Consider the following 111,975-nt stretch of genomic DNA (forward strand, 5'->3'; position numbering starts at 1 on the left):
GGCCTGCCCGTGGAGTCGCACGTACTGAAGATGCCCGGCGCCAACGGCGAAACGCTGGCCACCGACGTGGTGCTGGACGGCCCCGCCGATGCGTCGAAGATGCTGCTGGTCATCAGCGGCGTGCACGGTGTCGAGGGCTTCTGTGGCTCGGCGGTGCAGACCGGCATGCTGCTGGATGCTGCCGAGCGGCCACGCGAACTGCGCGACACCGCCGTGCTGCATGTGCATGCGATCAACCCGTTCGGCTTTTCTCACCTGCGCCGCGTCACGCAGGAGAACGTGGACCTCAACCGCAATTTCGTCGACTTCTCGAAGCCGCTGCCCGTGAATGCAGGCTACGCAGAGATCCACGAGTTGTTGCTGCCCAGGGAGTGGCCCCCACAAGCAGACGTCGAGGCCGCGCTGGCTGCGTACCGCGAGCGCCATGGCGCACGCGGCCTGCAACGCGCCATCGGCCTCGGCCAGCATGCCTTCGCCGACGGCATGTTCTTCGGCGGCCATGAGCCGACCTGGAGCAACGACACCTTCCGCCGGATCCTGCAGCGCCATGCGCCGCAGGTGCGGCAGCTGGCATCGATCGACATCCACACCGGCCTCGGCCCCTACGGCGTCGGCGAGCGAATCTTCGCGAGCTTCGACGACGACCCTGCCGTGCTTGCACGCGCCGGGCATTGGTGGGGCGAACTGACATCGGTCACCGCCGGCACGTCGACCAGCATTCCGTTGACGGGACCGATCCAGACCGCCATCACCGAAGAGTGCCCGCAAGCGCAGCACTTGGGGATCTGCCTGGAGTACGGGACCTGGCCGAGCGAACGTGTCACCGCCGCACTGCGCGCGGAGCATTGCCTGCATCGGCACGGTCACACCGACGCGGCACAGTCCGCAGCGATCAAGCAGGAACTCAAGGATGCGTTCTACCCCGACGCCGCCGACTGGAGGCTCGCGGTGTGGCAACAGGGCTCTCAAGCCTGCCTGCAAGCGCTCCAAGGCCTGCAGGAAGACGCGGCCCAGGCGATGCCGGCATAGCGAACCACGGAGCATTCCATGAACACGACCACCATAAACTCCGCGGCCATGTCACACGCCGCCACGGTTGCCCGCAGCGCCCATGCAGCGCCAGCCAAAGCCATCAGCCGCAAGGCCGTCGCTGCCGCCGTCGCGGGCAACGCCCTCGAGTTCTACGACTTCGTCATCTACGCCTACTTCGCGGTGTACATCGGCCGCACCTTCTTCCCGGTGAGCGGAGAGTTCGGCAGCCTGCTGGTGGCCGTGGCCACCTTCGGCGTCGGATTCTTCACGCGCCCACTCGGCGGCATCTTGATCGGCTCCTTTGCCGACCGGGCCGGGCGCAAGCCGGCCATGATCCTCACGGTGGCGCTGATCACGGTCGGCACGCTGGGTCTTGCCGCGACGCCCAGCTATGCAAGCATCGGCATCGCGGCGCCGATCATCGTCGTGTTCTGCCGCCTGCTGCAGGGCCTTGCGCTCGGCGGCGAAGTGGGCCCGGCAACCGCGCTGCTGCTGGAAGCGGCGCCACCCGGCAAGCGCGGTTTCTATTCGAGCTGGCAGATCGCGAGCCAAGGCCTGGCCGTGGCCGCAGGCGGCATCTTCGGTGTGGTGCTGTCGCTCATGCTCACGCAGGAGCAGCTTTCGAGCTGGGGCTGGCGCGTGCCTTTCCTGTTCAGCCTCGTGCTGATCCCGATCGCAATCTACATTCGCCGCAGCCTTCCCGAGACCCACGAAGGCACCAGCGAACGCAGCAGCGCACAGATCGTCGGCGCCGTGTTCAGGAAGCACCGCCGCATCCTGGTGCTGGGCGTCCTTCTGACCGCCGCCACTGCGGTGGCATCGCAAGTCGGCAACTACATGGTCAGCTACGCGGTGCAGGTGCTGAAGCTGCCGCCGGCGCTGGCACAAGGCAGCGTGCTGATGGGCGGCGTCATGACGTTCGTCTTCGCCTTGGCGGGCGGTGTCTTGTGCGACCGGTTCGGCCGCAAGGTCACGAACCAGTTCCCGCGCATCGTGCTGATGCTGTCGATCGTTCCGCTGTTCATGTGGCTGTCGGGCGCACCGGGTGCAACGACGCTGCTGACGGTCTCCGCCATCCTGGCCGCACTCACGGCGATGTTCGGCGCGGCAGGACTGGTGGCCGTGCCGGAACTCCTGCCCATCGCCGTGCGAAGCACGGGCCTGTCGCTGGTCTACGCGATCGGCACTTCGGTGTTCGGCGGCACCACCCAGTTCGTCGTGACGTGGCTCATTGCCGTGACGCACAACCCGATGGCACCCGCCTGGTACGTGGTCGCCATGTGCGCCGTCAGCGTGGCGGCGATGTGGATGCTGCCCGAGTCGCGCGATGTCGACGTGATGAAGTAGTCCAGGGGGGGCGTTAGAACCCCGGGTTGCCGGCGCGAATCATGTCTGCTGCCTTTTCGCCAATCATGATGCTGGGCGCATTGGTGTTGCCGCCCACCAGCGTCGGCATGATGGATGCGTCGGCAACGCGCAGGCCTTGCAGGCCTCGCACGCGCAAGCGCGCGTCAACCACGGCCATCGGATCGTGGCCCATCTTGCAGGTGCCCACCGGGTGGTATTGCGTGTCGGCGCGCTTGCGGATGTCTTGCTCGACGGCGCGCGCGTCACGCTGGTCGAGCGGATGGAGCATCTTGCCGCGCACGGGTGCGAACGCCGGGGCATCGAGAATGCGCCGCTGCTGGTGCGCACCCTCCATGAGCAGCGCGATGTCAGCCGGATCACTGAAAAATCGCGGGTCGATGCTCGGCGCGGCGGCCGGATCGGGTGTTTCCAGCCGGACGGTGCCCCGGCTCCTGGGCCGCAGCAGCGTCGTGTGGCAACTGAATCCATGGCCGAGCCGCAGCTTGCGCGCGTGGTCGTCGACGATGGCCTGCACGAACACCAGTTGCAAGTCCGGCACTTCGACGTCCGGACGGCTGCGCAGGAAGGCGCCGGCTTCCGCGATGGAGCTGGTCATCACGCCGCGGCGCTCTTTCCTCCACTGCGAAATACCCTTCAGCACGCGCACGCCGCCCCGCATCGAAGCGCCCATGGTTTCGGTGTCGCTGCCCGTGCGGTAGGTGTAGACGTAGTCGATGTGGTCCTGCAGGTTTTCGCCCACGCCTGGCAAGTCGAGCACCGGGGCGATGCCCACGGACTGCAGGTGCGCAGCCGGGCCGATGCCCGACAGCTGCAGGATCTGCGGCGAGCCGAAAGCGCCGGCGCTGAGGATCACTTCGCGCCGCGCGTCGAAGCGCACATCCTGGCCGCCGACACGGGCCTGCACGCCGACCACGCGCCGCTCTTCGATGATCAGGCGCTGCGTCAATGCACCCGTGACCACCTCGAGGTTGCGCCGGCCGAGGTTGGGCGTGAGATAGGCCTTCGCCGCGCTGCAGCGCTCGCCGTTCTTCTGCGTCACCTGGTACATGAAGGCGCCATATTGCTCGGCCCCGTTGTAGTCGGGCGTGACGGGCAGTCCGCACTCGCGGGCTGCTTCCACGAACAGGCGGCTCATCGCGCTGGGCTGCTGGATTTCGGCAACGTTCAGCGGCCCGCCCTGGCCATGGAAGCTGTCGCGATGGGTCTCGTTGTGCTCGGCTTTCCTGAAGTAAGGCAACACCTCGTCATAAGACCAGCCAGGATTGCCGAGCGACGCCCAGTGGTCGTAGTCCCAGCGATGTCCCCGCACGTAGAGCATGGCGTTGATCGAGCTCGAACCGCCCAGTGTCTTGCCGCGCGGCTGGTAGCCCCGCCGGCCGTTCAGGCCGGGCTGCGGCACCGTCTTGAAAGCCCAGTTGTTGATGCGGGTCGGGACCATCGCCACCACGGCCGCCGGCATGTGGATGAGGACGCTCTTGTCGGGTCCGCCGGCCTCGAGCAGCAACACGCGGACATCGGGATCCTCGCTCAGGCGCGATGCGATCACGCTGCCGGCCGAGCCGGCACCGATCACGATGTAGTCGAAAGTCTGGCTCATCGCGGCCTCAGTGCGCCGCCGGGCGCGGCTCGATCAAGGGGAAGGTGTTCGGGAAGGTGTCGAGCATGCCCAGCAGTTCGCCGACCTTCTCGCGCTTGCCCGTCACCGAGATCAGTCCTGCTTGCAGCGCTGCCGGGAACGTCGTCTTCTGCAGCGAGATCTCGTCCAGCGTCGCACGCGTCAGGGTCAGGGTTGCGTCGGCATTCGCGGACTGGGCGCCGGCGACATAAGTCAGCGCGCTGTTCTCGAGGTTGAGCACGTAGTTCTGCTTCGTGTCGGTGAACTGCCAGTTCAGCACCGTCGTCTTCCCCGCGGCCTTCTCGCCGTTCAGCCGCACGCCCAGGTAGTCGAAGAACATGTCCAGGGTCAGCGCACGGATCACGTCCGGTGCCTGCGTATTCACGGCCGGCATCTTGGGCAGACCGTTGCGCAGTTCCCAGGCACCTTGCAGGAGCGCATTGCGCGCCGTCGAGGATTCGGCCTGGTAGCCCAACTGTTCGTAGGCGTCGGCGGCCAGGCCGCGCGCCTCCTGGTTGGTCGGGTCCGCAAACACGAGTTGCGACGTCATCTGGGCGACCCAGCGATATTCGCCCTTGGCAAAGTCCGCCCTGGCGCGCTGCAGCACCGCGGGTGCTCCGCCCATGTACTCGATGGTCTTCTGCGCAGCGGGCACCGGCGGCAACGCATACAGGTTGGCCGGGTTGCCGTCGTAGTAGCCCAGATAACGCTGGTAGACGGCCTTGATGTTGTGCTTCAGGTCGCCATAGAAGCCGTGCGTCGACCAGTCCTGGCTCAGGCTCGCCGGCATCTTCAAGGTGTCGGCGATCTCGCTGCCGACATGGCCGTGGTTCATCAGGCGCACGGTCTGGTCATGCACGTACTTGTAGGTGTCGCGCTGCTTCTTCAAAAAACCCTGCACCCGGTCGGCGCCCCACACCGGCCAGTTGTGCTGCGCGATCATCACGTCGCTCTTGGCACCGTAGCGCTCCAGTGCGCCGCCAAGGTGCTTGGACCAGACCAGCGGGTCGCGCACCAGTGCGCCGCGCATGGGCAGCAGGTTGTGCATGGTCTGGGCGGCGATCTCCGTCATGTTCAGCACCTTGAACTGCGGGTAGTACATGATCATCTCGGACGGCGCCTCGGCTCCCGGCGTGAGTTCAAAGACGATGTCGACGCCGTCGACGGTGTGCGTCTCGACCTTCTTCTCGATCAGCACCGTGGGCGGGATCAGGCTGACCGTGCCGAAGGAAATCGACTTGCCCAGGCCCGCATCGACCTGGCCTTTTTCCCCGCGCGGAAGCAGCGGGCCGAACTGGTAGATGCCGCGGCGCGACATGGCATTGCCCGCGATGACGTTCTCACCCACCGCCTCTTCCATGAAGCCGGCCGGCGCAATGATGCTGACCTTGCCGGAGGCGACGTCTGCCCCGCTGACAACGCCGCGCACGCCGCCGAAGTGATCGGCATGGCTGTGGGAATAGATCACCGACACCACCGGCTTGCGGGGCCGGTGCTTGTAGTAGAGCTCCAGCGCAGCCTTGGCCGATTCGGTGGTGATGAGCGGGTCAACGAGGATCAGCCCGGTCTTGCCTTCGATGACCGTCATGTTCGACAGGTCGAAGCCGCGCAGCTGGTAGATGCCGTCCGTGACCTTGAACAGGCCGGCGCCCATGTTGACGCGGGCGTGTCGCCACAGCGCGGGATTCACCGTGTCGGGCGCCTTCTCCTTCGAAAGGAACTCATAGCCCTTGAGGGACCACGCCGGTCGGCCGTCGGCGCCCATGATCGTCTGGTCGCCCAGGCCGTCGATGAATCCACGCCTGGCATCGTCGAACGACTGCTTGTCGCCCATGGGCAAGGTTGCAAGGTAGGCCTGATTGGCCGCGCGCGTGGTCTCGGTGGCGTCCTTGGGTGCGTTGGCCTGGCTGTGCGCTCCGGCCGCGAAAGCTGCGAGCACGATGCCGCTCGTCACTTGTTGAAAAAGTCTCATGCTTGTCTCTTTGTCGGTTGGGTTGTGTTCGGGGGTCGGTTGGGCCAGGCTTGTGCGTGTGTCGCGGTGCCTCATGCCACTTCGCGCAGTTCGCGGCGCAGGATCTTGCCCACCGTGGACTTGGGCAGGGCCTCGACGAAGCGCACGATCCTGGGCACCTTGTAGGCGGTGAGTTGTTCGCGGCAATGGGCGATCAAGCCGGTCTCGTCGAGCGTGGCGTTCGCCGCCCTGACCGCAAACAGCTTGACCGCTTCGCCCGTCTTCTCGTCGGGCACGCCCACGCACGCGCATTCGACGACACCCGGGCAAGCGGTGGCCACGGCTTCGACCTCGTTGGGATAGACGTTGAAGCCGGAGACGATGACCATGTCCTTCTTGCGATCGACGATCTTCAGGAAACCCTGCGCGTCGAAGATGCCGATGTCGCCGGTGCGGAAGTAGCCGTCGGCGGTGAAAGCGGCCGCGTTGGCCTCGGGCTGCTGCCAGTAGCCGGCCATCACCTGCGGACCCTTGGCGCAGATTTCGCCGGCCTCGCCGATGCCGACTTCGCGACCTTCCTCGTCCAGCAGCTTGATGTCGGTCGAGGGCATCGGCAAGCCGGTGGTGCCGGTGAATTCGTTGACCGCGGCCGGGTTGAAGGTCAGGATCGGCGAGGTCTCCGACAGGCCGTAGCCTTCGCGGATGAAGCTGCCGGTGAGCGCTCGCCACTTGTCGGACACCGCACCGATCACCGCGGCGCCACCGCCTGCGGCCAATCGCAGGTTGGACCAGTCGACCTCCTTGCTTCGCGGGTGCGCCACCAGCCCCGCGTACAGCGTGTTCACGCCGATGAAGATGCTGGGACGCGCCTTCTTGAGCGTGTCCAGGAAGCTGTCGAAGTCGCGCGGGTTGGGCACCAGCCAGTTGTCGGCGCCGACCGAGAAGTAGCTGATGAAATTCACCATCAACGCGAAGATGTGATAGAGCGGAATCGCCGTGACGACGACCTCCTGGCCCTCCCGCAGGACGTCGGGCATGAAGGCCTTGAACTGCTCTGTGTTGGCCACCAGGTTGCGGTGCGACAGCGCCGCACCCTTGGACAAGCCGGTCGTGCCGCCGGTGTACTGCAGGAACAGCAGGTCGTCGCCATCGACATCGACCGGCGTGAAGGGCAGCGTGGCGCCTTCGGCCAGCGCATCGGTGAAGGCGACTGCGCCTGTCAGTCGCGCATCCACCGGCGGGCTTGGCAAGGCAACACCGCTGCCATCGCCCACGCCGACGGTGACGACGTTCTTCAGCCGGGTCCTGGCCAGGACCTCGGCCACCGTGGCGGTGACGCCGCTGAAGACGACCAGCGTGTCGACGCCGGCATCGTTGAGTTGATGCTCGAGCTCGCGCGGCGTGTACAGGGGATTCACGTTGGCTTGCGCGGCGCCGGCACGGATGATGCCCAGGAAGGCGATCGGAAAGGCCAGCAGGTTGGGCGTCATCACGGCGACGCGGTCGCCCTTCTTCACGCCGAGCCTGTTCTGCAGGTAGGCCGCGAAGTCACGCGACAGGCGGTCGAGGTCGGCGTAGGTCAGCGTCTGGCCTGCGCAGCGCATCGCGGGCCGATCGGCGAAGCGCTCCATGGCCTGTTCCATCATCTCCACCACCGAGCGATATGCGTCGGGGTTGATCTCGTTCGGCGTGCGGCCATAGCTCGCCTGCCAGTGTCGTTGGCTCATCGTTGTCTCCTGGATTGAAAAGGGGTATGTGCAGCCGGGCTCTGCGTCTGAGCGCCGGTGCTTTTCGGGAATGACGTGATTGTTCCGGTCGACACGAATTGAGTCCAATGCATAGTTAGTCCAGAATCAATGCAGTGGATGCAATTGCATCGCCAAGGAGTGACGCATGGACCTCAAGCGCTGGGCACACATCGTCGCGGTTGCAGACCGGCGAAGCTTCATACGCGCCGCCGAGCAGGTGCACCTCAGCCAACCGGCCTTGACGCGCAGCATCCAGGCAGCCGAGGCCGAACTCGGGCTGCAACTGTTTGACCGCGGAACGCAGGAGGTGGTCCCGACGCCGGCGGGCGAATTCGTGGTCGCACGTGCGCGGCAGCTTGTGTTCAACAGCCGCTGCCTGGAACGCGACGTCGAGCTTTACCGCAGCCGCGGCCTGGGCGACACCGCATTCGGCGCCGGCCCCTTCCCTGCGGCGACATTCCTCTCGCCGCTGCTGGCGTCGATGCGGCGCGAGTATCCAGGCATCAACCTGCGCGTCGAGGTCAGCAACTGGGCGCTGCTGCTCAAGCGCCTGGTCGAGGAAGACATCGAATTCTTCATCGCCGATGTCAGCGACCTGCCCCCGGACCCCAACCTGTATGTCCGGGCCCTGCGCCGCGAGCCGGGGGCCTTCTATGTGCGTACTGGCCACCCGTTGATCGGGCGCAAGTCATCCGTCACGCTGCAGCATGTGTGGAAGTACGGCGTGCTCTCGGTTCGATTGCCGTCGGACGTGCGCGCAGTGGTCTCCCTCCTGCTTGGCCATGCGTCCGCCGCTGAACTGTCGCTGGCGCTCGAGTGCGACGACCTCGATGTGTTGAAAGCCGTTGCACTCGCCTGCGACTCGGCCCTGGCGGCGCCGCACGCCGCTGTCGAACAGGAGGTTGCGGCGGGCAGGCTGCACCCGCTGAAAATGGCGGACATGCCCAGCATGACTGCGCAGATGGGCATCGTCACGCTTCGGGGCCGGACACCATCACCGATGGCCGAGCTCCTCATCAGCCGGCTGCCGTCCTCGGGCTGAGGTCGCCGCGCAGCGATGCCGCGCTTCACATCGAATGGCAATGCAAGCCCGGGGTACGAGCGCCGTTATCGCCGCAGCGAAGGAGCTTGCCTGCGCCATCGACTCCCGGTTACCCTCGTCGTCGATGTCATCGTTTCGTCACAATGCTTCGACAGGACTCGTCCAGGCGGACGCGAAGGTGCTGTGGTGGTGGCGGATCCTTTGCGCGCTCGCGGTGCTGAATGTTGGCCTGTGGTTGGCCGTGCTGCACCTGGGGCCCTTCAGCGGCGTGCACGGAGGGCTGCAGCTGGCCTTGTCCGGCGTCTACGTGCTGGTGTGCGCCTACCGCTCGATGCTTCCCCGCGTGGACCTCGAGCGGCTGGTCGTCGTGGACACGCGCCTCTCAAGCATCTTCCTGGGCCGCGCCGCAGCCACGGTCGCCGAGATCTGCTTCGCGCTGCAACTGGGGCTGCTGGTCCATCAGCTGGGCGTGCATGCCGGCTTGCCATGGGTGCAAATGGCGGCATGGGCGGTCCCGATGTTCATGGTGGTGGCCCAGGCTTTCTGCTGGCACAGCGTGCTGACGCTGAACCACATCACCCAGGCCGTCGAGTCCCTGCTTTGGGCTGCCGGCTTTTCCTGGATGGCGGCCTTGCTGGGCGTCATCGCGCTGGACAGCAGCGGCTGGGTCAACTCGTTGGCCCTCTTCGGGATCCTGGGCTCGGTGTGCTTCGTTGCCTATGTCCTGGGCGTGGACGTGCCGATGTACTGGCGCCGCTACCAGCACGGCCGCGCTGCCGGGCAGGCCTATATGCGCCTTGACCAAGGTGCGCGCGACGCCTGGCACCGCCGCGTGCAAAGCGGCAGCTGGGCGGCATGGAAGGCCGATGCACTCTGGCTGACGCCCTACTTCAGCTTCGGCGTCTGGATCAGCATCGCCATGGTGTGCGTTCCCGGCGCCTGAGAACCCCGAAGGCGCGAGCCCGCGCCCTCACGATTGGGACGCAGTCGCTCAAGCGCTTTTGACCCTGGCCCTGGCGAGGTCCGCTTGCGCCAGCCTCATCGCCGTCAACCCTTGCGGCGCGTCGCGGCAACAGGAAGTGCGGGCGCAGCGATGTCCCAAATCGACAAATCCATGTCCCGGATAAGCAAGAACCAGGGATGCGGTCCACCGGATACTGGCGTTGTCGGCCCCAAGGCCCACATCACCAATACCGGAGACAAGCAAATGAAAATGCCGCAACTTGCACGCGCCGCCGCCGTCGCACTGACCGGATGCTCGCTGGCCCTCGGCGCCTGGGCTTTGGGCGAGAAGCCCGTGAGGGTCATCGTCCCTGCGCCAGCCGGCGGAACGATGGACATCGTCGCCCGCGTCGTCGGCCAGCAGATGGCGCTGGACATCGGCCGGCCCGTCATCGTCGAGAACCGCCCTGGCGCCGGCGGCTCGATCGGGCTGCAGGCCATGCTGCAGGCCCCGCCCGACGGCAACACCATCGTGATGGCGGCCAGCAACGTGCTGGCGGAGACGCCGCAAGTGGTGAAGATGCCCTTCGATCCGCTCAAGGACGTGCTGCCCATCGCGGCGGTGGCGCGCTCGGGCGTGGTGCTCGTGACGGCGGCCAGCTACCCGGCCAGGGACTTCCAGGGCCTGGTCGCCGAACTGAAAGCGCGCAAGGGCAAGACCAGCTTTGCCAGCTACAGCCCCGGCACCGTGTCGCAGTACGCAGGCCTGATCCTCAGCGACCGCGCCGGATTGGACATGCAGCACGTCGGCTATGCCGGCTCGCCGCCCGCGCTGCAGGACCTGCTCGGTGGACAGGTCGACCTCATGTTCGACGGCATGCTGACCTCGATCCCGCTGATCAAGGCCGGCAAGCTGCGCCCTTATGCCTACAGCGGCAAGACCCGTTCGCGCTACCTGCCCGACGTGCCGACCACCACCGAACTGGGCTACCCGGACCTTCAGTTCCGCGGCTGGGTCGGCTTCATCGGCTCGAGCAAGCTGCCGCCCGAAGTGCTCGCGAAGCTGCACGCCACGATCGAAAAGGCCGTGCAGGCCCCCGCGGTGCAGCAGAAGCTGACGGATGTCGGCCTGGAACCCGAACTCAGCATCGACACGCCCGCGCTACTCAGCGAGACCAAGGCGATGTACGAGCGCAACGCCGCGATCGTCAGCAAGTTCCGCATCCAGGCGAACTGACTGGCGCGCCCCGACATTCCACCGGAGACCCTCTCATGAAGATCAGACCCATCACGCCCTCGTTGGGGGCGGAAGTCTCGGACATCCACGTCGGCGAGGCCTCGCGCGACCCCGGGCGTTTCGCGCAGATCCGCGCCGCGCTGCTCAAGCACAAGGTGCTTTTCTTTCGGGGACAGGACATCACGCGTGCCGAGCACGTCGCCTTTGCGCGCTGCCTGGGCGAGCTCGAAGATCACCCCGTGGTCGGCAGCGACCCCGAGCACCCGGGCCTGGTCCGCATCTACCGCAGCGACAACAAGCACAGCTACGAGAACACCTACCACTGCGACGGGCTGTGGCGCTCCAGCCCCGCGATGGGCGCCGTGCTGCGCTGCATCGAATGCCCCGAAATCGGCGGCGACACCATCTGGGTCAACATGGTGCAGGCGCACGACGAGTTGCCGGACGAGATCAAGCAAAAGATCGCGAATCTGCGCGCCAAGGCCAGCATCGAGCATTCCTTCGGCGCCGTCATGACGCCCGAGGCCCGCCTCAAACTGGGCCAGGACCATCCGCCGGTGGAACACCCGGTCGTACGCACGCACCCGGAGACGGGCGAGAAGGTGCTCTATGTCGGCAGCTTCACCACGCACTTCGCGAACTACAGCACGCCCGAGAACGTACGGCATGGCATCGACAAGACGCCGGGCGCGGCGCTGCTGCTGAACTACCTGGTCAGCCGGGCCACCATTCCCGAGTACCAGGTGCGCTGGTCCTGGCAGCCCGGCGACGTGGTCGTCTGGGACAACCGCAGCACGCAGCACTACGCGCTGAACGACTACTGGCCCGCGCCGCGCAAGATGGAACGCGCCGGCATCGTCGGCGACGTGCCGTACTGAGTGGCGCCACCGACTTCGACACCCGCATTGCAATCTGGAGACGCAACGACATGAACTTCCTCGACGGCCACCTGTTCCCGGAAAACCAGCAGCCGCTGATCATCACCGCCGCCCCTTACGCGCCGGGCTGGCTTCCTTCGGACTTCCCGGAAGAGATTCCGGTCACGATGGAGCAGCAGATCCAGAAGGCGGTGGACTGCTACAACGCGGGCGCGACCGTGCTGCACCTGCATGTGCGCGAACTCGACGGCAAGGGCAGCAAGCGGCTGTCGAAGTTCAACGAACTGATCGCCGGCGTGCGCAAAGCGGTGCCCGAAATGATCATCCAGGTCGGGGGCTCGATCTCGTTCGCGCCCGAGAGCGAAGGCGCGGCTGCCAAGTGGCTGAGCGACGACACGCGCCACATGCTCGCGGAACTCGAGCCGACACCCGACCAGGTCACGGTGACCGTCAACACCTCGCAGATGAACGTGACGGAGCATGCCGAGCTGGCAGATTTCAAGGGCACGTCGCGCGAGATCCCGGCCATCTTCGAGGCCTACAAGGAAATGACCGTTCCGGCACAACCCGGCTGGGTCGAGGAGCACATCCGCCGCCTCAGCAAGGCCGGCATCCAGAGTGCCTTCCAGTGCTACAACATCAACAGCTTCGAGTCGGTCGAGAGGCTGATGCGCCGCGGTGTCTACAAGGGCCCGCTGGTGATGAACTGGGTGGCGATCAGCGGCGGCATGGACGCGCCCAACATCTACAACCTGGCCAACTTCGTGCGCGCCGTGCCCGACGGCGCCGTGCTCACGGTGGAAAGCTCGGTGCGCAACGTGCTGCCCGTGAACATGATGGGCATCGCCATGGGCCTGCATGTGCGCTGCGGCACCGAGGACGTGCTCTGGAACCAGACGCGCTCGGCCAAGATCGGCACCGTGGCGCAGATTGAGCAGCTGGTGCGCATCTCGCACGAGTTCGGCCGCCCGATCGCGACGGCGCAGGAGGCGCGCGAGATCTCGAAGATCGGTGTCTTCTACGACACGGCGGAAGAATCGCTGCAGGCCAACGGCTTCGCGCCCAATCGCAATGGGGCGAACCAGGGGTTCCTGCGAAAGGCGGCCTGATTCCTCACGGAGCGCATGGCACACGTCATGCGTCTTGAAGACTTCACTCAGAACGCGGCGGCGGAGTCCTGAACCACCACGCCGTCGGCCTGGCGGCTCCACTGCGAGGGGCTGCAGCCGAAGTGGTTGCGGAACCAGTGGCTGAAGCTGCTGGGCCCCGAGAAGCCCAGCAGCGCGGCCACTTCGCCAAGCGGCAAGTCGCTGTCGCGCAGGTGGCGCCTGGCCAGCTCGGAACGCACCTGGTCGAGCAGGCCGCTGAAGGTGAGCCCTTCGGCGCCGAGCCTGCGGGCAAGCGTGCGGCGGTCGACGCGCAGGTGCCGTGCCACTTCCTGTGCGGTGCAGCCGCCGCCAGACAGCAGGGCCAGGATCATTTCGCGGCAGGATTCGCGCGCGCCCTCGCCGCGGTTCTTCAAGGCCGCATCGAGGTACTCCCGCGCGAAGCGCGTTGCGCCCTCATCCCCCGGGGGGCGCGGCTTGCGCAGGTCGGCCGCGACGCAGACCAGGCCGTTGAACTCCTGGTTGAACCTGACATTGCGCGTGAAGAAGGCCCGGTGCGCCGAAAGGTCCGCAGGCGGGCGGTGCGTGAAGCAGACCTGCAGCGGTCGCCAGCTCGGGCCGGTCAACTCGCGCAGGATCCGGAACATGATGCCGACGGCAAGCTCGATCGATTGGCGCATCGGCAGCCCCGCGCTCGGCAACAGGTCTTCGCGGATGACGACCATGTCGCCCGCTTCTTCCAGCCGGAAGATCAGCGAAGCATTGACCAGCTTCAGGTAGCGGCCCAGCGTGTCGAGCGCGGCCAGGGGTGTGGGCTCTTCCTTCAGCACGACGCTGATCGGACCCAGCGCGGAGAGCTTGCGATGAGCCGCCAGGCGCAGTGCGAAATCTTCAGTGCGCGTGGCGCGCGCAGTGATCTCGAGCAGTTCGCGCACGGCGTCGCCGGGAATCAGCGTCTCGGGATGTTCCAGCAGCCTGGCCTGCAGTCCCACGGACCGCATGAACGCATGGGGATCCCGGCCGAGCGAGCGCACCAGCTCCTCATAGCCGCTCAGGCTGGCGCTGCGTATGAGTCGACCGAGGTGTTGCATTGAATGGTCGTGGTTCCGTGGCCATGTGCAGTTCGGTGCAGATTGTCTCCGGGTTGCGCGCGATCGCGAGGCACTCTTACGGGAGCCCACCCGGGGAGCGACCTCGATTGCGGCACCCGTGCCGGGCCTGCACTTCCGGACCGATGACTTCAACAACCTTTTTGGCGTGCTCAAGCAAGCCCGGTTGCCAACGACAGTAGCGGGCCTCACAATCCGCCGGCTCTGCAAGGCTTGGCCTCTTCGCCAGGCAACAGTTGATTGCCAAAGGACGAAGCATGCATTCACGCTTTCTGACGGTGGTGGCGCCGCTCTTGATGTCTGCTCTGCTGGGCGCCTGTGCCAGCGCGCCGGGCGGTGCACCGCGAGACTCACTCGCCCGCATCGGCCAGTCCCAAACCCTGAAACTGGGCTATCGCGAGGATGCAAAGCCGTTCTCGTTCAAGGGCGCTGACGGCGCACCGGCAGGCTATTCGGTGGAACTGTGCAAGCGCGTGGCCACTTCCCTGCAATCGCAACTCAAGCTTGCCAAGCTGGATGTGCAATGGATTCCCGTGACGGCGACGACGCGGATGCAGTCCGTCAATGACGGCAGCGTCGACCTGGAATGCGGCAGCACTTCGCGCACGCTGGGTCGCGAGCAGCAGGTCGACTTCAGCAATGCCATCTGGGTCGAGGGAACCTCCTTCGTGTCGCTGGCCTCCTCGTCGATTGGCCGCGCGGCGGACCTGAACACGAAGCGGGTGGGTGTCATTCCTGGCACCACCACGGAGCAGGTGCTCAAGGGGCTGTCTTCGCGTGGCATCGTGCCGGTCTTCGTGCCGGTGCAGACCAGCACCGACGGAATCGCCGCGGTGCGTGACGGACGGGCTGATGCCTATGCCACCGACCGCCTGATCCTCGTGGGTGAAGTGACGGGCGGACCGGCGGGTGCGACCTTGCGGCTCAGCGACGACTACCTGTCGATGGAGAGCTATTCGCTGATGATGCGACGCGACCCGGACATGCGGCTCGCGGTCAACCGCGCCCTGGCCGACATCTATCGCAGTGGCGAGATCGTCAGGGTGTTCCGCCAGAGCTTTCCGCCTGGCACTGCGCCGTCGACACTGGTTGAAGCCGTCTATGTGCTGAATGCGTTGCCGGAGTGAATGACGCATCCGCCAGGAGACCCGATCGAGCCGTGGACATGCCCGGCGTGACGCTGGCGTGGATGGAAGAAGCTCGCAATCCTTGCGAGGTCGCGAGTCCGTGGCCAGCCGGTCACCCCGCCTCGATGTAACACTGCTTTACACCATGATTCGCTCCACCTATGAATGAGCCGAGGAGTCGTCATCCGGATGACTTCACACAGGAGGAGACATACCAATGTGCAAACTGTGCGATCAAGGAAGGCCGCAATTCCATTCCGATTCGTTGGCCGATTCTTCGGGCTATTCACGGCGCAATTTCCTGAAGGCCGGGGCGGCCGGGACTGCTGCTGCGGCTGCCGGGCTGGGCCTGTTCACCCAGCATGTTGCTGCAGCGCAGGATGACGATGATTCCCCCAAGGACAGCGGCCGACACGGAAGGCGCTATGTCATCCGGGGCGGCCACGTCATGTCGATGGACCCGAGCGTGGGCGATTTCGTCCAGGCCGACGTGCTGGTCGAAGGCAAGAAGATCGTCGCCGTCGGACCGAACCTGCCAGGCTTCGGCGCCGTGATCGACGCCCGCGGCAAGATCGTGATGCCCGGGTTCATCGACACGCACCACCACCAGTTCGAGACCGCGCTGCGCAGCTTCCTGGCCGACGGGCTGCTGTTCAACGACGGCAAGCCGCACGGCGCCATCAACTACTTCGAATACATCCTCGGCAAGTTCGCTCCGGTGTATCGGCCGCAGGACGTCTACATCAATGAGCTGTTCGGCGCGCTCAGCCAGCTCGACGCAGGTGTCACGACGGTGCACGACATCTCCCAGATCCACCACTCGCCGCAGCACTCCGACGCCGCGATCAAGGGCCTGGCCGACTCGGGGCGGCGCAGCGTGTTCGGCTACTTCGAGAGCGCGGGCAATGTCCCCGGCAACCAGTATCCGGCGGATGCTGCCCGCATCAAGGCGCAATATTTCAACGCCGACGACCAGCTCCTGTCCATGACCATGGGCGCCGAGATCTACCTGCCGGGCTACGCGTCGGCTTGGGCCCTCGGGCGCCAGCTCGGGCTGCAAGTGGTGGCACACATCGTCGGCAGCTTCGGCATGGGTCCGACCTTCGATGCGCTCGCCGCATCCAACCAGTTCGGCCCCGACAACCTGTTCATCCACATGACCGGGATGTCCGACATGAGCTGGCAAAAGGTGAAGGAAGCCGGTGCGAACGTCTCGCTCGCCGTGCCGATCGAAATGAACATGCGCCATGGCATGCCGCCCATCCTCAAGACGCTGTCCATGGACATCCAGCCTTCGCTGAGCGTGGACGTGGAATGCACCCTGACGGCGGACATGTTCACCCAGATGCGCAGCGCCATGGCGTTGCAGAAGGCCTTCATCAACCAGATGGCGCTGGAGCAGAACAACCCGCCCACCCTGCCGGAACTGCTGACCACGCGCGACGTGCTGCGCTTTGCCACGATGGAGGGCGCGCGCGACCTGCGGCTCGATCGCAAGACCGGCTCGCTCACGCCGGGCAAGGAGGCCGACATCATCATCCTCGATGCCGAGGCGATCAACGTGGCGCCGCTCAACGTCGTGCCGGGTGCGGTGGTATCGCTGATGGAGCGCTCCAACGTCGAGACGGTGATCGTCGCCGGCAAGTTGCGCAAGTGGAAGGGCAAGCTGCTTGACGTCGACCTGCGCCGGTTGCGCCGGGACCTGGAAGCCTCGCGCGACTACCTCTTCAACGCGGCAGGCATCCCGCAGAACCTCTTCCGTCCCAATTGACGCAGCTCACCGGCTTGCCCTGATCATCTTCGCTGGACAGGGCAACCCCGGCGGTTGTGTTTCAGTCGACCTTGATGTTGTTGGCCTTGATGAGGCGGCCCCAACGCTCGCGCTCGTCCTTCACGTACTTCGCCATGTCGTTCGGCGTGCCCGGCAACCCCTCCACGCCAAGTGCGAGGAAGCGTGCTTTCACCGCGGTCGAATTCAGGGCCTCGACCAGGGCCTTGTTGAGCTTTGCCACTGTCTCCGCGGGGGTACCGCTCGCCACCGCGAGACCTTGCCATGCGTAGGCCTCGAAGTCGCCCAGTCCCTGTTCGGCCAGTGTGGGCACGTCCGGCAGCGTGGCAATCCGCTTTGCGCTGGCAACGCCGATGGCTTTGACCTTGCCGGCGAGCACGAACTGGTTGCCGCTGGCGGTGTCGACCATCATGAAAGGCACCTGTCCGCCCAGCACGTCCTGCATGGCGGGCGCCGCTCCCCGGTAGGCGACGTGCGTCATCGTGACCCCCGTTTTCTCTCGCAACAACTCGGTCGCCAGATGGTGGGGACTGCCCGAGCCCGCAGAGGCGTAGTTCACGCCACCAGGTTGCGCCTTGGCCCACGCAATGAATTCCTTGAAGTTCTTCGCCGGCACTTGCGGACCGACCACCAGCACCAGTGGAAAGCGCGCCAGCATGCCGACCGGTGACAGGTCTTTTTCAGCGTTGTAGCTGAGCTTCGAAAACAGGAATGGGTTGGCTGCCAGCGTGGCGAAGTCGGCCGTCAGCATGACGTTGCCGTAGTCCCTGGACCGCGCAGCGTAGTCTGCGGCGATGTTGGTCGCGGCACGGGGCTTGTTGGTGATGACGATCGGGCGCGAGAGGTTCTTCGACATCGTCTCCGCCGTGGCGCGCGCGACAGAGTCGGAACCTCCGCCTGCTGCGTACCCGACCACCCACTCGATGGGCTTGCTGTCTTGCGCAAGCGCGACGTGGCTGGCTGCGGCCAATGCGAGGCCCGCGATCAAAGTGCGAATCATGAAACTGTCTCCTTGGGTAGTGACTGAATGGGTCAGATGCGCTGGGCGGCCGTCAATGCCTGGCGCAGCACCGGCAGCGACCCGATGTGATTGGCCAGGACCAGCAACAGCCGTGCGTTGAATGCGTGGCTTTCATCGGTCGAGAGCCCTTGATGAGCTTCGATGAGTGCTTCGTAGAAATCATCCGGCGCATCGAGGTTGGGCGCGGTCGTCAATGGAGGAACATTCGACATGGAAACTCCTTCAGGCTATCGAGAGGGCGCGATTCAGCGCAGACGAAATCTGGTGGACGTCAGGCTGGCGCCAACGTGCGCAGACGTGCTGGTCCGGACGCAGCAGGTAAACCGTGCCGGCTTGCGCGTCGTAGCGCCGGGCCGCCAGTGCGTGCGCTTCATCCAGCGGGACGCGCACAGTGGCGACGGGCACGCTTGCAACTTCGCTGGCCTCGGCCACTGCGCGTGCCGAGCGGTCGGCCGTGTCCCCGCTTCCAAACACCAGCGCGGTAAAGCACGGGCTGCTGGCTTGCTGCAGCAGCCAGCCCTTCTCGCCTTTGACGCCTGACAACGGCGCGTCTGAGGCGACGGCGCCTGGCACCATGCGCCCGTCGAAGGCATCGAGGTCCGGCGTATTCAACGCCGATTCATGCAGCGTTGCCGGCACGGACAAGCGCCCGCTGTTGACCAGCGTTCGAGCAAAGGCGTGCGACTTCGCAAGCTCCAGCACCGCATCCCGGAAGAGCCTGCTGATCTCGCTCTTGGGTGTGATGAAGTCCGTCGCCCGCGTCGAGTTGAGGATGTTCTCGTCGGCCGCGTATTCGCGCTCGTGTCCATAGCTGTCGAGCAAGGCGTCGGGCGCCTGGTGCTGCAGCACTGCGGCAAGTTTCCATGCCAGGTTCTCGGCGTCCTGCACACCTGAATTGGCACCGCGTGCGCCGAAGGGAGACACGCCGTGTGCCGAATCGCCGGCAAAGAAAACGCGGCCGTGGCGGAACTTGTCCATCCGCAGGCACGAGAAGGTGTAGACGCTCGCCCATTCGAGATCGAACTGCGCGTCTTCGCCGAGCAAGGCCTTCACGCGCGGAATGATCTTCTCCGGCTTTTTCTCTTCTTCGGGGTCGGCATCCCAGCCGAGCTGGAAGTCGATGCGCCACACGTTGTCGGGCTGCATGTGCAGCAGCACGCTCTGGTTGCGATGGAATTCGGGGTCGAACCAGAACCAGCGCTCGGCAGGCCGGTCGAGCTTCATCTTCACGTCGGCGATCAGGAAGCGGTCCTTGAACTGGCGGCCCTTGCTTTCCTGGCCCAGCAACTGGCGCATGCTCGAACGGCCGCCGTCACAGGCCGCGACGTAGTCAGCCTCCAGCAGATAGGGACCCTCGGGCGTTTCGACTGTCAGCGTGACGTGGTCCGCATGCTGCACGACGCCCGCGACCTTGTTTTTCCAGCGCACGTCGATCAGCGGCAATTCTGCGGCGCGCTCGGCCAGGAAGCCTTCGACGTAGTACTGCTGGAGGTTGATGAACGCAGGTCGTGCATGTCCTGCCTCGGGCAAAAGGTCGAAGCTGTAGATCTCCTCCTTCTTGAAGAACACGCGCCCGACGTTCCACGACACGCCCTTGTCGACCATGCGCTCGCCGCACCCGAGCCGATCGAATATCTCCAGCGTGCGCTTGGCAAAACAGATGGCGCGCGAGCCGGTGGAAAGGGTGTTGTCGTTGTCGAGCAGCACGACCGGCACTTCGCGCTGCGCCAGGTCGATGGCCAGCGCCAGGCCCACCGGCCCTGCCCCGACCACGACGACCGGGCGACGCACCGGCGCAGCCGCATCCTGATCGGGATGGCGGACATGGTCGAACACCACTTTCTGGTAGTCGACGGCTTTCCCCTTGCGTGACGCAAGTTCCTTGAGTTGCATGGCTTGTCTCCTGGTGGCGCCGCCCGGAAGTGCCCGCGAGCGCTTGGTTGGCGCTGCCTTCCATCAAAGGCAGCAAACGATTGAGCGGGATGGGGCTGGGTGATCAGCCTTCCAGCGTTTCCCACATCTCGATGTCGCGCTCGGCCGTCCAGATGCGCGGGTCCGGGAAGCGCGTGGCTTCGTCGTAGCAGCGCGTGACGTCGAAGGGCATGCAGTGGTCGAAGATGACCCAGTGGCCGTACTTCGGCTTGAGCTTGGCGAAGGTGTCCTTGTAGACCGCGTTCAGGTCCTTGCCGGCCGCGACGCCGGCTTCGACGCTGGCGCGAACGTCGGCAATGAAGCCACCTGTGGCCTTGAGGCCGGCTGCGACCTGGTCTTCGCCCAACAGGGCTGGGCCACGGCCAGGGACCAGTGCGGTGGGCTTGAGGGCAGCAACGTTCTCAAGCGTCTGCGGCCAGTCCTTGAAATAGGCGTCGCCTGCATAGGGCGTGGCATCGAACTCGACCAGGTCGCCGCTGAGCAGCACGCGATCCTGCGGCAGCCACACGACCGTGTCGCCCTTGGTGTGCCCGCGACCCAGTTGCAGCAGCTGGACTTCGAGCTTGCCGAGCCACAGCGTCATCTTCCGGTTGAAGGTCATGGTCGGCCAGGTCATGCCGGGCGGCACGCTTTCGACATCGCGGAACAGGCGCGGAAAGCGGCCGATCTCACTGGCCTTGTCCTGCTCGCCGCGCTCGACGATCAGGTCATAGGTATCCTGGCTGGCGATGATTTCCTGCGGGTTGAAGCCGCTTGCGCCCAGCACGCGCACCGCGTGGTAGTGGGTCAGAACGACGTACTTGATGGGCTTGTCAGTGACCTCACGAATGCGGCGCACGACGTCTTGCGCCATGGCGGGCGTGGCCTGTGTGTCGGCCACGAGCACGGCGTCGTCGCCAATGATGATCCCGGTGTTCGGGTCGCCCTCGGCGGTGTACGCATACGCATGCTCGGAAAGCTTGGTGAAGCTGACGGTCTTCTCTTCGAGGTCGGCCTGCGAGGCGAATTTCTTGGGGGCGTTCATGGGGTCTCCTTGGCAAATTGATTTGTCTAAACCAAACGTGTTTGTATTATTGGTCCTGAGTTTGTTTATGGCAAATGCATTTGCAGCTTGTAGGCTAGGGGTTTTCCCTTGGTTTCCTTGGGTATGCAATGTCAAGGCGGCCAGTAAATTTCATTTGCAAGGTGCAAACGCCCTCGCCGTAGGCAAACTCGGCCGAAGACAACTTGAAAGCCGTCATGCGCGAACCCCAACCCGAACCAGCGGTGAAAGAAGACAAGGAGCAACGGGCGGTCCAATCCATCGAGGTGGGCGGACGCTTGCTGCTTGCCCTGGCGAACAGCCCGACGCCCTTGACCCTGAGGGACCTTTCGAGCCAATCCGGCCTGCCGGCGGCTCGTGCCCACCCGTACCTCGTGAGTTTTGGAAAGCTCAGGCTGATCGAGCAGGAGCCGGAAACGGGCCGCTATGCGCTGGGGCCGGCAGCGCTGCAACTGGGACTGACCTGCCTGCACCAGCTGGATCCCGTCAAGGTTGCATTGCCTGTTGCCCAGCAGCTTGCTGCATCGACCGGACATGCGGTCGCACTGGCCGTCTGGGGCAACTTCGGGCCGACGATCATCCGGATGATCGACGCCCGTGAGGCGCTGCATGTCTCGATGCGCGCGGGAACCGTGATGTCCATTCTTGGAACGGCCACCGGCCGCGCATTCGCGGGCGTCATGCCCCTCGATCGCATCGAGAAAGCGACAGGGATGGCCTTGGGAGATCCAGAGGGCCACAAGACGCCGCTATTGAAGGCGAAGGCCAGGGAGTTGCGCGAAGCCGTGGCGGAGCTTCGGGAACATGGAGTCGCACGTGCCGAGGGAAAGCCCATTCCCGGCGTCAATGCGTTCAGTGCGCCGGTTTTCGATCACGAAGGCGAAGCCGTGATCGTGCTCACGGCGTTGGGGCATCAAGACAACTTTCCGGCGCAGTGGGACTCGGACGCCGCACAAGCCGTTAGGGATGCGGCATCGGAGATCTCGGGCCGCTTGGGATGGCGCGGCGCGGCTGCGTCGGGATTCCGGACCAGGCATGTTCAACAGTAGCGTCACTGTGGCTCGATTCCGATGCGCAGGCACCCGGTCTTGGAGTCCATTGCGCCAAGCGTACGAATCCCCTCAGCCGTCGATTTTCTTGATCGTCAGGTCGCCGCCATCCCGACTGCTGAGTGGATGATGATTGAAAAGGCCAAAGAAAAAGCCCGCTATCGAATCGATAGCAGGCTTTTCAGTATCCACGCGGGTTTTGTGGTAGGACGTACTGGATTCGAACCAGTGACCAACGGATTAAAAGTCCGCTGCTCTACCAACTGAGCTAACGTCCCACTCTTTTTCTTTTTGTCTGGATTTGCTGACCTTGTGTTCAGCAAAGCCAAAGATTATAGCGCGCCGGCACGAGCGATTTCGTCGATTGCCCACCCTGCGGCGCATTGACCAAAGGTCGCCGTCACGGCGACCACCGATCCATAGCCATGACAGTTGAGCGTGCCGTCACCGTCGATCGCGCATGACGCATCGGGCGGCGCAACGCTCTCGCGGCTGAACACGCAGGTCACGCCGATCTTGCGTCCCTCGCGTGGCGCGGCGTGCTCCTTGCGCAGGCGCTGACGCAGTTGGGCCAGCAAAGGGTCGTGCGTGACCTGTGCAAGGTCTTCGATGTCGACCATGTGCGCCTTGCGCTTGCCGCCCGCCGCACCCACGGTGATGAATTGCGACTTCGTTTCGCGCGCCCACTGCGCCATCGCAAGCTTGGCGCGCAACTGGTCGCAGCAGTCGATGACAGCCGACACTTCGCCATTGCCCTGCCGTGCGGTGTCCAGCAGTTCCATCCAATTGCCGGGTTCGACGAACTCATCGAGCGGCAGCACCTTGCATTCAGGATTGATCTGCGCAATGCGCTCCTGCATCGCCAGCACCTTCGCTTGGCCCACCGTCGATTCCAGCGCATGAATCTGCCGGTTGATGTTCGACTCGGCCACATGGTCGAGGTCGATGAGCGTGAGTCGCCCCACGCCGCTTCGAGCCAGCGCTTCCGCCGTCCACGAACCCACCCCGCCAATGCCCACGACCAGAACATGCGCCGCGCGCACGCGCGCAGCCCCCTGCACGCTGTACAGGCGCTCCAGTCCGGAGAACCGGCGCGCCAGGTCGGCAGGCGCGACCGCTTCTGGCGCGATGGGCATCGCAGTGAGCATGGCGAATAGTGCTTACTTCAGGCGCGCGAGGCGCTCTTTACCGGCCTGAGCCGCTTCCGACTGCGGATAAGCCTTGGCCAGGTCTTCCAGGGTGCGGCGTGCGCCCTTGGTGTCCTTCAGCTCAATCTGGCAGTTCGCAATCGACAGCACGGCTTCAGGCGCCTTCGCGTGGTCGGGCGCCAGCGAGAGCATCGAGCGGAAGTTCGCTATCGCCTCGTTGTAGTTGCGCGTGGCGTACTGCGCGTTGCCAAGCCAGAACAAGGCCGACGGGTTGTAGCCGCTTTGCGGATAGCGCTTCACGAATTCCGCGAACGCGGTCTGCGCTTGAGGAAACTGGCCCGCACGGAAGATGCCCAGCGCAGCGTCGAAGTCGGCCTTTTCCTTGGGGTCGGCCGTGAACTCGCGGCCGTCCACGTTGACCTTGGCCGGCTCGTTCTTCTTCATGCGCTCGTCGACATCGTTTTGTCGCTGCTTCATGTCGGCGATCGACTTGGTCAGCTCTTCGTTCTTGCCGACCAGGCGCGACATGTCGTTGCGCATGGCTTCGATCTGCGTTTGCAACTCCAGCAGGCTGCGGCGCAACTGGGCGTTTTCTTCCGTCGAGCGCTCGCGCATGGTTTCCACGCGCGTACGCAGATCCAGAATGGCGCGGCGGGCCTCGTCATCTTCGAACAAGGCCGCATGCGCGCCTACGGTGGCACACATGAATGCTGCGGCGAGGGCTGCTCGCCGCAGGCTGAACGCGGGGTTCATCGACGGTAGACGATCTCGGCGCGGCGGTTTTGCGCCCAAACGTCTTCACCGGTGCCCTGAGCCGCCGGCTTTTCCTTGCCGAAGCTCACCGCTTCAATCTGGGTTTCGTTCACGCCCAGCAGCGTGAGCGCACGGCGCACGGCTTCGGAGCGCTTCTGGCCCAGCGCCAGGTTGTATTCGCGGCCACCGCGTTCGTCGGTGTGGCCCTCGATCGCGATGCTGCGTTGCGGGCTTCCCTTCAGGAAGCGTGCGTGGCCGTCGATCAGCGACTGGAACTCGGGCTTGATCGTGTAGCTGTCAAAGTCGAAATACACGATGCGCGCAACACCCACCGGTCCGGCCGCGTTTTGCGCGTTCGGATCAATCGACACGGGTGCCACACTGCTGGCCGCACCACCGGTTCCACCCGCCGCGCCGCGATCCACCACCGGCGTGTCACTGAGTTTGGTGCTGGACGAACATCCTGCGATGAGCGCCACGATGGCCAACGAATAGATCGTACGTTTCAACATTCTTGAACTCCTCTGGTTAATCATTGCTTTTGAAACGGACCCCAGTCCGGTTCCCGTATGTCTCCCGCCTGCCCCGCCAGCCGTGCCTTGATTTTTCCGTCCAGTGTTGTGGTCATCAAAGCTTCGCGCCCCTGAAGCACCGTCGCGTAGACGATCAATTTGCTGTTGGGCGCAAAGCTTGGGCGTTCGTCGGCGGTGGTGTCGGTCAGGGCGGTCACGGTGCCGCTCGCAAGTTCCATGACGTGCAATTTGAATGCACCGCCGACGCGCGAGATGTAGGCCAACCACCGGCCGTCACCGCTGATGGATGGAGAAATGTTGTAAGAGCCTGTGAAGGTGACCCGCTCCGGATTTCCGCCGCTGGCGCCCATGCGATAGACCTGTGGCGAGCCGCCGCGGTCGCTCACGAAGTAGATGGTCCGGCCATCGGCCGAATACACCGGCTCGGTGTCGATGCTGTTGCTTTGCGTCAGCCGCCGCGCTTCGCCGCCGCCCGAAGGAATGGTGTAGAGCTGCGAGCCGCCGTCGCGGCTGAGCGTCACGGCCAGCGTGCCGCCGTCAGGTGCCCACGCCGGGGCGCTGTTGTTGCCCTTGAAGTTGGCCACCAGCCGACGCTGTCCACTGGCAACGTTGTGAACGTAGACCACAGGCTTGCGCGACTCGAAGGACACATAGGCCAGCTGCGACCCATTGGGCGACCAGCGCGGCGAGATGATGGGCTCGGGGCTGTTGAGCGCCGCCTGCGCGTTCTCGCCGTCGGCATCGGCCACCCACAGGCTGTAGCGTGTGCCGGCCTTGGTGATGTAGGCAATGCGCGTTGAAAAGATGCCGCGCTCGCCGGTGAGCTTTTCGTAGACGTAGTCGGCAATGCGGTGCGATGCAAGCCGCAGGTCGGCCTGCGGCACGGTGTAGCTCTGGCCGCCGAGGTCTTGTCCCTTGACGACGTCCCACAGGCGGAACTGTACGCTGTAGCGGCCATCGCCAAGGCGCGTCACGCTGCCCACCACCAATGAATCGGCGGTGCGCTGGCGCCACAGGGTCAGGTCGGGGCGCGAGCTTTCATCCAGCGCCTGGCCGGAGGCGTCCACACCGCGGAACTGACCGCTTCGCTCGAGGTCGGCCTGCACGATGGTGGAGATTTTTTGCGGCGCCGCATCCTGCCCCTTGAAGGGAACCAGCGCAATCGGCAACTGCGTCAACCCGACGCCCGACACTTCAACCCTGAACTGCGCGAGCGCAGGCAGGATGGGAGAGCTTGCGAGAGCCGCAATGAGCGTGCGGCGGGTTGAGAACGATGAAGAAGGAGTTGGAAAGTGCGCGGACAACGGCTTGATCATGCAGTTCGGAGAGATTGCGGGGAGAAAAGTTTCCCCTTGGCATTAGCCCTCCATGATACGCATTGCTTCGATGGTCACGTCACAAACTGTTTATCCGTCGGCGGGGTCCTACAAATGGCAGCCCCGTAGAATCCGCCGCCATGCAGCCCTCCCCCGCAGCCGCAGCCCCCGCCGCGCGCCCACCCCTCACCCGCCGACTTTCCCGTCTGATGACGTGGTTCGGAGACTCGCGTCGACGCTGGTGGGTGGTCGGCCTCATCGCCGCCATGACGGCGGCGCTCACCGAGCCGCTGATGCCGGCCCTGGTCAAGCCGCTGCTCGATCGCGGCTTCTCGAAGGGCCAGCTGGAACTGTGGATGGTGCCTGTTGCCGTGATTTCGCTTTTTGCCGTGCGCGGGCTGGCGCAGTTCGTCTCCCAGTACGCGCTCTCGCGCATCGCCAACGAGGGCATGCATGGCTTGCGCCAGGTGCTGTTCGACAAGCTGATGGGCGCCGAGCTGGCGCTGTTCTCGAAGCAATCGGCGAGTGCGCTGTCGAACACGGTCGTCTATGAAATCCAGACCGGCTCGATGCTGCTGGTGCAGGCCTTGCTCGGGCTGTCACGCGACGGCTTCACGCTGGTGGCGCTGCTCATCTACCTGATCTACCTCAACTGGAAACTCACACTCATCGTGGGCCTGCTGGTGCCGTGCGTGGCGTGGATCATGAAGGTGTTTTCCAAGCGCCTCTATCACTTCACGCAGCTGGGACAGCAGACCACGGACGAGCTGGCCTATGTCGTCGAGGAAAACGTGCTGGCGCATCGCATGGTTCGGCTGCACAACGCCGAACCATCGCAGAAGGCGCGCTTCGAGAAGCTGAGCCACACGCTGAACCGGCTGGCCGTGAAGTCCACGATCGCCTCCGCCGCGATGACGCCGCTGACCCAGCTGATGGCCGCCGTCGCGCTGTCGGTGGTGGTGATGATCGCGCTGTGGCAAAGCGGTGAGCAAGGACTCACCGTGGGCGGCTTCGTCGCGTACATCGCGGCGATGCTGATGTTGATCGCGCCCATTCGCCGGCTGGCGGACATGGCCAATCCGATCACGCGCGGGCTCGCCGGGCTGGAACGCGGGCTCGAGCTGGTGGACAACGTCGCCTCCGAGCCGGAGGGCCGGTACGAAGAAAAGCGTGCCGCAGGCCGTATCGAGTTGCGCAATGTCCGCGTGAACTACCGCGGCGAGGAAGAAGCGCGTGCGCTCGACGGCGTGAGCCTCACCATCGCGCCGGGCGAGGTCGTGGCCTTCGTCGGACCGTCGGGCTCGGGCAAGACCACGCTGGTCAACCTGCTGCCCCGGTTCGTGCTGCCCAGCGGCGGTGACGTCCTGCTGGACGGCCACGCGATCAGCGAATGGAAGCTGCAAAGCCTGCGCGCGCAGTTCGCCATGGTGAGCCAGGACGTGGTGATGCTCAACGACACGCTGGCGGCCAACGTGGCGCTGGGTGCCGACATCGATCGTGCGCGGGTGCAGGCCTGCGTCGGCGCGGCCAATCTTGCAGCGCACGTCGCCGGGCTGCCGCAAGGCATCGATACCGTGCTGGGGCACAACGCGACGCAACTCTCCGGCGGCCAGCGCCAGCGGCTGGCAATTGCACGGGCACTGTACAAGGACGCACCCATCCTCTTGCTGGACGAAGCCACGTCAGCGCTCGACACGGAATCGGAGCGGCTGGTGCAGGAGGCGCTGCAGCGCCTGATGCAGAACCGCACCACGCTCATCGTCGCGCACCGCCTGTCGACCATCCAGCACGCCGACCGCATCGTCGTGATGGACCACGGCCATATCGCGGAACAAGGCAGCCACCAGGAGTTGATGGCGCAGGACGGGCTCTATGCCCGTTTGCAAACGCTGGCGATGCGGACGGCGCCTGCGGGGCAGGAAGCGACGCTCTAGGTTCGCGAATCGGCCCCAGTAAGCATTCGGTGATTCATTGCACAAGCCGTTGAGCCAACTCATGGAGGCGCACACGCGCCTTTGCAAGGCTAGCCGATCGAGTTGCCGCCCGGGCCGGACGCCAGGTCTTTCCAACCATCTGGGCAAGCAACGCGTTGTATTCAAGTCCCTGTGATGCAATGGCTCCTTCACTCGCAATGAGATCTTCACGCACGCTCCTCGGCGCGCGCTCAGCCAACGTCAAAAGCGCTCGCTTTGGATCTGGCAGTTGATCCGGATCAGGAGGTAGTTTGCCGATGCGATTGCCCAGCAAGCTTCGCATTGCGTCGTGATCGGCCAACAACCAAGACTCAACCTCTCGTACCGCCACGCGAAATATGAGTTTCTCGGGCCGCTTGTGAGCGCCAAGCCACTTGCCAACAAGCGTTGGTGCGCACTTCACACGATCGAGGTCAGTAAACAATAGCACTGGCTGATGTACAGCCATCTCGCAAAAGCTTCCCAACTTGCTCTTTAGGTACCCTGACCCTCCTCGTCGAAGTTGTTGCCCAATTTCCAAACCTGCTTCCGCTGCCAAACAAAGACCCACTGCTTCGCTCAACTCATCCTCTGTCGCAAGCACCACCCACGTCATCACCAAAGCCCCAACTGCTCTGCCGCCTTGGGATGGGTTTTTGGTAGCAATACCTCCGCGATTGAAAGGCCACTCTTTAGCGAGAACGCCTCCTTATCATTAACTGGACGCACCGTTGTACCTTCTTGTCCCGGCTCTAGCAGCAGCACACCCCGGCCATCAATTCCCGGGTTGCTCAGTAAAGCTTCGCTATGTGTGCTCACTAACACTTGCCGAGAGCGCCGCTTCTTGTCTCTCTGGATTCGCTGAAGCAGTCTTGGAATCTCTCGAACGATGGCGTCGTTGAGCGAGAGTTCTGGCTCTTCCAATAGGAGCAATGAGTCGCCTTCGAGCAATACCCACAGCAGCCCAAGTAGCCGCAAGGTTCCGTCGGAGAACTGCTCCTCTCGTTGCCAACCAGCATTCGGTCTGTAGTGGGTATACATCGCTTCAAGATGCGGACGGCCGTTAGTTTTGTCCGCCACGTAGCGAAGCTCCTTGAACTGAGGCACGGCCAACGCAAGCGCCTTCTCAATCTTGTTGAGCCGTGCATCACGGGTTTTCTGGGACGTTTGGGCGACTCGCTCCAAGAAGCCTTGTCCAAAGGGATCGTCTTCGAGCCGCTGACCGCCGAGGAGATCGCCGTACTTCAACAGTTGGGGAACTAGATGAAGGTAACTGGTTTCACCAAAGAAAGTGGGGAGTTCGCGAAACTTCGCGTTGACTTGAATTTGCTCCAGGGCAGTCTGCGTCAAACGCATGATGTCATTTCTGTCATCTTTGTCGGGCCGGTCAAGTATCTTGGAGCCCTCACGCCAAACCTGCTCGACGGAGATCAAGGTCCGTTGGGCGCCCTTTCCTTCTGGCTTGAAGCCCAAGACATACCGCCAAAGAGGGATTGGGTCATCTGCACTGTCAGCCAGATGGACCTCGATCCTTACCTCTGGATCTTTTCGAGCATGTAAACAGCGAAGCTTTTGAATGCCACCGCGGTCGTGTATCGCCTTCTGGAGGCCGCCACCTTGAGGTTTACTGACATCGCGAAGAAATCGGAACACATCCAAGAAGTTGGATTTACCCGAGGCATTAGCTCCGAGCAAATAGGTGCGCTCTCGCAACGGTGCGTCAACTTCACGAAAGTTTCGCCAGTTCTTCAATTTGAGATGTGTGACGATCATGAATCAAACCTTAGGGAACACGAACGGAATTGAGCTGCACGTGGAAAGCGCCTAGAAGCAGAATGTAACTGCCTCCGCTAAACGAAGGCACTCACAACAGCACGATGTCGTATTGCCCCTGCCCCATCGCCTGCTCAGCCTGCAATGAGATGGGCTTGCCGATGAAGTCCGACAGGCCCGCCAGGTGCTGACTCTCTTCGTCCAGGAACATCTCGATCACCTGAGGCGAAGAGACGATCCGGAATTCGCGCGGCGTGAACTGGCGCGCTTCACGCAGGATCTCGCGCAGCACGTCATAGGCCACGCTGCGCGCCGTCTTCACGATGCCCTGCCCGCCGCACGCCGCACAGGGCTCGCACAGCATGTGTGCCAATGACTCGCGCGTGCGCTTGCGCGTCATCTCGACGAGACCGAGCTGCGAGAACCCACCCGCCGTCGTCTTGGTGCGGTCGCGCGCCAGCTGCTTGCGAAACTCCGCCAGTACTTGCTCGCGGTGGTCGTCGCGCGACATGTCGATGAAGTCCACGATGATGATGCCGCCCAGGTTGCGCAGCCGCAGCTGCCGCGCGATGGCTTGCGCGGCCTCCAGGTTCGTCTTGAAGACCGTGTCGTCGAAATTGCGGGCACCCACGAAGCCGCCGGTGTTCACATCCACCGTCGTCAGCGCTTCCGTCTGGTCGACCACGAGGTAGCCGCCCGACTTGAGGTCCACGCGCCGGCCCAGCGCACGGGCGATTTCTTCATCGACCGAATACAGGTCGAAGATCGGCCGCTCGCCCTTGTAGAGCTGCAGCTTGCCCGCCGCCGTCGGCATGAACTCGTTGCCGAACTTGAGCAGCACGTCGAATTGCTCGCGCGAATCGATGCGGATGGTTTGCGTGTCTTCGCTGGTCAGGTCGCGCAGCACGCGTTGCAGCAGGCTCAGGTCCTGGTGCAGCAGGGACATGGGCGGCAGGCGTGTGGACAGGTCGCGAATGCGCGACCAGGTCTTGCGCAGGTAGGCGATGTCTTCGGCCAGTTCGGCGTCGGTCGCATCCTCGCCGTTCGTGCGCAGGATGAAGCCACCGGTGCTGTCGGGAAGGACGCCCTTGTTCTCCGCCGCGGCCGCCGCGTCGCTGAGCGTCTGCATGCGCGTGCGCAAGGCATCGCGCAGATCCGAAGGAATCTTTTGCGAGACGCCGATGTGGTTGTCCTGCGGCAGGAACACCAGCAGCCGCCCCGCGATGCTGATCTGCGTCGACAGCCGCGCACCCTTGCTGCCGATCGGGTCCTTGATGACCTGCACGAGCAGCGATTGGCCTTCGAACACCAGCCGTTCGATGGGCACCGCACTCCCGCTTCCATTGCGATGGTCGCGATCCGGCGCCGCCGTCGAGGCCCGCGAACCCGGAGCAAAGGGCGCCACGATGTCCGCCACATGCAGGAAAGCCGTGCGCTCCAGCCCAATGTCGATGAACGCCGACTGCATGCCCGGCAGCACGCGCGAAACCTTGCCCAGGTAGACGTTGCCGACCAGCCCGCGTTCCAGGGTGCGCTCGACGTGAAGTTCCTGCACGGCCCCGTATTCGATGAGCGCGACGCGTGTTTCCTGGGGCGACCAGTTGATCAGGATCTCTTGCATGACTTCAGATGTTCAGCCCGGCTTGCCGCAGCATCTGCGCGGTTTCGTACATGGGAAGGCCCATGATGCCTGAATAGCTGCCGCTGATGTGCTCGATCAACGCCTGCGCACGACCCTGCACCGCGTAGGCCCCCGCCTTGCCGAGAGGCTCGCCGCTGTCGACGTAGGCGGCGATCTGCTTTTGGCTCAAGGTCGCAAAGCGCACGCGCGAGACGCTCAGCGCGGCATGCCGCTTCTTGCCATGTTGCACCGCAACAGCCGTGAGGACGCGGTGCGTGCTGCCCGACAGCAGGCGCAACATGCGGCGCGCATCGGCCGCGTCTTCGGGCTTGCCGAGGATGGTGGCGCCCAGGGCGACGGTGGTGTCGGCGCACAGGATCGGCGCCGGCGGCAATCCCTTGCGCTCGAAGCGTTCGACCGCCGCGTCGAGCTTGAGTCCTGTCACCCGTTGCACATAGGCGGCGGGCGCTTCGCGCGGCCGGACCCGTTCCAGCGCTTCCGCGTCTTCATGGGGGTCCGCCAGCAGGAGTTGATGGCTCACGCCAATCTGCTCAAGCAACTGCGCGCGCCGCGGACTCTGCGACGCGAGGTAGATGAAGGCTTTGTTCATTCCCGGTGATACGGATGACCCGCGTTGATCGACCAGGCCCGATAGAGCTGCTCGACCAGCAGCACACGCGCCATCGCATGCGGAAGGGTCAGATCGGAAAGGCGGATTCGCTCGTGGGCGGCGGCGCGAAACGCCGGATCCAGCCCGTCGGGTCCGCCGATGACGAGCGCGACATCGTCGCCCTCGCCTTGCCACGTCTGCAAGCGCGCGGCCAGTGCCTTTGTGGTGAGCGAGGTGCCGCGCTCATCGAGCACGACCACGCGCATGCCCCGGGCAATCGCGGCTTCGATGCGCTCGCGCTCGGCCGCGTAGAGCGTCTCGAGCGTCTTGGAGCCGCGCGGCTCGGTCTTGACGGCCCGAAGTTCGAGCTTGAGTTCGGGAGGGAAGCGCTTGGCGTAGTCGTCCCAGGCGGTCTGAGCCCAGTCAGGCACACGAAGCCCGACTGCGACCACCAGGAGCTTCATGCCCTGCGCGATGGCGCCTTGCGCGCAGCCGCCTTCTTGGCGGGCGCCTTCCGGGCGACCGGCTTGCCGACAACGAGCTTCACGGGCTTGGCGGCCGACTTGGCAGCCGGCTTTTTCGAAGCGGTCTTGGCCGGTGCCTTGGCGGCAGCGCCCTTCTTGGCCGCAGCCTTCTTGGCGGCCGGCTTCTTCGCAGCCTGCTCGGCCTCGCGCACGGCCGTCTTCGCAGCGCTGGAGCGGCGCAGGGAAGTCGTCTTCTTCGCGGCAGGCTCGGCAGCCTTTTCAGCCGCAGGCGCGGCCGGCTTGGCGGCACCGAACTTCAGGCGTACCGGCTTCTCGCCCCAGATCTCTTCGAGGTGGTAGTACTGGCGGATGGCCGGTTGCATGATGTGCGCCACCGCCGCGCCGCAGTCCACGATGATCCACTCGCCGTTTTCTTCACCTTCCGTGCGCGGCTTGGCAAAGCCGGCTTCGCGCACCGCATCGCGAACGCTCGCGGCCAAGGCCTTGGTCTGGCGGTTGGAAGTGCCCGATGCAACGATCACGCGCTCGAAGAGCGGTGAAAGACTCTCTGTGTCGAATACCTGAATGTCCTGCGCCTTGACGTCTTCGAGGCCATCGACGATGGCTCTCTGGAGTTTCTGGGTGTCTTTTTTGGCGGCGGCTTCAGAGGTCATCAGGTAGATCGGTAAAGGTGGTGTAAGTCAATATAGCGCGCAACAGCGGCCGGGACCAGACTGGAAATGTCGTTTCCGCGCGCCGCGAGCGCCCGGATGCCGGTCGCACTGATCTCCATGGTTGGCAGTTCGATTCGCTCAAATCGCGCTTCGGCTGGCAAGTCAGGCAAGGTCAAGGGGTCGAAGCCGGCGGCGGAGCCTGCGGGAATCTTGCGTTGCGCCACCGAAACGATGGCCATCGAAAGAATGTCCCGCCAGCCATGCCAGCCTGGCAAAGCGGCTGCCTGGTCCGCGCCCATGATGAGGACCAATTGGGCCTTCGGGCGCTCGCTTTGCAGTTCGCGCAGGGTGTCGAGTGTAAAGGTTGGGCCGGACCGCCGGATTTCCCGCTCATCGACCACCACCCCGGACATGTCGCCAAATGCAAGCTGCGCCATCGCCAGCCGGTGCTGCGCGGCGCTCAACTGGTTGGACTTGTGCCATGCCTGCCCGGTCGGAAAGATGCGCAGTTCGGCCAGCGCGCACTGCTCGACGGCGGCGCGCGCCAAGGCAACGTGCGCGTTGTGCGGTGGATCGAAGGCACCGCCAAAAACGCCGATGCGGGGCGTGCTCAGATCCATTCGCGACGCACGAGAAAGTCGCTGTAGAGGCGCGCCTCGGGCGTGCCGGCAGTCGGCTGGTTTTGATAGGACCAACTGGCCAGCGGCGGCATCGACAGCAGGATGGATTCGGTGCGCCCGCCCGACTGAAGGCCGAAGTGCGTGCCACGGTCCCACACGAGGTTGAACTCCACGTAGCGGCCCCGCCGGTAAAGCTGGAAGGCGCGTTCGCCCTCCCCGTACGGCGTCGCGCGACGCTTTTCGACGATGGGCATGTACGCCGGCAACAGCGCATCACCCACGGAACGCATCATGGCAAAGCTCTGATCGAAGCCAAGTTCGGAAAAGTCGTCGAAGAACACGCCGCCCACGCCGCGCTGCTCGTTGCGGTGCTTCAGGAAGAAATATTCGTCGCACCACTTCTTGAAGCGCGCGTACTTGTCGTCGCCGAAGGGCGCCAGCGCATCGCGGCAGTTGCGATGAAAGTGCTGTACGTCGTCGTCGAAGCCGTAATACGGCGTGAGGTCCATGCCGCCGCCGAACCAGCAGACCGGCTCGCCCCCTTGGGGCAAGGCGGCCAGCATGCGGACGTTCATGTGGACCGTCGGCACATAGGGGTTGCGCGGGTGAAAGACCAGCGAGACGCCCATCGCCTCGAAAGCCGCGCCCGCCAGCTCAGGCCGATGCTGCGTGGCCGATGGTGGCAACTTCGGGCCACGCACTTGCGAAAAGCCGCAACCCGCGCGCTCGAAGAGTTCGCCGCCTTCCAGGATGCAGGTGAGGCCGCTGCCTTGCAGGGGCTCGCCGGGTGCCTTTTCCCAGGCGTCTCGCACGCAGGTGGCGCCATCCGCGGCCTCCACGGCAGCGACGATGCGCTGCTGCAGCCCGCGAAGCCAGTCGCTGACGGCTGCGGGGTTGGCCTGCATCAGCTCCCCTGGCCGCGCACATGCACGGCGCGATGCCCGATGTCCTTGCGATATTGCGCACCGTCGAAGCGCACATGCGCCGCGATTTCGTACACCTTTTGCTGCGCCTGCTTCACGCCATCGGCCAGCACGGTGACGCACAGCACGCGTCCGCCGCTGGTGCGCAGCTCGCCGCTGTCGAGCGAGGTGCCGGCATGGAACACCACGGCCTCCGGCGTTTCATGCGGAATGCCGGAGATGCGATCGCCCTTGCGCGGCGCGAGCGGATAGCCTGCCGCGGCCATCACCACGCCCAGCGCGGTGCGGCGGTCCCATTGCAGCTCGATCTGGTCGAGCGTGCCATCGGTGGCATGCCAGAACACTTCGAACAGGTCCGACTTCAGCCGCATCATGATGGGCTGCGTTTCCGGGTCGCCCATGCGGCAGTTGAATTCGAGCGTCTTGGGATGGCCCGTCGCGTCGATCATCAGGCCGGCGTAGAGGAAGCCGGTGAACGGAATGCCGTCCTTTTCCATGCCCTTGATGGTCGGCAGGATGATCTCGCGCATGGCCCGCGCGTGCACTTCGGCCGTGACGATGGGCGCGGGCGAATAGGCGCCCATGCCACCCGTGTTGGGGCCTTGGTCGCCGTCGAGCAGGCGCTTGTGGTCCTGGCTGGTGGCCAGGGCCGTCACGTTCTTGCCGTCGCACAGCACGATGAAGCTGGCTTCCTCGCCCTGCAGGAACTCCTCGATGACGACGCGTGCGCCGCCTTCGTTGTGCGTCACGCCGAACTTGTTGTTGTCCAGCAGCATGAAGTCGATGGCCTCATGCGCTTCGGCCACGGTGGTGGCGACAACGACACCCTTGCCCGCGGCAAGACCATCGGCCTTGACGACGATCGGCGCGCCCCTGGCATTCACGTAGGCGTGGGCGGCGGCCGCGTCCGAGAAGGTCTCGTACTCGGCCGTCGGGATCTTGTGGCGCTTCATGAAGTCCTTCGAGAAGGCCTTCGAGCTTTCCAGTTGCGCAGCCGCCTTCGTCGGGCCGAAGATGCGCAAGCCATGGTCGCGGAACTCATCGACCACGCCCGCTGCCAGCGGACCTTCAGGGCCGACCACCGTCAGCGAGATCTTTTCCTTCATCGCCCAGGCCCGCAGCTCGGCGGGCTCGGTGATGTCGATGCATTCGTAGCGCGAATCGGCTGCGGTTCCGCCGTTGCCCGGTGCCACATAGACGCGGCTCACGCGGTTGCCCTGCGCAAGGCGCCACGCCAATGCGTGCTCGCGGCCGCCTCCGCCAATGACCAATACTTTCATGCGTGCGCTTTCATGCGTCCAGGGATGCGTTGTGATAGACCTCCTGCACGTCGTCCAGGTCTTCCAGGACGTCCAGCAGCTTTTGCATCCGCGCGGCATCTTCGCCGGTGATGTCGACGGTATTTTCGGGCCGCATGGTCACTTCCGCCACTTCGGGCTTCAGGCCGGCGGCTTCGAGCGCGTTCTTGACGGTTTCGAAGTCGCCCACCGCAGTGAGCACTTCGACGGCGCCGTCGTCATCGGTGACGACGTCTTCGGCACCCGCTTCGAGGGCCACTTCCATGACCTTGTCCTCGCTCGTGCCCGGCGCAAAGATCAGTTGGCCGCAGTGCTTGAACTGGAAGGCCACCGAGCCTTCCGTGCCCATGTTGCCGCCGTGCTTGCTGAAGGCATGCCTCACTTCTGCGACAGTGCGCACGCGGTTGTCGGTCATGGTGTCGACAATGATGGCCGCGCCGCCGATGCCGTAGCCTTCGTAGCGGATTTCCTCGTAGTTCACGCCTTCGAGGTTGCCGGTGGCCTTGTCGATGTTGCGCTTGATCGTATCGATCGGCAGGTTGACGGCCTTGGCCTTTTCCACCGCCAGCCGCAGCCGGGGGTTGGCGCCGAGGTCACCGCCGCCGGTGCGGGCAGCCACCGTGATTTCGCGGATGGCGCGGGTCCAGAGCTTGCCCCGCTTTTCGTCCTGACGGCCTTTTCTATGCTGAATGTTCGCCCATTTGCTATGTCCGGCCATAGGTCTATCTCTCGTGTTTTCTCAAGTTCCAAGCAGACCGAGATCTTACTGTCCGGCGCGGCCTGCTACTCTCACGCTCAACGAATTTGACAAACCCCTTTTTAAGGATAATCCGCCGATGACGCCACAGCCCGCCGAAGGAAGCCGCACCCCTCCCCCCTTGGCGCCGCACGTGCCGTTGCCGGACTACTACAAGGACGAAGACGAGCACCGGGCTTTCCTGACGCGGATCTTCGACGACACCGCCGAAGACTACGAGCGCATCGAAAGCGTGATGGCCTTCGGTTCCGGCCCCTGGTATCGCCGCCAGGCGCTGGAACGCGCGGGCCTGGAGAGCGGCGACGACGTGCTCGACGTGGGCATCGGCACCGGCATGGTGGCGCGCGAGGCCTTGCGCATCATCGGCCCCACCGGTTCCCTGGTGGGCGTGGATCCCAGCCCCGGCATGATGGGCCAGGTGCATCTGCCGCAGGTCGAACTGGTCCAGGGCATGGCCGAGGCGATTCCGCGGCCTGACAGCAGTTGCGACTTCGTCAGCATGGGCTATGCCCTGCGCCATATCGGCGACGTGGCGGCTTCGTTTGCCGAGTTCTTTCGCGTGCTGCGACCGGGCGGCCGCGTGTGCATCCTGGAGATCACCAAGCCCCGAAGCTCGTTGGGCACCGCGACCCTCAAGACCTACATGCGCACCGTGGTGCCGGTGATCGCACGCGTCGTGGCGCGCAAGAACAGTTCGCCCGAACTCTGGCGCTACTACTGGGACACCATCGAAGCCTGCATTCCGCCGGCCACCGTTCTGGACGCCCTGCGCACCGCGGGCTTCGTCGACGCGCGCCAGCATCTTGAACTGGGCATGTTCTCCGAATACACCGCCACCAAACCCGAATGAGCGTGGGCCTGATGCAAGCCCCTGCCGGGGCCATGTGACGATGCGAGCGCCAAGGGAGATGTCAGCGTTGCGCGTACGGCGAATGCCGCTGGCCGGAATTCTTGTCCACGCCGCGAACGAGCACGCCGCGCTCGGCGCGCTGGGCTATGGCGCGTCTGGCGGCCGGATGGCGAGCCTGGCCAAGGTCGATGCGCGCGTTCTGCTGGGCGGCGCCGAGATGGTGGACGCCTGGCACGCGGGCGAACAGGTGGATTCGGGCATCACCGGCGCGGTGCGCTGGCGTTGCGACGGCCACTGGATGACCGGCGCCATCGACATCGATGAAGCCGCCGCCGGCACCAAAGGCCTCGCCACGCTGATCCGGCAGGCCTACCTCGACCTCTTCGACGCACTGTCCCTCACCGGCTGCAGTCAACTGCTGCGCGTGTGGAACTACATGCCGCGGATCAACGCGGAGGACGGCGGGAGCCTTGAACGCTATCGCCAGTTCAACGCCGGTCGCCGAGAAGCATTCGAGGCGGCGGGCCGGGGTGTGCTCGAAGGCGCTCCGGCGGCCAGCATGCTGGGCACGCAGCATGGCCAGCTGTGCGTGCGCTTCCTGGCAGGACGCCATGCGCCGCTGCCCATCGAGAATCCGCGCCAGGTTTCGGCCTACCACTATCCACCCGACTACGGCCCCAGCCCGCCGATCTTTTCGCGTGCCGCGCTGGCCGACTTGGGTGGAGAAAAAGTGGCGCTGTTCATTTCGGGCACCGCCAGCATCGTCGGCCATGAATCGCTGCACGTCGACGACGTGCGCGAGCAGGTCTGCGAGACCCTGCGCAACCTGCGGGCGGTCATTGAATCGGCCAACGCCCGCACCACCGCACGCTTCGATCTCGCTCAACTCGATTGCGTGGTGTATGTGCGCAACGCAGACCAGGCGCAGCAAGTGCGGCAAGTGCTGGAGAATGCATTGGGCACTGCAAGCCACACCATGCGCCACGCGATCTACCTCGAAGCCGACATCTGCCGCCGCGACCTGCTCGTGGAAATCGAAGCCCATGCCATTGCCAGCGGCGCCTTGCGCGACTGACGGGCAGCACCTTGCGATGATCCGATTGCTCCCCCTGCTTCGCTCCATTCTCCTGGCCGTGCCGCTGTATGCACTGCTGACCCTGCTTGGCCTCATTTCGCTGGTGTGGAACCTGATCGCCATGCTGCTGCAGCCGCTGCTGCCGGAAGACACGGGGCGCGCGCTGGGCCGCCGTGTCATCGCGGGCGCCTATCGCTGGTTCTGGCGCATCGCATCGGCCAGCGGCATGATGGTCGTCGATGCCACCTGCCTCGATGTCTTGCGTGAAGAACGCGGGCTCATCCTGGTCGCCAACCACCCGACCATGCTCGACGCCCTGCTGCTGGTGGCGCGGCTGCCGCACAGCGCCTGCATCATGAAGGCCGATTTGATGCGCAACATTTTCCTGGGTGCGGGCGCACGGCTGGCGCGCTACATCCGCAACGACTCGGCGCGCACGATGATCCGGCTTTCGGTGCAAGACCTGCGCCGTGGCGGTCAACTCGTGATCTTTCCGGAGGGCACGCGCACCGTCGCGCCGCAGCTCAACAAGTTCCGGCCCGGCGTCACGCTGATTTCGAAGCTGGCGCAGGCGCCGATCCAGACCGTCTTCATCGACACCGACTCGCCGTACCTGGGCAAGGGCTGGCCGATCTGGCGCGTGCCGCCCCTTCCCGTCGTCGTCAAGCTGCGCCTGGGTGAGCGCTTCATGCCGGCGACGGACAGCGACGCACAGCTGCGCGAGCTCGAACAGTACTTCCGACAAAACATGGAAAAACGCGCACCCGACGCGTCCGCCGCATGCCAGACGCCTCGCGCACCCACCTTGTCCTGATTCCCAGCTACAACACGGGCGAGCGCCTGTTTTCCACCGTTGCCGCGGCACGCGCCCAGTGGAGCCCCGTGTGGGTCGTCGTGGACGGCAGCACGGACGGCACGGGCGAGCGCCTTCAGCAGATCGCACGGGACGATCCCGGACTTCGTGTCTGGCTGCTGCCGGAGAACAAGGGCAAGGGCGCCGCCGTCCTGCACGGCCTTCAAGCGGCGCGCGATGCAGGCTTCACGCATGCACTGACGATGGATTCGGACGGCCAGCATCCGGCCGACCTGATTCCGCGCTTCATGACCGAGTCCTTGCGCCGGCCTGAAACGATGGTGCTGGGCAAGCCCGTGTTCGACGCCAGCGCCCCGCTGCTGCGCGTGCGCGGGCGCCGCGTATCCAACAGCTGGACGCAGCTGGAGACGCTGTTCGCCGGTGTGGGCGATTCGCTCTACGGCTTTCGCGTGTATCCCGTGGCCGACCTGATTGCCGTGATGGCGCGCCAACCGTGGATGCGACGCTTCGACTTCGACACCGAAGCGGTCGTGCGCCTTGCGTGGCGCGGCACCAAGCCCATCAACATCGATGCACCGGTGAAGTACCTCAGTGCCGAGGAAGGCGGCGTCTCGCACTTCAACTATGTGCGCGACAACGCCCTGCTCACCTGGATGCACACGCGGCTGATGCTGGAGTTCGTGCTGCGACTGCCTGTGCTGATCTGGCGCCGGCTGCGGCGACTTCCGCCGTTTCAGGACTAAGAAGGTGTGAAGATTTCGTAGCGAGGGCGCCGAGGTCGGGTCGAGCAGCGCAGCCGTACACCCGTACGGCGAGCAGCGCAGGCCCGGGATCGGTGGCCGCAGTAGAAAGATTTACACCTTCTCAGATCATGCCGCCGTTGACCGAAATCACCTGGCCGGTGATGTAGGCCGCGTCGTAGCTCGCGAGGAACCCGGCCAGCGCTGCAACCTCCTGCGGCGTACCCGCCCGCTTGGCGGGCACCATCTGGTCGATCAGCGCCTTGTCGAAGGCGGCGTCGGCCATCGGCGAGGCGATGATGCCGGGCGCGATGGCATTGACCGTCACGCCGCGCGAGGCCACTTCCAGCGACAGCGACTTGGTCGCGCTGTTGAGTGCGCCCTTGGCCGCTGCGTAGTTCACCTGCCCGCGGTTTCCGGTAAGCGAAGCCACCGACGAGATGTTGAGGATGCGACCCCATCGCGTTCGCAGCATGGGCAGCAGCAACGGTTGCGTGACGCGAAAGAAGCCATTGAGCGACACATCGATCACCTTGTGCCATTGCTCGGCGCGCATGCCCGGCAGCACCGCGTCGTCATGCACGCCCGCGTTGTTGACAATGATCTGGATGGGCCCCGCCGCCAGCATCGCCTCGCAGGCCTTGGCACAGGCCTCGTCGCTGCGCAGATCGAAGACCTGGCAGAGGGCCTGACCGCCGTCCGCGACGATGGCCGCCGCGAGCGCCTCGACCGCTTCGGGACGCGAGTTGGCATGCAGCACCACCATGGCGCCGTCGCGCGCCAGCCGGCGCGCAATCGCCTCGCCGAGTGCGCCGCTGGCACCCGTGACGAGCGCGCGTTTGCCGGACAGTGTCATGGGCTTGCCTTTGCTGCAGGAATGGGCGTGTTGAGAACGACGATGGCGCGGCCTTCGACCAGGTCCCGCTCCGTCGCGTCGGCCACGCGGAACTCGTAAAGCACCTGCCGCACATCACCCGACAGCCGGCGCGCGTGAACATGCAGCGGGCCCGCCAGGTCATCCAGCCGCGACACCGCGAGCTTCACGTTGCGCACGCTCGCCAGGAAGCCTGCGGATGCAGCTTCGCCCTCCGCTGCGAGCAGGCCGCCATGCAGCGCCATGGCCTGCGCCGCGTATTCGACAGCGCACGGCGCCAGCAAGCCGCTGGCCGTACGCAATGGGTTGTCGTGCGCAGTGTGCGTGGAGGTCGTGCAATGGATGCGCTCTTCGTTCCACAACTCCAGGCGATCCAGCAGGCACATCGAACCGCTGTGCGGTATGCGTGCGGCGATGCCGTCCCGGTCAAGTGTCTGCGGGGTCATGCGTCTTGCTTCAGGTCGGCCACGAGAAGGACGTTGGCAAAGGGCGTACCCCGGCTCATCGGGACGCTCTGCACGGCAAAGCCAAGGCGATCCAGCATCGCGACCCACTCGGCGAGCGGACGGCCCCACGTGGGCGCCACACGGTGACCACGAACACGCGTCACGGTGCGATCGACCCATTGGCTGATCAGGTAGCCGCGCCGGTTCGCCGCGTCGCCCACCCGCAGCAGCAGCCGCCCGGGCGTCGGGTCGCCGCGCTCGGCCTGGCCCCTGGCCAGTGCATCGCGAACACGCAGTAGCACGCGCTCCTGCGCCTGAAGATCGACATAGTGCAAGACGTCCAGGATCACGACGAGGTCGCAGGACGTGAACTCGGCGCTGCACATGTCCGCGCACACGAAGCTGGGCGCCGTCGGCAAGTCGCCCACCGATCGCGCCGCGCGTTCCACGTCGCGCGCCATCAACTCGATGCCGGTGTAGCGCGCCTTGGCGGGCGTGGGGCTCCAGCTTCCGGGCCAATCATTGCCGGCCTGCATGCTGCTCATCGCCGACAGGAGGCTTGCAAAAATCCCTTGGCCGCAACCGATGTCCAGCACGCGTGCATGGCTTGGCGCAATGAGCCCGCGCTCGATGAGCCCCCGGAAGACGGGGTCGCGCGACAGCTTGCCGCGCGCGAAATGCCACGCGAATCGGCCTGCCTTGCGGTAGGGCGCGGTCGCGGCCTCGTGCAATTTGCGCCATTGGGCGTCCGGGTGCAGGATCGTCGTGTTCATGGCAAGGCCATTGCGCTTGGAAACATCGGGGCGACCTGCGGCGGCAGAGGGTGTCGGCGTGGCGCTCACGTCGCCAACGCCTGCGCCAGGGTGACCGAGCGCAGCCCATCGCGATGAAGGCGCGCGAGCAGGAGCGGCAGCACGTCCAGGATCACCGCGCGGCCATCGGGCGTGCGCGCGGCATGGCCGTCGTGCAACAGCAGGATGTCGCCACCGCGCAGGTCGCGCGTCAGGCGCGTCAGCACGCGGGACGCATCGGCTTCGCGCGTGTCGAATCCACGCCGTGTCCAGCTCACGAGGGTCAGGCCCATGTGATGCAGCACGGGCGAAAGGAAGAGATTGCGAAACCCGGCCGGTGCCCGGAAACATGCTGGCCGGACACCCGTCACGCGCGTGATGATTTCCTGTGCCTGCTCCAGTTCAGCGGCATAGGCCCGCGGGCCGAGCAGCGAAAAATCATGTCGGTGGCGCGCCGTGTGGTTCTGGATGCTGTGGCCGCGGGCGATGATTTCGCGCGCCAGTGCCGGATGCGCCTGCACGCGATCGGCAATGCAGAAGAACGTCGCGTGCTGCCCTGCCGCATCCAGCAGATCGAGCACGACCGGCGTGACCTCGGGGTCGGGTCCATCGTCGATGGTGATGGCGACCTCGCCACGGGCGGCCGCCGCTTCGGGCAGGCGCGAGATGTTCTTGCCCAGCAGCGCACTGCGCGGCGTCAGGCCCGCGATGGTGATGACCAGGTGGTTCAGGACGATGGCGCCAATCGCCCACGCAAGGGCGCCCGGCACGAGGACGGCCGTACCGACCGCCAGCACATGCCAGGCAATGCTGGCCCGCACGAAGGGCGCAAACGGTCGGTACGAAGGGATGGTGGCGGTGGCGTCAGGCATGCGGCTTGGGTTCTTGTCTCGAAGCTTTTGGCGATTTTCCCACTACGCAGACGCTGCCGGCGCGCGCCGCACGAAAGCGGCTGACAGCAGCAACGCCAGCAAGGCGCCGGGCGCCACCACGCGGCCAATGGCCGAGAGCGCCGGAATGTCCGACAGGGCGATCAGGCCGAAAGACACCACCGTCGTCAAATTCGCCAGCAGCAGGGAGGCCAGGGTGTCTTCGTCGGCCCGCCCCGTTTCCCGCAACTGGTCGAAGAACAGCGCGTAGTTGGAGCCCACGGCCACAACCAGCAGCAGGCCGACCAGATGAAGAATGCCCAGCGAGGCTTGGAACGCCGCCAGTCCGCCAAGCGTCAGCAACACGGCAAAGGCCAGCGGCTGGCACACGGCCAGCAGGCGGCGCGCGGAGCGCAGGTACAGACCCAGCAGCACCACCACGGCAAGGGCGCCGAACAGCACCTGGGCGAAGGCTTCGTGCAGGTAGCGCGCGTAGAGGCTGTCGAGTTCCTCCTTCACGTCGACGACCTGCGCATCGGGCAGGCTGGTCAGTGCCTGCTGCAGCTTGGCCGGATCGAACTTCTCGCCGGTGTGCAGCGAGATGACGGACGACCACCCGCCGCCCGGCCGCTCGAACATCAAAGAGTTGACGATGGGTCCCAAGGGACCATCCTGCAAGTCGGCGCGACGGATGGGCGCCAGCTTGCGCGCGGCCTGCGTTTCCGCGATGAAGGGCTCCAGGCGCGCTGCGGACAGCGGAAGGCCTTGCGTCGCCTGCACAAGGCGCGTTCGCAGCGTCTCCGCATCAGGCAGGCTTGCGGTTCGTGCGCTCTGTGCTTGCGCGCTGGGAAGCAGGCGCGTGACGGCGTCGAAGCCATCCAGGTCGCCCCGGTCCACCAGCGCTTCCAGCTTCGCGCTGGCAGCTTCAACGCCCTTCAGCGTCGCTTGCTCATCCGCTCCCTGGACGATGACCAGCGTGCGTGCGTCGCTCGCGCCCAAGTCGGCCCTCAGTTCGCCATCCAGGATCTGCGCCTGCGTGGGCACGGGGCTCATGGAGCCGAGTCCCGCGCGCCACAGGTGGCCTCGCTGCCATGCCAGAAGGATGGCCGACACAACGCACAGTGCGATCAGCACCCAGCGCAGCCGGGGCAGGCCGCGCACGACAAAGCCGGCGATCTGCGCCATTTGCCGACGCATGCCCATACCGGCGGCGCCATCCGGGGCGAGCACGGGCAGCACGTAGCGTGTCGCCATCGCGGCGGCGACCAGCCCGGCAATCGAGAACACACCAAGCTGCGCGAGCCCCGGAAAGCCCGAGAACACCAGGGCCGCGAAGCCGCACACCGAGGTCAGCAGCCCGAGCCGCACGGTGGGCCAATGCACCACGCGCCAGCGCTGCCAACCAGTGCCGGCCACGGCACCGGGCTCGGCCTGCCGCGCCTGGATGAGGTAGTAGATGGCGTAGTCGATGGTCTCGCCGATGAGCGTGCTGCCAAATCCCATCGTGAGCCCGTGCACGTGGCCGAACACGAGGCTGACGGCCGAGGTGCCCACCACCACGCCCGTGGCCACCGGCAGCAGGGAGATGACCAGCGCGCGCGGCGACGCAAAGGCCAGCAACAACAGGCAGCCCACCACCACGCCGCCGACGGCCGCGAGGTGGTACGCCTCGCTCTTGATCTTGTCGCGGCTTTGCACCGAGAACACCGGCGCGCCGCTCATCAGCAGGCGCGGCGGGTTCGCCTGGATGCCCTTCACTGCCGCATCGAAGCCCTGCTGCACGCGTGCCATGGTCGCGGACTGCGCATCGAGATCGCTGCCGGCCGCCCTGGTCGTCGCCAGCAGAAGCGCGCGTGGCGCCGTGCGCGACACCCACACGCCCTGCTCGCTTCGCGGTGCGCTCGCGGGTATCAAGCCCTCGGCGATGCGTTGCGTCTCACCGGTCGGATCGCGCTCGAGCAGCGGCTTGATGAGGTTGCCCGCCGGCGTGCCGAGGGTCGACAAGGTATCGAGGATGGCGTCGCGCAGGCCGTCCGCGGAGAAGCGCTCCGCCGTCACGCTGGGCGCCAACTGGTAGCGGTGCTCGAAGATCCAGGTGCCGGCCGCCGACCAGTCGGAGGTCTCGCCGTTTTGAACCTGCTCGAACAGCTTGCTCTCGCGCATCGATTTGGCCAGCGCGCGCGAGACCTCGGCGCGCTGCGCCGCATCCGCGCCGCCTTCGATGCCGATGAGCAGGGTGCGCGAAGCCACGCCGCTTTGCAGCTGCTCGATCAGCATCGCCTGCCGCGCATCCGGACTCTTGGGCAGGAAGGCCGAGAGGTCGGCGCTGAAATGCGTTCGGGCGATCAGCGTCACACCAACCACCATCAGCGCCAGCCACATCAGCAGGACGAGCGCGCGCCGCGGCTTGGCGAGTGCGGCGGTCGCTGGCATGCTCAAGGCGATTTGCCCTCACCGCGGCCGGGCGTGATGCTCATGACCGAGCGATCGCCGCCAATGAATTCCATCTCGACACCCAGCACGTCGCCCTGCCGGCCGCTCAGTCGTACGCTGCGCACCTGGGCTGCAAGCCGATCATCGACGGGCTGGAGGTCCAGCGTCCAATCGGCACCCGAGCCTTTGAGCGTGCTGCGAAATTGCCGTTGCAAAAGCGCCCCGTCGCCACTCAAGGTACCGCGCAGCGCATCGACCATGCCGCCCATTTCGGGCGCGCTGTCGAGCGTGAGGGTGCGCGTGCGGCCGCCGCGCGACAAGGTCACCGTGTTGCCCTCCACCACCATGGATTCGGGGCGTGGCGTGAGCGTGCGGCGCGTGAGCTTGTCGGGCGCGGTGAAGCTCAGCGTGCCGCTTGATTCCAGCGGCCCGTCCATGCCGCGAACGAATCGCTGCTCGGTGAAGCGGGCCTCGCCGCTTTTCTGGCGCGACAGCAGCGCCATCAGCTCCGGCATGTCGAAGGCCCACGCAGTGGAGGCGCCGAGAAGAAGCAGCGCCGCCAAAAGGGCCGGACGCCCTCGCTCAACGAGCGTCTTCGAGCCAGAAGTCATGGAAGTTGAACCAGTTGTACGGGTGCTCGCGGCATAGCGCCTCGAGCCGCTTCACGTAGGCTTCGAGCGCTTGGCGAATCTGCGGCTCGCGGTGGGCACCTTCGGTAATGCTGAAGTCGGCCAGGGGCTCGAAGCGGATTTCATAGCGGGCACCGCCGAGGTACAAGCCGACCATGAAGAACATCTTGCGCCGCAAGAGCGCCGCAAGGCGAAACGGCGAATCGTTGAAGCTTGCCGGATGGCCCAGGAAGTCGATGGAAACGCTGTTGCCGCGCTGCTGGCCCGGGGCGTCCTCTTGCCGCGGCAGGGTGCGATCCACAAGAAGCCCCGCGAGGCCGCCCGAGTCCATCCAGTCGCGCAGCGCCAGCATGGAATTGGGGCGCCCCAGCGCGATGATGCGTGGCCGGAATTCCGGATCGCTGATCGCCCCGAGGATGGAGTTGATCTGCTGCGCGTTGTCCGGGTACATGAGCATCGCCAGCTTCAGCTGCGCGGGGTGCGCGCTCGTGTGCTTGCAGGCGCCGATGGCCTCGAAGCTGCCCATGTGGGCACCCACAAGGAAGGCGCCGCGGCCGGCCATGGCCTCCGCGTCGGTGTGCTCCACGCCCTTGACCTGGAAGTCGAACAGGTCCATTCGGCCGCGCAGGAAGTAGACGCGGTCGAGCACGGTGGACGAGAAAGCGTGAATCAGCCGATAGCCGTCGCGCCACCCCATCTGCGGCCCGATGGCGCGCGTGAGGTAGCGCTTGATGTGCCGCCGCGGTCCGGGCGAGAAAAGAAAGAAATAGAGCGTGATGGGGTGCAGCACCAGCCGTGTCACGCGTCGCCCGAAAGTCAGGGCGAGCCAGCAGACAAAGCGCAGCGCCAGCATGTTGCTGCGCTCCGGCGTATGCGCCCAATCGCCCTGGCTCGCCTGGGTGTCGGAGGCGTGGCGTGAGTCAATCGGCAGGCGGCTCATCGGCTCACCCCTGCGCCGGCAGTCCACTTGCCGCTTGCAGCCACCACGTCGCCCAGGCGCACTTCGAAGCGCACGCCGCCCGCGTCCGGCGCCAGTTCAATGGTGTAGCTGTCGGCGGGCCGCAGCGGCGCCAGGAACTTGGCGACCGCCAGATGCGGGCTGCGCCCCACGCGCGCGACGAGCGCAGGCACTTGGGCAAGGGCCTCCAGCACTTCCGACAGGATCAAAGCCCCCGGCAGCAAAGGCTGGCCGGGAAAGTGGCCCTCGAAACATGGATGGTCGGCAGGCACCTCGCGCGCAAAGCGAAGCGCCTCGCCGTCGCCCGCCAGTTGCGCGAGCGCGAATTCGCGCAGGGCCCGAACGCCAAGCTTGCCGGTGGCCTCGCGCGGCAATGACGCAACCTGCACGATGCGACGCGGCACGAACACGGCCTCCAACCGTTGTCGCAGCGCAGCGATGATGTCCGCATGCGCCACCTCCGGCGCGACGACGAAGGCCACGGGGCGCACCACGCCGTCGGCCACTTCGTCCGGCAGCCAGAAGGCGCCGTCCTGGACGCCGGGAATGCTGTTGAGGTGGTAGTTCAGATGCCCCAGCGAACTGCGGCGCCCGGCGACGTGGATGAGGTCGTTGGCGCGCCCCAGCAGCCGGAAGTGCTGGTCGTCCACCAGTTCCAACACGTCGGCGATGGGCGTGGGTTCGGCCACGAAATCGCCTTCGAAGATGAAACGCTCGGCCCCACCCTCCCCGGTTTCGACGCGCACGCGGACGTCGCCAAAGGCTTCCCACACATCGGTGCGGGTGGTGCGTCGCGTCGCCACTTGGCCGGTCTCGGTGCTTCCGTAGATCTCGATGAGCGGCCCGCCCAGCGCCTGCTCGGCCTGCGCGGCCAACTGGGGCGACAGGGGCGCCGTCGCCGAGAGGATGAGGTCGACCGCGGGCAGTTCGATGCCGGACAGCAACAGCGTCTTCAGGTGGAATGGCGTGGTCACCAGCGCACGCGGGCGCGGCACCGACGCCAGCGCAGCCGCGATGTCCGCCGGAAAAAAGGGCCGGCCACTGTCGAAGGCAGCGCCGCCCAGCAGGGCCAGCAAGGCGGACGATTCCAGTCCGTAGCTGTGTTGCACCGGCACCGTGGCGACCAGGGTCAGCCCCTCGAGAGACGGTCGCTCCAGCAGCGCCGACAGGCGCTTGACGGCTGCCGCCACGCAGCGCACCAGCGTGCCCCATGTCTTGGCATGCGGTTGCGGCACCCCCGTTGAACCGGAGGTGAGCAGGCTCACTGAATGCAGGTTCGCCGCGATGCGGGGAATGGGCAGCGCCTCGTGGTGGCCCGGCGCGTCAAGGGCGACAGCGACTTTGGGAAATCCGGGTGCATTCACTTGCGCGTCATCGGCCATGACGTAGATGCCGTCGCCGGACCCCTTCAGCCGAGCCAGGGTGTCAGGCCGCGCATCGGGCGGCAGCAGGCTGGCCTGGCCGCGTACCAGCGCGCTGGCAAGGCCCACGGCAAAGTGATACCGGTCCATGCACAGGTTGACCGCAGGCCCGTTCGCCGGCAGCGACGCCGCGAGCCGCTGCACGTCCGACAGGAATTGACGCCCGCTGACAGGCACGCCGTGCCGCCATGCCAGCGGCGCGTCGAGATCGCGCGGCGCAAGAAGCGGCAGGCCGGGGATGTTCAGTTCGCTCATCGGCCCGCCGTGCGCTTGGAACCGGTACCGATCGCGGCATGCACCACGTCCAGCAGCCGCGTCCGTTCGAACTCCGGATGCAGGCGATAGCGCGCGAAATGCTCACCCAGGAACAGCGCCACCACGCAGGCCGGCGTCAGCACGTTGGCAAGGAAGGACCAGGCGCTGAACGGAAGCATGAGGTAAACCACGATGGAAGCCGCCACCATCAGCGCGAAATAGACCGCCCAAAGCCGCGTGACCTTGCCGGTGTAGGTCCACATGTCCGGCGACATGGGGTGGATGCGCTGTGCGAACGCGCCAATCAGCGAAGGACGCCCCGGACGCAGCGTGCTGGCGAACCAGGCGCAAAAGAAGGCGTTGAACCCCACATGTTGCAGCACGTAAAGATGGTTTGGATTGCCCACCTCACCCCGCGACACCAGGGCAATGACCACGCCCCCCAGCGCCAGCGCGCCCGCGCCGCCCAACATGCCGAAGCGGCTGGCTGCAAGGCCCAGCACGGCCAGCCACAGCGGCGCGAACAGCGCAACCAGCGCCCACGGCGCGCTCGCGTGATACAGCATCATCCAGTGGGATGCGACGGCGTAGGCCACGCCAGCCGCGATCCACAGAGCCAGGCGCCATTGCGACATGGCGGAAGGAGACGCGCTCAGGGCGCGCCGCGGTGCTGCGCGACGTGCGCAGCCAGGCTGCGCAGCGACGAGAAGATCTGCTGGTTGCGCTCGTCGTCCGAGCGAAGCTGGAATCCGTAACGGCGCGAAACCTCCAGCGCCACTTCCAGGATGTCGATCGAGTCCAGGCCCAGGCCTTCGCCATACAAGGGCGCCGAAGGCAGGATGTCCTCGGGCGCAACCTCCAGGTTCAGTGCCTCGACCAGCAGCACGGCCAGCTCATGCTCGAGCGGCAATTGTTGGGACGCATCGCCGGCGGCGGGAAAGGAAGACTCGGCGGTCAGGGGCAAAGGAAGCTCCAGCAACGTTTCACAATAGGTTGTGGAATTATAGGGAGGGGCTTTGGATAGACTGAGCGCTTCAAAATCACCTGGGAGCCTTCCATGGCAGAGCCACTTCTGATTGCCAGGCACGGCGCCACCGAGTGCTCGCTGCTGCCGGGCCTGACCAACCGCCATGGGCTGATCACGGGCGCAACGGGCACGGGCAAGACCGTCACCTTGCAAACGCTGGCCGAGCGCCTGTCCAGCATTGGCGTTCCCGTCTTCATGGCGGACGTCAAGGGCGACCTGACCGGCATGAGCCAGAGCGGCAACATCGGCGAGAAATTGGCCGCCACGCTGAAGGATCGGGGCATCGAGCTGCCCGCGCCGCTGGCCTGCCCGGTCACGCTTTGGGATGTGTTCGGCGAACAGGGCCACCCCGTGCGCGCGACCATCTCCGACATGGGCCCCCTGCTGCTGGGCCGAATGCTGGACCTCAACGAAACGCAAGCCGGCGTGCTCAACCTGGTGTTCAAGATCGCGGACGACGGCGGCATGCTGCTGCTCGACCTGAAAGACCTGCGCGCCATGCTTCAGCACGTGGGCGAGAACGCCAGCCAGTACACGACGGAGTATGGAAACATCAGCGCCGCCAGCGTCGGCGCCATCCAGCGCGGCTTGCTGCAAATCGAGACGCAAGGCGGCGACAAGTTCTTCGGCGAGCCCATGCTCGACATTGCCGACTTCATGCAGACCGTCGGGGGCAAGGGTGTCGTGAACATCCTGACCGCCGACAAGCTGATGAACTCGCCGCGCCTGTACGCGACCTTCCTGCTGTGGCTGCTGTCGGAGCTGTTCGAGCACCTGCCCGAGATCGGCGACCCGGACAAACCCAAGCTGGTGTTCTTCTTCGACGAGGCGCATTTGCTGTTCAACGAGGCGCCCAAGGCCCTCGTCGAGCGGATCGAACTGGTCGTGCGGCTCGTTCGTTCCAAGGGCGTGGGGGTGTTTTTCGTCACCCAGAACCCGCTGGACATTCCCGATTCCGTGCTGGCCCAGTTGGGCAACCGCGTTCAGCACGCGCTGCGTGCCTTCACGCCGCGCGACCAGAAGGCGGTCAAGGCCACAGCCACGACCATGCGGCAAAAGCCAGGACTGGATATCGAGACCGCGATCACGGAGCTTGCGGTGGGCGAGGCGCTGGTGAGCTTCCTCGACGAAAAAGGACGCCCCAGCGTCACCGAGCGCGTGTACGTGGTTCCGCCAGCGAGCCAGATCGGACCGATCACGCCGGTTCAACGCCAGGCGCTGCTGGCGGGGTCGCTGGTGGCCGGAGTCTATGAAAAGGCGGTGGATCGCGAATCCGCCTATGAAACGCTCAAGGGCCGCGCGGCCAGCGCGCCCGATGCGCCCGTGCCCGGCAAACCGGGCGCACCCGGCGCCGCGGCAGAAAGCGGCGGGATCATGGGCAACCTCAATGAAATCCTGTTCGGCACGACCGGCCCCCGCGGCGGCAAGAAGGACGGACTGGCGCAAACCATGGCCAAGTCCGCCGTCCGCACCATGGGAACCACCGTGGGCCGCGAGATCCTCCGCGGCGTGCTGGGCGGTATTTTCGGCTCCAAGAAAGGGCGCTGACCGCGCCGGCTTGTTGCACGTGCCAGGCCAGCCGCACCCCATGCAACTCCCTTGGCTCGCACCCGGCGAACCCGTGCCCGCGGCGTCGAGCGCCTGGGGCCCGCGCGACCCCGTGCCCGGCTTGCTCGCCGCGGGCGGCGCGCTGGATGTCGCGAGCCTGCTGCAGGCCTACAGCAGCGGTGTTTTTCCATGGTTCAGCGAGGGCCAGCCCATCCTCTGGTGGAGCCCGGATCCGCGGATGACGCTGGACGTGTCGCGCTTTCGGGTGCACCGGTCGATGGCCAAGACCTTGCGCCGCTTCGTGGCCGACCCGCACTGCGAAGTGCGCTTCGACACCCAGTTCGAGGCGATCATCGGCGCCTGCTCGAAGATGCCGCGCACCGGCCAGTCGGGCACGTGGATCGTCCCTGAAATGATCGAGGCCTACGCGGAACTGCATCGCGCGGGCCATGCGCATAGCGTGGAGACATGGGTCGACGGGCAACTGGTGGGGGGTCTGTATTGCGTCAACATCGGTCGGGCGGTGTTCGGCGAATCGATGTTCGCGCTGCGTCCCGACGCCTCGAAGATCGCCTTGTCGGCACTGGTCGCCTTCAGCCGCCAGCACGGCATCGGCATGATCGATTGCCAGCAGAACACCGCGCATCTGGCCAGCTTGGGCGCGGCGGAAATGCCACGCTCCCAATTCGTGGCACATGTGTCACGGGCTCGTCAACTGGCAGCTCCCACGTGGCGTTTTGACCCCGTATACTGGACTCAACTCCTGCCTGCGCGACCCCTCCAGCCGACGACGTGACGCACCTCAAGGACCTCCCTTTCCAGACCCTGCAGTTCTATGCAACGGCGCCGTATCCGTGCAGCTACCTGCCTGACCGCCTTGCAAGGTCGCAGGTCGCCACCCCCAGTCACCTGATTCACAGCGACGCGTATTCGGACCTGGTGCTGAGCGGGTTCCGGCGCAGCGGCATGTTCACCTACCGCCCGTATTGCGATGGCTGCCACGCCTGCGTGCCCCTGCGGGTGCGGGTCAATGAATTCAAGCCCAGCCGCAGCCAGCGCCGGGCGCGCGCCCGGCACGCCGATTTGCAGGCGCGCGTTCTCAAGCTCTGCTTTGTGCCCGAGCACTACCAGCTCTACCTGCGCTACCAGAATGGCCGCCACGCGGGCGGCGGCATGGACCACGACAGCATCGACCAGTACACGCAGTTCCTGCTGCAAAGCCGCGTCAATTCACGTCTTGTGGAGTTTCGCGAGACGCTTCCGGACGGCAGCCCCGGCGCGCTGAAGATGGTGTCCATCCTGGATGTGCTCAACGATGGCCTGTCCGCCGTCTACACCTTCTACGAACCCGATGCCGGCGCCGCCTACGGCACCTTCAGCGTGCTGTGGCAAATCGAGCAGGCGCGCCAGCTCGGCCTGCCGCACGTCTACCTGGGCTACTGGATCCAGGGCAGTTCGAAGATGAACTACAAGATCCGCTACGCCCCCAATGAAGTACTGGTCGATGGACGCTGGCAAGCGCAATCCCATTTCACCAAGTAAAATTGCCAGCAGTCCCCAACCTGCTGAGCCATGAGAAAAACACAGTCCGACGTTCCTGCGACGCCCGTCATCCAGGTGATCGAGCGCATGTTTGCGCTGATCGATGTGCTGGCCTCGCGCGAAGAGGCAATCTCGCTGAAGGAAATCAGCGAGAAAACCGGCCTGCATCCCTCCACCACGCACCGCATCCTCAACGACTTGGCCGTGGGCCGCTTCGTGGACCGCCCCGAGGCGGGCAGCTACCGCCTGGGCATGCGCCTGCTGGAGCTGGGCAATCTCGTCAAGGGACGGCTCAACGTGCGTGATGCGGCGCTGGCCCCCATGCGGGAGCTTCACAAGGTCACGCAGCAGCCCGTCAACCTGAGCATGCGCCAGGGCGACGAAATCGTGTACATCGAGCGTGCCTTCAGCGAGCGTTCGGGCATGCAGGTGGTGCGCGCCATCGGCGGCCGGGCGCCCCTGCACCTGACGTCCACCGGCAAGCTGTTCCTTGCGCTCGACGATCCGCAGCGTGTGCGCAGCTATGCCACGCGCACGGGCCTCGCGGGCCACACCCGCAACAGCATCACGCAGTTGCCGAACCTGGAGCGTGAGCTGTCGAAGGCGCGCCAGTACGGCATCGCGCGCGACAACGAAGAGCTGGAGTTGGGGGTTCGCTGCATGGCCGCCGGCATCTACGACGACCAGGGCAAGCTGGTGGCGGGCTTGTCGATTTCCGCACCGGCGGATCGACTGGACGACGGATGGCTGCCCAAGCTGCAGGCCACCGCCAATGAGATTTCAGGGGCGCTCGGCTACAAGGCGACGAATTCCAGTACGCCGTCCGGTACGGCCGCACCAGCCGCTTGACCTGCGGCCTGATTGCTCAGGCCGCAACCGTTGATCAACCCGCCGCGTTGGACGTGACAACCGGCGCGTGGCTCGCAGCCGGCGCCATCATTTGCGTGGCTTCAACCCAGCGACGAACACGTTCGGCGTCGCCAATCCGGCTCAGCTTGCCGGCGGAATCCAGGAACACCATGATGAGCTTGCGCCCGGCAATCTTGGTCTGCATGACCAGGCACTGGCCTGCTTCGGAGATGTAGCCGGTCTTTTGCAGGCCGATGTCCCACTCGGGGTTCTTCACGAGGCGATTGGTGGTGTTGAACTGCAGGACGCGGCTTCCGATTTCGACCTGATGCTCAGGCGAGGTCGTGAGCTGCCGCAGCATCGGATCGGCGTAGGCGTAGTTCACCAGCACCGCCAAGTCTTGCGCGCTGGACTGGTTGTTGCTGGACAGCCCCGTCGGCTCCACATAGCGCGTGTCGCGCATGCCGAGCATCCGGGCCTTGGCGTTCATCATGCTGACGAAGGTGTCGAGGCCACCGGGGTAGGTGCGTCCCAAGGCATGTGCCGCGCGGTTTTCGCTCGACATCAGCGCCAGGTGGAGCAGCTCGCCACGCGACAGGGTCGTGCCCACGCGAAGGCGCGAACTGCTGCGCTTTTCGGTGTCGACGTCTTCTTCGGTGATGGTGATCGGTTCGTCAGCCGGCAAATGGGCTTCGCTGATCAGCACGCCGGTCATCAGCTTTGTGATCGATGCGATCGGCAGCACGGCGTGGTCGTTCTTGCTGAAAAGCACTTCGCGCGTGTCCTGGTCGACGACCAGTGCCACGCTCGACTTCAGGTCAAGAACGTCGTCCTTGCCGTGCAGGCCGGCCATCTGGCCGAATGAAAGACGGGGCGGCGCTTCGGCCACGCGCACCACGGAGCGGCGCTGGACGGCAACGTAGGTCTTGCCGTTGCGCTTGCCGAGGGTGGCCACCACGTTGCGTCCACCGCGAACACTCCTGGCGTCGTCGTCGTCCCTGGATGCCTTGGCACTCTTCGCTGCGGCGGGCTTTGCCTTGGCGGTTGAAGCGACCGCCGTCTTCCTGGCGGCGACTTCCTTCTTGGTGGCCGCCTGTGCACCAGACAACAAAATCGCCGTGGCGAAGAACGCGACGGCGATGGTGCGAAGGCCTGGCAGGAACCGCTGGCTAGAATCTCGGCGAAGACAGGCTTCGGGCATTTAAAAACTCTCCGGCGGCGACATATAAGCGCCGCAGTTTATCCAAATAGAAAAATACACGCAATATCAGTTACTTGCATCCTCTTCTTCCATTGAATACAAAGGACTACACCAAAACCTAGCCCTGCGCGGCAACTCTCTCAGCTTGGCTCTGTAACTTGTTGAGCGCACTCAAATATGCCTTGGCCGACGCTACCACGATGTCAGGGTCTGCCCCAACGCCGTTGACCACGCGGCCCGCGTTTTGCAGGCGCACCGTTACTTCACCCTGGCTTTCGGTCGATCCGCTGATCGCATTGACCGAATAAAGCACCATTTCCGCGCCGCTCTTGACGTGCGACTCAATGGCCTTGAGGGAAGCATCCACCGGTCCATTTCCATCGGACTGTCCGGTGACTTCCTTGCCCTCCACGGTGAACACGACGCGGGCGTGAGGCCGTTCGCCGGTTTCGCTGTGTTGGGAAAGTGACACAAAGCCAAACTGTTCACCAACGTGTGACCCGTCTTCGTCGCTGACAAGCGCGAGGATGTCCTCATCAAAAATATCGCTCTTGCGATCGGCCAGCTCCTTGAAGCGCATGAAAGCCGTGTTGATGTCCGACTCGCTCTCCATGGTGACGCCCAGATCCACCAGACGCTGTTTGAATGCGTTACGCCCGCTCAGCTTGCCCAGCACGATTTTGTTGTTGGTCCAGCCCACGTCCTCGGCACGCATGATTTCGTAGGTGTCGCGCGCCTTCAGCACGCCGTCCTGGTGGATGCCGGAGGCGTGTGCAAAGGCATTGGCGCCGACCACGGCCTTATTCGGCTGCACCACGAAGCCGGTCGTCTGGCTGACCATGCGGCTGGCGGCGAGGATGTGCTGCGTGTCGATGCCCAGGTCCAGCCCGAAATAGTCGCGGCGCGTCTTGACGGCCATGACGATTTCCTCGAGCGAACAGTTGCCCGCGCGCTCGCCCAGGCCGTTGATGGTGCACTCGACCTGCCGCGCGCCGCCGATCTTCACGCCGGCCAGCGAATTGGCCACCGCCATGCCCAGGTCGTTGTGGCAATGCACCGACCACACGGCCTTGTCGCTGTTGGGAATGCGCTCGCGCAAGTTCTTGATGAAGTTGCCGTACAGCTCCGGAATGGCGTAGCCGACGGTGTCGGGCACGTTGATGGTCGTGGCGCCTTCCTTGATGACGGCTTCGAGCACGCGGCAAAGGAAGTCTTCGTCGCTGCGGTAGCCGTCTTCAGGGCTGAACTCGATGTCGTCCATCAGGTTGCGGGCGAAGCGCACGGAGAGCTTGGCCTGCTCGAACACCTCATCGGGCGTCATGCGCAGCTTCTTTTCCATGTGCAGCGCGGACGTGGCAATGAAGGTGTGGATGCGGCCACGCGCCGCCCCTTTCAGCGCTTCGCCGGCGCGGGCGATGTCACGATCGTTGGCGCGGGACAGGCCGCACACGATCGAATCCTTGATGGCGTTGGCAATTGCCTTCACCGCCTCGAAGTCGCCGTTGGAACTGGCCGGAAATCCCGCCTCGATCACGTCGACCTTCAGGCGCTCCAGTTGCTTGGCGATGCGCATCTTTTCGTCGCGCGTCATGGAGGCCCCGGGCGACTGTTCGCCGTCGCGCAGGGTGGTGTCGAAAATGATCAGCTTGTCGGTCATCGTGAATCTCCTTTATTGCGGCCGGCGGCACGTGAATGCTCAGGCGGCTTCGACCTCGGATTGTGCGCCGTGCGGGTCGCGTGATCGACCCCGCTCGAGCCCGGAAACGATGGCCTTGAGCGAAGCCGAGATGATGTCGGCGTCGATCCCCACCCCGAAGAGGGTGCGGGACTCGTCGACACGCACTTCCATGTAGGCCACGGCGCGCGCATCGGCACCGGTTCCAATCGCGTGCTGGTGGTAGTCGATCACGCGAATGCTGTGGCCCGTGGCATCGGTGAGGGCATGGATGAAGGCGTCGACCGGGCCGTTGCCCTGCCCTTCGATGGCCTGCGTTGCGCCGTTCCACGCGAAGTCGCCGCGCAGCACGACGGATGCGGTTGCGCCCTCGCCTTTTTCCTCGAGCACGCGATGCGTCAGCGCATGGGCCGTGTTCAGGCCGTATTCGCGCTCGAAGAGGCTCCAGAGGTCGGCAGCGGTCAGTTCCTTGCCCGCCACGTCCATCACGCGCTGCACGGTCTGGCTGAACTCGATCTGCAGGCGACGCGGCATTTCGAGGCCGTATTCGCTCTCCAGCAGGTACGCGATGCCGCCCTTGCCCGACTGGCTGTTGACGCGAATGACCGCCTCGTAGCTGCGGCCGACGTCCTTCGGGTCGATGGGCAGGTAGGGCATGTCCCAGATGTCGTCTTCCTTGCGCGCAGAGAACGCCTTCTTGATGGCGTCCTGGTGCGAACCGGAGAAAGACGTGTAGACCAGGTCGCCCGCGTAGGGGTGGCGCGGATGCACGGGCAACTGGTTGCAGTGCTCAACGGTCGCGCGGATCTCGTCGATGTTGGAAAAATCCAGCTCCGGCGACACGCCTTGCGTGTAGAGATTGAGCGCCACATTGACCAGGTCGAGGTTGCCGGTGCGCTCGCCATTGCCAAAGAGGCATCCTTCGATGCGATCGGCGCCCGCCATCAAGGCGAATTCGCCTGCGGCCGTTCCGGTTCCGCGGTCGTTGTGCGGGTGCACCGAAAGCACGATGGCGTCACGCCGCGCGAGGTTGCGGTGCATCCACTCGATCATGTCGGCAAAGATGTTCGGCGTGGAATGCTCCACCGTCGAAGGCAGGTTGATGATGCACTTGCGCTCCGGCGTCGGCGCCCACACCTGCGTCACCGCGTCGACCACGCGCCTGGAGAAAGCGAGGTCGGTGCCCGAGAACATCTCCGGCGAATACTGGAAGGTCCACTGCGTCGAGGCTTGCTTGGCGGCGAGTTCATTGAACATCTGCGCGTGCGTTGTCGCGAGTTCCACGATGCCGTCCTCGTCCATGCCCAGAACCACGCGACGCATGATCGGCGCCACGGCGTTGTAGAGATGCACGATGGCGCGCGGGGCGCCATGCAGCGACACGAAGGTGCGTTCGATGAGGTGGTCGCGCGCCTGCGTCAGCACCTGGATCGTCACGTCATCGGGAATGCGGTCTTCCTCGATGAGCTTGCGCACGAAGTCGAACTCGACCTGCGATGCAGACGGGAAGCCGACTTCGATTTCCTTGAAGCCGATGTCCACCAGCATTTCGAACATGCGCATCTTGCGCGCGATGTCCATGGGTTCGACCAGCGCCTGGTTGCCATCGCGAAGATCGGTCGACAGCCAGATGGGCGCACGGGTCAGGACGGCATCAGGCCAGGTCCGGTCCTTCAGGCCGATCGGTGCAAAGGCACGGTATTTGCGGCTGGGTTGCTTCAACATGATGATTTCTCTTGGCTGGTGGAGGATCAACCAGCAACCCCAAAAACAAACGGCCCGTTGCTGGTGCGAACGGGCCGTTGGTCAGAAAAATTGCGCCTGCGCTACTGACTCCGCCCGAAGGGGATGATTAGTAGGGCCAGCGACAGCTTTTGCATGGTGGCGCAACTCTAGCACAACTCGGGCGGCATCTGGCAAGTCGCCCTACTTGTGCAGGCCTCGCTCGTCAGGCTCTTCCGTCGAGACACTGATCACGCTGGTCTGCTGCCCCTTGGCCCTGCGCCAGGCATAGACCACGTAGCCGCTCAGACCATAGGCCACGAACAGGCTGAACAGCACGGTCGGCGGATGGATGTTGATGACGGCAATGCCCAGCGCGATCAGCACGATGGTTGCAAATGGCACGCTCTTTTTCACCTGCACGTCCTTGAAGCTGTAGAACGGCGCGTTCGTCACCATCGTGAGGCCTGCGTACAGCGTGAAGCCAAAGGTGATCCACGTGATCTGTTGCCAGGTGAGGTAGAGCACATCGCTGCCGCGCTTGCCCCACTCCGTCATGAGCCAGATGAAACCCGCGACCAGCGCTGCAGCAGCCGGCGACGGCAGCCCCTGGAACCAGCGCTTGTCGATGACCGCCGTGTTCACGTTGAAGCGTGCGAGGCGCAAGGCAGCGCAAGCGCAGTAGACAAAGGCCGCGATCCAGCCCCAGCGGCCCAAGCCCTTGAGCGACCACTCGTAGGCGATCAGCGCTGGCGCAGCGCCGAAAGACACCATGTCGGACAGCGAATCCATCTGCTCGCCAAACGCGCTTTGCGTGTTGGTCATCCGCGCGACGCGCCCGTCGAGGCTGTCCAGAATCATGGCGGCAAACACGCCCAGCGCAGCCTGGTCGAAGCGCCCGTTCATCGCCATCACGATGGCGTAGAAGCCACCGAACAAGGCCGCCAGCGTGAAAAGATTCGGGAGGATGTAGATGCCCTTGCGGCGCTTGCGCGGCTCCACATTCGAGGCGTGATCCTGATGCGTGTCGTCATGCATGAATGCGGCCTCCGGCGCCCGAATCGGCGCAGCAAGCGAAAAAGTTCATGACAAAACGAAGAGAAGGTTGCATCGGTTGAAGTGTAGTTCAGGCCCAAAGGGGCCCCGGCAAGAAAAAGGGCCACCGCACGCGGTGACCCCGTCATCGGGCGCGAGCCAAACGGCCCGCGGCCAGTTGGCTTAGTTGCGGGTCTGGTCGACCAGCTTGTTCTTCTTGATCCAGGGCATCATCGCGCGCAGCTTGTCGCCGACGACTTCGATCTGGTGCTCGGCGTTCAGGCGGCGACGGCTGATGAGCGTCGGTGCGCCACCGGCGTTTTCCAGCACGAAGCTCTTGGCGTATTCGCCGGTCTGGATGTCCTTCAGCACTTGCTTCATGACCTTCTTGGTCTCTTCCGTCACGATGCGCGGTCCGGTGACGTACTCGCCGTATTCGGCGTTGTTCGAGATCGAGTAGTTCATGTTGGCGATGCCGCCTTCATAGATCAGGTCGACGATCAGCTTGAGCTCGTGCAGGCATTCGAAGTACGCCATTTCGGGCGCGTAGCCGGCTTCCACCAGCGTTTCGAAGCCAGCCTTGATCAGTTCGACCGTGCCGCCGCACAGAACCGCTTGTTCGCCGAACAGGTCGGTCTCGGTTTCTTCGCGGAAGTTGGTTTCGATGATGCCGGCCTTGCCGCCGCCATTGGCGGTGGCGTAGCTCAGCGCCAGATCACGGGCCTTGCCGGACTTGTCTTGATGAACCGCCACGAGGTGGGGCACGCCGCCGCCTTGCGTGTAGGTGCTGCGAACCGTGTGGCCGGGGGCCTTCGGTGCGACCATCCACACGTCGAGGTCGGCGCGCGGCTGCACGAAGCCGTAGTGCACGTTGAAGCCGTGCGCGAAGACCAGCGATGCGCCTTCCTTGATGTTCGGAGCCACGTCGTTCTTGTAGACGCTGGCGATCTGCTCGTCGGGCAACAGGATCATGACCACGTCGGCCGACTTCACGGCGTCAGCCACTTCGGCGACCTTCAGGCCAGCCTTCTCGACCTTGGGCCACGAAGCGCCGCCCTTGCGCAGGCCGACGACGACCTTGACGCCACTGTCGTTCAGGTTTTGTGCGTGGGCATGACCTTGCGAGCCGTAGCCGATGATGGCGACGGTCTTGCCCTTGATCAGGCTCAGGTCCGCGTCCTTGTCGTAATAAACCTTCATGTCGATGCTCCTTCGTTGAATTCAGTGTGAGTGGGTGGTTGGATGTTGGGCGGGCAGCGTGTCTCAGACACGCAGGATGCGCTCGCCGCGGCCGATGCCGCTCGGGCCGGTACGCACGGTTTCGAGAATGGCACTGCGTTCGATCGCGTCGATGAACGCGTCGTTCTTGCCCATGTCACCCGTCAGTTCGATCGTGTAGCTCTTGTCGGTCACGTCGATGATGCGACCGCGGAAGATGTCCGCCATGCGCTTCATCTCCTCGCGCTCCTTGCCGACCGCGCGCACCTTCACCATCATGAGCTCGCGCTCGGTGTAGGCGCCCTCGGTCAGGTCGACGACCTTGACGACTTCGATCAAACGGTTGAGGTGCTTGGTGATCTGCTCGATGACGTCGTCAGATCCGGCGGTCTGGATCGTCATGCGCGAGAGGCTCGGGTCCTCGGTCGGCGCCACGGTGAGCGATTCGATGTTGTAGCCGCGGGCAGAAAAAAGACCCACGACGCGGGAAAGAGCTCCAGGCTCGTTTTCCAGCAAGACGGCAATGATGTGTTTCATGTTGGAGAGGCTCCTCTTTTCGCCGCCCTCCCCCACGCACGGTAATGCACGGGCTCGGCGGGCAATAGATTCGCCCTGGCTAAGTTGATCAAGTAGCCGGTCGCGTAACGATCCGGCCTGTCGTCTGTTTAAAGATCTTCGGAACCCAGCAGCATCTCGGTGATGCCCTTGCCGGCCTGGACCATCGGGAACACGTTTTCGGTCGGGTCGGTGCGGAAGTCCATGAACACCGTGCGATCCTTCAACTTGCGGGCTTCGCGCAGCGCCGGCTCCACGTCTTGCGGCCGCTCGATCAGCATGCCGACGTGGCCATAGGCCTCGGCGAGCTTTACGAAGTTTGGCAGCGCGTCCATGTAGCTGTGGCTGTAGCGGCCCGAGTATTCGATTTCCTGCCACTGGCGCACCATGCCCAGGTAGCGGTTGTTCAGCGCGACGATCTTGATCGGCGTGTTGTATTGCAGGCAGGTGGAAAGCTCCTGGATGCACATCTGCACCGAGCCTTCGCCCGTCACGCAATACACCTCGGAATCCGGCTTGGCCAGCTTGATGCCCATCGCGTAGGGAATGCCCACGCCCATGGTGCCCAGCCCACCGGAATTGATCCAGCGGCGCGGCTCTTCGAATCGGTAGTACTGCGCGGCCCACATCTGGTGCTGGCCGACGTCCGACGTGACGTACGTGTCGGCGTCCTTGGTCAGGTTCCAGAGCGTCTCGACCACGTGCTGCGGCTTGATGACGTCGGTGTTGCCGCGGTCGTACTTCAGGCAATCCTTGCTGCGCCAGCCTTCGATGGCCTTCCACCAGCCGGCGAGCGCGTCCGCGTCAGGCTTGATGTCGCTCTCGCGGATCATTGAGATCAGTTCGGTCAGCACGTCCTTGCAGTCGCCGACGATCGGAATGTCGACCTTCACGCGCTTGGAAATGCTTGAGGGATCCACATCGATGTGAATGATCTTGCGTTCGTTTTGCGCAAAGTGCTTGGGGTTGCCGATGACGCGGTCGTCAAAGCGCGCGCCCACGGCCAGCAGCACGTCGCAGTTCTGCATCGCGTTGTTGGCTTCGATGGTGCCGTGCATGCCGAGCATGCCCAGGAACTTGCGGTCGCTGGCCGGATAGGCGCCCAGGCCCATCAGCGTGTTCGTGACCGGATAGCCAAGCATGTTGACCAGCGTACGCAGTTCATTGGTTGCGTTGCCGAGCAACACGCCACCGCCCGTGTAGATGTACGGACGCTTGGCGGTCAGCAGCAATTGCAGCGCCTTGCGGATCTGGCCGCCGTGGCCCTTGCGCACGGGGTTGTACGAGCGCATCTCGACCTTGTCGGGATAGCCGGTGTACGTGGTCTTCTTGAAGGAGACGTCCTTGGGCACGTCCACCACCACCGGGCCGGGGCGGCCGGTGCGTGCGATGTGGAAGGCCTTTTTCATCGTCATCGCCAGGTCCTTGGGATCCTTGACGAGGAAGTTGTGCTTGACGATGGGGCGGGTGATGCCGACCGTGTCGCACTCCTGGAACGCATCCAGGCCGATGGCGGGCGTCGGGACCTGGCCCGAGATGATCACCATCGGGATGCTGTCCATGTACGCCGTCGCGATGCCGGTCACCGCATTGGTGAGGCCGGGGCCCGAGGTGACCAGCGCAACGCCGACTTCGCCCGTGGCACGCGCATAGCCGTCGGCTGCGTGGACTGCTGCTTGTTCGTGACGCACCAGCACGTGCTGGATGGTGTCCTGCTTGTAGAACGCGTCGTAGATGTAGAGAACTGCGCCGCCGGGGTAGCCCCAGACGTACTGGACGTTTTCAGCCTGCAGTGCCTTGACCAGCACTTCAGCGCCCATGAGTTCCTGCGATTGACTGCCGGTGACGGCTGCTGCGGAAGCGAGTTCCGCCTTTGACATTTCCATGATGAACCTTTGTGTTTTTTCGGGAACGAAAAACCTTGGGTGCCTCTTCGCCAACTCTTGTGAAGCCGCGTCGAGACTTGAGGCCAAAGCCATGGGCGGAATGATTTCCACCGGACGTTGACCCGTTTGCCTTTTGACTTGCAAGGCGGATTATGACACTGACGCACCCCCAGATTCGTCCTGGCGTCAGAAATCTCACCCCGAGGCATAATCCGCGGCGGCAAAAGAAGCTCACCGCCCCGCCTTCTTCTCTCACGAGACATACACACGCAGCGCCCCACGCTCCCCCTCCCGCTTGGCAACCGAAAAAGAACTTTCCGACTTCCTCAAGAGTGTCGAACGACGCGCTTTCAAGCGCTCGGTGTATCACGTGCGGGATGACGAAGCGGCCCTGGACATCGTGCAGGACAGCATGATGAAGCTGGCCGAGCACTACGGAGACAAGCCCGCCAACGAATTGCCGATGCTGTTCCAGCGCATCCTGTCGAACTGCACGCTCGACTGGTTCCGGCGCCAGAAAACGCGCCGGGCGCTCTTTTCGAACCTGAGCGACTTCGAATCGTCGGACGAAGACACAGATTTCGACCTGCTCGGGAACTTTGTGTCGCCCGCCGACAACAGAGAGACCGAAAGTGCCGAGGACACCACCCGCCGGGCCCAGATCCTGCGTGGGATCGAGGAAGAGATCGCGGCCCTGCCGGGCCGTCAACGAGAGGCTTTCCTGATGCGTTACTGGGAAGAAATGGACGTCGCCGAAACGGCTGCGGCCATGGGCTGTTCCGAAGGCAGCGTCAAAACTCACTGTTCGCGCGCCGTTCACGCCTTGAGCCGCGCGCTGAAGGCCAAGGGAATACAACTGTGAACACTCGACTCTCGCCCTCTACCGTCGATCTGGAGGATCGTTTCGGCACGCGCATCGCGGCGCGACTGACGGCGGGCAACCAGGAGTTGCCGCACGACATCGGCGAGCGCCTGCGCTCGGCCCGAACGCAGGCCGTTGCGCGCCGCAAGGTGGTGCAAATGCGCACCGCCACCGCCGTCGTCGGCAACGGCGGCGCCGTGTCGCTGGGCGGCGGCTGGTGGACGCGCATCGGCTCCGTGGTTCCATTGGTTGCCCTGGTCGCGGGCCTCGTCGCCATCAGCGTCCTGCAGGACGACAACCGGGCCAGCGAGCTCGCCGAAGTCGACGCCGCACTGCTGACCGGCGACCTCCCCCCCGCCGCCTATACCGATCCGGGTTTTGCACAGTTCCTCAAGAGTGACGACAGCGTTGTTCACTGACCCCAACCACATTCGCCGCCTTCCCGCCGCCGGTCGGGGGCACGTCCCCCACCTTGCCTTCGCCTGCCTGCTCGGCTTGGTGCTGATCGCCGGTGCGCAGTTGCCCGCGTACGCGCAATCCGGCGGCGCCACCGGCGGCTCTACCGCGGCGGCTGGCAGCGCCAAGCCGGCCATCACGTCGCGCCCGCTCTGGAACGAACTCAGTCCCACGCAGCACGAGTCCCTCGCGCCGCTGGCGCCGCATTGGAACAACCTGCACGAGGCGCAAAAGCGCAAGTGGATCGCCTTGTCGCGCAATTACGACAGCATGACGCCTGACGAACAGGCGACGCTCCACAGCCGCATGACGGAGTGGGCCGGGCTGAGCCCCCAGGAACGCACGCAGGCCCGGCTGAACTTCGCCGAGGTGAAGCGCCTGTCCTCCGCCGACGATCGCAAGGCCAAGTGGGAGGCCTATCAGGCCCTGAGCGACGAAGACAGGCGCAAGCTCGCAGAGCGCGCCGGAACGCGGCCGCCCAGCGCCGCGGCCCCTGCCCGCCCCGTTCCTTCACAAAAACTGGCGCCAGTGCCCGCTGCTACGACCGCCGGCGGCCAGCACATGCCCCGGATCCAGTTGGCGCCCCCCGCCGCAACCCCAGAACCCGCCACCCTGCGCACGACCGGACCTGCGTCGCCGGCTCAGTAGGCATTTCGACGCCCCGATGGTCTCTGCCCTTCCTGATATTCCCGCGTCCGGTGAATCCGTGACGCCATCCGCTTCCGGCGACGACGACGGCGCTTCGCGCCTGATGGCGCCCGGCCTGTGGCGACGCATGGCCTGCTGGCTCTATGAAGGCATGCTGCTCTTTGCGGTCGTTTTCGTGGCGGGTTGGCTCTTCAGCACGCTTTCCCAGATGCGCAATGCCGTGGACCCACGGCAGCACCAATTGCTGCAGGCTTTCCTGTTCATCGTGCTCGGCATTTATTTCGCATGGTTCTGGTCCAAGGGCCAGACGCTGGCCATGAAGACCTGGGGCATCCGGGTGGTGGATGCACATGGCCGCGCGCTATCCCAAGGGCGAGCGTTGGCGCGGTACCTCTTGAGCTGGATCTGGTTTCTTCCGCCGCTGGCCGCACTGGCACCGTTCCAGGTCTCGGGCGGCGAATCAGCTGTCATCGTGATGGGATGGGTGGTGGTGTGGGCCTTGCTCTCGCGCTTTCACCCGCAACGGCAGTTCTGGCACGACGCTTGGGCAGGCACGCGCCTCATTCGCTCCAAGCCGATGAGCCGCCGATGAAAGAAGGCGACGCTCAGCAAGCCAATCCGCAGTTGGCCCGCCGCGGGTTGACCCGGATTTGGCACGCCGGCCTGATCTCGTGGAACGGCCTGCGCGCAGGCTGGGGCGAGCCGGCGTTTCGCCAGGAGGCCATTCTGGCGATCATCATGATCCCCCTGGCCCTGTGGCTCGGACAAGGCTGGGTCGAATCCGCATTGCTCGCCGGCAGCGTCATGCTGGTCTTGATCGTGGAATTGCTCAACAGCGCCGTCGAAGCGGCGATCGACCGCATCGGGCCGGAATGGCATGCGCTCTCCAAAAGCGCCAAGGATCTGGGCAGTGCCGCGGTCCTGCTGGCGCTGCTGCTGGCCGGCGCCATCTGGATCGCCGCCCTGTGGCATCGTTTTGTCGCCTGAACGCGGCATGATGAGCGGATGAATCCTGCATTTTCAATTTGCGTTTACTGCGGCTCGCGCTCCGGCGAACAAGCCGCCTACACCGCCGCCGCGCACGCCGTGGGCCAATGGATCGGCAAACACGGCGGCCAACTGGTTTACGGCGGCGGGCGCACCGGACTCATGGGCCTGGTGGCCGAATCCACGCGCGCCGCGGGTGGCCGGGTGGTTGGCGTGATTCCCAAGGCCTTGGTCGACAAGGAACTGGCCAACCCCTTGTGCGATGAACTCCACGTCGTGGAGACGATGCACGAGCGCAAGGCCATGATGGCCGAGCGCTCCGATGCCTTCCTGGCCTTGCCCGGCGGCATCGGCACTTTCGAGGAACTGTTTGAAATCTGGACCTGGCGCCAACTGGGCTACCACGACAAGCCGGTCGGCATTCTGAACGTGGCCGGCTACTACGACGCGCTGCTCGAATTCCTGGCACACAGCGTGCGCGAGGGCTTCATGGGCGAATGGCAGATGGGCCTGGTTCGCACGGGCGAGGTGCCTGCCGATCTGCTGCAGGCCCTGCGCGCTGACGTCCCGCATCACGCGCAAGACGGCCGGCTTGCCAAGAGCATCTGACTGCACTGCGCACCCGACCGGTGCGCCGGGGTGTCAGACGGCGGCTTCGTCCTGCTCGCCGGTGCGGATGCGCACGACGCGCTCGACGCTGGTGACGAAAATCTTGCCGTCACCGATCTTGCCGGTGCGCGCGGCGCTCACGATGGCGTCGACGCAGCGCTCCACGTCGTTGGAATTCACCACCACCTCGATTTTCATCTTGGGCAGGAAGTCGACGACGTACTCGGCACCGCGATAGAGTTCGGTGTGGCCTTTCTGGCGGCCAAAGCCTTTGACCTCGGTCACGGTCAGGCCCGTGACGCCGACTTCAGCGAGGGCCTCGCGCACGTCGTCGAGCTTGAAGGGTTTGACGATGGCGGTGATCTGCTTCATGAAAACATGCTCCCAGCGGGTTCGTTGAATAGAGATTGTCGATAGGGTAACGCCAATCGTTGCCAAAGCTGAGGTGGGCTGCATGAATGTCGACCGGCAACTGGCAGGGTTGAGGCGCCGACGGTCATTGCGGCGTGCGTTCCACGCCGAATTGCATGGGCTGGTACGCTCCAAGGCGATGCGCACCGGCTCCTCGCTCTCCAGTTATTTTGACTCCATCGTCCCGCGGCCCTACGGGCAGGCGTACCTTCTTCTTGTCTTCACCACGTTGATCTGGGGTGCAAACGCAGTGGCTGCGCGCCTTGCGGTCGGCCAGATCCCGCCGATGACGCTGACCTTCCTGCGCTGGATCGTGTGCTGTGCCGCCCTGATCCTCACCTCGCGCGGGGAAATCCAGACGCACTGGCGCAAGCTGCTGCCCTACTGGCGGTCCATCACGCTGATGGGGGCGCTGGGATTCACCGGCTTCAACGCGCTGTTCTACGCCGCCGCCCACCACACCTCGGCCATCAACATTGCGATCATCCAGGGGACGATTCCCGTTCTGGTGCTGATCGGCAGCTTCTTCTTTTTCGCGACGCGCGTGACGGCATTGCAGGTCGTCGGCGTGGTGGTGACGCTTGCGGGCATTGCAGTGGTGGCCTCGCACGGCCAGTTCGAGCAGTTGGCCAATCTCGAATTCAACATCGGCGACGTCTGGATCGTCATTGCGTGCCTGCTGTATGCGGGCTACGCGCTGGGCCTGCGCCGGCGACCTGACGTGCCCGCCATCGTTTTCTTTGCTGCGACGGCCCTGGTGGCCTGCCTGGTGTCGCTGCCCCTGGTGGCGGCGGAAGTGGCAATGGGCCAGTTTTTCGTGCCGACGGCCAAGGGGCTGGCGCTGGTGGTCTTCATCGGCTTGCTGCCGTCATTCATCTCCCAAGTGACCTTCATCCACGCGGTGAGCCTGATCGGCCCCGCACGCGCCGGCGTGTTCCTGAACCTCGTGCCGATCTTCGGGCCGTTGCTGGCGGTGATGGTGCTGGGTGAGCCCATTTCCGCCTATCACGGGGTCGCCCTTGCCCTCGTGCTGGGCGGCATCTACATTGCCGAGACACTCGGCGCCCGCAAGACTTGACTGCCTTGACCGCCCCCGTCATTCGCATTCACCGTTCGCCCTCCGAAATCAACGCGGCCGCCTGGGACGCGTTGCTGGCTGCGCAGGCCGCGCCTTCCCCCTTCATGCGCTACGCCTACCTGTCGGCGATGGACGAAAGCGGCAGTGCGTCGCCGTCAAACGGATGGACACCGATCTTCGTGACGCTGTGGCGAGGCAGTGAACTGGCGGCCGCCTGTCCGCTCTACCTCAAGGACCACTCGTACGGCGAATACGTCTTCGACTGGGCGTGGGCCAACGCGTACCACGAGCATGGACTGGCCTACTATCCCAAGGCCGTCGTTGCCGTGCCCTTCACGCCGGTGCCGGGAACGCGCCTGCTGGCCCGCGATGCGGCCAGCCGCGCCTTGCTGGTGCAGGGGCTGGTGGCGTGGTGCGGCCAGGAGAAGCTGTCCTCGCTGCACCTGCTGTTTGGTGCCGACGAGGACATCGCGGCCTGCGTCGAAGCCGGCTTGATGATGCGCCACACCGTGCAATTCCATTGGGAGAACAAGGCATGGCGCAGCTTCGATGACTTTCTCTCCAGCCTTGCGCACGACAAACGCAAGAAGATCCGCCAGGAACGTCGCAAGGTACATGATGCCGGCGTCAGCTTCCGGTGGGCTCGCGGCACCGACATCACGGCCAGCGATTGGGACTTTTTCTACCGCTGCTATGCGCGCACCTACCGTGAGCATGGCAATCCGCCCTACCTCACGCGCGAATTCTTTTCGCAAATGGCACAGCACATGCCGCAGGCGTGGCTCCTTTTCGTCGCGGAGCGCAAGGGCAAGGCCATTGCGAGCAGCCTGATCGCGCTGTCCGGCGACGAAACCGCGACGGACTCCCCCGAAGTGGCCTACGGCCGCTACTGGGGCGCACTGGAGCGCGTCGATTGCCTGCATTTCGAGGCTTGCTACTACCAGCCCTTGCAGTGGTGCATCGAGCACGGCGTGACGCGATTCGAAGGCGGCGCGCAAGGCGAGCACAAGATGGCGCGCGCCTTGATGCCGGTGAAGACGACCAGCGCCCATTGGCTGGCACATCCCTCCTTCTCCGATGCGGTGGAACGCTTTCTGGAGCGCGAAGGCGCCGGCATTGAAAGCTACATGGACCACTTGGGCGTGCGCAGCCCGTTTCGCCAAGTCACCTGAGCCTCCGGCAAGACGAAGGAAGCCATGAAAAATGCCCCGCGGCCGAGGCCTGCGGGGCATGCTTGCCGAGGGCGGAACGACTTACTTCTTGTACGCCGCGATACCGTCGGTGATTTCCTTCTTTGCTTCTTCGATACCCTTCCAGCCCAGCACCTTGACCCATTTGCCGGCTTCCAGGTCCTTGTAGTGCTCGAAGAAGTGGGCGATGCTTTTCAGGCGCATCGAATTGACGTCTTCCACCGTCTTCCAGTGCGTGTAGATGGGCAGCACTTTGTCAGTCGGCACGGCAAGCACCTTGCCGTCGATGCCCGCTTCGTCTTCCATCATGAGGATGCCCAGGGGACGGCAGGGGCAGACCACGCCAGGCATGAGCGGATACGGCGCAATGACCAGCACATCGACCGGATCGCCATCGCCGGACAGCGTCTGCGGCACGTAGCCGTAGTTGGCCGGGTAGTGCATGGCGGTCGTCATGAAGCGGTCAACAAAAATCGCGCCCGAATCCTTGTCGACTTCGTACTTGACCGGATCCGCGTTCATCGGGATCTCGATGACGACGTTGAAGGAATCGGGGACGTTTTTTCCCGGAGAAACTTTGTCGAAGGCCATTGTCTTGCTGAGTAGTAAAAAGTTTTATGGAGGTGCGGACAAACCCGAAGTTTACTTTCCGCGTCACCCCGCTTTCACACGAAATGTGTTTTTTGCCTGTAAATTGCTCCCGTTGGCCAATCGGTCGCCTGTTTACGACGGGCGGCTTCGAGGAAGCAACGCGGCGAAGGCTCTGACCCCGTACGCGTTGCGCACTGGAATACCAGCCTTCGTCTCCACAGCAGTCATAACGATCTACTGGAGAAGCTAGGCATGACAGGTAACACCCCTCTCGTCCTCGCCATCGTGTGCGGCCTCGTGGCCGTCGCGTACGGCATCTGGGCGCGCAGTTGGATACTTTCTCAAGACGCAGGCAACGCGCGAATGCAGGAGATCGCTGCGGCGATCCAGACCGGCGCCGCAGCCTATCTGGCCAAGCAATACAGAACGATCGCCATCGTCGGCGTTGTTCTGGCCATCCTGATCGCAGTGTTCCTGCACCTGACCACGGCCATCGGTTTCGTCGTGGGTGCGGTGCTTTCGGGCGCCTGCGGCTTCATCGGGATGAACGTTTCGGTGCGCGCAAACGTCCGCACGGCGCAGGCCGCCACCAAGGGCATTGGCCCGGCGCTGGATGTGGCATTTCGCGGGGGCGCCATCACCGGCATGCTCGTGGTGGGACTGGGGCTGCTGGGCGTCACGCTGTTCTACTGGTTCCTGGCGTCTGGCGCCGACGTCGCCGGCGAGCACGGGCTGGCGAAGGTTCTGGACCCGCTGATCGGCTTTGCTTTTGGCTCTTCACTGATTTCCATCTTCGCCCGTCTGGGCGGCGGCATTTTCACCAAGGGCGCTGACGTCGGCGCCGACCTCGTGGGCAAGGTGGAGGCCGGCATTCCGGAGGACGATCCGCGCAATCCGGCGGTGATCGCGGACAACGTGGGCGACAACGTGGGCGACTGCGCCGGCATGGCGGCCGACCTGTTCGAAACCTACGCCGTGACGCTGATCGCCACCATGGTGCTCGGCGCGCTGATGGTGACGGCGGCGCCGGTCAACGCGGTGGTGTATCCGCTGGCATTGGGCGCCGTGTCGATCATCGCTTCGATCATCGGCTGCTTCTTCGTGAAGGCCTCGCCGGGCATGATCAACGTGATGCCGGCGCTGTACAAGGGGCTGGCGGTGGCGGGCGTCCTGTCGCTGATTGCCTTCTGGTTCGTCACCAGTTGGCTCATTCCCGACAACGCCATTCGCGCGAGCGGCAGCCAGTTGCACCTGTTCGGCGCCTGCTTCGTGGGCCTGGCACTCACGGCCGCGCTGGTGTGGATCACCGAGTACTACACGGGCACGCAATACGCGCCGGTGCAGCACGTGGCCAAGGCCTCCACGACGGGCCACGGCACCAACATCATCGCGGGCCTTGGCGTGTCGATGCGCTCGACCGCGTGGCCCGTGATCTTCGTGTGCATCGCGATCATTGCGTCGTACCAGCTGGCTGGTCTCTACGGCATCGCCATCGCGGCAACGTCCATGCTGAGCATGGCGGGCATCGTGGTGGCACTGGACGCCTACGGCCCCATCACCGACAACGCGGGCGGCATTGCCGAGATGAGCGAAATGCCAGCGTCGGTGCGTGACATCACCGACCCGCTCGACGCCGTCGGCAACACGACCAAGGCGGTGACCAAGGGCTACGCGATCGGCTCTGCAGGCCTGGCAGCGCTGGTGCTCTTTGCCGACTACACGCACAAGCTGGAAAGCTACGGCAGCGCGATCAGCTTCAACCTGTCCGACCCGCTCGTGATCGTGGGCCTGTTCATCGGCGGCCTGATCCCCTACCTCTTCGGGGCGATGGCCATGGAAGCCGTCGGGCGCGCAGCCGGCGCCGTGGTCGAGGAAGTGCGCCGCCAGTTCCGCGAGATCCCCGGCATCATGGAAGGCACCGGCAAGCCCGAATACGGCCGTGCGGTGAGCATGCTGACGGGCGCGGCGATCAAGGAAATGATGATCCCCTCGCTGCTGCCGGTGCTGGTGCCGATCGTGGTCGGCTTGGCGCTCGGCCCCAAGGCCCTCGGCGGCCTGCTGATGGGCACGATCGTCACGGGCCTGTTCGTTGCGATCTCCATGTGTACCGGTGGCGGCGCATGGGACAACGCGAAGAAGTACATCGAGGACGGGCACTTCGGCGGCAAGGGCAGCGAAGCACACAAGGCCGCGGTGACGGGCGACACCGTGGGCGACCCCTACAAGGACACGGCCGGCCCTGCAGTCAATCCGCTCATCAAGATCATCAACATCGTGGCCTTGCTGATCGTGCCGCTGGTGGTGAAGTTTCACGGTGGCGATGCGGCGGCCGCGGCACCGACGCCACCGGCCATCACTGCGCCGGCGCCAGCGGTAGCTCCCGCAGCCGCTGCGCCTGCAGCATCGACTTCCGCCCCCGTTGCTGACAGCGGCGCCTCCATCAAGACCGAGGGCGGCGTGGTCAAGTTCTACTTCGCCACGGCAAGCGCCGACGTTCCGGCTGGCGGCGACGTAGCGCTGGCCGATATCGTGAAAGCGGTGCAAAGCGGCTCGCGCGTGGTGGTCAGCGGCTTCCACGATGCCAGTGGCGACGCGGCCAAGAACGCCGAACTCGCCAAGCAGCGGGCCATGGCCGTCGGCGCCGTGCTCAAGACGGCAGGCGTTCCGGAAGACAAGATCGACATGGTCAAGCCCGAGCAGACCAAGGCGGACGGACCAGCCGCCGAGGCGCGTCGCGTCGAAGTGAAAGCGCAGTAAACCAGTGCTCTCCACCGCAGCCGTGACGTGCTGGTGGCTCTACGACCCCGGCCAGTTCGCGGCGGGGCAATGATCAGCACCGCTACAGGAGCCCTTCGGGCACCAATGGGCTGAAGATGTTGTTGTAGAGCCGCTGGGTCCATGTCGATTCCGGCTCGGATGTGAGGACGATCTCCTTGTCCTCGTCCATGGTGAGCCACTGGAGGGTGTCGCTCGGCGGCACCAGCCGCAAGCGGTAGGCGCTTTCCAGCTTGCTGATGTTGATGACGCGCAGCAGTTCGCGCGCCAGCGGCGGGCTCTCGACCATGATGCCCAACTCCGTGTTCGCCGTTGCCGATCGCGGGTCGAGATTGACCGAGCCGATCAGGATCTTCTCCTTGTCGATCACTGCTGTCTTGGCGTGCAGGCGGCCGAGCGAATTGCCGAACATGCCCAGGCGCTTGTTCTTCGTCGTACGGGCGGGGCTCAGCTCATACAGGTCGACGCCGATCTTGAGCATGCCTTCCCTGTATCGCGCATAGCCGCCATGTACCAGTGGCTCATCGTTGGCCGCAAGCGAGTTGGTCAGCAGGGTGACCTTGACGTCGCGCGTGCGCAGTTCCTCGAACGCCGCCATTCCGCGCGGTCCGGGAACCAGGTAGGGCGAGGTCATGTAGACCTCCTTCTGCGCGAGCATCAATTGCTGCCAGACGCGCGCCGTCACGCTGGTGGCAAAGGCCTCGTCCTGCGTCATGGAGCGAAGCTTGGCGGGCGGGTCGGCCACCGCATTGGCTCGGCCCCAGATCAGGCCGATGCGGCCTGCGTCCAGTTCCTCGCCGACGGGGCCGTAGCCGAGCACATCCGTGGGCGGCAAATCGACTTTGGGCGACGGCGCAGCCATTGCCACTTCGCTGTCGAACTCGTTCGCCATGGCGGCGCGGCCGCGCGTGGGCTTGACGATCGCCGCGATGGGATAGACCTCTTCGCTGTTCCAGTAGTCGTCGAAGATGCCCTCGAGCTGCGGCACCACCTTGCCCATGAAAACGGCGTCCATGTCGACGAAATTCTGTGCGATGTTCAGGGTGAAGTATTCGTCCGCGATGTTGCGGCCGCCCGCCACGCCGATCACGCCATCGGCAATGAAGAGCTTGTTGTGCATCCGGTGATTGAGGCGGCCGATGTCGAAGGCTGAGGTGATGAAGCGGCTGTTCAGTTCTTCGCGGCCACAGCAAAATGGATTGAACAGGCGCACCTCGACATTGGGCGTGGTCGACAGCGCGAGCAACAGTTGCTGGCTTTTGGCCGTGTAGAGGTCATCGACCAGGAGTCGCACGCGCACGCCACGCAGCGCCGCCTCCTTGAGGGCCCGCAGCAGCAGTCGACCGGTGCCGTCGTTTTCAATGACGTAGTACTGCACGTCGAGCGAGCGCTGGGCACGCTTGGCCAGCTCCAGGCGCGCGTCCAGCGAATACACGCCCAGTGGCATCAGGCGAAAGCCGGAATGCTCATCCGGTGGCGTGGAGGCTTGCACAATTTTGGCGAGCGCGGTGTTGGGGTCGACGGGCAACATCAGGGTCGGCGCCATCTGCTTGTTGGCCGGGAGGGCGCCGCATCCTGCCAGCAGCAGCGCAACCAACCCCGTCGACACCCGGGCCGGGAACCGGGGCAACCTGCATGAACGCAAGCAGCGCAATAAGATGCCGGCGAAACTCCGCGAGAGACTGAACATGACAAGCTCATTCCGCAATTGGTTGGCGACGCTGGCGATGATGCCTGCATTTGCGCTCAGCCTGCCTGCCTTTGCAGCCTTGGACATCGGCGAAGCCGCGCCCAAGTTCAACGCCCCGGCGGCGCTGGACGGCAAGCCATTCACCTATTCGCTGGGCGACGCGCTCGCCAAGGGCCCGGTGGTCGTGTATTTTTTTCCGGCGGCATTTTCCGTGGGCTGCTCGATCGAGGCGCACGCCTTTGCCGAGGCGATCGAGAAGTTCGCAGCCTTGGGAACCACTGTGATTGGCGTCTCGACCGATGACATGGAAACACTGTCCAAGTTTTCCAGCCAGACCTGCCAGGGCAAGTTTCCGGTGGCTTCCGACAGCACCAAGGACATCAGCAAGTCATTCGACGCCTTGATGCAGACGCGGCCGGACTACGCCAACCGCATCTCCTACGTGGTGTCTCCCAATGGGCAAATCGCCTTTTTCTACCAGAGCCTGAATCCGTTCAAGCACGTCGAGAAGATGCTGGCCGCCGTCAAGGACCTGCCGCAGAACCGCGACAAGAAATAGTTGCTTGACTACGCGGACGGCGCGATCGCTTCGGCGTATTCGTAGAGCTCGCCCAGGATGCCCTCGGCGCGTTCGTCCGCGTTTTCGGCGAGCAGGTCGATTTCCGCGAAGAAGGCGTCCACGTTGCGCGCCCCTCCCTCGCCTTCCAGCAATCGCGCGGCGCGATGCGACTCCCAGCGTTCAGCCTCTTCAGGCGCCAGCGTTTCGGGGTAGTTGCGCGCCCGATAGCGAAACAGCAACTCCTCCAGCCGCGGATCGTCGAAACCCGAGCGCGCGAGCGCCAGGTCGGCGGCGGACAGGCCGCGAAGGTGATCGAGCCGGCGCCGGTCGCCGTTGCCGACGAAGCCGCCATAGAGGTCCTCGTCCACGTCGGGCGTGGCCTCCTTGGGCCGGGCGAACACATCGGGCCAGATCGCGCTCATGTCGGGCAGGCTGGCCGCGATCTCGGCGTGCCGCATGGCAGCGGGCATGTCGATGCGCCAGCGGTCCGCCATCTGCGCGCTCAGGGTCTTGAGGTTGCCGACGACCATCGGCGACTTGTTGAGGTGCACGCTCTTGATAGGCAGCCGTACCACGCCTTCCGGCAGGTCGGCCGTCCGCGTGAACAGGCGGTGCCGGATGGTGGCCGTGTCCAGCGTCGCCAGTTCGGTCGGGTCGTGGGCGAGATCCCAGGCGATCAGTTCGTTCCGGTTGGTCGGATGACTGGCCAGCGGCCACATCACGCCAAGGCAGCCGCGCTCGGCCGGAAACATGCCCGAGGCATGGAGAAAGGGACGCGCCGTGGCGCGCGTGGCCGGCAAGCCGAGTTCGGCCGCGACGCGGTCCTTCTTGTGCAGGCCGAACGCAAATTCGAAAAGCCGGGGTTGCCGGTCGCGGATCAGCCGTGCCAGCGCGATGGTGGCGCGCACGTCCGACAAGGCATCGTGCGCCGCCTCGTGGACCAGACCATTGGCACGCGCGAGGTCTTCCAGCTTGAAGCTGGCGGTGCCGTCTTCCTTCTTCGGCCACTGGATGCCATCGGGCCGCAAGGCGTAGGTGAGGCGCACCACGTCGAGCAGGTCCCAGCGCCCGCAGTCGTTTTGCCACTCGCGCGCATAGGGGTCGATGAGGTTGCGCCAGAACAGGTGCCTCGTCACCTCATCGTCGAAGCGGATGGTGTTGTAGCCGACGCCAATGGTGCCGGGCTGCGAGAAGGCGCGCTCGATCTGCGCTGCGAACACGTGCTCGGGAACGCCGCGTTCAAGGCAGATCTGCGGCGTGATGCCGGTGATCAGGCAGGCCTCGGGGCTCGGAAGAAAGTCGGGCGCCGGCTTGCAATAGACCATGAGCGGCTCGCCCACTTCGTTCAACTGCGCATCGGTGCGAATGGCGGCAAATTGCGCCGGCCGGTCGCGACGCGGCACGGCGCCGAAGGTTTCGTAGTCGTGCCAGAGGAAGGTTTGAACGGACATTGGGGCGAAGCGAGTTGAAATCAGAGCAAAGGAGAGAATAGCCGCGCCGTGGAGTCACCCAGGCGCCGCAGGAACTTCTGCTGGCGATGCGCACGAACGGCCGAGGCGCTGTGCAGATCGGTCTCGAACTGGGCAGCCAGCGCCTTGGCAAGCGCCGGGCCATATACGACGGCCATCACCTCGAAATTGAGCCGGAAGCTGCGATTGTCGAAGTTGGCGGTGCCGATCATCGCGCAAGAGTCGTCGACCACCAGCGATTTCGAATGCAGCATGCGCGCCTTGTATTCCCACACCTTGACGCCCGCGGCGATCAGTTCGTCGAAATAGGAACGCGCTGCGGCGCTGACGATGAGCGAGTCGCTGCGGCGCGGCACCAGCAGCCGCACGTCGACGCCGCGCAGGGCGGCGCTGGTGAGTGCCATCAGCGCCGGCTCACCGGGCACGAAATACGGCGTGGTGAGCCAGGCACGATGCGTCGACGACGCAATGGCGGCAACGTGCATGCGGTGGATGGCTTCCAGCGGACTGTCGGGCCCGCTGGTCACGATCTGCACCGGGATGTCGCCGGCATCGACGCGCGGCAGGAAGTACGGCAAGGCACCGTTGATCTCGCGCGCCACCTCGCCACTGGCGTAGTGCCAGTCTTCGATGAAGGTCGTCTGGAGCCAGCGCACCGCCGTTCCCTCGATGCGCAGGTGCACGTCGTGATAGGCGTCGGGCCGCGTGCGCGCATCCTCCGCGTCGGTGATGTTCACGCCGCCAGTGAAGCCGACGCGGCCATCGCAGACCACGATCTTCCGGTGCGTGCGGTAGTTGGTGACGGGCCGCAGCCGCCGCCCGATGCGCGTTTCATGAAACAGCGCCACCTTGATGCCGGCGGCGTGCATGGGCGCCATGAATTTCCGGCCGATGCGCTTGGAGCCCAGCGCGTCGAGCAGCAGCCGCACGGCAACGCCCTCGCGCGCCTTCTCGATCAGCAGGTCCCGCAGCGCCGTGCCGATCTGGTCCGGTTCGAAGATGTAGTACTCCAGATGAACGTGATGCCGCGCCTCGCGTATCGCCTCGAAAATGGCGTCGAAGGTCCGCTCGCCGCCGGAAAGCATCTGCACATCGGTCGCGTTCGACACCGGAAGGCCGCAGGCCGCGGTCCCGAGCGCGGCCAGTTGCCGCAGGGCAGGCGGCGCCTTTTCGCTGGCTTCCCGAAGTTGCTGAACGTCGGCGGGCCCCATGGCACCGGCGCGGCTGCGCAGGCGCTTGAGCCGCTGCTTGACCAGCCGTTGCGGACCCAGGAAGTAATAGATGAAGAAGCCGGCGAAAGGAATGAACGCCAGCGAGAGGATCCAGCTGAGCGTGGACACCGGCGCGCGCTTCTGCATCACGATCCACACCGACAACACCGCGATGTAAGCGCTCCAGGCCAGCGAAAGGCCGGTTTTCCATTGGGCGCTGATCTCGGGCAGGTTCAAAGGTGGGCTCGTCCAGAACAAAAAAGGCCGATAGCGATGCTACCGGCCTTTTTGAAGCGCGCCGAGAGGCGCTTGCCCGGCGCTTAACCGGTCGCGGCTTCTTCCGCTTCAGGCTTGGACTTGCCTTCCTTCTTCGGCAGCGGAACGATGTCCAGCAGGACTTCGCCCTTGTCGTCGAGGTCGACCGTCAGGCGTCCGCCTTCGGTGAGGCGACCGAAGAGCAGTTCGTCTGCCAGCGCACGACGGATCGTGTCCTGGATCAGGCGCTGCATCGGGCGTGCACCCATCATCGGATCGAAGCCCTTCTTCGCCAGGTGCTTGCGCAGCACGTCGGTGAAGGTGACCTCCACCTTCTTTTCGGCCAGCTGCGTTTCCAGCTGCAGCAGGAACTTGTCGACCACGCGCAGGATGATCTGCTCGTCCAGCGCCTTGAAGCTCACCGTGGCATCCAGGCGGTTGCGGAACTCCGGTGTGAACAGGCGCTTGATGTCGGCCATCTCGTCGCCCGCCTGGCGCGGGTTGGTGAAGCCGATGGTCGCCTTGTTCATGGTCTCGGCACCCGCGTTCGTCGTCATGATGATGATGACGTTGCGGAAGTCGGCCTTGCGTCCGTTGTTGTCCGTCAGCGTGCCATGGTCCATGACCTGGAGCAGCACGTTGAAGATGTCCGGATGCGCCTTCTCGATTTCGTCGAGCAGCAGCACCGCGTGCGGCTTCTTCGTGACGGCCTCGGTCAGCAGGCCACCCTGGTCGAAACCGACATAGCCCGGAGGCGCACCGATCAGGCGGCTGACGGCATGGCGCTCCATGTACTCCGACATGTCGAAGCGGATCAGCTCGATGCCCATGATGTAGGCAAGCTGCTTCGCCGCTTCGGTCTTGCCGACGCCGGTGGGCCCGCTGAACAGGAACGAGCCGATCGGCTTGTCGCCCTTGCCCAGTCCGGAACGCGCCATCTTGACGGCCGAGGCCAGCACTTCCAGCGCCTTGTCCTGGCCGAACACCACGCTCTTGAGGTCGCGTTCCAGCGTTTGCAGCTTGCCGCGATCGTCGTTGCTGACGTTGGCAGGGGGAATGCGCGCGATCTTCGCGACGATTTCCTCGACCTCGGTCTTGCTGATGGTCTTCTTGCGCTTGTTGGGCGGCAGGATGCGTTGGGCGGCACCCGCTTCGTCAATGACGTCGATTGCCTTGTCGGGCAAGTGACGGTCATTGATGTACTTGGCGCTCAGCTCGGCCGCGGCTTGCAGGGCGGCAGCGGCGTACTTCACGCTGTGATGCTCTTCGAAGCGCGACTTCAGGCCCTTGAGGATCTCGATGGTTTCCGCCACGGTGGGCTCCACCACATCGACCTTCTGGAAGCGGCGCGACAGCGCAGCGTCTTTTTCGAAGATGCCACGGTATTCCGTGAAGGTCGTCGCGCCGATGCACTTCAGGTGCCCGCTCGACAGCGCAGGCTTGAGCAGGTTGGAGGCGTCAAGCGTGCCGCCCGACGCCGCACCCGCACCGATCAGGGTGTGGATTTCGTCGATGAACAGGATCGCGTTCGGCTTGTCCTTGAGCGACTTGAGCACGCCCTTCAAGCGCTGCTCGAAATCACCGCGGTACTTGGTACCAGCCAGCAGCGCGCCCATGTCCAGCGAGTAGACATTGGATTCCGCCAGGATTTCCGGCACTTCGTTCTGCGTGATGCGCCACGCCAGGCCTTCGGCGATGGCCGTCTTGCCCACGCCAGCCTCACCCACCAGCAGCGGGTTGTTCTTGCGCCGGCGGCACAGGATCTGGATCACGCGCTCGACTTCGTACTCGCGGCCGATCAGCGGATCGATCTTGCCTTCCTTGGCAAGCTGGTTGAGGTTTTGCGTGAACTGCTCCAGCGGGGAAGACTTCTCGTTCTTCTCGCCGTTGCCTTCCTCGCCCTCGCTGGCGCCGCCCTCATTGCCCTTGGCGGGCTCCGGCGGATCGCTCTTCTTGATGCCGTGGGCGATGAAATTCACCACATCGAGGCGCGTCACACCCTGTTGGTGCAGGTAATAGACGGCGTGCGAATCCTTCTCGCCGAAGATCGCGACCAGCACGTTGGCGCCGGTGACTTCCTTCTTGCCGTTGCCGGTGGACTGCACATGCATGATGGCGCGCTGGATCACGCGCTGGAATCCCAGCGTCGGCTGTGTGTCGACATCGTCGGTACCCGCCACCTGGGGCGTGTTGTCCTTGATGAAGTTGGTGAGTGACGCACGGAGATCGTCGATGTTGGCCGAGCAGGCACGAAGAACTTCCGCGGCGCTCGGGTTGTCCAGCAAAGCGAGCAGCAGGTGCTCCACGGTGATGAACTCGTGGCGTTGTTGCCGGGCCTCGACGAAGGCCATGTGCAAGCTGACTTCCAGTTCCTGGGCAATCATGTGATTTCCTTTTTGCCTTGCTGTAAATATCTTCTAAATGGGTGGTTGTCCAGCTTATTCAACCGGCTCACTCACACACTGCAACGGATGGCCCGCCTGGTGGGCCGCCTCCATCACCTGGTTGACCTTGGTGGCCGCCAGGTCGCGGGAATAGACCCCGCAGACACCACGGCCATCGAGGTGGATCTTGAGCATGATTTGCGTCGCAGTTTCCCTGTCCTTGTTGAAGAATTCCTGGATGACGACGATGACGAACTCCATCGGGGTGTAGTCGTCGTTCAGCATCACCACCTGGTACATCTGGGGCGGTGCTGTCTTCTGCGGACGGCGCTCCATCACGACGGAGTCGCCGTCGTCCCGCGCCGGCTTCGCAGGCGGCGGTGTCTTGGGGACGGGAGGGATTCGGGTAGCCATGAAAATCATTCTATCGAGCACGCACAGGCCGTGCCTGAAGAGGACGAATTGGTGACGCGTTACAGACATATCAAGTGTCGCTTCATGTGAACGACGACACGAGAACCAAAAAAAGATCCAGCCTCCAGTGCACCGGTCGAAATGTGCGCCGCCACCGGGCGCGCAACGGGCAAACGCGTTTTTGCTGCCTGAAAGAAAAAACCCCGGCGTTTTGAGGCGCCGGGGTTTGTCGGAGTTTGCGCTTGGCAGGCCGGACTCAGGTTCCGGCCGGGGCATCACATGTTCTCGATCATCACCTGACCGAAGCCGGAGCAGCTCACCTGCGTCGCGCCTTCCATCAGGCGAGCGAAGTCGTAGGTCACCTTCTTGCTGGCGATGGACTTTTCCATCGAGCTGATGATCAGGTCGGCGGCTTCCTTCCAGCCCATGTGGCGCAGCATCATTTCAGCCGAGAGGATCTCGGAGCCGGGGTTGACGTAGTCTTTGCCCGCGTACTTGGGCGCCGTGCCATGGGTGGCTTCGAACATCGCGACCGTATCGCTCAGGTTGGCGCCCGGGGCAATGCCGATGCCGCCGACCTGCGCGGCCAGTGCGTCCGAGACGTAGTCGCCATTGAGGTTCAGGGTGGCGATCACGCTGTACTCGGCGGGGCGCAGCAGGATCTGCTGCAGGAAGGCGTCGGCGATGCTGTCCTTGACGGTGATTTCCTTGCCCGTCTTCGGGCTCTTGAACTTCATCCACGGGCCGCCGTCGATGAGTTCAGCGCCGAATTCCTTGGCGGCCAGGCCGTAGGCCCAGTCACGGAAGCCACCTTCGGTGAACTTCATGATGTTGCCCTTGTGGACGATGGTCACGCTGGGCTTGTCGTTGTCGATGGCGTACTGGATCGCCTTGCGCACCAGTCGCTCCGTGCCCTCACGCGAAACCGGCTTGATGCCGATGCCCGAGGTGTTGGGGAAGCGGATCTTCTTGACGCCGAATTCGGCCTGCAGGATCTTGATGAGCTTCTTGGCCTTTTCGCTTTCGGCTTCGAACTCGATGCCGGCGTAGATGTCTTCCGAGTTCTCGCGGAAGATGACCATGTTCGTCTTGTGCGGCTCCTTCACCGGGCTGGGCACGCCTTCGAAGTACTGGATCGGGCGCAGGCAAACGTAAAGATCGAGTTCCTGGCGCAGCGCAACGTTCAGCGAACGGATGCCGCCGCCGACCGGCGTCGTCAGCGGGCCCTTGATCGACACCACGTAGTCGCGCACGGCATGCAGGGTTTCCTCGGGGAGCCACACGTCGGGGCCATAGACCTTGGTCGACTTTTCACCGGCGAAGACTTCCATCCAGTGGATCTTTTTCTTGCCGCCATAGGCCTTGGCGACGGCTGCATCCACCACCTTGAGCATCACCGGCGTGATGTCGAAGCCAGTTCCGTCTCCCTCGATATATGGAATGATCGGCTGATCCGGCACATTGAGCGAGTTGTCGGCGTTGACCGAGATCTTTTGGCCTTCGGTCGGGACTTTGATGTGCTGATAGCTGGACATGAGGGGATAGGCTCCGGATAAAAGTGATGGCTGGGGACAACACATGACCCCAGCCCGGTAACGAATAGCCTTAGAATTTTAGACGCAACCGGAGATAGAGGCACTGTCAACCAAGTCCGTCACGGTCTCGTTGTTGACCTACCTTCTGCCCACCGGGAGGCGTTTCGAAACCATTTCTAATGAGGAATATGTGATGAGCAAAGTACTCGCAGTGATGATCGCCGGCCTTTTCGCCGTTGGCGCTTATGCCCAGAACCCAGCCGGACAGTCCTCCGAACAGGGCAATGTCACCAACAAGGCAACTGAACGCGCCGACGCCAAGAAGGCCTCCAAGCCGGCTGGACAGGTGAAGGGTCCCGGAGGCGACGCACCGCTGTCCACTGAAAGCGCCGTCACGTCCAGCGACAAGGCCGCCGCTTCTGGCGAGGCTCGCAAGCAAACGCGCGACCAGCGTCGTCCGGGCAAGCGCAAGACGACCCAAGGCGGCACCCCGGATATGCCTGGCGCGAAGTAATTCGAATCGCCTTTACAAAGAGCGCCCCCTTGAGGGCGCTTTTTTTTGTATTTCGGCTTTGAAATTTCTGGGTGGCCGACACCAAAATCCCGCGCGCCCACTCCGCGCGAATTTCGATGTAAGCTTTGAGCCGCCGCAAAAATGCCCGCCCGTGGAGCGGGCATTTTTCATTGCCATTTTCGACAGGAAGCCAGCCAGATGTTCCCCCGTTTCTTATTCGCCCTTTGCCTGCTCGCCAACTTGCTTTTGCTGCCCGTCACGAGCGCGCTTGCCCAGGGCGAGCCGCAAATGAATTTGCAACGGGTCCAGATCTCCGCCGGCATGTACAAGATCGACGCCCAGGTTGCCGCCTCGCCCATTGAGCGCCAAGTCGGCCTGATGTTCCGAAAGGAAATGCCGCAGCAGGAAGGCATGCTGTTTGTCTTCGAGCAAGCCGCTCCTCAGTGCTTCTGGATGAAGAACACCATCCTGCCGCTAACGGCTGCATTTGTGGCGGACGACGGCCGGATCGTGAACCTGGTCGACATGAAGCCACAGACCACAGACTCCCATTGTTCCGAGGAGCCCGTGCGCTACGTGCTCGAGATGAACCAGGGTTGGTTTGTCAAGAAGAACATCAAGAAGGGCTTCAAGCTGGCCGGAACGCCCTTCCAGCCCGCGCGCTGAACCGCACTCGAATCGCCGCTCCAAGCAAAAAAGCCGGCCCCTCCCGGGACCGGCTTTTTCAATGCTGGGCAGCGATCAACCGAAGTTCTTGGCTGCGAAGTCCCAGTTCACCAGCTTGGCCAGGAAGGTCTCGACAAACTTCGGGCGCAGGTTGCGGTAGTCGATGTAGTAGGCGTGTTCCCACACGTCGATGGTGAGGAGTGCCGTGTCGGCGGTGGTCAGCGGCGTGCCGGCAGCGCCGGTGTTGACGATGTCCACGGTGCCATCGGGCTTCTTGACGAGCCACGTCCAGCCGGAACCGAAGTTGCCGACAGCCGACTTGGTGAAGGCTTCCTTGAACGCATCCAGGCTGCCCCACTTGGCGTCAATGGCCTTGGCCAGCGCGCCGGTCGGGGCGCCGCCGCCTTGCGGCTTCATGCAGTTCCAGAAGAAGGTGTGGTTCCAGATCTGCGCGGAGTTGTTGTAGATGCCGCCGCTGGACTTCTTGATGATTTCCTCGAGCGTCATGTTCTCGAACTCGGTGCCCTTTTGCAGGTTGTTCAAGTTCACGACATAGGCGTTGTGGTGCTTGCCGTAGTGGTACTCCAGCGTTTCTTTCGAGTACTCGGGCGCGAGCGCATCCATCGCGTAGGGAAGGGGAGGAAGTACGTGTTCCATGTTATTTGCTCGTGGGTTGGTTGAAAGAACGAAGCATTCTAGAAAGGATTCATTCGTCTGGTGTCGGACGTTCGCTCATCCCTTCCACGCCTGTGACTGTCAGGCCCGCCACACCATCGGCGAGCCGGGCGCTGATGGCATCGCCCGGCGCGAGTTGCTCCACGCTGGTCAGGGGCCGGCCGCTGGTATTTGACAGCCATGCATACCCGCGCTGCAGCACCAGCGACGGGTCCAGCAATTGCAGCCGCAAGGCAGCCCGGTCCAGATGCTCGCGCTGCGTGCCGAGCGCCTGCGCAATGGCCAGCGGGAATTCGTTGCGCAGGACGCGCTGGTGCTGCGAAAGACGCTCCACCTTGGCGACGACGCCGAAATGCAGTCGTTGCGCCAGATGAGCGCAACGCATGTGCTGTCCCGCGATCAAGCTTGACGGACGCCCCAGGCGTCCCGCGGCTTGGTCGAGGCGCTGCCCAAGCGTGTCCACGCGCGAAACGACGGCGTCGCGCAGCCGATCTTCCATCAGGGCCAGAGCGCCCAGCCATGTGTCGCGCGGCGCACTCACGAGTTCCGCAGCCGCCGTTGGCGTCGGCGCGCGCAGGTCGGCGCAGAAATCGGCGATGGTGAAGTCGGTCTCGTGGCCAACGCCACTGACGAGCGGCACAGGACTTTCGACGATGGTCCGCGCAAGGGACTCATCGTTGAACGCCCACAGGTCCTCGATGGACCCGCCACCACGAACCAGCAGGATGACATCGACACGCTGGCGCATGGCGTAAAGCTCCCGCAGCGCACGAACCAGGTCGGCCGGCGCCGCCGCGCCCTGCACCGCCGCCGGCGCAAGGATGACAGGGATGTGTGGCACGCGGCGCCGCAACGCCGTCACCACATCGTGCAGTGCCGCGGCGCCGAGCGATGTCACCACGCCAATCGACCGCGGCATGATCGGCAGCGGACGCTTGCGTGTCGGGTCGAAAAGTCCTTCCGCCTCGAGCCGGGCCTTGCGCTGCATGAACTGCTCGAACAAGGCCCCCTGCCCTGCGCGCTGCAGGCTTTCGACCACCAGTTGCAGGTCGCCTCGCGGCTCATAGACCGCGATGCGCCCGCGCACCTCGACCTGGTCGCCATCGCGGGGATTGAAATTCAGCAAGCTTGCTGCCCGGCGGAACATCGCGCATCGCAGTTGCCCGCTCTCGTCCTTGAGCGAGAAATAACAGTGGCCGCTGGCCGCCCGCGAGAAACCGGAGATTTCGCCGCGCACGGCCACGGGATTGAATCGCGCGTCCAGCGCGTCGGCGATGGCATGGCACAACGCGCCCACGGCCCAGACGCGTGGCCCCGCGGACGAAGTGGACAGGTTATGTTGCATCATCAATGCGACACCATGGGGTGGTGGACTCTTCCACAAGGGTTCGTACCCGTATGCAAATACAGGGTCCTACAGCACGAAAAGCTGATGTTGCGGTGCAACCCGTTGATTTCATTCAAAAAAACGCTGCCCAAAATTCACTCGATCCAGCGCGAGGCCCGCAGCATGCGGGTTTGGCCGAGGTGCGAAGCCAGTTAATCACAAAGTTATCAACAGATTCTGTGCGTTGCATCTGACAGGCAAGATGCTGCCTGAACACCTCGCCGGCGGTGGATAATCGCCGCGCATTTGCATTCCTACGGAGCCGGAGGGCCTCTTTGCTTTCGATCATAGTTGCTGCGGGTTGGCCGATCTGGCCCCTGCTTGTTTGTTCGGTGCTCGCGCTGGCGCTGGTCATCGAACGATTCACTTCCCTCAAGACTGCCCGGGTGATGCCACCCAAGTTGCTGGACGAGGCCATCACCGTTTCGCGCACCGCCGTGCCGCCGCCCGACGTCGTGACCAAGCTGGAACGCAATTCGTCCTTGGGCGAAGTGCTGGCCGCGGGCTTCCGGGCCCTCAACGCCAACCCCCGCTCCACGGACGATGACATCCGCGCCGCCATGGAGGCCACCGGCCGCACGGTCGCGCACAAGCTGGAGCGCTACCTGGCGGCCCTGGCAACCATTGCCTCGGCCGCGCCCTTGCTCGGCCTGCTGGGCACGGTCATCGGCATGATCGAGATCTTCGGGTCGCAGTCGCCGGCCGGCGGCGCTGTCGGCTCGGGCAATCCGGCGCAACTGGCGCACGGCATCTCGATAGCGCTCTACAACACGGCGTTTGGCCTGATCGTGGCCATTCCGACCCTGATCTTCTGGCGCTACTTCCGCAGCCGCGTGGACGAGTACCTGCTCGGCCTCGAACTGGCCAGCGAGCGCTTTGCGCGCCACCTGAACATGATCCGGGGCTGAACCTGCCGTGAAGAGAAAATCCTCGATGGACTTTCGCCACGGATCGCGCGACGAGCCGGAGATCAACCTGATCCCCTTCATCGACGTGCTGCTGGTGATCCTGATCTTTTTGATGCTGTCGACCACCTACAGCAAGTTCACCGAGATGCAGCTTCGCCTGCCGACCGCTGACGTGGATGCGCAGCGCGACTACCCGAAGGAGGTCATCGTTGCGGTGTCTGCCGACGGCCGTTATTCGGTCAACAAGAACGCCCTGCCCGACCGCAGCGTCGAGACGGTGGCGGCTGCGCTGGAAGCGGCATCGGCCGGCGGCAAGGACAGCATCGTGATCATCAGCGCGGACGCCAGCGCGGCGCACCAGTCCGTCATCACGGTGATGGAAGGGGCGCGGCGCGCGGGTCTCATGCAAATCACCTTCGCGACCCAATCGGCCGCACAGGCCGGGCGATAGCCTTGTCCCTGCAGCGCGTCTGGCTGGAACGCGGCGCGCTGGCGTGGCTGCTTCTGCCGGTCTCGCTGCTCTTTGGCGCCTTGGCGGGAATGCGGCGAGCCCTCTTCCGGATGGGCTTGCTTCGCACCGAACGGGTCAGCGTGCCCGTGGTGATCGTGGGCAACGTCATTGCCGGCGGTGCAGGCAAAACGCCTTCGGTGATGGCCATCGTCGAGCACCTGCAGGCGCGCGGAAAGCGTGTCGGCGTGATTTCTCGAGGCTACGGCCGCACCACCAGCGATTGCCGCGAAGTGCTTTCATCCAGTTCGCCCGCCGACGTGGGCGACGAACCGGCACTCGTCCAGCGAAAGACCGGTGCACCTGCCTTCGTGGCCAGAAAGCGCATCGAGGCAGCCCGCGCCTTGCTGGCCCGCTATCCGCAAACGCAAGTCATCGTCAGCGACGACGGCCTGCAGCACACCGCCCTCGCCCGTGACGTGGAGATTTGCGTCTTTGACGACCGCGGCATCGGCAACGGCTGGCTGTTGCCGGCGGGCCCGCTGCGCGAGACGTGGCCGCGCGCCTGCGACCTGGTCCTGCACACGGGCGAGCGAGCCGCATTCGCCGGGTTTCGCGCGCAGCGTGCGCTGGCCGATCACGCCGTGGGCCGCGACGCCATCCCCGTATCCCTGGCATCGCTCGCAGGCCGACGCATCGTGGCTGTCGCCGCGATTGCCAAGCCGGAGAGCTTCTTCCAGATGCTGCGCAACAAGGGCGTCACGCTCGAACGCACCATTGCACTGCCCGATCACGACGACTTCCAGAACTGGACACCACTGTCCGCCAGCGGCCTCACCGTTCTTTGCACCGAAAAGGACGCCGCCAAGCTCTGGCGCGTGGAACCGCATGCGCTGGCGGTTGCGCTTGTCTTTGAACCCGAACCGGCGTTCTTCACCGCACTGGATGCAAAGCTATCATCGCTCGATGGATACCAAGCTGCTTGAACTGCTCGTCTGCCCCGTGACCAAGGGCTCGCTCACGTGGAACCCCGCGAAGCAGGAACTCGTGTCGCACAGCGCGCGCCTTGCCTACCCGGTGCGCGACGGCATCCCCGTGTTGCTGGAAGACGAGGCCCGCGTCCTCACCGACGAAGAACTGGGCATTTGAAGCCCATGGACACGACTGCATCCGGCTTCGTGGTCCTGATCCCGGCGCGCCTGGCGTCGACACGCCTGCCCGACAAGCCGCTGGCCGATATTGCCGGCATCCCCATGGTGGTGCGGGTGGCGCAGCGCGCCCGGCAGTCCGGCGCCGAACGGGTGGTGGTCGCGGCCGACCACGAGCGCATCGTCGATGCTTGCCGTGCCCATGGCGTGGAAGCATTGATGACGCGGCAGGCCCATGTCAGCGGCAGCGACCGGCTGGCCGAAGCCTGCACGAAGCTGCAACTGGATGACGCGCAAATCGTCGTCAATGTGCAGGGCGATGAGCCCTTGATCGAAGCCGGCTTGATCGACGCCGTGGCGCATGCCTTGGCCCAGCGACCGGATGTCGCCATGAGCACAGCCGTTCACGCCATCGACACGCTGGCGGATTTCCTCAATCCAAATGTCGTCAAGGCGGTGCTGGATGCGCAGGGAACGGCGCTTTACTTCAGCCGGGCGCCGATTCCGTGGTGGCGTGACGGTTACGCTTCTGCGGGCTTCACCGAGCTTCCGTCTCCAGCGCCGTGGCGGCATATAGGCATCTACGGTTATCGCGCGGGCTTCGTGAAGCAATTTCCCCTACTTCCGCCTGCGCCGATCGAAACCAGCGAAGCACTTGAGCAGCTTCGCGCGCTCTGGCACGGCCATCGCATCGCCGTGCATGTCAGCGACCATGCGCCAGGGCCGGGCGTGGACACGCCGGAAGACCTCCAGCGCGTGCGGGCGCTGCTCGGCGGCTGAGTCGGCAGCAAGCGTCTTCCCCACGGGGTGGGGGCATGAGCGCGTGCTATCCTCTTCGCAAACTCCGTCACGCTTTTTTCGCTCGGGCGAGCGCGTGACGCGACGAATTCAAAAGAACCTCCGAGGACATCATGAGACTGATTTTGTTGGGCGCCCCCGGGGCGGGAAAAGGCACGCAAGCCGCCTTCATCTGCCAAAAGTATGGAATCCCGCAGATCTCCACGGGAGACATGCTGCGCGCCGCCGTCAAGGCAGGCACTCCGCTGGGCCTCAAGGCCAAGGCCGTGATGGACTCGGGCGCACTGGTCAGCGATGACCTCATCATCAATCTTGTCAAGGAACGCATTGCGCTGCCCGATTGCGCCAACGGCTTCCTGTTCGACGGATTCCCGCGAACCATTCCCCAAGCCGAAGCCATGAAGGCAGCTGGCGTCAAGATCGACTACGTGCTCGAAATCGACGTGCCCTTCGCGGACATCATCGAACGCATGAGCGGGCGCCGCTCGCATCCTTCGTCGGGCCGCATCTACCACGTCAAGTTCAACCCGCCCAAGGTCGAAGGCAAGGACGACGCCACCGGCGAAGACCTCGTGCAGCGCGAGGACGACAAGGAAGAAACGGTTCGCAAGCGCCTGGACATCTACAGCCAGCAGACGCGTCCGCTGGTCGACTACTACTCTTCGTGGGCCAAGGCGGAACCGGCCGTGGCGCCGAAGCACCGCCAGATCAGCGGCACCGGCACGGTCGATGAAATCACCCAGCGCGCATTGGCGGCGCTGAGCAGCTGATCTTCTTGCCGCGCTGATCAGGCCGGGCTGGATCGCAGCCCGTACACCTTGCCGTCGACAAACAAGTACTCGACGCGCATCACCGCCTCGCCTTTTTCATCGCGCGTGGTAAAGCCGACGGCGGAGATCTGCGTTCCTGGCTTGATCTCGGGGATCTTCCATGCGTCCATTCGGGTCAAGGGCGCCAGCTCGAGCTCCCATTGGCGATCGGTACGGGTCGGCTTGACGGCCTTGGCCAACAATCCAGGCCCATCGACGGGCGCGCTCTGCGCGGGCAAGGCGCGGCGGCTCAAGTCGGGGGGCACCTTCATGTCGCTCGCCACCTCGATCACCAGCTCGACATGCGGGTTCTGCCACATCGACTTGACGACCTTTCCTTCAAGGTAAATGGGGCGTTCCTGATCGAAGCCGCTCCAGCCGTGGTGGGCCCAAGCCGCCGACATGGCCAGCGGGGCGCTGGCGGCGGCAAGCATGAGGTGTCGACGTTTCATCATCGCTCTCCTTCGCGCATGGTTCAGTCAATAGGCGATCCAGCGACCGCAGAACACGACCGCGATCCAGATCACAGTTGACAACAACATTTGCGCACGGGCAAGGCCATCGAGGCGAGTGAGGGAATTGCGCGCGTGGAACCAGATCGCGTTGCATCCTGCCGCGCAGAGCAAGCCCATTTTCGAGATGAAGAAGCCATTGGCCAGGAGTTCACCCGGCCGCGTGGAGAACATCAGCAGGCCCGTCACCGCCGCCATCGAGAATCCGGTGAGTGCAATGGTCAGCGACAGCCGCGCCAGGGCTTGCACCGGAATGGCGGCGGCACGTCCGAATACCCGCATCTCGAGAGCGACGAGGTTGCCCAGCAGCAGGGCAATGCCGAGCACGTGTACCGCCTCCAGGGCGGGATACGCCCAGTCGATCGACTGAAGCGCAGAGAACATCAATCAGCTTTCGGCCGAAAGGATATCGAGCAGCAATGCGATGCGGGCCTTGACCGGACTGAGCGCGCCCGCATCGGGGATGGTGTCCGCCGGCTTGAAAAGGATGCGGCCATCGACGCAGCGCGTCGCGCGCAGCACCGACACACCGGCCTCCTGTGCGCGTTTGGCAGCCGCCTCGATCTCGTGATGCAGGGTGCCGTTGCCGGTCGCAGCCAGGATCAGGCCCTGCGCCGCGTGAGGCACGCCAGCGAGACGCTCGCTCACCAAGGCGTCGATCAGCCACGGCCTGGCGTTGGCGTGGCTCACAACAATCTCCACGCGGGGCGCTTCGGCCGCTGATGCGAGCCGCTCGATGGCAATGGCCGAGGGGCCGATATCGTCGGGCCAGGGCCTGACAAGGCGCACATGCCCTTCCTCCACAAAACCGACGGGGCCGGCATCCCCGGAACTGAACGCGTCGAGCCGATAGGTGTGAACCTTCTGCACGTCCGCAGCGGCATGCACCGTCCTGGCGCAAACAGCCACGACGCCGCGCGCGCCTTCGGTTGCCGCGACCGCAATCGCATCGCGCACATTGACCGGCCCATCGGGTGACACCGCAGTCGACGGACGCATCGCGCAGGTCACGACAACGGGCTTGTCTGCCCGAAGAACCCGGTGAAGAAAGTACGCCGTCTCCTCCAGCGTGTCGGTACCGTGGGTGATGACGATGCCGGCCACGTCCGGCTCCGCAAGCCAGTGGGCGCAGCGCTTGGCCAGTTCGCACCAGATGGCGAACTCCATGTCCTTGCTGTCGACCTGCGCGACCTGCTCGGCAACCAGCGCAATGCCATCCGGAACATCGATGCCCGCGACCAGATCCGACACGCCGACCTGTCCCGCGACATAGCCGATGTTGTCCTGCGCACTCGAAGCGCGGCCGGCAATGGTGCCGCCCGTGCCCAGAACGACCACCCGCCGCGCGGCGTGCTGCGATTTATTGCCCATGGCTTGCCATTCACCCAAAACTGGTTAAAAATACAGGTACTGGATATGCAGCCAGTACACGAAGTACATACAGGAGTTCAGCGAATGCTCAACCTGCCGTTCCCCGCCAAGCTTACCGCTCGCCAGCAGCAGATCCTCGATTTGATCCAGGCTGCGATTGCGCGCACAGGTGCGCCGCCCACGCGCGCCGAAATTGCAGCGGAGCTCGGCTTCAAGTCCGCCAACGCGGCGGAAGAGCATCTGCAGGCCCTCGCGCGCAAGGGGGTCATCGAACTCGTCAGCGGCACGTCTCGGGGCATCCGCCTCAAGAGCGAGGCGCTGCGTTCCATCAACGAATCGCGCAACAACCAGTATTCGCTTCCCTTGCCCGGCCTGGCCCAGTTGGCACTGCCACTCATCGGCCGTGTCGCAGCAGGCTCCCCGATCCTGGCGCAGGAACACGTCGACCAGACCTTCTACGTCGAGAACACCCTCTTCCAGCGCCGACCCGACTACCTGCTGAAGGTGCGCGGCATGTCCATGCGGGACGCCGGCATCATGGACGGCGACCTGCTCGCGGTCCAGGCCACCAAGGAAGCACGCAACGGGCAAATCGTCGTGGCCCGCCTGGGAGACGAAGTCACCGTCAAGCGCCTCAAGCGCAACAAGCAGGTCGTCGAACTGCACGCCGAAAACCCCGACTACCCGACCATCTTCGTGCACCCCGGCGAGCCTTTTGAAATCGAAGGCCTCGCGGTCGGACTGATCCGCAACACGATGCTGATGTAGTTCTCGTTCATCCGGCCGCGTCAGGTGGCGGGCGTATGGCATGTGGCCATCACCCTGTCGCGGCACCAGAAGAAGCAATCCTGCCTGTGTTCAACCCCTAACCACTATTGGAGTTCACATGGGTATTGCTCTTCTCACCTTTGCCGACCTGATCACGCCGCTGCAGGCTTTCGCCACCCGCCTGATGACGCCACGCCGCTCGCGCCGCGGCACTTCTGCGCCGATGCGCTATGTCGCCATCCGGCCCTCGTGCGCCGCGCGGGGCACGGAAGAAAAGGCGGCCATCAGCGCCCACACGGCGCGGCCCCTGCGCGTGGTGCGCGTCGTCGACAACAAGGCATCCGGCCGGGCCGGCCGCGTCGTCATATCAGGCCGCATGGCGGATGTCTGCGCCGAGCTGGATCGCCTCGCCGCGCTTGAAGCGCGCGAGCTTTCCCACGCGGCAGGCAATCTGCATTAGTACGCACCCCCGGAAACGTCGCGAGTGACGCAAGGCACAATAACGTGCCATGAACATTGTGATCCTCGACGACTACCAGGATGCGGTGCGCAAGTTGCGCTGCGCGGCGAAGCTGGATGCCTACGCAGCCAAGGTGTACACCAACACCGTCAAGGGCATTGGGCAACTGTCGGTGCGCCTCAAGGACGCGGACGTGATCGTGCTGATCCGCGAGCGCACCCAGATCTCGCGCCAACTGATCGAAAAGCTTCCCAAGCTGAAGCTGATCTCCCAGACCGGCCGGATCGGCTCGCACATCGACATCCACGCGTGCAGCGAGCACGGCGTGGCGGTCGCGGAAGGCAATGGGTCACCCCAGGCGCCGGCCGAGTTGACTTGGGCGCTCATCATGGCCGCCATGCGCCGGTTGCCGCAGTACATCAGCAACCTCAAGCACGGCGCGTGGCAGCAGTCGGGCCTCAAGTCCGCATCGATGCCGCCGAACTTCGGCTTGGGATCGGTGCTCAAGGGCAAGACGCTCGGCATCTGGGGCTATGGGCGTATCGGGCAACTTGTTGCGCGATACGGGCAGGCCTTTGGCATGCAGGTCGTGATCTGGGGCCGCGAAGCGAGTTGCGCCAAGGCGCGCTCCGATGGACTCCAGGTCGCCCCGAGCCGTGAGGCCCTGTTCGCCGCGGCCGACGTGCTGTCCATTCACCTGCGCCTGACCGAAGAGACGCGCAACATCGTGCGCCTCGAAGATCTGGCGCGCATGAAGCCGACGGCCTTGTTCGTGAACACTTCGCGGGCCGAACTGGTGGAGCAGGACGCATTGCTGGCCGCCCTCAATCGCGGTCGTCCGGGGATGGCCGCCGTCGACGTGTTCGAAAGCGAGCCGCCGCTGCAAGGCCACGCCCTGCTGCGACTGGAAAACTGCATCTGCACGCCGCACATCGGCTATGTCGAGCAGGAAAGCTACGAGCTTTACTTCGGGCAGGCCTTCGACAACGTGGTGAGCTTCATCAAGGGCAATCCCACGAACATCGTGAATCCGGGCGCGCTGCAAGTGCGGCGCTGAGAGGCGCCATCGCCGCCGCGGGCGGAGCCGCTCTCAGCGCTTGATGACGAGCGGCCCGTGCCGGGTCGCCGGATCGAAGGGGTCGAAGTCGATCACATGCGGATCGTCGGACGGCGAGGGCGTCCCCTTGCCAGGGGCCGGCGGCTCGATGGGCGCGCGGAGCGTCTGGAAGTCGGTCCGGTCCAGATCCGACAGGTCCATTTCCAGCGCAGGCTTGTCTTTCGGACGTTCAGCATCGGATTCCCGAACGGCATGGGGCATCACAGGCAGATGCGCCATCGGCTCGGTGTGCATCAGGGAGTTCGCCGGTGCATGCGCGCGGGAGGAGCGGCCTTCCGTGCTGGTCAACGGCGTCAGAGGCCCGCCCTCCGTGTCCACGGCGTCCTGATCCACTTCTTCGGCCATCGGTTCCAAAGCGGCCGGAACGGTGGTCGCGGCCGCACTGCGGAAGGTCGCCGGCGCGGCCCACGTGCCCTCTGGCTCGATCGCGTCGCGCGCCACCGCGTAGAGAAGCAGGAGTTCCTGATAAGCCGGCAGGTCGAAGGCCTCTTCCCGCGATCCTGGCTTGCGGAACACCAGTTCCTCGATCAAGGCGAGCGTTTCGGGATAGGGCCAAGTCGCCTGGATGCGCTCCAGCACGCCGTCGTAGCGGTCGAGGCTTCGGCCCTCGAGCGTGAAGTCGTCGAAGTCCGGCACACCGGCATTGAATTGCTGCTCGAACTCGCGGCGAAGGCGAGCGTAGTCCTCGCGGCGGTCGAGCGAATGGAAGATCCGGAACAGATCGAGGTACGCCAGCGCGCTCGTTCCCGGGTTGGTCGCGATGTGCTCGCGCAAGACTTCAATGGCCTGTTCCTGCTGCCCCAGAGACAGGAAAAACTCCGACTGCTGCTGCACGTCGAAAAGCTCTTCCGTATTGACCGGTCGCACTTGTGCGCTTTCAAACGCCGAACGCGCCGCAATGGCGCTTTGCTGCAGGGCGGCGAAATCGGTGTCGACAAGGCTGGTGCTGAATGCCGCCGCAGGCTTGGCGGAGATTGTGTTGGGGACCGCTTTGGTGACGCCGATGGCAGCTTCGGGCTCGAAGTTGTCTTCCTCGTCGTCTTCATCGACCAGTTCGCCCTTGCGAGGCAACGCCCCCTTGCGCGAAGACCGCGCCGCAGGAGCGACATCGTCGCCCCACCACATCGGCGCCCTCGCCCTTTGCACCGCGCGCCACAGCAACAACATGGCGATGAGCGCCAACAAGAGGATGGCCAGCAATGCGTACACCAAGGGGTTGCGGTAGCGGCTTGCACGCGCCTCGGCAACCTCGCTCTTCATCTCCAGCAGCAGTTGCTGCGTCTGGGCGGCTTGCGCGCGCAGCAAGGTCAAAGTGTCTTCCAGAGCACGAATGCGCTGGGCTTCCTGCTGCACTTCCTCGGGCGAACGCGTGGGCGGCTGCGCCACTGACGGCGCAGCGCCGGCTTCGGCGGGTCGCTTGACCGGGTCTTCCGCGGCCGCGACGGGGACCGCCGGCGCCGGCTTGAGTGCCGGTTGCGTCGTGGGCACCGGTTCGAGCGGCTCGACTTTCAGGCGCGACTGGGGCTGCGGCGGCGGTGCCACTGGCGCCGCAGCCGCAACCGGCGGCGTGGGCGCAGGACGTGGCGGCGCGGGCGCAACAGTTTCTGCCTTGCGTGGGCGCGGAGCAACAGCGACTGCCGGCGGCCGTGAACGACGCGGCGGCGTGCTCGCCGGCTTCGGTGTTTCCGAGGCAGATTCGCCGTCAGGCTCGGCGCGCGCAGCGCGGGCAGGCCGCGTCGGGGCTGGAGAAGGCGAAGGCACGAATGCAGCAGCTGGCGGCGCCACATTGGCCGGCGCAACAGGTGCGGCGGCCCGAACCGCAACCTCCGGAACATCCGCCAACAAGACGTACTGACGCGTAGACTTCGCGACGCAGCCAGCGTTCAAGGTCACGGTGACCACCGGCTCCTCGATGGCCCTTGTGGTTCGCAGGTGCACGCGGGGCGAATCCGGCCCGGGGCCGGGCTCCAGCGATAAAGTCACGCGTCGGTCATCGACCCGTACGTCCCCCTGCAAGATGTCGACTTCAAGGCACAGCGCGCCGCCGCCCTCGGAGGAGTCCAATTGAAGCGGGATCACCAAATCGAGCGGCTTGCCGATCCAGGCGGCCCCTTGGGGTCGCCCGATCGTCAATGCGTGCGATTGGAGTGCGAACCCGAGTAAAAGGAGGGCCGCTTTTAAACGCGGAGATTGCAAAAGGGATTGAAGGCAATAGAAAGTAAACACATTCTGACACGCTGGTCAGATTTGGCCACTTACATATAGAGACAATTAGCAAATGACTGTGAATTATTCCAAGATCGGCGTCGTCGGTGCCGGCGCCATGGGACGGGGCATCGCCCAGATTGCTGCACAGGCCGGTAGCGAAGTGCTGCTTGTCGACACCATGGCCGGCGCCGCCCAACGCGCGCTCGACGCCGTGGTCGGCACTTGGGCCAAGCTGCAGGAAAAAGGCAAGCTTGATGCCGCGAGTCGCGATGCCTGCGCTGCGCGCCTGAAGGCCGTCGATTCGACGAAGGATTTCGCGGATTGCGATCTGGTGATCGAAGCCATCGTCGAAAACCTGGAGATCAAGCGCCAGCTTTTCCGCGATCTCGAAGGCATCGTCTCGAAGAGCGCCACGTTGGTCACCAACACGTCTTCCCTGTCGGTGACGGCCATTGCCGCGAGGCTGTCGAATCCCGAGCGCTTCGCAGGTTTTCACTTCTTCAACCCGGTGCCGCTGATGAAGGTGGTCGAAGTCGTCGCCGGCTTCAAGACGGACCGTGCGCTGTGCGAGCGCCTTGCGGGGTACGCTGCCCAGATGGGCCACAGCGCAGTGCAAACGCAGGACACGCCGGGCTTCATCGTGAACCACGCAGGTCGCGGCTACGGCACGGAGGCGCTTCGCATCGTGGGCGAAGGCGTTGCCGACTTTGCGACCATCGACCGCATCCTCAAGGACCAGGGCGGCTTCCGGCTCGGCCCCTTCGAACTGATGGACCTCACGGCGCTGGACGTGTCCCATCCGGTGATGGAGTCGATCTACCACCAGTACTACGAAGAGCCGCGCTTCCGTCCGAGCGTCATCACCGCGCAACGCCTTGCGGCCGGTGCCGTGGGTCGCAAGTCGGGCGAAGGCTTCTATCGTTACGTCGATGGCGCCGCGCAGATCACGCCTGAAGCGCCCACCCCGGTCCTCGAGGCGTTGCCGCCGGTCTGGGTGTCGCCCCGTGCGGCGCGTCGACCGGACCTGCTCAAGCTCGTCCATACGCTGGGCGCGCAACTTGAAAGCGGCGCCACGCCCTCTTCCGCCGCGCTGATCGTGGTGGCACCGCTGGGCTTCGACGTGACGACCGTGGCCGCGGTCGAACGGCTCGACGCCACGCGAACGATCGGCATCGACATGCTGGTCGATGACGTCGCCACCAAGCGCCGCGTGATCGCCACCAATCCCGCCACGCGCCGCGACATCCGCGACGCCGCCCATGCCCTGTTCGCCCGCGACGGCAAGGCCGTGAGCGTGATTCGCGACAGCGGCGGCTTCGTGACGCAGCGCGTGATCGCCACCATCGTCAACATCGCGGCGGACATGTGCCAGCAGCGGATCTGCTCGCCTGCCGACCTGGAGACCGCGGTGCGGCTCGGCCTGGGCTATCCGCAAGGTCCGCTTGCGATGGGCGACCTTTACGGCCCGACCAACATGCTCGAAGTGCTGTTCAATCTGCAGACGGTATACGGCGATCCGCGCTATCGCCCCAGCCCGTGGCTGCGGCGCCGTGGCGCGCTGGGCCTGAGCCTCAAGCACGAAGAAGATTGACCTCCTCCTGAAGGCGCTACGCAATGACCGCACAACTCAAGAGCACGACCGAAGGCAGCACGATGGTGCTGACGCTGTCCAATCCCTCGCAGCGCAACGCGCTGGGGCCGGACATGTACGCGGCAGGCATCGAAACGCTCAACGGGGCCGAGAACAGCCACGAGATCCGCAGCGTGATCATCACCGGCGAAGGCCCGTGGTTCAGCGCTGGCGGTTCATTGCAGCGCCTGCAGGCCAATCGCGAACTCGAGCCGGCGGCGCAGGCGCAAAGCATCGAGGCGCTGCACAACTGGATCGAGGCGATCCGGGCCTATCCCAAGCCGATCATTGCGGCGGTCGAAGGCGCGGCGGCGGGTGCGGGCTTTTCGCTGGCGCTGGCATGCGACTTCATCGTTGCGGCACGCGACGCCATCTTTGCAGCGTCGTACAGCAACATCGCGCTGTCGCCCGACGGCGGACTCAGTTGGCAACTGGCGCAGGCACTGCCCCGGCAAGTCGCCAGTGAATGGATGATGCTGGGCGAGCGCATCGGCGCCGAGCGTCTTCATGCCCTCGGCCTCGTGAACCAGCTTGCCGACAACGGGCAGGCCTTGTCCACCGCGCTGGCCTTGGCGGAAAAGCTCAACGCGCGGGCACCGAACGCGCTGGCCAGCGCCAAGGAGTTGCTCAGTGACGGCGCCAACGCAACCCTTTCAGCGCATCTCGACACGGAGCGCGATCACTTCGTGCGCAACCTTCATCACCCCAATGCCGGCATCGGCATCGCGGCCTTTCTGGCCAAGGAGCAGCCGCGCTACGCATGAGCGTCGCGTCGCGTCGCTCTCGTGACAGCCTTCATCATTTCAGTCGCCGACAGGACAGGCCAATGGACGACCCCATTCTTACCATCGAAGAACGTGAAGCGATCAACAGTGGTCGCTGGTTCAGCACTCTTTCACCTTCGCTTCGGCACGACATTCTCCGATGTGCATTCGTCAAACGCTTCAAGGACGGCGACCTGATCGCTGCGCGCGGCGACCCGCCCGAGCAGTGGATTGCCTGCGCCAAGGGAGCGGTGCGCGTGAGCTCGACGGCCGTGTCGGGCAAGCAGGTCACGCTGACCTACGTGGAGCCCGGCATCTGGTTTGGCGACGTGGCAATGTTCGACGGGGACCGGCGCACGCACGACGCCTATGCGCATGGCGATTCCACCATCCTGTGCGTGGCCCGGGCGGACTTCCAGAAGATTCTTGCGACGCACGTGGAGTTGTACGAAGCGCTCATGCGCCTGCAGGCGCGGCGCATTCGCCAGCTCTTCGGACTGGTGGAAGACCTCAACACCCTGCCGCTGCGTGCCCGCCTGGCCAAGCAATTGATTCATCTGGTGCGCAGCTATGGCGTACCCAACCTGGCAGACGGCAGCCAGATGCGCATCGGCCTGCATCTGGCGCAAGAAGAACTGGCGCAACTGTTGGGCGCTTCCAGGCAACGCGTGAACCAGGAACTCAAGGCCATGGAGCGCGAGGACGTCATCCGCATCGAACCGGGCGGGCTCGTCGTGCTGGATCGCGCCGCGCTGATGCGCATCTCGGAATCTGATCAATAAAGACTTCATGACGCAGGACTTCAACAATTTCGTCGGCACCCGTGCCGTTTCGCAGCAGCATGCATTCGACGTCGGTGCATTGACGTCCTGGCTTGAAAAGAACCTCGAGGGCTTCAAGGGTCCGCTGACCGTCGAGATGTTCAAGGGCGGCCAGTCCAACCCCACGTACAAGCTCGTCACGCCTTCGCAAAGCTACGTGATGCGGGCCAAGCCCGGCCCGGTGGCCAAGCTGCTGCCTTCCGCGCATGCCGTGGAGCGCGAGTTCAAGGTCATGAGCGGACTGGCCGGCACCGGCGTGCCCGTGCCGCGCATGCATTGCCTGTGCGAAGACGAATCGGTCATCGGCCGCGCCTTCTACGTCATGGAGTTCATGCAAGGGCGCGTGCTCTGGGACCAGTCGCTGCCGGGCATGAGCAACGCCGAGCGCAGCGCGATCTATGACGAAATGAACCGCGTGATCGCCGCGCTGCACACCGTCAATGTGGCCGAGCGCGGCCTGGCGGACTACGGCAAGCCGGGCAACTACTTCGATCGCCAGATCGGCCGCTGGAGCAAGCAATACGTCGCCTCCGTCACGCAGCCGATTCCTGAGATGGATCGCCTGATGGAATGGCTGCCGGCGCACATTCCGGCCAGCGCAAAGGACGAAAGCAGGACGAGCGTCGTGCATGGCGACTACCGCCTGGACAACCTGATGTTCCACGCCACCGAGCCGCGCGCCATTGCCGTGCTCGATTGGGAACTGTCGACGCTGGGCCATCCGCTGGCGGACTTCAGCTACCACTGCATGTCCTGGCACATTCCGCCGGGCTCGTTCCGCGGCTTGGGCGGGCTCGACGTCCAGAGCCTGGGCATCCCCACCGAAAGCGAATACATCCGCCGCTACTGCGAGCGCACCGGCATCACCACGCCGGAGGCGCTGGCGCCGGACTGGAACTTCTACCTCGCCTACAACATGTTCCGCATCGCCGCCATCCTGCAAGGCATTGCCAAGCGGGTGGAAGCCGGCACCGCGTCGAGCGAACAAGCCGTGGCATCGGGCCGCGGCGCGAAGCCCATGGCCGAGATGGCATGGCGCTTTGCCGAGCAAGCCTGAGGCAGCGGCGCCCCGGAACACGCACCCATTTCACAGGAGACATCATGGATTTCGAATACTCGGCCAAAACGAAAGAGCTGCAGAAGCGCGTCACTGCCTTCATGGACGACTACATCTATCCGGCCGAGGCCGAATATGCAGCCGAGCTCACTGCCAACACGGCCGCAGGCAAGCGCTGGACCGCGCTGCAAACCGTCGAGAAGCTCAAGCAGAAGGCACGTGCGCAGGGCCTGTGGAACCTGTTCCTGCCAGTCGACAGCGCGGCGGCTTCGGGCTACGAAGGTGCGGGCCTCACGAACCAGGAATATGCGCCGCTGGCGGAAATCATGGGCCGCGTGCCATGGGCCAGCGAAGCGTTCAACTGCTCGGCGCCGGACACCGGCAACATGGAAACCATTGCCCGCTATGGCTCCGAAGCCATCAAGGCGCGCTGGCTCAAGCCGCTGCTCGAAGGCGAGATCCGCTCGGCCTTCGCGATGACCGAGCCGGCCGTGGCATCGAGCGACGCGACCAACATCGCGACCCGCATCGAACGCCAGGGCAACGAATACGTCATCAACGGCCACAAGTGGTGGATCTCGGGTGCGGCCGATCCGCGTTGCGCCGTGTTCATCACCATGGGCAAAACCGATCCGGAAGCGGCCAAGCATTCGCAGCAAAGCATGATCATCGTGCCGGCCGACGCCAAGGGCATCCGCATCGTGCGTCCGCTGACGGTGATGGGCTATGACGATGCGCCGCATGGCCACGTCGAGATGTACTTCGAGAACGTGCGCGTGCCTGTCGACAACATCCTGCTGGGTGAAGGCCGCGGCTTCGAGATCGCCCAGGGCCGCCTTGGCCCGGGACGCATTCACCACTGCATGCGCCTCATCGGCCTTGCCGAGCGCGCCCTTGAACTCATGTGCAAGCGCGCATCCTCACGCGTGGCCTTCGGCAAGACCGTCGCCTCGCAAACCGTGACGCAAGAGCGCATCGCCGAAGCCCGCTGCAAGATCGACATGGCCCGCCTGCTGACGCTCAAGGCTGCCTGGCTGATGGACGTGGCCGGCAACAAGGTGGCGCGCAACGAGATCGCCATGATCAAGGTCGTGGCGCCGAACATGGCCTGCCAGGTGATCGACTGGGCCATGCAGGTGCACGGCGGCGGCGGCATGTCCGACGACTTCCCGCTGGCTGCCGCCTACGCCGGCGCGCGCACGCTGCGCTTTGCGGACGGCCCGGACGAAGTGCACCGCAATGCGATCGCGAAATGGGAACTGGGCAAGTACGCCGTTGAAAAGCGCGACATTGAAGCGCCCGTGACGCGCTTCTGATCGCGCGTTCCTGACTTCGGGGAGAAATCCTCGAGGTCTTGCTGAAGCCACCGCGACCCTGCGTGCGGTGGCTTTCGCTTTTTACAGCTTCTTGTGCATGAAGGTCGCGGTGCCAAACGCGGGATCGAGCTGGTAGCCGGCGAAGCCTTCGCGCTCGTAGGCGCGCATCGCGCCGACATTGCCCGAGAGCACTTCCAGCGTGAGCTTGCAGGCGCCGCGTTCGCGCGCCAGTTCTTCCACCTTAACCAGCATCTTTTGCGTGATGCGTTGGCCGCGATGGCTGGCGACGACCACGACATCGTGCACGTTGACCAGCGGACGGCAGGCAAAGGTCGAAAAACCTTCGAAGCAGTTGATCAGGCCGACCGCCTGCCCTGCCTCGAATGCCAAAACGCTGAAGGCCGAAGGGCGCGCCGCGAGTGCTTCGGGCAGTCCGTTCTTCACTTCCGCAGGCAGAGCGGATCCGCCACCTGCGGGGTCCCGCGCATACTCGTCCATCAGCTGGACCAATGCATCCGCATGCGCCTTGTTGCGATAGTCCGCAACGACGATGTCGATCATGCAGGTATCTCGAGCGTGGCAGCCAGCCGGCGTGCGCAGGTCACGGCCTGCTCGGCATTGCGTGCCTCGACCATCACGCGCACGAGCGGTTCCGTGCCGCTGGCGCGGATCAGGACCCGGCCCGCGTCGCCCAGTTCGGCCTCCGTGCGCTCCGTCTCTGCGGCGAGCGCCTGGTTGTTCTTCCAGTCCTGCCCCGGCGCAAGGCGGACGTTGATCAGCGTCTGCGGGAACAGCGTCACGTCGCCCAGCAGTTCCGCCACAGTCTTGCCGCTGCGCACGCACGCCTGGAGCACCTGCAAGGCGCTGACGATGCCGTCGCCAGTCGTGTGACGATCCAGGGCCAGCAGGTGACCCGAGCCTTCGCCGCCGAGCAACCAGCCGCGCTTCTCCAGTTCCTCGAGTACGTAGCGGTCGCCGACTTTGGCGCGCACGAATTCGATGCCTTTGCTGCGCACCGCCATCTCGACGGCCTTGTTGGTCATGAGGGTGCCGACCACACCGGCAGGCTTCTCGCCGCGGCCGATGCGCTCCTTCACCATCAGGTAAAGCAACTCGTCGCCGTTGAAGAGGCGACCGTTCGCGTCGACCAGTTGAAGTCGATCCGCGTCGCCATCGAGCGCAATTCCGTAGTGGGCGCCTTGCGCCTTCACGGCCTCGATCAACGCTTGCGGATGCGTCGCACCGAAGCCCTTGTTGATATTGAGACCATCAGGCGTGGCACCAATGCTGATGACATCAGCGCCCAGTTCGTGAAACACCTGCGGAGCGACCTGGTAGGCGGCGCCATGCGCACTGTCGACGACAAGCTTCATGCCCCGCAGCGTGAGGTCGTTGGCAAAGGTGCTCTTGCAGAACTCCGTGTAGCGGCCCGTTGCATCGTCCATTCGGCGCGCCCTGCCGAGGCTGGCCGAGTCCACCCACACGGGCGGCTCTTCGAGCACGGCCTCAACGGCCTGCTCCCACGCGTCGTCAAGCTTGGTGCCCTGCGCGCTGAAGAACTTGATGCCGTTGTCCGGGAACGGGTTGTGGCTGGCGCTGATGACCACGCCCAGGCTCGCACGCTGCGCGCGTGTGAGGTACGCGACGCCAGGCGTGGGCAGTGGCCCGAGCAGCACCACGTCGACGCCAGCAGAATTGAAGCCCGACTCCAGGGCGCTTTCGAGCATGTAGCCGGAAATGCGCGTGTCCTTGCCGATGAGCACCTTGGGCCGGGTCTCGGTCTTCTTCAGGACGCGGCCGACCGCATGGGCGAGTCGAAGCACGAAGTCCGGCGTGATGGGCGCCTCGCCCACAGTTCCGCGAATGCCGTCGGTGCCGAAATATTGGCGTTTCATTGAGGGGGTCCTCCTTCGATCTGTTGTGTTCGGGCGGCGCGCCACACTGCCAGCGCCGCCACTGTTTCCTTGACATCATGCACCCGCAAAATGCGGGCGCCGCGCTCCGCGGCCACGATGGCGGCGGAAATGCTCGGCACCATGCGCTCCGCTGCGTTGTCGATGCCGGTCACGGCGCCGAGCGACGATTTTCGCGACCATCCCGCCAGAACGGCATAGCCCAACTCAAGAATTTCTGATTGCCTTGCAAGCAGCGCGAAGTTCTGCTCCACCGTCTTGCCAAAGCCAATGCCCGGATCGAGCACGATGCGCTGCGGCGCCACGCCGAGGCTTTCCAGCACACGCGCCCGTTCCGACAGGAAGGCAACGACTGCCGGCACCACGTCGCCGGTCATCGGGGCGACCTGCATGGTTTGCGGATCCCGGTGCATGTGCATCAGGCATACGCCACAGCCAGGGTGCGCCGCCACCACCGCCTCGGCACCCGGCCGGCGAAGCGCCCAGATGTCGTTGACGATGTCCACGCCCAGATCCAGAGCCGCGCGCATCACTTCAGGCTTGTAGGTGTCGATGGACACAGGCACGCCGAGTTTGACTGCCTCGCGCAGGACGGGCATCACGCGCGCCAGTTCTTCATCCAGCGCCACGGCCGGACTGCCAGGACGCGTGGACTCGCCACCGATGTCCAGGATGTCGCAACCATCGCGCAGCAGTTGCTCGCAATGCGCCAGCGCGCTGGACGTTGTCTCGAAGGCGCCGCCGTCCGAAAACGAATCGGGCGTCACGTTGACGATGCCCATCACGCGCGGCCGGTCAAGCTCGATAACGAAGCGGGATGTCTGCCAGTTCATGTTCATCGCGAAACCCATGGTGCGCCCATGAAAAACGGGGCCAGAGGCCCCGTTCGTTGTTGCAGCACCATGCTCAGGCTGCTGTCGGCGCCGGATCGGGCTTGACGGCCGGCGTGCCGCCGTTGCCACCGCTGCCCGAAGGCGGGACGCGCGGCGTCCAGTCCTTCGGCGGGCGCGGTTCGCGACCGGCCATGATGTCGTCGAGCTGGTCGCTGTCGATGGTTTCCCACTCGAGCAGCGCCTTCGCCATGGCGTGCATCTTGTCGCTGTTCTCTTCGATCAGGCGGCGCGCCAGGGCGTACTGCTCGTCGATGATCCTGCGCACTTCGGCGTCGACCTTCTGCATGGTCGATTCGCTCATGTTGGTGGTCTTGGTGACCGAGCGGCCCAGGAACACTTCGCCTTCGTTTTCGGCGTACACCATCGGGCCGAGCGATTCGGTCATGCCGTAGCGCATGACCATGTCGCGGGCGATTTGCGTCGCACGCTCGAAGTCGTTGCTCGCGCCGGTCGTCATCTGGTGCATGAAGACTTCTTCGGCAATACGGCCACCGAACAGCATGCTGATCTGGTTGAGCATGTACTCGCGGTCATAGCTGTAGCGGTCTTGCGAAGGCAGGCTCATGGTCACGCCGAGGGCACGGCCGCGGGGAATGATCGTGACCTTGTGGACCGGGTCGCACTTGGGCAGCATCTTGCCGATGAGCGCGTGGCCCGACTCGTGATAAGCCGTGTTGCGACGCTCTTCCTCGGGCATGACCATGCTCTTGCGCTCGGGGCCCATGAAGATCTTGTCCTTGGCCTTTTCGAAGTCCTGCATTTCAACGACGCGCGCGTTGCGGCGGGCGGCCATCAGCGCGGCTTCGTTGCACAGGTTGGCCAGGTCGGCACCGGACATGCCCGGCGTGCCGCGCGCAATGATGCTCGCGTTCACGTCCTGGCCGAGCGGAATCTTGCGCATGTGGACGCCCAGGATCTGCTCGCGGCCACGAATGTCCGGCAGCGTGACATAGACTTGGCGGTCGAAACGGCCGGGGCGCAGCAAGGCCGCGTCAAGGATGTCGGGGCGGTTGGTCGCAGCCACCACGATCACGCCGAGATTGGTTTCAAAGCCGTCCATCTCGACCAGCATCTGGTTGAGGGTTTGCTCGCGTTCGTCGTTGCCGCCGCCCAGACCCGCGCCACGCTGCCGACCCACGGCGTCGATTTCATCGATGAAGATGATGCAAGGAGCGTTCTTCTTGGCGTTCTCGAACATGTCGCGAACACGCGCCGCGCCCACGCCGACGAACATTTCGACGAAGTCAGAACCCGAGATGGAGAAGAAAGGAACCTTGGCTTCACCGGCGATCGACTTGGCCAGCAAGGTCTTGCCGGTGCCCGGAGGGCCGACCAGCAGCAAGCCACGCGGAATGCGGCCGCCTAGCTTCTGGAACTTGGCCGGATCTTTCAGGAAGTCGACGACTTCCTTCACTTCTTCCTTGGCTTCGTCGCAACCCGCGACGTCTGCAAAAGTGACCTGGTTGCTGCTCTCGTCGAGCATGCGCGCCTTGCTCTTGCCAAAGCTGAAGGCGCCGCCCTTTCCGCCGCCCTGCATCTGGCGCATGAAGTAGACCCAGACGCCAATCAGCAGGAGCATGGGACCCCAGCTCACCAGCAGCGTCATGAGGAGCGAGCCCTCTTCACGCGGCTTGACGTCGAACTTGACGTTGTTGTTGATCAGGTCGCCCACGAGGCCGCGGTCAAGATACGTCGCAGTCGTGCGGATCTTGCGGTCATCCGTCGTGACGGCGACGATTTCGCTGCCGCCCTGACCTTCCTGGATGGTCGCGCTCTTGATGCGGTTGCCACGCACTTCTTCCAGGAAATCGGAGTACCCGACATAGCCTGCGCCGGCTGCGCCGCGGGTGTCGAACTGCTTGAAAACAGTAAACAGCACCATCGCGATGACAAGCCAGACGGCAACTTTGGAAAACCACTGATTGTTCAAACGAAGCTCCAGTCGGGGGGAAATAGCGCGTGACAGCAATATGAAAATCGCGCTTCAAGGCGCAATTGGCCCCTATTTTAGGCTTTTCAAGCTGCGAAACCGGGGAATTTGGCCCTAGCAGCCACAGGCCATGTGCGGGTTTCGATGCAAGGCGTGGACTACTTCAGCAAGGTATCAAGAAGTTTCACCCGATATGCACTATTTGAGACCAATTCCAACGAGGAAGGTTTCCGACGATTTGTCGCGCGAGGCCTTTGGCTTGAACGGTTTGACCACCCGGAAGTGGCCCTTGAAAAGCGTGACGAGGTCGCTGTAGCCGCTCCCATGGAAGAGTTTGACGACCAGCGCCCCCTCCGGCTTCATGTGGTGCTGGGCGAAATCCACCGCCAATTCGACCAGATGGGAGATGCGGGCTGCATCGGCCGATTCAATTCCGGAGAGATTCGGCGCCATGTCGGACACCACCACGTCGGCGAGCCGCCCCGTCATGGCTTGCGTGAGTTGCTCCAGCACTTCCGGTTCGCGGAAGTCTCCCTGCAGGAAAAGCACGCCCTCGACCGGCTCCATGGGCAGGAGGTCCAGCGCGATGATCGTCCCGTTGAGTTCCCCCGCGGCAGCACCCGCAGGCGACAGGCGCCGGCGGACGTATTGGCTCCAGGCGCCCGGCGTCGAGCCCAGGTCGACCACGATGTGCCCGGGCTTGATGAGCCCCAGCGCCTCGTCGATCTCCTTGAGCTTGTACGCAGCACGCGCGCGATAGCCCTCCCGCGCGGCCAGCTTGACCCACGGATCATTGACGTGATCGTTGAGCCACGCCTTGTTGACTTTTTTGCTTTTGGTCTTGACCTTCATCTACGCTCGATAATACGGGTATGCCCGCAATTCAACTTACTCCCGCCCAGCGCAAAGTGCACCGCTCCGACGCGCATCATCTTGATCCAATCGTGATGGTGGGCGGCGACGGGCTCACGCCAGCCGTCAAAAAAGAAGCCGATGCCGCCTTGAAGGCGCATGGGCTCATCAAAATCCGTGTGTTCTCTGACGACCGCCTCGCCCGCGAATCGATGCTCCAGGAACTCGCCAATGAACTCGACGCTGCGCCCATCCAGCACATCGGCAAGCTGCTCGTGCTGTGGCGCCCCAAGCCCGAGAAAGAGCGCATCATTGACGAAGACCGCATGCCCGGCCCACGCGACGTCAAGATCCTCAAGTACAGCAAGCGCGGCGGCCAGCGCCCTGAAGTCAAGACGCTGCGCGTGCTGGGCAACCAGCGTCTGACGCCCGGCGGCACCATCAAGCGGGCCAAGCCCAAGCAGATTTCGCTCAAGAAGCGCCGCCAGGCCGACTGATCGTGGCGGGTGCGACGACACGTGGTGTGACGCGTCACATCATCTGCATGAAATGGGGCACGAAGTACGAGGCGTACTACGTCAACAACCTCTACGCGATGGCGCGTAGGCACCTCACGGGTGACTTTCGCTTCATCTGCCTGACCGATGACGCCAAGGGCATTCGCAGCGAAGTCGAGTGCTTTCCCATCCCGCCGGTCGACATCCGGCCCGAACTGGCCGGCGTGCGCGACCGTGCGTGGAAGAAGCTGACGACCTTCAGCCGAGACCTGCCCGACGTGTATGGCCTGCAGGGACCTGCACTGTTCCTCGATCTGGACGTGGTGGTGGTCGGGAGCCTGGACGACTTCTTCACCCTGCCTGGTGAGTTTCACATCATCAAGGACTACCGGCGGCCGTGGCGCGTGACGGGCAATTCGTCCGTCTACCGCTTCGAAATCGGCAAGCACGCCGACGTGCTGGATTACTTTCGCGCCAACGAGGTAGCGATTCGCGAGCAGTTCCGCAACGAGCAGACCTACCTGTCGGACTACCTGCACAAGCAGGGAAAACTGCAGTACTGGCCCAGCGAATGGTGCCCGAGCTTCAAGTACCACGGCATTCCTTTGTGGCCCACGAACTACTGGCGCCGGCCCTTCGTGCCGGATGGCGCGCGCATCGTGATTTTTCATGGCGAATGCAATCCGCCGGACGCCTTGGCGGGCCGTCGCAATCGCCGGTTTCGCTTCATTCGCCCGGCGGCTTGGGTTGCCGAGCATTGGCATGAATGAAATCAGGCCGCTGACGGCTTGAGCACGCGCCAGAACACGGTCCCGGCGCAAGCCCATTGCGCCAGGTAGATCCCGCTGCCGACGGCATGCCAGAGCTTGAGGTTGTCGCGCGCAACGATGCGCGGGGCCACCCCGAACTCGCCGATCAGTGCCAGCAGCAAACCGAGAATCACGAAGACGATGGCCGCATCCACGTGAGGCGCGTGCGGGCCTGCCTTGTCAGAGCGCGCCACGGCGAGAAGCAGCAGCGTGCAGCCAATCGAGGTCCAGGTTTGGGCGGTGAAGAGCCGCGCTGCCATCGTCCCGGCCATTGCCGGCGTCGGCAGGTTGGCGAACAGGAGCGGCACGACGATGAAGCCCACCGTCGTCAGGCTCACCCACCAGAACGCAGCGGCCAAACCGGGAAGTCGCTGCGTGAAGGCGCTCATCCGTACAGTGGCTTAGACGTAGCTGACGCCGACGATTTCGTAGCGCTTGAGGCCGCCGGGCGCCTGCACTTCGGCGGTGTCGCCCTCTTCCTTGCCGATGAGCGCGCGCGCGATCGGGCTGGAAATGTTGACCAGGCCCAGCTTCAGGTCGGCTTCGTCTTCACCGACGATCTGGTACTTCACGGCTTCGCCCGAGCTTTCTTCTTCCAGCTCGACCGTGGCGCCGAAGACGACCTTGCCGCCCGCTTCCACCGACGTCGGGTCGACGATCTGGGCGGCAGACAGCTTGCCTTCGATTTCCTGGATCCGGCCTTCGATGAAGCCCTGGCGATCCTTGGCGGCTTCGTATTCGGCGTTCTCGCTCAGGTCGCCCTGAGCGCGCGCTTCGGCGATCGCATTGATGACCCAGGGGCGGTCGACGGTCTTGAGGCGCTGCAACTCTTGTTTGAGCTTTTCAGCACCGCGCTTGGTGATTGGAATGGTTGCCATGATTTGTTCCGCGTCAAAAAGCGAAACCGCCGAACGTCGCCGTTCGGCGGTATCTGGTTGTTCAGTAAAAATTCTAGACGAGCGTGCGGCCAGTGAGCCGACTCAGGATGGCCAGCGGGCTTGCAGCAGGATTGTATTGGCTCGCTGCGGGCAAGTGGAGCGTTTGCTCCATCATGAATTGCCCTGACATGACGGCATGCGAAGTCTGGTCCGAAAAACAGACCCACACCGAGCCGGGCGGAAACTCGACCGTTTGCTGCTGCGCGTCGCGCTGATAGTCCATGTCCGACTTCATGCCGTCGTGCAACTGGAGCATCAGATGGTCGTATTCGCTGCGGAAGGACTTGGTGACGTGCAAGGTTTGCAGCACCTTGGCCTGCCAGCGCGAATAGGGCTTGGCACGCGGAAGGAAGCGCTTGGCGACCGTCTCGAAGGGCTCGCCGACCCGCCACACACGCGGCGCGTGGGCCGGATTCACGTTGGTGAACACCCGGAGAATTCGCTCACCGTAGTTTGGGCGCGACGGAAATGAGTCGACGTGCAAGCGCCGGTCATCCGCACGCCAGGACTGCACCCGCGTTTCGACTTGAGCCGGCCGGAAACTCGTGGGCGCCATGCGCAGCGCCGGGCTGTACGCCGGCAGCAAGCCGTCGATCAGCGCGCGCGCCTGGCTGCGGAAGCGGCCGATCATCTCGCCCACGGCCTTTTGCACCGGCTCGTCGCCGACCACGCCCTTGAGCTTGCCGTTGCCATCCAGGCTGATGTTGCGCACATCGGGCGACAACAGCGCGGGGTCGAGAAAGGCACGCTCTTCGGGCTTGAACTCGAAGGCCAGCTTCGGAAAGTAGAGCACCTTGCCGGCTTCCAGCTCAGCAATCCACGCCTCGTTCGGCGTGGCCGCCTGCCAGTCACTCAGGTCGAGTTCGACAAGTTGCGATTCCATGGCGTGCCTTCGCGTTCGGGCCTCAGGCGGCAGCCAGTTGGTCTGCCAGCTGTGCGTGCATTTCCTGCACCGAGATCACGCCCAGTTCGTCCAGATGCTTCATGCCCTCGACGGCCGCTTCCGCGCCGAAGATGGTCGTGATGGTCGTCACGCGCGCCAGCAGTGCCGACGTACGGATCTGGCGCGAATCGGTGATCGCGTTGCGGCGCTCTTCCACTGTGTTGATGACCAGCGCAATCTCGTTGTTCTTGATCATGTCCACGATGTGCGGGCGGCCTTCGGTGACCTTGTTGACCATCTCGCATTCGACGCCGCCGGCCTGGATGGCCGCAGCCGTGCCCTTGGTGGCGATGAGCTGGAAGCCCAGCTTGGCGAGGCCGCGAGCCACTTCCAGCGCGCGCGGCTTGTCGTTGTTCTTCACCGAGATGAACACCTTGCCGGACTTCGGCAAGTGCGTGCCGGCGCCGAGCTGCGACTTGACGAAGGCTTCGCCAAAGGTCTTTCCCACGCCCATGACTTCACCAGTCGACTTCATCTCGGGGCCGAGGATGGTGTCCACGCCCGGGAACTTGACGAAGGGGAACACCGCTTCCTTCACGCTGAAGTAAGGCGGCGTCACTTCCTTGGTGATGCCTTGCTTGGCCAGCGAAGTGCCGGCCATGCAACGCGCCGCCACCTTGGCCAGCTGGATGCCGGTCGCCTTGCTCACGTAAGGCACGGTGCGCGATGCGCGCGGGTTGACTTCCAGCACGTAGATCACGTCCTGGCCGTCCTTCTGCTGGATGGCGAACTGCACGTTCATCAGGCCGACCACGTTGAGGGCCTTGGCCATCGCGGCGCTCTGGCGCTTGAGTTCGGCCACGGTGTCGGCGCGCAGGCTGTACGGCGGCAGCGAGCAGGCGGAGTCGCCCGAGTGCACGCCGGCTTGCTCGATGTGCTCCATCACGCCGCCGATGAGCGTCGCGCCTTCGGCGTCGCGCAGGCAGTCGACGTCACATTCGATCGCGTCGTTCAGGAAGCGGTCGAGCAGCACGGGCGAGTCGTTGCTCACCTTGACGGCCTCGCGCATGTAGCGCTCGAGGTCGCGCTGCTCGTGCACGATTTCCATCGCGCGGCCGCCGAGCACGTAGCTGGGGCGAACCACCAACGGGTAGCCGAGGGCGGCAGCCTTTTCCAGCGCCTCGCCTTCGGTGCGCGCCGTGGCGTTGGGCGGCTGGCGCAGGCCGAGTTCGTTCAGCAGCTTCTGGAAGCGCTCGCGGTCTTCGGCCGCGTCGATCATGTCCGGCGTGGTGCCGATGATCGGCACGCCGTTGGCTTCAAGGTCGAGCGCGAGCTTCAGGGGCGTCTGGCCGCCGTACTGCACGATCACGCCGGTGGGCTTTTCCTTGTCGACGATTTCGAGCACGTCTTCGAGCGTCAGCGGCTCGAAGTACAGGCGGTCGCTGGTGTCGTAGTCGGTCGACACGGTTTCGGGATTGCAGTTGACCATGATGGTCTCGTAGCCGTCCTCGCGCATCGCCAGTGCCGCATGTACGCAGCAATAGTCGAACTCGATGCCCTGGCCGATGCGGTTGGGACCGCCGCCGAGCACCATGATCTTCTTGTTGTTCGTCGGCTCGGCTTCGCACTCATCCTCATAGGTCGAGTACATGTAGGCCGTGTTCGTGGCGAACTCGGCCGCGCAGGTGTCCACGCGCTTGTAGACCGGGCGCACGCCCAGGGCACGGCGCTTTTCGCGCACGGCCGTGTCGGTGGTCTTGAGCTGTTTGGCGAGGCGGCGATCCGAGAAGCCCTTTTGCTTCAGGAGGCGCAGCGTGGCGGCGTCGAGCGCGTCCAGCGACGTGGTTTCCAGCTCGAGCTCGATCTTGACGATCTCTTCGATCTGCACGAGGAACCAGCGGTCGATCTTGGTGAGT

General features: G+C 64.5%; 108 protein-coding genes and 1 tRNA gene (2 of these 109 cut by a window edge). 47 read left to right on the forward strand and 62 right to left on the reverse strand.

The annotated features are described in order from the left end of the window. Positions 1-1,029 carry the 3' portion of a M14 family metallopeptidase gene (locus QTI66_RS09355; RefSeq protein ID WP_286559207.1) on the forward strand. It extends 87 nt beyond the left edge of the window, so 1,029 of the gene's 1,116 nt are visible here — the last part of the coding sequence; the start codon falls outside the window, past its left edge; it ends in the stop codon at positions 1,027-1,029. An 18-nt stretch (positions 1,030-1,047) separates the two neighbouring features. Continuing rightward, positions 1,048-2,379: an MFS transporter gene (locus QTI66_RS09360; protein WP_286559208.1), complete on the forward strand. Its 1,332-nt coding sequence runs from the start codon at positions 1,048-1,050 to the stop codon at positions 2,377-2,379. Positions 2,380-2,392: 13 nt separating this feature from the next. Here the strand turns inward: QTI66_RS09360 and QTI66_RS09365 are convergent, their stop codons facing one another. The 3 genes from QTI66_RS09365 to QTI66_RS09375 all read right to left on the reverse strand — a co-directional run bounded on the left by QTI66_RS09365 (position 2,393) and on the right by QTI66_RS09375 (position 7,693). Beyond that, the gene (locus QTI66_RS09365; RefSeq protein ID WP_286559210.1) at positions 2,393-3,997 is read right to left on the reverse strand and encodes a GMC family oxidoreductase; all 1,605 of its coding nucleotides are present in this window, start codon (positions 3,995-3,997) and stop codon (positions 2,393-2,395) included. A 7-nt stretch (positions 3,998-4,004) separates the two neighbouring features. Next, entirely contained in the window at positions 4,005-5,987 is a 1,983-nt protein-coding gene (locus QTI66_RS09370; RefSeq protein WP_286559212.1) for an alkyl/aryl-sulfatase, read from the reverse strand. Between the two features lie 71 nt (positions 5,988-6,058). Continuing rightward, positions 6,059-7,693: an AMP-binding protein gene (locus QTI66_RS09375; protein ID WP_286559214.1), complete on the reverse strand. Its 1,635-nt coding sequence runs from the start codon at positions 7,691-7,693 to the stop codon at positions 6,059-6,061. A 166-nt stretch (positions 7,694-7,859) separates the two neighbouring features. Between QTI66_RS09375 and QTI66_RS09380 the strand changes: the two genes are divergently transcribed. From QTI66_RS09380 to QTI66_RS09400, 5 genes are all read left to right on the forward strand, one after another. Further along, the gene (locus QTI66_RS09380; RefSeq protein WP_286559215.1) at positions 7,860-8,756 is read left to right on the forward strand and encodes a LysR family transcriptional regulator; all 897 of its coding nucleotides are present in this window, start codon (positions 7,860-7,862) and stop codon (positions 8,754-8,756) included. A 124-nt stretch (positions 8,757-8,880) separates the two neighbouring features. After that, positions 8,881-9,699 (forward strand): hypothetical protein, encoded by an 819-nt coding sequence (locus tag QTI66_RS09385; RefSeq protein WP_286559217.1) that lies wholly within the window; start codon positions 8,881-8,883, stop codon positions 9,697-9,699. Between the two features lie 264 nt (positions 9,700-9,963). Beyond that, entirely contained in the window at positions 9,964-10,935 is a 972-nt protein-coding gene (locus tag QTI66_RS09390) for a Bug family tripartite tricarboxylate transporter substrate binding protein (RefSeq protein WP_286559218.1), read from the forward strand. Positions 10,936-10,970: 35 nt separating this feature from the next. Continuing rightward, the gene (locus QTI66_RS09395; protein WP_286559219.1) at positions 10,971-11,813 is read left to right on the forward strand and encodes a TauD/TfdA dioxygenase family protein; all 843 of its coding nucleotides are present in this window, start codon (positions 10,971-10,973) and stop codon (positions 11,811-11,813) included. A gap of 50 nt (positions 11,814-11,863) precedes the next feature. Then, entirely contained in the window at positions 11,864-12,922 is a 1,059-nt protein-coding gene (locus tag QTI66_RS09400; protein WP_286559220.1) for a beta-keto acid cleavage family enzyme, read from the forward strand. A 47-nt stretch (positions 12,923-12,969) separates the two neighbouring features. Here the strand turns inward: QTI66_RS09400 and QTI66_RS09405 are convergent, their stop codons facing one another. Beyond that, positions 12,970-14,010 (reverse strand): AraC family transcriptional regulator, encoded by a 1,041-nt coding sequence (locus tag QTI66_RS09405; protein ID WP_286559222.1) that lies wholly within the window; start codon positions 14,008-14,010, stop codon positions 12,970-12,972. A 275-nt stretch (positions 14,011-14,285) separates the two neighbouring features. On the opposite strand from QTI66_RS09405, the gene QTI66_RS09410 reads away from it, so the two are divergent. Together QTI66_RS09410 and QTI66_RS09415 are read left to right on the forward strand one after the other, a co-directional pair. Further along, entirely contained in the window at positions 14,286-15,155 is an 870-nt protein-coding gene (locus QTI66_RS09410) for an amino acid ABC transporter substrate-binding protein (RefSeq protein WP_286559223.1), read from the forward strand. Between the two features lie 217 nt (positions 15,156-15,372). Next, a complete protein-coding gene (locus QTI66_RS09415; RefSeq protein ID WP_286559225.1) occupies positions 15,373-16,926 on the forward strand; it encodes an amidohydrolase family protein in 1,554 nt (517 codons plus the stop codon). Between the two features lie 61 nt (positions 16,927-16,987). On the opposite strand, the gene QTI66_RS09420 is transcribed toward QTI66_RS09415, so the two are convergent. From QTI66_RS09420 to QTI66_RS09435, 4 genes are all read right to left on the reverse strand, one after another. Next, entirely contained in the window at positions 16,988-17,944 is a 957-nt protein-coding gene (locus QTI66_RS09420) for a Bug family tripartite tricarboxylate transporter substrate binding protein (RefSeq protein WP_286559227.1), read from the reverse strand. A gap of 32 nt (positions 17,945-17,976) precedes the next feature. Continuing rightward, entirely contained in the window at positions 17,977-18,177 is a 201-nt protein-coding gene (locus QTI66_RS09425) for a DUF2783 domain-containing protein (protein ID WP_286559228.1), read from the reverse strand. A 10-nt stretch (positions 18,178-18,187) separates the two neighbouring features. Beyond that, a complete protein-coding gene (locus QTI66_RS09430; protein WP_286559229.1) occupies positions 18,188-19,858 on the reverse strand; it encodes an FAD-dependent oxidoreductase in 1,671 nt (556 codons plus the stop codon). 103 nt (positions 19,859-19,961) lie between these two features. After that, entirely contained in the window at positions 19,962-20,921 is a 960-nt protein-coding gene (locus QTI66_RS09435) for an MBL fold metallo-hydrolase (RefSeq protein ID WP_286559230.1), read from the reverse strand. 215 nt (positions 20,922-21,136) lie between these two features. Here QTI66_RS09435 and QTI66_RS09440 point away from each other — a divergent pair, with 215 nt between their 5' ends. Then, on the forward strand, positions 21,137-21,988 hold the full coding sequence (locus tag QTI66_RS09440; protein ID WP_286559232.1) for an IclR family transcriptional regulator: 852 nt from the start codon (positions 21,137-21,139) through the stop codon (positions 21,986-21,988). Positions 21,989-22,190: 202 nt separating this feature from the next. On the opposite strand, the gene QTI66_RS09445 is transcribed toward QTI66_RS09440, so the two are convergent. The 5 genes from QTI66_RS09445 to tolB all read right to left on the reverse strand — a co-directional run bounded on the left by QTI66_RS09445 (position 22,191) and on the right by tolB (position 25,738). Next, positions 22,191-22,266, reverse strand: a tRNA-Lys gene (locus QTI66_RS09445). Between the two features lie 54 nt (positions 22,267-22,320). Continuing rightward, the gene (locus QTI66_RS09450; RefSeq protein WP_286559233.1) at positions 22,321-23,136 is read right to left on the reverse strand and encodes a tRNA threonylcarbamoyladenosine dehydratase; all 816 of its coding nucleotides are present in this window, start codon (positions 23,134-23,136) and stop codon (positions 22,321-22,323) included. Between the two features lie 12 nt (positions 23,137-23,148). Beyond that, positions 23,149-23,841: a tol-pal system protein YbgF gene (ybgF, locus tag QTI66_RS09455; RefSeq protein ID WP_286559234.1), complete on the reverse strand. Its 693-nt coding sequence runs from the start codon at positions 23,839-23,841 to the stop codon at positions 23,149-23,151. 44 nt (positions 23,842-23,885) lie between these two features. Then, the gene (gene pal / locus QTI66_RS09460; protein ID WP_286559235.1) at positions 23,886-24,401 is read right to left on the reverse strand and encodes a peptidoglycan-associated lipoprotein Pal; all 516 of its coding nucleotides are present in this window, start codon (positions 24,399-24,401) and stop codon (positions 23,886-23,888) included. Between the two features lie 20 nt (positions 24,402-24,421). Continuing rightward, positions 24,422-25,738, reverse strand: a complete 1,317-nt coding sequence (gene tolB, locus QTI66_RS09465; RefSeq protein ID WP_444814975.1) for a Tol-Pal system beta propeller repeat protein TolB — start codon at positions 25,736-25,738, stop codon at positions 24,422-24,424. 140 nt (positions 25,739-25,878) lie between these two features. Between tolB and msbA the strand changes: the two genes are divergently transcribed. Further along, positions 25,879-27,672, forward strand: a complete 1,794-nt coding sequence (gene msbA / locus QTI66_RS09470; RefSeq protein WP_286559236.1) for a lipid A export permease/ATP-binding protein MsbA — start codon at positions 25,879-25,881, stop codon at positions 27,670-27,672. A 633-nt stretch (positions 27,673-28,305) separates the two neighbouring features. On the opposite strand, the gene QTI66_RS09475 is transcribed toward msbA, so the two are convergent. The 9 genes from QTI66_RS09475 to QTI66_RS09515 all read right to left on the reverse strand — a co-directional run bounded on the left by QTI66_RS09475 (position 28,306) and on the right by QTI66_RS09515 (position 36,391). After that, positions 28,306-29,463, reverse strand: a complete 1,158-nt coding sequence (locus QTI66_RS09475; RefSeq protein WP_286559237.1) for an AAA family ATPase — start codon at positions 29,461-29,463, stop codon at positions 28,306-28,308. A 91-nt stretch (positions 29,464-29,554) separates the two neighbouring features. Next, on the reverse strand, positions 29,555-31,084 hold the full coding sequence (gene rng / locus QTI66_RS09480; protein WP_286559238.1) for a ribonuclease G: 1,530 nt from the start codon (positions 31,082-31,084) through the stop codon (positions 29,555-29,557). 4 nt (positions 31,085-31,088) lie between these two features. Then, positions 31,089-31,694 (reverse strand): Maf family protein, encoded by a 606-nt coding sequence (locus QTI66_RS09485; RefSeq protein WP_286559239.1) that lies wholly within the window; start codon positions 31,692-31,694, stop codon positions 31,089-31,091. Next, positions 31,691-32,158: a 23S rRNA (pseudouridine(1915)-N(3))-methyltransferase RlmH gene (gene rlmH / locus QTI66_RS09490; RefSeq protein ID WP_286559240.1), complete on the reverse strand. Its 468-nt coding sequence runs from the start codon at positions 32,156-32,158 to the stop codon at positions 31,691-31,693. The genes QTI66_RS09485 and rlmH overlap by 4 nt, the downstream gene beginning before the upstream one ends. Continuing rightward, complete coding sequence (gene rsfS / locus QTI66_RS09495; protein WP_286559242.1) at positions 32,155-32,832, reverse strand: ribosome silencing factor; 678 nt, start codon at positions 32,830-32,832, stop codon at positions 32,155-32,157. Before rsfS ends, rlmH begins: the two co-directional genes overlap by 4 nt. Beyond that, positions 32,832-33,452: a nicotinate (nicotinamide) nucleotide adenylyltransferase gene (gene nadD, locus QTI66_RS09500; RefSeq protein ID WP_286559244.1), complete on the reverse strand. Its 621-nt coding sequence runs from the start codon at positions 33,450-33,452 to the stop codon at positions 32,832-32,834. The genes rsfS and nadD overlap by 1 nt, the downstream gene beginning before the upstream one ends. Next, positions 33,443-34,360 carry an oxygen-dependent coproporphyrinogen oxidase gene (gene hemF / locus QTI66_RS09505; RefSeq protein WP_286559941.1) on the reverse strand — a complete coding sequence of 306 codons (918 nt, stop codon included), beginning with the start codon at positions 34,358-34,360 and terminating at the stop codon, positions 33,443-33,445. The genes nadD and hemF overlap by 10 nt, the downstream gene beginning before the upstream one ends. Beyond that, the gene (gene purD / locus QTI66_RS09510; protein ID WP_286559245.1) at positions 34,357-35,655 is read right to left on the reverse strand and encodes a phosphoribosylamine--glycine ligase; all 1,299 of its coding nucleotides are present in this window, start codon (positions 35,653-35,655) and stop codon (positions 34,357-34,359) included. Before purD ends, hemF begins: the two co-directional genes overlap by 4 nt. 10 nt (positions 35,656-35,665) lie before the next feature. Next, on the reverse strand, positions 35,666-36,391 hold the full coding sequence (locus QTI66_RS09515) for a YebC/PmpR family DNA-binding transcriptional regulator (RefSeq protein WP_286559246.1): 726 nt from the start codon (positions 36,389-36,391) through the stop codon (positions 35,666-35,668). Between the two features lie 118 nt (positions 36,392-36,509). On the opposite strand from QTI66_RS09515, the gene QTI66_RS09520 reads away from it, so the two are divergent. From QTI66_RS09520 to QTI66_RS09535, 4 genes are read left to right on the forward strand one after another with little or no spacing between them, the layout of a single operon-like run. Next, on the forward strand, positions 36,510-37,280 hold the full coding sequence (locus QTI66_RS09520; protein ID WP_286559247.1) for a class I SAM-dependent methyltransferase: 771 nt from the start codon (positions 36,510-36,512) through the stop codon (positions 37,278-37,280). A 58-nt stretch (positions 37,281-37,338) separates the two neighbouring features. Further along, on the forward strand, positions 37,339-38,355 hold the full coding sequence (locus QTI66_RS09525; RefSeq protein ID WP_286559248.1) for a chorismate transformation FkbO/Hyg5 family protein: 1,017 nt from the start codon (positions 37,339-37,341) through the stop codon (positions 38,353-38,355). A gap of 16 nt (positions 38,356-38,371) precedes the next feature. Continuing rightward, the gene (locus QTI66_RS09530; RefSeq protein WP_286559249.1) at positions 38,372-39,169 is read left to right on the forward strand and encodes a lysophospholipid acyltransferase family protein; all 798 of its coding nucleotides are present in this window, start codon (positions 38,372-38,374) and stop codon (positions 39,167-39,169) included. Then, the gene (locus QTI66_RS09535; RefSeq protein WP_286559250.1) at positions 39,136-39,912 is read left to right on the forward strand and encodes a glycosyltransferase family 2 protein; all 777 of its coding nucleotides are present in this window, start codon (positions 39,136-39,138) and stop codon (positions 39,910-39,912) included. The genes QTI66_RS09530 and QTI66_RS09535 overlap by 34 nt, the downstream gene beginning before the upstream one ends. 121 nt (positions 39,913-40,033) lie before the next feature. Here QTI66_RS09535 and fabG read toward each other — a convergent pair whose 3' ends face one another. The 10 genes from fabG to QTI66_RS09585 all read right to left on the reverse strand — a co-directional run bounded on the left by fabG (position 40,034) and on the right by QTI66_RS09585 (position 49,549). After that, positions 40,034-40,765, reverse strand: coding sequence for a 3-oxoacyl-ACP reductase FabG (fabG, locus tag QTI66_RS09540; protein WP_286559252.1), 732 nt, complete (start codon positions 40,763-40,765; stop codon positions 40,034-40,036). Beyond that, positions 40,762-41,229, reverse strand: a complete 468-nt coding sequence (locus QTI66_RS09545) for a hotdog family protein (protein ID WP_286559254.1) — start codon at positions 41,227-41,229, stop codon at positions 40,762-40,764. The genes fabG and QTI66_RS09545 overlap by 4 nt, the downstream gene beginning before the upstream one ends. Continuing rightward, a complete protein-coding gene (locus QTI66_RS09550; RefSeq protein WP_286559255.1) occupies positions 41,226-42,002 on the reverse strand; it encodes a class I SAM-dependent methyltransferase in 777 nt (258 codons plus the stop codon). The genes QTI66_RS09545 and QTI66_RS09550 overlap by 4 nt, the downstream gene beginning before the upstream one ends. Before the next feature lie 65 nt (positions 42,003-42,067). Then, positions 42,068-42,892, reverse strand: a complete 825-nt coding sequence (locus tag QTI66_RS09555; protein ID WP_286559256.1) for a polysaccharide deacetylase family protein — start codon at positions 42,890-42,892, stop codon at positions 42,068-42,070. Positions 42,893-42,934: 42 nt separating this feature from the next. Next, positions 42,935-45,322 (reverse strand): MMPL family transporter, encoded by a 2,388-nt coding sequence (locus tag QTI66_RS09560; RefSeq protein ID WP_286559943.1) that lies wholly within the window; start codon positions 45,320-45,322, stop codon positions 42,935-42,937. A 2-nt stretch (positions 45,323-45,324) separates the two neighbouring features. Then, positions 45,325-45,933, reverse strand: a complete 609-nt coding sequence (locus QTI66_RS09565; protein ID WP_286559257.1) for a LolA-related protein — start codon at positions 45,931-45,933, stop codon at positions 45,325-45,327. Then, positions 45,905-46,891 (reverse strand): lysophospholipid acyltransferase family protein, encoded by a 987-nt coding sequence (locus QTI66_RS09570; RefSeq protein ID WP_286559258.1) that lies wholly within the window; start codon positions 46,889-46,891, stop codon positions 45,905-45,907. The genes QTI66_RS09565 and QTI66_RS09570 overlap by 29 nt, the downstream gene beginning before the upstream one ends. Continuing rightward, the gene (locus QTI66_RS09575; RefSeq protein WP_286559259.1) at positions 46,888-48,585 is read right to left on the reverse strand and encodes an AMP-binding protein; all 1,698 of its coding nucleotides are present in this window, start codon (positions 48,583-48,585) and stop codon (positions 46,888-46,890) included. The genes QTI66_RS09570 and QTI66_RS09575 overlap by 4 nt, the downstream gene beginning before the upstream one ends. Then, on the reverse strand, positions 48,582-49,181 hold the full coding sequence (locus QTI66_RS09580; RefSeq protein ID WP_286559260.1) for a COG4648 family protein: 600 nt from the start codon (positions 49,179-49,181) through the stop codon (positions 48,582-48,584). Before QTI66_RS09580 ends, QTI66_RS09575 begins: the two co-directional genes overlap by 4 nt. A gap of 56 nt (positions 49,182-49,237) precedes the next feature. Beyond that, positions 49,238-49,549, reverse strand: coding sequence for a phosphopantetheine-binding protein (locus QTI66_RS09585; RefSeq protein ID WP_444814976.1), 312 nt, complete (start codon positions 49,547-49,549; stop codon positions 49,238-49,240). A gap of 93 nt (positions 49,550-49,642) precedes the next feature. Between QTI66_RS09585 and QTI66_RS09590 the strand changes: the two genes are divergently transcribed. Genes QTI66_RS09590 through QTI66_RS09605 form a run of 4 tightly spaced genes read left to right on the forward strand, consistent with a single transcriptional unit; the run spans position 49,643 to position 53,551 of the window. After that, positions 49,643-51,160: a helicase HerA-like C-terminal domain-containing protein gene (locus QTI66_RS09590; protein ID WP_286559261.1), complete on the forward strand. Its 1,518-nt coding sequence runs from the start codon at positions 49,643-49,645 to the stop codon at positions 51,158-51,160. A gap of 40 nt (positions 51,161-51,200) precedes the next feature. After that, positions 51,201-51,956, forward strand: a complete 756-nt coding sequence (aat, locus tag QTI66_RS09595) for a leucyl/phenylalanyl-tRNA--protein transferase (protein ID WP_286559262.1) — start codon at positions 51,201-51,203, stop codon at positions 51,954-51,956. After that, a complete protein-coding gene (locus QTI66_RS09600) occupies positions 51,953-52,702 on the forward strand; it encodes an arginyltransferase (protein ID WP_286559263.1) in 750 nt (249 codons plus the stop codon). Before aat ends, QTI66_RS09600 begins: the two co-directional genes overlap by 4 nt. Before the next feature lie 30 nt (positions 52,703-52,732). Next, complete coding sequence (locus QTI66_RS09605) at positions 52,733-53,551, forward strand: IclR family transcriptional regulator (RefSeq protein WP_286559264.1); 819 nt, start codon at positions 52,733-52,735, stop codon at positions 53,549-53,551. Between the two features lie 34 nt (positions 53,552-53,585). Here QTI66_RS09605 and QTI66_RS09610 read toward each other — a convergent pair whose 3' ends face one another. The 7 genes from QTI66_RS09610 to QTI66_RS09640 all read right to left on the reverse strand — a co-directional run bounded on the left by QTI66_RS09610 (position 53,586) and on the right by QTI66_RS09640 (position 62,843). Next, positions 53,586-54,752 (reverse strand): serine hydrolase, encoded by a 1,167-nt coding sequence (locus QTI66_RS09610; protein WP_286559265.1) that lies wholly within the window; start codon positions 54,750-54,752, stop codon positions 53,586-53,588. A 118-nt stretch (positions 54,753-54,870) separates the two neighbouring features. After that, on the reverse strand, positions 54,871-56,409 hold the full coding sequence (locus QTI66_RS09615) for a 2-isopropylmalate synthase (RefSeq protein ID WP_286559266.1): 1,539 nt from the start codon (positions 56,407-56,409) through the stop codon (positions 54,871-54,873). A gap of 39 nt (positions 56,410-56,448) precedes the next feature. Beyond that, positions 56,449-58,152, reverse strand: coding sequence for a 2-isopropylmalate synthase (gene leuA / locus QTI66_RS09620; RefSeq protein ID WP_286559268.1), 1,704 nt, complete (start codon positions 58,150-58,152; stop codon positions 56,449-56,451). A gap of 201 nt (positions 58,153-58,353) precedes the next feature. Continuing rightward, positions 58,354-59,187, reverse strand: coding sequence for a CDP-diacylglycerol--serine O-phosphatidyltransferase (gene pssA, locus QTI66_RS09625; protein ID WP_286559269.1), 834 nt, complete (start codon positions 59,185-59,187; stop codon positions 58,354-58,356). A 180-nt stretch (positions 59,188-59,367) separates the two neighbouring features. Then, positions 59,368-60,384: a ketol-acid reductoisomerase gene (ilvC, locus tag QTI66_RS09630; RefSeq protein ID WP_286559270.1), complete on the reverse strand. Its 1,017-nt coding sequence runs from the start codon at positions 60,382-60,384 to the stop codon at positions 59,368-59,370. 63 nt (positions 60,385-60,447) lie between these two features. Then, complete coding sequence (ilvN, locus tag QTI66_RS09635) at positions 60,448-60,939, reverse strand: acetolactate synthase small subunit (RefSeq protein ID WP_286559272.1); 492 nt, start codon at positions 60,937-60,939, stop codon at positions 60,448-60,450. Between the two features lie 128 nt (positions 60,940-61,067). Then, positions 61,068-62,843 carry an acetolactate synthase 3 catalytic subunit gene (locus QTI66_RS09640; RefSeq protein ID WP_286559273.1) on the reverse strand — a complete coding sequence of 592 codons (1,776 nt, stop codon included), beginning with the start codon at positions 62,841-62,843 and terminating at the stop codon, positions 61,068-61,070. 295 nt (positions 62,844-63,138) lie between these two features. Between QTI66_RS09640 and QTI66_RS09645 the strand changes: the two genes are divergently transcribed. From QTI66_RS09645 to QTI66_RS09670, 6 genes are read left to right on the forward strand one after another with little or no spacing between them, the layout of a single operon-like run. Further along, positions 63,139-63,705 carry an RNA polymerase sigma factor gene (locus QTI66_RS09645; RefSeq protein ID WP_286559274.1) on the forward strand — a complete coding sequence of 189 codons (567 nt, stop codon included), beginning with the start codon at positions 63,139-63,141 and terminating at the stop codon, positions 63,703-63,705. Continuing rightward, complete coding sequence (locus tag QTI66_RS09650) at positions 63,702-64,124, forward strand: DUF3619 family protein (RefSeq protein ID WP_286559275.1); 423 nt, start codon at positions 63,702-63,704, stop codon at positions 64,122-64,124. Before QTI66_RS09645 ends, QTI66_RS09650 begins: the two co-directional genes overlap by 4 nt. After that, positions 64,114-64,809: a DUF3106 domain-containing protein gene (locus QTI66_RS09655; protein WP_286559276.1), complete on the forward strand. Its 696-nt coding sequence runs from the start codon at positions 64,114-64,116 to the stop codon at positions 64,807-64,809. The genes QTI66_RS09650 and QTI66_RS09655 overlap by 11 nt, the downstream gene beginning before the upstream one ends. A gap of 16 nt (positions 64,810-64,825) precedes the next feature. After that, a complete protein-coding gene (locus QTI66_RS09660) occupies positions 64,826-65,401 on the forward strand; it encodes an RDD family protein (protein WP_444814977.1) in 576 nt (191 codons plus the stop codon). Further along, positions 65,398-65,796, forward strand: a complete 399-nt coding sequence (locus tag QTI66_RS09665; protein WP_286559277.1) for a diacylglycerol kinase — start codon at positions 65,398-65,400, stop codon at positions 65,794-65,796. The genes QTI66_RS09660 and QTI66_RS09665 overlap by 4 nt, the downstream gene beginning before the upstream one ends. An 18-nt stretch (positions 65,797-65,814) precedes the next feature. Next, complete coding sequence (locus QTI66_RS09670; protein ID WP_286559278.1) at positions 65,815-66,405, forward strand: LOG family protein; 591 nt, start codon at positions 65,815-65,817, stop codon at positions 66,403-66,405. Between the two features lie 33 nt (positions 66,406-66,438). Here QTI66_RS09670 and QTI66_RS09675 read toward each other — a convergent pair whose 3' ends face one another. Beyond that, a complete protein-coding gene (locus QTI66_RS09675) occupies positions 66,439-66,777 on the reverse strand; it encodes a P-II family nitrogen regulator (RefSeq protein WP_286559279.1) in 339 nt (112 codons plus the stop codon). Positions 66,778-66,955: 178 nt separating this feature from the next. Between QTI66_RS09675 and QTI66_RS09680 the strand changes: the two genes are divergently transcribed. Together QTI66_RS09680 and QTI66_RS09685 are read left to right on the forward strand one after the other, a co-directional pair. Beyond that, the gene (locus QTI66_RS09680; protein ID WP_286559280.1) at positions 66,956-67,894 is read left to right on the forward strand and encodes a DMT family transporter; all 939 of its coding nucleotides are present in this window, start codon (positions 66,956-66,958) and stop codon (positions 67,892-67,894) included. A 5-nt stretch (positions 67,895-67,899) separates the two neighbouring features. Further along, entirely contained in the window at positions 67,900-69,066 is a 1,167-nt protein-coding gene (locus tag QTI66_RS09685; RefSeq protein ID WP_286559281.1) for a GNAT family N-acetyltransferase, read from the forward strand. A gap of 81 nt (positions 69,067-69,147) precedes the next feature. On the opposite strand, the gene ppa is transcribed toward QTI66_RS09685, so the two are convergent. Beyond that, positions 69,148-69,675 carry an inorganic diphosphatase gene (gene ppa, locus QTI66_RS09690; protein ID WP_286559283.1) on the reverse strand — a complete coding sequence of 176 codons (528 nt, stop codon included), beginning with the start codon at positions 69,673-69,675 and terminating at the stop codon, positions 69,148-69,150. Between the two features lie 252 nt (positions 69,676-69,927). Between ppa and QTI66_RS09695 the strand changes: the two genes are divergently transcribed. Further along, positions 69,928-72,432: a sodium-translocating pyrophosphatase gene (locus QTI66_RS09695; protein ID WP_286559285.1), complete on the forward strand. Its 2,505-nt coding sequence runs from the start codon at positions 69,928-69,930 to the stop codon at positions 72,430-72,432. A gap of 82 nt (positions 72,433-72,514) precedes the next feature. Here the strand turns inward: QTI66_RS09695 and QTI66_RS09700 are convergent, their stop codons facing one another. Next, positions 72,515-73,996 carry a phospholipase D family protein gene (locus QTI66_RS09700; RefSeq protein WP_286559286.1) on the reverse strand — a complete coding sequence of 494 codons (1,482 nt, stop codon included), beginning with the start codon at positions 73,994-73,996 and terminating at the stop codon, positions 72,515-72,517. Between the two features lie 142 nt (positions 73,997-74,138). Between QTI66_RS09700 and QTI66_RS09705 the strand changes: the two genes are divergently transcribed. Next, entirely contained in the window at positions 74,139-74,699 is a 561-nt protein-coding gene (locus QTI66_RS09705) for a peroxiredoxin (protein WP_286559287.1), read from the forward strand. A gap of 8 nt (positions 74,700-74,707) precedes the next feature. On the opposite strand, the gene sbcB is transcribed toward QTI66_RS09705, so the two are convergent. The 5 genes from sbcB to icd form a co-directional block, all read right to left on the reverse strand. Continuing rightward, positions 74,708-76,150, reverse strand: coding sequence for an exodeoxyribonuclease I (gene sbcB, locus QTI66_RS09710; protein ID WP_286559288.1), 1,443 nt, complete (start codon positions 76,148-76,150; stop codon positions 74,708-74,710). 20 nt (positions 76,151-76,170) lie between these two features. Beyond that, positions 76,171-77,616 (reverse strand): cardiolipin synthase, encoded by a 1,446-nt coding sequence (cls, locus tag QTI66_RS09715; RefSeq protein WP_286559289.1) that lies wholly within the window; start codon positions 77,614-77,616, stop codon positions 76,171-76,173. An 83-nt stretch (positions 77,617-77,699) separates the two neighbouring features. Next, positions 77,700-80,018, reverse strand: coding sequence for an ATP-dependent Clp protease ATP-binding subunit ClpA (gene clpA / locus QTI66_RS09720; protein ID WP_286559290.1), 2,319 nt, complete (start codon positions 80,016-80,018; stop codon positions 77,700-77,702). Positions 80,019-80,072: 54 nt separating this feature from the next. After that, positions 80,073-80,432, reverse strand: a complete 360-nt coding sequence (clpS, locus tag QTI66_RS09725; RefSeq protein ID WP_286559291.1) for an ATP-dependent Clp protease adapter ClpS — start codon at positions 80,430-80,432, stop codon at positions 80,073-80,075. Between the two features lie 275 nt (positions 80,433-80,707). After that, positions 80,708-81,967, reverse strand: a complete 1,260-nt coding sequence (gene icd / locus QTI66_RS09730) for an NADP-dependent isocitrate dehydrogenase (RefSeq protein ID WP_286559293.1) — start codon at positions 81,965-81,967, stop codon at positions 80,708-80,710. Positions 81,968-82,100: 133 nt separating this feature from the next. Between icd and QTI66_RS09735 the strand changes: the two genes are divergently transcribed. Beyond that, positions 82,101-82,481, forward strand: a complete 381-nt coding sequence (locus QTI66_RS09735) for a cell envelope biogenesis protein TolA (RefSeq protein ID WP_286559295.1) — start codon at positions 82,101-82,103, stop codon at positions 82,479-82,481. A gap of 198 nt (positions 82,482-82,679) precedes the next feature. Then, positions 82,680-83,147 carry a DUF192 domain-containing protein gene (locus tag QTI66_RS09740; protein WP_286559949.1) on the forward strand — a complete coding sequence of 156 codons (468 nt, stop codon included), beginning with the start codon at positions 82,680-82,682 and terminating at the stop codon, positions 83,145-83,147. 75 nt (positions 83,148-83,222) lie between these two features. On the opposite strand, the gene QTI66_RS09745 is transcribed toward QTI66_RS09740, so the two are convergent. Beyond that, positions 83,223-83,804 carry a superoxide dismutase gene (locus QTI66_RS09745; RefSeq protein WP_286559297.1) on the reverse strand — a complete coding sequence of 194 codons (582 nt, stop codon included), beginning with the start codon at positions 83,802-83,804 and terminating at the stop codon, positions 83,223-83,225. Between the two features lie 49 nt (positions 83,805-83,853). Next, the gene (gene xseA / locus QTI66_RS09750; RefSeq protein ID WP_286559298.1) at positions 83,854-85,170 is read right to left on the reverse strand and encodes an exodeoxyribonuclease VII large subunit; all 1,317 of its coding nucleotides are present in this window, start codon (positions 85,168-85,170) and stop codon (positions 83,854-83,856) included. 314 nt (positions 85,171-85,484) lie between these two features. On the opposite strand from xseA, the gene QTI66_RS09755 reads away from it, so the two are divergent. The 6 genes from QTI66_RS09755 to adk all read left to right on the forward strand — a co-directional run bounded on the left by QTI66_RS09755 (position 85,485) and on the right by adk (position 89,281). Beyond that, positions 85,485-86,117 carry a MotA/TolQ/ExbB proton channel family protein gene (locus QTI66_RS09755; RefSeq protein WP_286559299.1) on the forward strand — a complete coding sequence of 211 codons (633 nt, stop codon included), beginning with the start codon at positions 85,485-85,487 and terminating at the stop codon, positions 86,115-86,117. Positions 86,118-86,142: 25 nt separating this feature from the next. Beyond that, the gene (locus QTI66_RS09760) at positions 86,143-86,568 is read left to right on the forward strand and encodes an ExbD/TolR family protein (RefSeq protein WP_286559300.1); all 426 of its coding nucleotides are present in this window, start codon (positions 86,143-86,145) and stop codon (positions 86,566-86,568) included. Next, positions 86,544-87,551: a tetraacyldisaccharide 4'-kinase gene (gene lpxK / locus QTI66_RS09765; RefSeq protein ID WP_444814988.1), complete on the forward strand. Its 1,008-nt coding sequence runs from the start codon at positions 86,544-86,546 to the stop codon at positions 87,549-87,551. Before QTI66_RS09760 ends, lpxK begins: the two co-directional genes overlap by 25 nt. Then, complete coding sequence (locus QTI66_RS09770) at positions 87,532-87,714, forward strand: Trm112 family protein (RefSeq protein WP_286559301.1); 183 nt, start codon at positions 87,532-87,534, stop codon at positions 87,712-87,714. Before lpxK ends, QTI66_RS09770 begins: the two co-directional genes overlap by 20 nt. A 5-nt stretch (positions 87,715-87,719) precedes the next feature. Next, positions 87,720-88,493 (forward strand): 3-deoxy-manno-octulosonate cytidylyltransferase, encoded by a 774-nt coding sequence (gene kdsB / locus QTI66_RS09775; RefSeq protein WP_286559302.1) that lies wholly within the window; start codon positions 87,720-87,722, stop codon positions 88,491-88,493. A gap of 131 nt (positions 88,494-88,624) precedes the next feature. Beyond that, positions 88,625-89,281 carry an adenylate kinase gene (gene adk, locus QTI66_RS09780; protein ID WP_286559304.1) on the forward strand — a complete coding sequence of 219 codons (657 nt, stop codon included), beginning with the start codon at positions 88,625-88,627 and terminating at the stop codon, positions 89,279-89,281. 17 nt (positions 89,282-89,298) lie between these two features. Here the strand turns inward: adk and QTI66_RS09785 are convergent, their stop codons facing one another. Genes QTI66_RS09785 through QTI66_RS09795 form a run of 3 tightly spaced genes read right to left on the reverse strand, consistent with a single transcriptional unit; the run spans position 89,299 to position 91,203 of the window. Then, positions 89,299-89,772 (reverse strand): DUF6152 family protein, encoded by a 474-nt coding sequence (locus QTI66_RS09785; RefSeq protein WP_286559952.1) that lies wholly within the window; start codon positions 89,770-89,772, stop codon positions 89,299-89,301. 27 nt (positions 89,773-89,799) lie between these two features. Next, positions 89,800-90,216, reverse strand: coding sequence for a hypothetical protein (locus QTI66_RS09790; RefSeq protein WP_286559306.1), 417 nt, complete (start codon positions 90,214-90,216; stop codon positions 89,800-89,802). Positions 90,217-90,219: 3 nt separating this feature from the next. Continuing rightward, positions 90,220-91,203, reverse strand: coding sequence for an asparaginase (locus QTI66_RS09795; protein ID WP_286559307.1), 984 nt, complete (start codon positions 91,201-91,203; stop codon positions 90,220-90,222). An 84-nt stretch (positions 91,204-91,287) separates the two neighbouring features. On the opposite strand from QTI66_RS09795, the gene lexA reads away from it, so the two are divergent. The 3 genes from lexA to QTI66_RS09810 all read left to right on the forward strand — a co-directional run bounded on the left by lexA (position 91,288) and on the right by QTI66_RS09810 (position 93,488). After that, positions 91,288-91,971, forward strand: coding sequence for a transcriptional repressor LexA (gene lexA / locus QTI66_RS09800; RefSeq protein ID WP_286559308.1), 684 nt, complete (start codon positions 91,288-91,290; stop codon positions 91,969-91,971). A 118-nt stretch (positions 91,972-92,089) separates the two neighbouring features. Then, a complete protein-coding gene (locus QTI66_RS09805; RefSeq protein WP_286559309.1) occupies positions 92,090-92,431 on the forward strand; it encodes a hypothetical protein in 342 nt (113 codons plus the stop codon). 49 nt (positions 92,432-92,480) lie between these two features. Next, positions 92,481-93,488, forward strand: coding sequence for a D-2-hydroxyacid dehydrogenase family protein (locus QTI66_RS09810; RefSeq protein ID WP_286559311.1), 1,008 nt, complete (start codon positions 92,481-92,483; stop codon positions 93,486-93,488). A 33-nt stretch (positions 93,489-93,521) separates the two neighbouring features. On the opposite strand, the gene QTI66_RS09815 is transcribed toward QTI66_RS09810, so the two are convergent. After that, entirely contained in the window at positions 93,522-95,090 is a 1,569-nt protein-coding gene (locus QTI66_RS09815) for a hypothetical protein (RefSeq protein WP_286559313.1), read from the reverse strand. A 736-nt stretch (positions 95,091-95,826) separates the two neighbouring features. Here QTI66_RS09815 and QTI66_RS09820 point away from each other — a divergent pair. The 5 genes from QTI66_RS09820 to QTI66_RS09840 all read left to right on the forward strand — a co-directional run bounded on the left by QTI66_RS09820 (position 95,827) and on the right by QTI66_RS09840 (position 101,344). Continuing rightward, the gene (locus tag QTI66_RS09820; protein ID WP_286559314.1) at positions 95,827-97,347 is read left to right on the forward strand and encodes a 3-hydroxyacyl-CoA dehydrogenase; all 1,521 of its coding nucleotides are present in this window, start codon (positions 95,827-95,829) and stop codon (positions 97,345-97,347) included. Positions 97,348-97,370: 23 nt separating this feature from the next. Further along, entirely contained in the window at positions 97,371-98,150 is a 780-nt protein-coding gene (locus QTI66_RS09825; RefSeq protein WP_286559316.1) for an oxepin-CoA hydrolase, alternative type, read from the forward strand. Between the two features lie 62 nt (positions 98,151-98,212). After that, on the forward strand, positions 98,213-98,932 hold the full coding sequence (locus tag QTI66_RS09830; RefSeq protein ID WP_286559318.1) for a Crp/Fnr family transcriptional regulator: 720 nt from the start codon (positions 98,213-98,215) through the stop codon (positions 98,930-98,932). 7 nt (positions 98,933-98,939) lie between these two features. Further along, the gene (locus QTI66_RS09835) at positions 98,940-100,028 is read left to right on the forward strand and encodes a phosphotransferase (RefSeq protein ID WP_286559320.1); all 1,089 of its coding nucleotides are present in this window, start codon (positions 98,940-98,942) and stop codon (positions 100,026-100,028) included. A 44-nt stretch (positions 100,029-100,072) separates the two neighbouring features. Continuing rightward, on the forward strand, positions 100,073-101,344 hold the full coding sequence (locus QTI66_RS09840; RefSeq protein ID WP_286559321.1) for an acyl-CoA dehydrogenase family protein: 1,272 nt from the start codon (positions 100,073-100,075) through the stop codon (positions 101,342-101,344). 81 nt (positions 101,345-101,425) lie between these two features. Here the strand turns inward: QTI66_RS09840 and QTI66_RS09845 are convergent, their stop codons facing one another. The 5 genes from QTI66_RS09845 to QTI66_RS09865 form a co-directional block, all read right to left on the reverse strand. Beyond that, a complete protein-coding gene (locus QTI66_RS09845; RefSeq protein ID WP_286559322.1) occupies positions 101,426-101,905 on the reverse strand; it encodes a GNAT family N-acetyltransferase in 480 nt (159 codons plus the stop codon). Further along, entirely contained in the window at positions 101,902-103,239 is a 1,338-nt protein-coding gene (glmM, locus tag QTI66_RS09850) for a phosphoglucosamine mutase (protein ID WP_286559324.1), read from the reverse strand. Before glmM ends, QTI66_RS09845 begins: the two co-directional genes overlap by 4 nt. After that, positions 103,236-104,090 (reverse strand): dihydropteroate synthase, encoded by an 855-nt coding sequence (gene folP, locus QTI66_RS09855; RefSeq protein ID WP_286559325.1) that lies wholly within the window; start codon positions 104,088-104,090, stop codon positions 103,236-103,238. Before folP ends, glmM begins: the two co-directional genes overlap by 4 nt. A 73-nt stretch (positions 104,091-104,163) precedes the next feature. Then, entirely contained in the window at positions 104,164-106,080 is a 1,917-nt protein-coding gene (gene ftsH, locus QTI66_RS09860) for an ATP-dependent zinc metalloprotease FtsH (RefSeq protein WP_286559326.1), read from the reverse strand. 198 nt (positions 106,081-106,278) lie between these two features. Further along, a complete protein-coding gene (locus QTI66_RS09865; protein ID WP_286559327.1) occupies positions 106,279-106,932 on the reverse strand; it encodes an RlmE family RNA methyltransferase in 654 nt (217 codons plus the stop codon). A gap of 20 nt (positions 106,933-106,952) precedes the next feature. Here QTI66_RS09865 and QTI66_RS09870 point away from each other — a divergent pair, with 20 nt between their 5' ends. Beyond that, positions 106,953-107,429 carry a YhbY family RNA-binding protein gene (locus QTI66_RS09870; RefSeq protein WP_286559328.1) on the forward strand — a complete coding sequence of 159 codons (477 nt, stop codon included), beginning with the start codon at positions 106,953-106,955 and terminating at the stop codon, positions 107,427-107,429. Between the two features lie 47 nt (positions 107,430-107,476). Then, the gene (locus QTI66_RS09875) at positions 107,477-108,199 is read left to right on the forward strand and encodes a glycosyltransferase (protein WP_286559954.1); all 723 of its coding nucleotides are present in this window, start codon (positions 107,477-107,479) and stop codon (positions 108,197-108,199) included. Positions 108,200-108,201: 2 nt separating this feature from the next. On the opposite strand, the gene QTI66_RS09880 is transcribed toward QTI66_RS09875, so the two are convergent. The 4 genes from QTI66_RS09880 to carB form a co-directional block, all read right to left on the reverse strand. Further along, complete coding sequence (locus QTI66_RS09880) at positions 108,202-108,627, reverse strand: DUF4149 domain-containing protein (RefSeq protein ID WP_286559329.1); 426 nt, start codon at positions 108,625-108,627, stop codon at positions 108,202-108,204. 12 nt (positions 108,628-108,639) lie between these two features. Continuing rightward, positions 108,640-109,116, reverse strand: coding sequence for a transcription elongation factor GreA (gene greA, locus QTI66_RS09885; protein WP_286559330.1), 477 nt, complete (start codon positions 109,114-109,116; stop codon positions 108,640-108,642). Positions 109,117-109,189: 73 nt separating this feature from the next. Continuing rightward, entirely contained in the window at positions 109,190-110,059 is an 870-nt protein-coding gene (kdoO, locus tag QTI66_RS09890; RefSeq protein WP_286559331.1) for a Kdo hydroxylase KdoO, read from the reverse strand. A 22-nt stretch (positions 110,060-110,081) separates the two neighbouring features. After that, positions 110,082-111,975, reverse strand: partial view of a carbamoyl-phosphate synthase large subunit gene (gene carB / locus QTI66_RS09895; protein ID WP_286559332.1) — the 3' portion only. 1,346 nt of this gene lie beyond the right edge of the window; 1,894 of the gene's 3,240 nt are visible here — the last part of the coding sequence; its start codon lies beyond the right edge, outside the window; the stop codon is at positions 110,082-110,084.

It is taken from the genome of Variovorax brevis, from assembly GCF_030317105.1.
Lineage (GTDB): Bacteria > Pseudomonadota > Gammaproteobacteria > Burkholderiales > Burkholderiaceae_C > Variovorax > Variovorax brevis.

What these genes read in the sequence shown, in the direction of transcription:
- clpS (WP_286559291.1), bottom strand. Translation starts at nt 80,432, where the DNA reads ATGGCTACCCGAATCCCTCCCGTCCCCAAGACACCGCCGCCTGCGAAG.
- QTI66_RS09770 (WP_286559301.1), top strand. Translation starts at nt 87,532, where the DNA reads ATGGATACCAAGCTGCTTGAACTGCTCGTCTGCCCCGTGACCAAGGGC.
- QTI66_RS09435 (WP_286559230.1), bottom strand. Translation starts at nt 20,921, where the DNA reads ATGAACGCCCCCAAGAAATTCGCCTCGCAGGCCGACCTCGAAGAGAAG.
- QTI66_RS09785 (WP_286559952.1), bottom strand. Translation starts at nt 89,772, where the DNA reads ATGAAACGTCGACACCTCATGCTTGCCGCCGCCAGCGCCCCGCTGGCC.
- ybgF (WP_286559234.1), bottom strand. Translation starts at nt 23,841, where the DNA reads ATGTGTGCCACCGTAGGCGCGCATGCGGCCTTGTTCGAAGATGACGAG.
- QTI66_RS09830 (WP_286559318.1), top strand. Translation starts at nt 98,213, where the DNA reads ATGGACGACCCCATTCTTACCATCGAAGAACGTGAAGCGATCAACAGT.
- QTI66_RS09555 (WP_286559256.1), bottom strand. Translation starts at nt 42,892, where the DNA reads ATGCCTGACGCCACCGCCACCATCCCTTCGTACCGACCGTTTGCGCCC.
- QTI66_RS09705 (WP_286559287.1), top strand. Translation starts at nt 74,139, where the DNA reads ATGACAAGCTCATTCCGCAATTGGTTGGCGACGCTGGCGATGATGCCT.
- QTI66_RS09790 (WP_286559306.1), bottom strand. Translation starts at nt 90,216, where the DNA reads ATGTTCTCTGCGCTTCAGTCGATCGACTGGGCGTATCCCGCCCTGGAG.
- QTI66_RS09415 (WP_286559225.1), top strand. Translation starts at nt 15,373, where the DNA reads ATGTGCAAACTGTGCGATCAAGGAAGGCCGCAATTCCATTCCGATTCG.
- lexA (WP_286559308.1), top strand. Translation starts at nt 91,288, where the DNA reads ATGCTCAACCTGCCGTTCCCCGCCAAGCTTACCGCTCGCCAGCAGCAG.
- QTI66_RS09845 (WP_286559322.1), bottom strand. Translation starts at nt 101,905, where the DNA reads ATGATCGACATCGTCGTTGCGGACTATCGCAACAAGGCGCATGCGGAT.
- QTI66_RS09590 (WP_286559261.1), top strand. Translation starts at nt 49,643, where the DNA reads ATGGCAGAGCCACTTCTGATTGCCAGGCACGGCGCCACCGAGTGCTCG.
- ilvN (WP_286559272.1), bottom strand. Translation starts at nt 60,939, where the DNA reads ATGAAACACATCATTGCCGTCTTGCTGGAAAACGAGCCTGGAGCTCTT.
- ppa (WP_286559283.1), bottom strand. Translation starts at nt 69,675, where the DNA reads ATGGCCTTCGACAAAGTTTCTCCGGGAAAAAACGTCCCCGATTCCTTC.
- QTI66_RS09390 (WP_286559218.1), top strand. Translation starts at nt 9,964, where the DNA reads ATGAAAATGCCGCAACTTGCACGCGCCGCCGCCGTCGCACTGACCGGA.
- kdoO (WP_286559331.1), bottom strand. Translation starts at nt 110,059, where the DNA reads ATGGAATCGCAACTTGTCGAACTCGACCTGAGTGACTGGCAGGCGGCC.
- QTI66_RS09550 (WP_286559255.1), bottom strand. Translation starts at nt 42,002, where the DNA reads ATGAACACGACGATCCTGCACCCGGACGCCCAATGGCGCAAATTGCAC.
- QTI66_RS09820 (WP_286559314.1), top strand. Translation starts at nt 95,827, where the DNA reads ATGACTGTGAATTATTCCAAGATCGGCGTCGTCGGTGCCGGCGCCATG.
- QTI66_RS09440 (WP_286559232.1), top strand. Translation starts at nt 21,137, where the DNA reads ATGCGCGAACCCCAACCCGAACCAGCGGTGAAAGAAGACAAGGAGCAA.
- QTI66_RS09365 (WP_286559210.1), bottom strand. Translation starts at nt 3,997, where the DNA reads ATGAGCCAGACTTTCGACTACATCGTGATCGGTGCCGGCTCGGCCGGC.
- rlmH (WP_286559240.1), bottom strand. Translation starts at nt 32,158, where the DNA reads ATGAAGCTCCTGGTGGTCGCAGTCGGGCTTCGTGTGCCTGACTGGGCT.
- QTI66_RS09740 (WP_286559949.1), top strand. Translation starts at nt 82,680, where the DNA reads ATGTTCCCCCGTTTCTTATTCGCCCTTTGCCTGCTCGCCAACTTGCTT.
- rng (WP_286559238.1), bottom strand. Translation starts at nt 31,084, where the DNA reads ATGCAAGAGATCCTGATCAACTGGTCGCCCCAGGAAACACGCGTCGCG.
- QTI66_RS09515 (WP_286559246.1), bottom strand. Translation starts at nt 36,391, where the DNA reads ATGGCCGGACATAGCAAATGGGCGAACATTCAGCATAGAAAAGGCCGT.
- QTI66_RS09810 (WP_286559311.1), top strand. Translation starts at nt 92,481, where the DNA reads ATGAACATTGTGATCCTCGACGACTACCAGGATGCGGTGCGCAAGTTG.
- QTI66_RS09485 (WP_286559239.1), bottom strand. Translation starts at nt 31,694, where the DNA reads ATGAACAAAGCCTTCATCTACCTCGCGTCGCAGAGTCCGCGGCGCGCG.
- QTI66_RS09430 (WP_286559229.1), bottom strand. Translation starts at nt 19,858, where the DNA reads ATGCAACTCAAGGAACTTGCGTCACGCAAGGGGAAAGCCGTCGACTAC.
- QTI66_RS09360 (WP_286559208.1), top strand. Translation starts at nt 1,048, where the DNA reads ATGAACACGACCACCATAAACTCCGCGGCCATGTCACACGCCGCCACG.
- clpA (WP_286559290.1), bottom strand. Translation starts at nt 80,018, where the DNA reads ATGATTGCCCAGGAACTGGAAGTCAGCTTGCACATGGCCTTCGTCGAG.
- QTI66_RS09475 (WP_286559237.1), bottom strand. Translation starts at nt 29,463, where the DNA reads ATGATCGTCACACATCTCAAATTGAAGAACTGGCGAAACTTTCGTGAA.
- xseA (WP_286559298.1), bottom strand. Translation starts at nt 85,170, where the DNA reads ATGATGCAACATAACCTGTCCACTTCGTCCGCGGGGCCACGCGTCTGG.
- QTI66_RS09530 (WP_286559249.1), top strand. Translation starts at nt 38,372, where the DNA reads ATGATCCGATTGCTCCCCCTGCTTCGCTCCATTCTCCTGGCCGTGCCG.
- QTI66_RS09545 (WP_286559254.1), bottom strand. Translation starts at nt 41,229, where the DNA reads ATGACCCCGCAGACACTTGACCGGGACGGCATCGCCGCACGCATACCG.
- adk (WP_286559304.1), top strand. Translation starts at nt 88,625, where the DNA reads ATGAGACTGATTTTGTTGGGCGCCCCCGGGGCGGGAAAAGGCACGCAA.
- pssA (WP_286559269.1), bottom strand. Translation starts at nt 59,187, where the DNA reads ATGCATGACGACACGCATCAGGATCACGCCTCGAATGTGGAGCCGCGC.
- QTI66_RS09665 (WP_286559277.1), top strand. Translation starts at nt 65,398, where the DNA reads ATGAAAGAAGGCGACGCTCAGCAAGCCAATCCGCAGTTGGCCCGCCGC.
- tolB (WP_444814975.1), bottom strand. Translation starts at nt 25,738, where the DNA reads ATGATCAAGCCGTTGTCCGCGCACTTTCCAACTCCTTCTTCATCGTTC.
- QTI66_RS09425 (WP_286559228.1), bottom strand. Translation starts at nt 18,177, where the DNA reads ATGTCGAATGTTCCTCCATTGACGACCGCGCCCAACCTCGATGCGCCG.
- msbA (WP_286559236.1), top strand. Translation starts at nt 25,879, where the DNA reads ATGCAGCCCTCCCCCGCAGCCGCAGCCCCCGCCGCGCGCCCACCCCTC.
- purD (WP_286559245.1), bottom strand. Translation starts at nt 35,655, where the DNA reads ATGAAAGTATTGGTCATTGGCGGAGGCGGCCGCGAGCACGCATTGGCG.
- QTI66_RS09560 (WP_286559943.1), bottom strand. Translation starts at nt 45,322, where the DNA reads ATGCCAGCGACCGCCGCACTCGCCAAGCCGCGGCGCGCGCTCGTCCTG.
- QTI66_RS09380 (WP_286559215.1), top strand. Translation starts at nt 7,860, where the DNA reads ATGGACCTCAAGCGCTGGGCACACATCGTCGCGGTTGCAGACCGGCGA.
- QTI66_RS09670 (WP_286559278.1), top strand. Translation starts at nt 65,815, where the DNA reads ATGAATCCTGCATTTTCAATTTGCGTTTACTGCGGCTCGCGCTCCGGC.
- QTI66_RS09570 (WP_286559258.1), bottom strand. Translation starts at nt 46,891, where the DNA reads ATGAGCCGCCTGCCGATTGACTCACGCCACGCCTCCGACACCCAGGCG.
- QTI66_RS09805 (WP_286559309.1), top strand. Translation starts at nt 92,090, where the DNA reads ATGGGTATTGCTCTTCTCACCTTTGCCGACCTGATCACGCCGCTGCAG.
- glmM (WP_286559324.1), bottom strand. Translation starts at nt 103,239, where the DNA reads ATGAAACGCCAATATTTCGGCACCGACGGCATTCGCGGAACTGTGGGC.
- aat (WP_286559262.1), top strand. Translation starts at nt 51,201, where the DNA reads ATGCAACTCCCTTGGCTCGCACCCGGCGAACCCGTGCCCGCGGCGTCG.
- nadD (WP_286559244.1), bottom strand. Translation starts at nt 33,452, where the DNA reads ATGGATCTGAGCACGCCCCGCATCGGCGTTTTTGGCGGTGCCTTCGAT.
- QTI66_RS09875 (WP_286559954.1), top strand. Translation starts at nt 107,477, where the DNA reads ATGAAATGGGGCACGAAGTACGAGGCGTACTACGTCAACAACCTCTAC.
- kdsB (WP_286559302.1), top strand. Translation starts at nt 87,720, where the DNA reads ATGGACACGACTGCATCCGGCTTCGTGGTCCTGATCCCGGCGCGCCTG.
- QTI66_RS09695 (WP_286559285.1), top strand. Translation starts at nt 69,928, where the DNA reads ATGACAGGTAACACCCCTCTCGTCCTCGCCATCGTGTGCGGCCTCGTG.
- QTI66_RS09520 (WP_286559247.1), top strand. Translation starts at nt 36,510, where the DNA reads ATGACGCCACAGCCCGCCGAAGGAAGCCGCACCCCTCCCCCCTTGGCG.
- QTI66_RS09375 (WP_286559214.1), bottom strand. Translation starts at nt 7,693, where the DNA reads ATGAGCCAACGACACTGGCAGGCGAGCTATGGCCGCACGCCGAACGAG.
- QTI66_RS09840 (WP_286559321.1), top strand. Translation starts at nt 100,073, where the DNA reads ATGGATTTCGAATACTCGGCCAAAACGAAAGAGCTGCAGAAGCGCGTC.
- QTI66_RS09385 (WP_286559217.1), top strand. Translation starts at nt 8,881, where the DNA reads ATGTCATCGTTTCGTCACAATGCTTCGACAGGACTCGTCCAGGCGGAC.
- QTI66_RS09410 (WP_286559223.1), top strand. Translation starts at nt 14,286, where the DNA reads ATGCATTCACGCTTTCTGACGGTGGTGGCGCCGCTCTTGATGTCTGCT.
- ilvC (WP_286559270.1), bottom strand. Translation starts at nt 60,384, where the DNA reads ATGAAGGTTTATTACGACAAGGACGCGGACCTGAGCCTGATCAAGGGC.
- QTI66_RS09660 (WP_444814977.1), top strand. Translation starts at nt 64,826, where the DNA reads ATGGTCTCTGCCCTTCCTGATATTCCCGCGTCCGGTGAATCCGTGACG.
- QTI66_RS09450 (WP_286559233.1), bottom strand. Translation starts at nt 23,136, where the DNA reads ATGCTCACTGCGATGCCCATCGCGCCAGAAGCGGTCGCGCCTGCCGAC.
- leuA (WP_286559268.1), bottom strand. Translation starts at nt 58,152, where the DNA reads ATGTTGAAGCAACCCAGCCGCAAATACCGTGCCTTTGCACCGATCGGC.
- greA (WP_286559330.1), bottom strand. Translation starts at nt 109,116, where the DNA reads ATGGCAACCATTCCAATCACCAAGCGCGGTGCTGAAAAGCTCAAACAA.
- sbcB (WP_286559288.1), bottom strand. Translation starts at nt 76,150, where the DNA reads ATGTCCGTTCAAACCTTCCTCTGGCACGACTACGAAACCTTCGGCGCC.
- QTI66_RS09370 (WP_286559212.1), bottom strand. Translation starts at nt 5,987, where the DNA reads ATGAGACTTTTTCAACAAGTGACGAGCGGCATCGTGCTCGCAGCTTTC.
- QTI66_RS09610 (WP_286559265.1), bottom strand. Translation starts at nt 54,752, where the DNA reads ATGCCCGAAGCCTGTCTTCGCCGAGATTCTAGCCAGCGGTTCCTGCCA.
- QTI66_RS09605 (WP_286559264.1), top strand. Translation starts at nt 52,733, where the DNA reads ATGAGAAAAACACAGTCCGACGTTCCTGCGACGCCCGTCATCCAGGTG.
- QTI66_RS09825 (WP_286559316.1), top strand. Translation starts at nt 97,371, where the DNA reads ATGACCGCACAACTCAAGAGCACGACCGAAGGCAGCACGATGGTGCTG.
- QTI66_RS09795 (WP_286559307.1), bottom strand. Translation starts at nt 91,203, where the DNA reads ATGGGCAATAAATCGCAGCACGCCGCGCGGCGGGTGGTCGTTCTGGGC.
- folP (WP_286559325.1), bottom strand. Translation starts at nt 104,090, where the DNA reads ATGAACTGGCAGACATCCCGCTTCGTTATCGAGCTTGACCGGCCGCGC.
- QTI66_RS09880 (WP_286559329.1), bottom strand. Translation starts at nt 108,627, where the DNA reads ATGAGCGCCTTCACGCAGCGACTTCCCGGTTTGGCCGCTGCGTTCTGG.
- QTI66_RS09575 (WP_286559259.1), bottom strand. Translation starts at nt 48,585, where the DNA reads ATGAGCGAACTGAACATCCCCGGCCTGCCGCTTCTTGCGCCGCGCGAT.
- QTI66_RS09640 (WP_286559273.1), bottom strand. Translation starts at nt 62,843, where the DNA reads ATGGAAATGTCAAAGGCGGAACTCGCTTCCGCAGCAGCCGTCACCGGC.
- rsfS (WP_286559242.1), bottom strand. Translation starts at nt 32,832, where the DNA reads ATGACCTCTGAAGCCGCCGCCAAAAAAGACACCCAGAAACTCCAGAGA.
- QTI66_RS09675 (WP_286559279.1), bottom strand. Translation starts at nt 66,777, where the DNA reads ATGAAGCAGATCACCGCCATCGTCAAACCCTTCAAGCTCGACGACGTG.
- QTI66_RS09395 (WP_286559219.1), top strand. Translation starts at nt 10,971, where the DNA reads ATGAAGATCAGACCCATCACGCCCTCGTTGGGGGCGGAAGTCTCGGAC.
- QTI66_RS09615 (WP_286559266.1), bottom strand. Translation starts at nt 56,409, where the DNA reads ATGACCGACAAGCTGATCATTTTCGACACCACCCTGCGCGACGGCGAA.
- QTI66_RS09400 (WP_286559220.1), top strand. Translation starts at nt 11,864, where the DNA reads ATGAACTTCCTCGACGGCCACCTGTTCCCGGAAAACCAGCAGCCGCTG.
- QTI66_RS09420 (WP_286559227.1), bottom strand. Translation starts at nt 17,944, where the DNA reads ATGATTCGCACTTTGATCGCGGGCCTCGCATTGGCCGCAGCCAGCCAC.
- fabG (WP_286559252.1), bottom strand. Translation starts at nt 40,765, where the DNA reads ATGACACTGTCCGGCAAACGCGCGCTCGTCACGGGTGCCAGCGGCGCA.
- icd (WP_286559293.1), bottom strand. Translation starts at nt 81,967, where the DNA reads ATGTCCAGCTATCAGCACATCAAAGTCCCGACCGAAGGCCAAAAGATC.
- QTI66_RS09700 (WP_286559286.1), bottom strand. Translation starts at nt 73,996, where the DNA reads ATGGCGCCGACCCTGATGTTGCCCGTCGACCCCAACACCGCGCTCGCC.
- QTI66_RS09680 (WP_286559280.1), top strand. Translation starts at nt 66,956, where the DNA reads ATGCGCACCGGCTCCTCGCTCTCCAGTTATTTTGACTCCATCGTCCCG.
- QTI66_RS09745 (WP_286559297.1), bottom strand. Translation starts at nt 83,804, where the DNA reads ATGGAACACGTACTTCCTCCCCTTCCCTACGCGATGGATGCGCTCGCG.
- QTI66_RS09760 (WP_286559300.1), top strand. Translation starts at nt 86,143, where the DNA reads ATGGACTTTCGCCACGGATCGCGCGACGAGCCGGAGATCAACCTGATC.
- QTI66_RS09835 (WP_286559320.1), top strand. Translation starts at nt 98,940, where the DNA reads ATGACGCAGGACTTCAACAATTTCGTCGGCACCCGTGCCGTTTCGCAG.
- QTI66_RS09525 (WP_286559248.1), top strand. Translation starts at nt 37,339, where the DNA reads ATGTCAGCGTTGCGCGTACGGCGAATGCCGCTGGCCGGAATTCTTGTC.
- QTI66_RS09870 (WP_286559328.1), top strand. Translation starts at nt 106,953, where the DNA reads ATGCCCGCAATTCAACTTACTCCCGCCCAGCGCAAAGTGCACCGCTCC.
- QTI66_RS09865 (WP_286559327.1), bottom strand. Translation starts at nt 106,932, where the DNA reads ATGAAGGTCAAGACCAAAAGCAAAAAAGTCAACAAGGCGTGGCTCAAC.
- pal (WP_286559235.1), bottom strand. Translation starts at nt 24,401, where the DNA reads ATGTTGAAACGTACGATCTATTCGTTGGCCATCGTGGCGCTCATCGCA.
- QTI66_RS09405 (WP_286559222.1), bottom strand. Translation starts at nt 14,010, where the DNA reads ATGCAACACCTCGGTCGACTCATACGCAGCGCCAGCCTGAGCGGCTAT.
- QTI66_RS09565 (WP_286559257.1), bottom strand. Translation starts at nt 45,933, where the DNA reads ATGACTTCTGGCTCGAAGACGCTCGTTGAGCGAGGGCGTCCGGCCCTT.
- QTI66_RS09535 (WP_286559250.1), top strand. Translation starts at nt 39,136, where the DNA reads ATGCCAGACGCCTCGCGCACCCACCTTGTCCTGATTCCCAGCTACAAC.